The organism is Janthinobacterium woesei, from assembly GCF_051380875.1.
GTDB lineage: Bacteria > Pseudomonadota > Gammaproteobacteria > Burkholderiales > Burkholderiaceae_D > Janthinobacterium.
The window spans coordinates 55,742-171,084 of the sequence record NZ_JBNYXW010000001.1 but is presented as its reverse complement, the minus strand read 5'-3'; the positions used below and the strand labels follow the sequence as shown (position 1 = coordinate 171,084).

The window sequence follows — 115,343 nt, the reverse complement described above, 5'->3', positions numbered from 1 at the left end:
AGTAGCAACGGAAAAGGCCTGCAATTGCAGGCTTTTTCTTATTTGCAACGTCAGTAAACGCTTACTGTCCGTCGAGCTTGCGCAAGGATGCGAGGAAAGTTTGCGCATTCTGGAAGCCGATCACGCGCGACTGGGCAATCTCCTGTCCCTGCGGGTTGAACATGATGATGCCGGGCGGCCCGAACAGCTGAAAACGTTTCAGCATGGCCTTGTCGTCGGCGTCATTGGCCGTCACGTCGACTTGCAGCAATACGGCCTGCCCCATCTTTTCGCGCACGGCAGGATCGACGAAGGTCAGTTTTTCCATCTCGATGCAAGACACGCACCAGTCCGCATAAAAGTCCAGCAGGGCCGGCTTGCCGTTCAGCTGGGCCAGCGCCGCATCGAGCTGCTCGACCGTCTTGACGCGCGTAAATGGCTGCGCGTGGACCTGGCCACCACCCAGGTGTGCCAGTGGCGCCAGCGGGTCGCGGCCACCGCTGGCCACGCCGACCAGTTGCAGCGCGCCCAGCACGGCAAACATCAGGCCAAAGGCCTTGGCGACCCAGGCGTGCTGCGTGCCGCTATTGCCCACCAGCAAATACATGCCATAGCCGACGAACAGGGCCGTCCAGCCCAGCATCTGCACGGCGCCCGGCAGCACAGGCGAGACCAGCCACCAGGCCACGCCCAGCAGCAGCACACCAAAGAAGCGCTTGACAGCATCCATCCAGGCGCCGGCGCGCGGCAGCAAGGTGCCCGCCGAGACGCCCACCAGTATCAGGGGCACGCTCATGCCCACTGCCATGGCGAACAGTGCGCTGCCGCCGATGACGACGTCGCGCGTCTGGCTGATGTACAGCAAGGCGCCAGCCAGCGGCGCGGCCACGCAGGGTCCCACGATCAGGGCGGAAATGGCGCCCATGACGAAGACGCCCGCCAGGCGGCCCGATGATTGCTGGTTCGACACGGACGTCAGCTTGCCTTGCAGGAAGGCCGGCACTTGCAATTCATATACGCCAAACATGGACAGCGACAGGCCCGCCATCAGCAAGGCAAAAAAGCCCAGCACCCAGGGATTTTGCAGCTTGGCTGCCAGGCCTTCGCCTGCCAGGCCGGCCGCCACGCCCAGCGCCGTGTAGACGATGGCCATGCCCAGCGCATACGTCAGCGACAGCAGCAAGCCGCGTGCGCGGCTGACCTTGGCGCCATCGCCGACGATGATCGACGACAGGATCGGCACCATCGGCAGCACGCACGGCGTAAAGGCCAAACCCAGGCCCAGCAGCATGAAGAGGGGAACGATGACCAGCAGCTTGCCGCCCTTCAGGGCCGCCTCGATCTTGCCCATCTCGTTTTGCGCCGGCGCAGACGCCGTCACGGGTGCCACTACCGCCACGGGGTCAGGCGTGCTGGTGATATCGGGATTGGCGATGCTCATGACGGACACGCCAGGCGACGCCTGCGCCTGTGGACCGTTGACGCCCGCCGTGTCCACTGCCGGTGCGGCTGGCAGGGCAAACTTCGACGGCGAGCCGCCCGGCGCCGTGCTCTGGCCGCCACCACCGCCCACCAGCTGGGCCGTGGCGTCCTGCGGCGCATAGCACAAACCTTTGTCTGAACAGCCCTGGCCGGTGGCCTTCAGGGTGAACGCGCCGGCCGCCTCGACAGGAATGCTGATGGTCAGGGTCTTGCGAAATGTTTCCACGTTCTTCTGGAAAGTATCGTCGAACTTGACCTTGCCAGCCGGATACACGGGCGTGCCCAGCTTGGCGCCCACGGCCTCGAACTTGAAGCGCTCGTGGTACATATAGTAGCCATCGGCAATCACATAGGTGACGGCGATGGTGGCTGGGTCCTGCATGCGGGCGGAAAATTTGAAGGCCAACTCAGGATCGAGGAATTCATCGTCGGCACGGGCATGGCCGGCACCGAAAAGCGTCATCGTCAGGAAAAGGCAGGCGGCAAACCAAAGCAATAAGGAAGAACGTACAGGGGAGCGCGCGGCGGCGCTGGAGGGGAAACGGGACATGAACTACCTTTTCGACCATTCGACAGAGGACGCGCGGAACGGGCAGCGCTTGTGCCAGGCCGGCGCGAAAGGAGAATAGTACACTGCAGTCAGGATAGCTGCAGCAGAAAACAAAAAAGCCAGGCTAGGCCTGGCTTTCTCAGATGCAACTGCCGGGATTACTCGCCAGCGATTTCAACTGCTTCGGTCGTATCTGGACGATCCATCAGTTCAACGAACGCCATAGGAGCGTTATCGCCGACGCGGAAACCCATTTTCAGGATACGCACATAACCACCGTTACGGTTGGCGTAACGTGGGCCCAGTTCAGCGAACAGCTTGACGACCATTTCACGGTCGCGCAGGCGGTTGAAGGCCAGACGCTTGTTTGCCAGGCAGTCAGTTTTGCCCAGGGTCAGAATTGGCTCGACAACGCGGCGCAGTTCTTTTGCTTTTGGCAGGGTGGTTTTGATCGCTTCGTGACGCAGCAGCGATACTGTCATGTTGCGCAGCATTGCCAGACGGTGGGACGAGGTACGATTCAGTTTACGGAGGCCGTGACCGTGACGCATGATAAATCCTTTCGGTGAGTGTTTAATTTCCAGTTCTTCGATCGGCTGGGTGGGAAACCCCAAACAGCCGCGGACCGGTTTGGTACTTCAAAAATAAAAACCTGGGACACCTGTCCCAGGCAGTTTGCTACAACTACGAATTACTTTTCCAGGCCTGCAGGCGGCCAGTTTTCCAGCTTCATGCCCAAGGTCAAGCCGCGCGATGCCAGCACTTCCTTGATTTCGTTCAGGGACTTGCGGCCCAGATTTGGCGTTTTCAGCAGTTCGTTTTCCGAACGTTGGATCAGGTCGCCGATGTAGTAGATGTTTTCCGCTTTCAGGCAGTTTGCCGAACGCACGGTCAACTCCAGGTCATCGACTGGACGCAACAGGATAGGATCGACCAGCGGAGCGCGCGATGGCGCTTCAGCGGCAGCTTCCGTGCCTTCCAGGGCAGCGAACACATTCAACTGGTCCACCAGGACGCGGGCCGACTGGCGGATCGCTTCTTCCGGCGAGATCACGCCGTTGGTTTCGATGTTGATGATCAGCTTGTCCAGGTCGGTACGTTGCTCGACGCGGGCCGATTCAACGAAGTACGATACACGGCGCACTGGCGAGAACGAAGCGTCCAGGATGATGCGGCCGATGGTCTTGTTGGTGTCTTCCGACAGACGACGCACGTTACCAGGAACGTAGCCGCGGCCTTTTTCAACCTTGATCTGCATGTCCAGCTTGCCACCAGCGGTCAGGTGGGCGATCACGTGGTCAGGGTTGATCAGTTCGACATCATGCGGCAGGTCGATGTCGGAGGCCAGGATCGCGCCTTCGCCTTCTTTTTTCAGGGTCAGGGTTACCGAATCGCGGTTGTGGACTTTGAAAACCACACCCTTCAAGTTCAGCAACAGATCGACGACGTCTTCTTGCACGCCATCGAGGGAAGAATATTCGTGGACGACGCCAGCGATCGTCACTTCGGTCGGCGCGTAGCCCACCATCGACGACAGCAGAACGCGGCGCAACGCGTTACCCAATGTGTGGCCATAGCCGCGCTCGAACGGCTCCATCACGACCTTGGCGTGACCTGGACCGAGAGCTTCAACATCGATAATACGTGGCTTCAACAAACTGTTTTGCATGAAATGTCCTTTTCAATACCCTCGGCTCATTACACCGATAAGGCTGATGGCATATTGGTAAAACGCCCACTCAATGTTGTGAGTGGGCGATGGCGGTGCGAACTACTATTAACGCGAGTACAGCTCGACGATCAACGATTCGTTGACGTCCATAGCGATTTCGTTACGCTCTGGCAGGGACTTGAAAGTACCTTCCATTTTCTTGGCATCAACCGAAACCCAGCTAGGCATGCCAACTTGTTCAGCCAGCGACAGTGCTTCAACGATACGCACTTGCTTTTTCGATTTTTCACGAACAGCAACGATGTCGCCAACTTTAACCGCGTACGAAGCGATGTTCACAACGATACCGTTCACGGTGAACGCTTTGTGGCTGACCAATTGACGCGCTTCAGCGCGGGTCGAGCCAAAGCCCATGCGGTAGCAAACGTTGTCCAGACGCGTTTCCAGCAACTTCAACAGCGTTTCGCCGGTGTTGCCTTTACGACGGTCTGCTTCAGCGAAGTAGCGGCGGAATTGACGTTCCAGCACGCCGTACATGCGCTTGACTTTTTGCTTTTCGCGCAGTTGGTTACCGTAGTCCGAGGTGCGGGCGCCGGATTTAACACCGTGCTGGCCTGGCTTGACGTCCAGTTTGCATTTGCTGTCGAGCGAGCGACGTGCGCTCTTCAGGAACAGATCTGTGCCTTCACGGCGGGAAAGTTTTGCTTTAGGTCCGATATAACGTGCCACGATACTTCCTTTTTTTAAATGATAACGCCCCAGCCACATGCATGATCAAACACACTGATGCGGTTAGGCGCTAGTCTGATTTGGTTTCAATCAGACGGTGGCTGAAAACGAAAAACCCGTCAAACTGAATTTGACAGGCAAGAACAGCCGGGCAGTATAACCGTTTCCGGCTCCCTGCTCCAGCGTTTTCACACAACTGTACTGAATTACAACAGACAGCAAAGCAGCTGGCGCCGAAGCGCCCTCTGCAACACTATCTTAGATACGACGACGTTTCGGTGGACGGCAACCGTTGTGCGGTACCGGCGTCACGTCCTGGATCTCGGTGATCTTGATGCCCAGGTTGTTCAGCGCGCGAACGGCGGATTCACGACCAGGACCTGGGCCCTTGATACGTACTTCCAGGTTCTTTACGCCACACTCAACAGCCACTTTACCAGCGGCTTCCGCGGCGACCTGCGCTGCGAATGGGGTCGATTTACGCGAACCCTTGAAGCCTGCACCGCCGGAGGTAGCCCACGACAAGGCATTGCCTTGACGATCGGTGATGGTAATGATGGTGTTATTGAACGAAGCGTGGACATGTGCAATGCCTTCAGCGACGTTCTTTTTAACTTTTTTACGCACGCGTGCTGATGCGGCGTTATTTTGCGACTTAGCCATAATTATTCCCTAGCGGATTATTTTTTCAGCGATTGAGCGGCTTTACGCGGTCCCTTGCGGGTACGTGCGTTCGTACGCGTACGCTGGCCACGGCAAGGCAGACCCTTACGATGACGCATGCCGCGGTAGCAACCCAGATCCATCAAACGCTTGATGTTCATCGAGAGTTCACGACGCAGATCGCCTTCGACGATGAATTTACCTACTTCATCGCGCAGTTTTTCCAGTTCGCTGTCATCCAGATCTTTGATCTTTTTGTTGGTTGCTACACCGGTCGATGCACAGATTTTCTCTGCGCGTGGACGGCCAACACCGTAGATGGCCGTCAGGCCGATAACGGTATGCTGATGATTTGGGATATTAACCCCTGCAATACGTGCCATTTGTTATTCCTCGATTAACCTTGACGCTGCTTGTGACGTGGTTCCACGCAGATAACGCGGACTACGCCTTTGCGCTTGATGATCTTGCAGTTGCGGCAGATCCGCTTGACTGATGCGAGAACTTTCATTTTTGGGCTCTTTCTTTCGCTTCTTTGGTTTGATTCAGTGTGTTACTTGGTACGGAACACAATGCGGGCTCGGCTCAGGTCGTACGGCGTTAACTCTACCGTCACCTTGTCTCCAGGGAGAATGCGAATATAATTCATCCGCATTTTACCTGAAATATGCCCGAGCACCACGTGTCCGTTTTCCAGCTTCACTCGAAATGTTGCATTTGGGAGATTCTCAAGAATCTCGCCCTGCATCTGTATGACGTCGTCTTTTGCCATTCGGTATGTTTACCGCGCTTAACGCGTCGGAATTCCGCCCTTGAAATTTGCTTTGCGCAGCAGCGAATCATATTGCTGCGACATCACGTAGTTCTGTACTTGCGCCATGAAATCCATGGTAACAACTACAATAATCAATAAAGAAGTACCGCCGAAATAGAATGGTACTTTCCACTGGGCTTGCATAAATTCCGGCAATAAACACACCAGGGTGATGTAGACTGCGCCGGCAAGTGTCAAGCGTGTCAGGATCTTGTCGATATAACGGGCTGTCTGCTCGCCTGGACGAATCCCGGGAATGAACGCACCGCTTTTCTTCAAGTTATCCGCTGTTTCCTTGCTGTTAAATACCAGCGCTGTATAGAAGAAACAGAAAAACACGATCGCCACTGCGTACAACAGCGCATGGATAGGCTCACCAGGCCCCATCGATGCTGCCAAATCTTTCAAGAACCGCACCGCAGGGTTAGCGTTGTCGGCGCCCTTTGAAAACCAGTCCACGATAGTGGCCGGGAACAAGATGATCGAAGAAGCAAAGATCGGCGGGATCACGCCGGCCATGTTCAGCTTCAACGGCAAATGGCTGGTTTGACCGCCATAAATCTTGTTGCCTACCTGGCGCTTCGCATAATTGACCAATATTTTGCGCTGACCACGTTCGACGAATACGACGAAGTACGTTACCAGTGCTACCAGGATCACGATGAAAATCGCTGAAAAGCTGCTAATCGAACCATTCGACACCTGAGTGAACAAGCCACCCAACGCCGACGGCAGACCGGCTGCAATCCCGGCAAAAATGATGATCGAGATGCCATTACCCAAACCACGCTCGGTAATTTGCTCACCCAACCACATCAAAAACATTGTTCCGGTCAACAAAGTGACGACCGTCACGAAGCGGAATGCAAGACCAGGTTCCAACACCAGACCAGCTTGCGACTCCAGTGCGACTGCAATGCCTAACGCCTGGAACAGTGCCAGGGCAACCGTGAAATACCGGGTGTACTGGGTGATCTTGCGACGACCTGCTTCGCCTTCTTTTTTCAACGCTTCCATCTGCGGTGACACGATCGACAGCAATTGCATGATGATCGAGGCCGAGATATAAGGCATGATACCCAGCGCAAACACTGTAAAACGAGACAAGGCACCGCCCGAGAACATGTTGAACATGCCCAGGACGCCGCCTTCGTGCTCCTTGAACAGCGAGGCTAATTGTGTCGGGTCAATCCCGGGAACCGGGACGTGAGCACCGATACGATAAACCACCAATGCGCCAAGCAAAAACCAGAGCCGTCCCCAAGGGAAACCGGCCGCTGCACTTTTAGCAAGTTGTGGATTAGTCGCCAATTTTCGCTCCGATCAAGCTGTTAGCGGTCAACTCAGGCTACCGAGCCGCCGGCTGCTTCGATGGCTGCTTTCGCGCCAGCGGACACTTTCAAGCCCTTCAAATTCACCGCTTTGGTGATTTCGCCGGACAAGATCACGCGCACGTCACGGGCCAACACGCCCAGAACGCCAGCTTGCTTCAAGACCAGAATGTCGACATCGCCAACAGCCAGGTTGTTCAGATCGGACAGGCGAACTTCAGCTTTGAAGGTTGCGTGCATCGATTTGAAACCGCGCTTAGGCAGACGGCGTTGCAGAGGCATCTGACCGCCTTCGAAACCGACTTTATGAAAGCCGCCCGAACGCGATTTCTGACCTTTGTGACCACGACCCGAGGTTTTACCCAGGCCGGAGCCGATACCGCGACCGACGCGACGCTTGTAGTGCTTAGCGCCTTCGGCTGGTGCAATAGTATTCAATTCCATGATTTGCTCCGTTCGTGTAAGCCCGAAGGCTTACCCGACAACTTTAACGAGATACGATACTTTATTGATCATGCCGCGTACGGATGGGGTGTCTTGCAATTCGGAAACCGAATTTACACGACGCAGACCCAGACCGCGCACGGTAGCGCGATGCGATTCGCGCGTACCAATCAAGCCCTTGACCAATTGCACTTTGACTGTGTTTGTCATTTTGTCCACCTTAAGCCAGAATATCTTCAACCGATTTGCCGCGTTTAGCAGCGATATCGGATGCAGTACTCATTTTCGACAGGCCGTCCAAGGTGGCGCGAACCAGATTGTATGGGTTGTTCGAACCGGTGGATTTCGCCACCACGTCCGTCACGCCCATTACTTCAAAGATCGCGCGCATTGCGCCACCAGCGATAACGCCGGTACCAGGCTTGGCCGGGTTCATGATAACTTTCGAAGCGCCATGCTGACCCTTGACGGTATGATGCAGCGTACCGTTCTTGAGTGGCACTTTGATCAGGTTGCGGCGGGCTTCTTCCATTGCCTTCTGCACACCGACCGGCACTTCTTTCGACTTGCCCTTGCCCATGCCGACGCGGCCATCGCCATCACCAACTACGGTCAGCGCGGCGAAACCCATGATACGACCACCTTTGACCACTTTGGTCACGCGGTTGATCGCGATCATTTTTTCGCGCATGCCATCATCCGGCTTGTCGCTTTGCATTTTTGCTTGCATTTTTGCCATGATTGATCCTTAGAACTTCAGACCGGCTTCGCGTGCGGCTTCTGCCAACGCTTTTACACGGCCGTGGTAACGGAAACCGGAGCGGTCAAACGCAACTTCGGTAATCCCTGCTTTCAACGCTTTTTCAGCGACGCGCTTGCCGATCAAGGCTGCAGCAGCGGCATTGCCGCCTTTGCCGGATTGACCTGCCAGTTCAGCGCGGACTTCAGCTTCAGCCGTCGAGGCCGAAACCAGGATTTTTGCATCCGGGCTGATCAGGTTGGCGTAAATATGCAGGTTGGTGCGATGCACCGACAAGCGATTTACTTTCAATTCCGCAATCTTGATGCGGGTTTGGCGTCCGCGGCGAAGCCGTGATTCTTTCTTATCCATCGTCAGCCCCTAATTACTTCTTCTTGGTTTCTTTAAGCTTAACCACTTCGTCCGCATAGCGAACGCCCTTGCCTTTATAAGGCTCAGGAGCGCGGTAAGCACGAACTTCGGCAGCTACCTGGCCAACCTGTTGACGGTCGATACCTTTAATCAGGATCTCGGTCGGGGTTGGTGTTACACAGGTAACGCCGGCTGGCATGTCATGCACTACAGGGTGCGAGAAACCCAGGGACAGATTCAACTTGTCGCCTTGAGCTTGCGCCTTGTAACCCACGCCTACCAGGTTCAGCTTTTTCTCGAAACCCTTGGTGACGCCAACAACCATGTTGTTGACCAGTGCGCGCAGCGTGCCGGACATGGCATTGGCTTCGCGGCTGTCGTCCGCCACGTCGAAACTCAGGGTTCCTGCATTGTTTTCTACTTTAACCTGGCCGGTAAGGGCCTGGGAAAGCACGCCCAGCGGGCCTTTTACGGTGATCGCTTGTGCGGAGATGGCGACTTCGGCGCCAGCTGGCACTACGATAGGCATTTTAGCTACTCGAGACATGTGTAACTCCTTAAGCCACGTAGCAAATAACTTCGCCGCCGACACCGGTAGCGCGTGCTTTGCGGTCAGTCATGACGCCTTGCGGAGTCGACACGATCGCCACACCCAAGCCATTCATCACAACAGGGATCTCGTCTTTACCCTTGTAGACGCGCAGACCCGGACGGGACACGCGCTCCAAGCGCTCAATGACGGGACGGCCAACATAATACTTCAAACCGATTTTGAGTTCCGCTTTGCCACCAGCTTCGGTAACAGCGAAATCTTCAATGTAACCCTCGTCCTTCAGGACTTTGGCAATCGCAATTTTGACTTTCGACGATGGCATAGCCACGGTCGTTTTTTGCACGCCTTGTGCGTTGCGAATGCGGGTCAGCATATCGGCGATAGGATCGCTCATACTCATTGCATATTCTCCTATTACCAGCTTGCTTTTGTCATACCCGGAATTTCACCACGCATGGCGAATTCACGGAGCTTGATACGACCCAGACCGAATTTACGGAATGTGCCGCGCGGACGACCTGTGATGGCGCAACGGTTACGTTGACGCGTCGGGTTCGAGTTACGTGGCAGCGCCTGCAATTTCAGGCGCGCTTCGTAGCGCTCTTCTTCCGATTTCGATTGGTCATCCACTATGGCCTTGAGAGCGGCGCGTTTTGGGGCGAATTTCGCCACCAGGTCGGCACGCTTGATCTCACGATTAATCAGTGACAGTTTGGCCATGATCAGTTCCTGAAAGGGAATTTAAAGGCGGCGAGCAAAGCTTTGGCTTCGTCATCGGTCTTAGCGGTTGTCGTGATGCTGATATTCATACCGCGCAACGCGTCAATCTTGTCGTATTCGATTTCAGGGAAAATGATCTGTTCCTTGACACCGATGTTGTAGTTACCACGACCGTCAAATGCACGGCCGTTCACACCACGGAAATCGCGTACGCGCGGCAGAGCCACGGTAATGAAGCGATCCAGGAACTCGTACATGCGAGCGCCGCGCAGGGTGACCATCGTACCGATCGGATAACCTTCACGGATTTTGAAGCCTGCGATAGCTTTGCGGGACTTGGTGGTCACTGGCTTCTGGCCGGCGATCTTGGTCAAGTCAGCAACTGCGTGCTCGAGAACTTTTTTATCCGCGATTGCCTCACCAACACCCATGTTCAGGGTGATCTTGGTCAGGCGTGGAACTTCCATTACCGACTTGTAACCAAACTTGCTGGTCAGGTCGACAACGACTTTTTCTTTATAGAATTCTTGGAGACGTGCCATGATTTCTTAAGCCTTCACTACTTCGCCGGAGGATTTAAAGACGCGGACTTTTTTGCCATCCACTTCTTTGAAACCCACGCGATCTGCCTTGCCAGTCGCTGCATTAAACAATGCAACGTTGGACACGTGAATTGGCATGGTCTTATCGACGATACCACCAGTTACGCCAGTCATCGGGTTTGGCTTAGTCGCTTTTTTAGCGATGTTAATGCCGTCAACCACGATATGTTCAGCATCAATACGCTGCTGCACCACACCACGTTTGCCCTTGTCTTTCCCGGTCAGAACGATGACTTCGTCGTTTTTACGAATCTTATCCATTACGACTCCTTACAGGACTTCCGGTGCCAGGGACACGATTTTCATGAACTTCTCAGTGCGCAGTTCGCGCGTGACAGGTCCAAAAATACGGGTACCGATCGGCTCCAACTTGGCGTTCAACAGTACGGCGGCATTGCCGTCGAACTTCACCAGGGAACCGTCTTGGCGGCGAACACCTTTAGCGGTGCGCACAACCACGGCGTTATAAATTTCACCTTTTTTGACACGGCCACGTGGCGCAGCAACCTTAACGGTTACCTTGATCACATCGCCAATGCCAGCATAACGGCGCTTGGAGCCGCCCAATACCTTGATGCACATTACTTCTTTGGCACCGGTATTGTCAGCCACTTCGAGCCGGCTTTCAGTTTGAATCATAGTATTCTCTTTCCCAACTTAAGCCGAAGAATCCACACAATGTAGACCCACGGTCAGTCTTGGTCCCGCCAGAGCCGCCCTGCTGGGCTTCACTGTTTGGGTGCATGACCTTCATACATCAACTGACCGCGAATGCTATTGTCTGTGACCAGACACTTTGCGGCGTTACATGAACGAAGCCCGCAAGTATTACATACAATTTGCGGGCCTGCAAGTACTAATTAAAACCCACCGCCGAAACGGTGGTTTTTATTTAAACGATGGGTGCGGCTTGAACCACACGAGTCACCGTCCATGCCTTCGTTTTGGAGATCGGACGACCTTCCTGGATCTCGACCGTATCACCGGCTTTGACCTGGTTGGTCTCGTCATGCGCGTGATACTTGTTCGAGCGCATGATGATCTTGCCATACAAAGGATGTTTCACGTGGCGCTCGATCAGAACGGTAACGGTCTTGTCCATCTTGTCCGAAACCACTTTACCGATCAGCGTGCGCTTGAGCGACTGTTTCACTGGTTCGTTCATTTGGCTTCCTTCAGATTCATTACCGTCTTCACACGCGCGATATCGCGGCGTACCTTCTTGAGTTGCGAAGTGTTGCTCAGCTGTTGCGTAGCGGTTTGCATACGCAGGCCGAACTGTGCCTTCAACAAATCATTCAGCTCTTTTTGCAGAGCTGCCTGGTCTTTGCCGCGGAGTTCAGTTGCTTTCATATTTCAACTCCAATTATTGGCCGACTTGACGTACGACAAAAGTCGTAGCCAGTGGCAGTTTAGAGGCGGCAAGACGGAAAGCTTCCCGTGCCAGCGCTTCATCAACGCCATCCATTTCGTACAGTACTTTGCCTGGCTGAATTTCAGCGACGTAGTACTCAGGATTACCCTTACCGTTACCCATACGGACTTCAGCCGGTTTGTTCGAAATCGGTTTGTCCGGGAAAATACGGATCCAGATACGGCCACCGCGCTTGATGTGACGCGTCATTGCACGACGCGCCGCTTCAATTTGACGCGCAGTGATACGGCCGCGCGCAACTGCCTTCAGACCGAATTCGCCAAACGACACGGCGGTGCCGCGGCTGTGCGAAATACCGGTGTTACGGCCTTTCTGCTCTTTACGATACTTTCTGCGTGCTGGTTGCAGCATGATTATTCTCCTGCTTTCTCAGCTGGTGCAGCGGCGGCCGGTTTAGCGGCGGTACGCACACGTGCACCTGGTGCTGTGGATGGTTTCGCACCGGCACCGGCTGGACGCGGACGGCCAGCTGGCTTGCCATCGTCACGACGCGGACCGCGGCTCTTCTTCTCGTCAGCTGGAGTATCGATGACTGGTGCATCGCCGTTAGGCGCGCGGTCACCTTTGTATACCCACACTTTGACGCCGATGATACCGTAGGTGGTCAGCGCTTCGCTGGTACCGTAGTCGATATCGGCACGCAGGGTATGCAGAGGCACACGGCCTTCGCGATACCATTCTTTACGCGCGATTTCGATACCGTTCAAACGACCGGACGACATGATCTTGATACCGAGAGCACCCAGGCGCATTGCATTTTGCATTGCACGCTTCATGGCGCGGCGGAACATGATCCGTTTTTCCAGCTGCTGAGCGATCGAATCGGCGATCAGTTGCGAGTCGATTTCCGGCTTGCGGATTTCTTCGATATTCACGTGCACTGGCACGCCCATGATCTTGGTCAGCGCCGACTTCAGTACTTCGATGTCTTCGCCTTTTTTACCAATGACCACGCCTGGACGCGAGCTGTAGATCGTGAAGCGCGCGTTCTTTGCTGGGCGCTCGATAACGATGCGGCCAACCGAAGCGTTCTTCAGTTTCTTTTTCAGGTAAGCGCGTGCTTTCAGATCTTCGTTCAGCATGGCAGCGAAATTACCGTTGCCTGCGTACCAACGCGATGCCCAGTTACGGGTAACCGAAAGGCGGAAGCCTGTTGGATGAATTTTCTGACCCATCGTGGCTCCTTAGTTACCGACAGTCACGTAAACGTGACAGGATTGTTTCGAAATACGGTCGCCACGGCCTTTTGCACGCGCGGTGAAGCGCTTCAGGACCGGGCCCTTTTCGACGTAGATCGTTTTCACGAACAATTCGTCGATGTCGGCGCCATCATTGTGCTCGGCATTCGCAATTGCGGATTCCAGAACACGCTTGATGATCGCAGCACCTTTTTTCGGGCTGAATTGCAAGATGTTGAGTGCTGCGTCAACTTTCTTGCCACGGATCAGGTCAGCAACCAAGCGGCCCTTTTGGTCCGACAGGCGCACACCTTTGAGGATAGCTTTAGTTTCCATTATTTCTTAGCCTTTTTGTCAGCTGCATGGCCCTTGAACGTACGGGTCAGTGCGAACTCGCCGAGCTTGTGACCAACCATGTTTTCGGAAACATAAACCGGCACGTGCAGCTTGCCGTTATGTACCGCGATCGTCAGGCCGATGAAGTCAGGCATGATTGTCGAACGACGCGACCAGGTTTTGATTGGCTTTTTGTCTTTGGCTGCTTGCGCGGCTTCAACTTTTTTCACCAGGTGGGCGTCACAAAACGGCCCTTTTTTCAATGAACGTGTCATGTGCTACCCCTTATTTCTTGCCGCGGCGCGAGACGATCATGGAAGTCGTACGCTTGTTGCTGCGTGTCTTCTTACCTTTAGTCTGTTGGCCCCAAGGCGACACTGGATGACGACCAGCTGCTGTTTTACCTTCACCACCACCGTGCGGGTGATCGACCGGGTTCATGACCACACCGCGAACGGTAGGACGAACACCGCGCCAGCGCATCGCGCCAGCTTTACCGATTTTACGCAGGCTGTGCTCAGCGTTACCGACTTCACCAACCGTAGCACGGCACTCGATGTGCACGCGGCGTACTTCACCCGAGCGCAGACGCACTTGAGCGTAAACACCTTCGCGCGCCATCAGCACAACGCCAGCGCCAGCGGAACGGGCCATTTGGGCACCTTTACCTGGCAGCATCTCGACGCAATGCATCACGGTGCCGACTGGGATGTTACGGATTGGCAAGCAGTTACCCGATTTGATCGGCGCTTCCGAACCATTCATCACGCTATCGCCAACGGCCATGCCTTTGGTTGCGATGATGTAGTGGCGTTCGCCGTCGGCGTAGCACAACAGAGCGATATTCGCGGTGCGGTTTGGATCGTATTCGATACGTTCCACTTTCGCTGGAATACCATCTTTGGTGCGCTTGAAGTCGATCAGGCGATAGTGTTGCTTATGACCACCACCGATATGACGGGTAGTGATGTGACCGTTGTTGTTACGACCAGCGGTCTTGGATTTCTTTTCAACCAGGGCAGCGAACGGACGACCTTTGTACAGGTCTGGGTTCACCACCTTTACCATGCCACGACGGCCTGGCGAGGTTGGTTTCATCTTAACGAGTGCCATTATGCAGCCTCCTCGGAGAAGTTGATTTCCTGGCCAGGCTTCAGGCACACGAAAGCACGCTTGGTATGGTTACGACGACCGTTGAACTTGCCAGTGCGCTTTTGCTTACCTTCGCGGTTTGCAGTTTGCACGGACAGAACTTCGACCTTGAACAACAGCTCAACAGCTGCCTTGATTTCAGGCTTGGTTGCATCCGGCAGTACGCGGAATACAATTTGCTCGTTCTTTTCCGCGACCATGGTGGCCTTTTCGGAAATGACCGGCGCCAACAGCACCTTCATCAAGCGTTCTTCGCTATGTTTCAAAATCGCGCTCATGCCAGCATCTCCTCAATCTTAGCCAATGCAGCTTTGGTGACCAAGATCTTCTTGTAGAACACCAGGGACATCGGGTCTGCGTGACGTGGCTCAACGACGAGCACGTTTGGCAGGTTGCGCGATGCCAGTTCCAGGTTTTCGTTCAGAACGTCGGTGATGATCAGTACCGAATCAAAACCCAGGCCGCTCAGTTTTTGCGACAGCAGCTTGGTTTTTGGCGCGTCGATCGTCAGATCGTCGATGACGATCAGGCGCTCTTCGCGAGCCAGCTGCGACAGAATCGAGCAGATACCTGCGCGATACATTTTTTTGTTCACTTTGTGGGTGAAGTTCTCGTCAGGCGAGTTCGGGAAAACCCGACCACCGCCGCGCCACAGTGGCGACGACGACATACCAGCACGAGCGCGGCCGGTACCTTTTTGGCGCCATGGCTTTTTCGTCGTGTGGTGAACTTCTTCACGGTCTTTTTGCTTGCGGTTACCACTACGTGCATTCGCTTGATAAGCGATGACGACTTGGTGGATCAGCGCTTCGTTGTAATCACGGCCGAAAATCGTATCGGCTGCAGCAACGTTCGAGGCGGCTTGACCTTGCGCATTCAGAAGCTTGAGTTCCATCGTTTAAGCTCCCTTCTTGGCTTTGGTTTTGATGGCTGGCGAGACAACTACCTGGCCATTTTTCGCACCTGGAATCGCGCCTTTGACCAGCAGCAGCTGACGGTCGGCATCGATACGGGCGATCACGAGGTTCTGGATGGTACGGTTAACGTCACCCAGATGACCGGTCATGCGCTTACCAGGGAAAACACGACCTGGATCTTGCGCCATACCGATGGAACCTGGAACGTTGTGCGAACGCGAGTTACCGTGAGTAGCACGACCCGAAGAGAAGTGGTAACGTTTGATAACGCCTGCATAGCCTTTACCAATGGTAACGCCTTGCACGTCGATCTTTTGACCGACTTCGAACAGGGAAGCGGCAACAACATCGCCAGCTTTCAGTTCAGCGGCTTTAGCAGCGTCAACACGGAACTCTTTCAACAGAGTACCGGCTTCAACACCAGCTTTAGCGTGATGACCAGCAACAGCTTTGGTCACGCGGGATGCGCGACGTTGACCGAATGCGACCTGAACAGCGGAGTAACCATCTGTTTCAGGGGTTTTGATTTGCGCAACACGGTTGTTCGATACGTCCAACACGGTGACAGGAATCGAGTCCCCTTCATCCGTGAAAATGCGCATCATACCAACCTTGCGACCGAGAAGGCCTAGGCTCATTTTTTCTCCATTCCCACCTGCGATTGGGCGGGGCTTGTTTAACTACAAAGTAACGTAGGACTCAAAAAAGACGAATCCATACCGAAGCCGGCTAGTATATAGCACAAAAACCCTTGACGCAACAAGTTAACACGAGGTATGTCAAAGTGTTGCGCGACGCCCCACGGCAAGTTGCCGGCGGCGCCGCAAGGGACAGCTAAAGTAACACAAATCGCCTATTCATGCGCTTCTGCCGCGTGCTGAGAGGCCCCTTTCCCCACCTGATACCAGTCCACCTTGCGCGTCGCCACCATGATGACCGCCAGCACGGCGAACAGCAGGATGCTGCCCATCACCAGCGCGTTGTTTTCCGAGCTCAGCAAGCCATACAGGGTGCCATATAGCGCTGTCAGCGCCACGCCGAAGCCGATGCCGCGCCGGGCGTCGTGCAGCACATGCGCCAGGTAAAAGCTGGTCAGCGCGATACAGGCGGCGCTGGCGATCAGATACGCAGCGAGGAAGGCGATGTGTTCTGCCAGCCCCACCAGCAGCAGGAAGAAGATCACCAGCGACAGTCCCACCAGCAGGTATTGCACCGGGTGGATCGGCAGGCTTTTTAGGATTTCAAAGATGAAGAAGGCGGCAAAGGTCAGCGCCACGAACAGCAAGCCATATTTGGTGGCCCGGTCCGATTGCGAATACACGTTCACCGGCTCGATGAAGCCGACGCTGAAACGCTCTACCTGCCCCAGCGGTGCACTGTCGGGCACCTTGAATTCGCCCTCGATGGTACTTAGCTGCGTTTGCGCATTGGTGGCCAGGGACGAGATGTTCCAGGCCACATTAAAGCCGTGGGCGTCGATCTGGCGGTTTTTCGGCGATGGCAGGAAGCGCCCGCCAAACTGCGGATGGGGCCAGTTCGACTTGATCTGGATCTGGCTGTTTTTCGCCACCGGCACGAAATGCTGGCGTTCGATGCCGTCGAGGCCCAGATCAAAGCTGAAACGCACCGGCTGCGGCGCGGCCATAGCCAAGCTGCCCAGCGGCGCATGCAGGCCACTACGGAAAGCAAACAAGTCGGAGCCTTGCTCAAATTCAATCTTTTTCCCGCCCCAGTCGATTTTCGGGATATTGCGGATGCCGCGCACGTCCTCGATCGACAAGGCCACGAAGGGCGCGCCCAGAGTGACGCGCGAGTCGGGCGACTTGCGCGGCAGTTGGGTGCTGGCCGGCACAGTGAAATCGCCCTTGAACGCATGCTGGCCGCTGTAGACCAGCACCTGGTGTATACCCCGGTAGCGGCGGTCCGTATCGATGCTGCCATGGATCTGCAAGTCATTCGGATACACGAGCAGGCGGCGCTGCACCGTGCGGCGCAGCAACTCGGTACGCACAGGCATGTTCACTTCCTGCATCTTGTCACCACCCTTGGCCACTTCCACGCGCTCTTCGTACTGCTCCGTGTAGGGAATCACCAGGATGGGGCCGATGATGGTTTGTTCGCGCACCGAGTCGGCGGCGATGCTGTTAACGGCTTCCTGGCGGAATTCCATCCTTTCCTTGATCGTTTCCTGAATCATCAGCAATGGCAGGCCGATCAGCAGAATCAGGCCAAACACGATCAACGCTTTGACGAATAAAGTTTTTTGCATGGCGCATCCTTGAAGTAAGGCAGCCAGTGTAAAAAAACTGTATGCGCTGACGATGCAGTGCGTGTGAAGCCGACAAATAAAGTGCGTTTAGGCCAGCGGCAGGCACAAGCGGGCGCAGGCGCCGCCATCGGCATGGTTGATGACCTCGACGGTACCGCCATGCAAGGAGGCCACCTCGCGCACGAAAGGCAAGCCCAGGCCCGTGCTTTTGCCCACGCAGGGCCGCGGCAGGGAATAGAAGCGCTCGAAGATGCGTTCCAGCGCATACGCAGGGATGCCCTCGCCCCGGTCACGCACCTCGATTGCCACTTGCGTACCCTGGCGCCGCGCCAGCAGGTCGATGCGACTGCCTGGTGGCGCGAAGCCGGCAGCATTGTCGAGCAGATTGCCCAGCGCCTGGCGCAGCAGCAAGGCATCGCCTGCCACGCTCAGCTCCTCCGCATCGAATTGCAAGTGCAGTCCACCCGCTATCAGGGTGGCAGCCGCATCCTGCGCCACTTGCGCCAGCATGGGCGCCAGCGCGATGCGTTCGGGATGGTCGAGTCGCTGCTGCTTTTCCACGCGGACCAGGGCCAGCAGCTTGTCGATCAGTTGCCGCTGGCGTGCATTCTGCTCCAGGATACTGGCAAGGAACTGGCGCCGCTCGGCCGGCGGCATGTCTTCCTGCAGCAATTCGGCCGAGGCCTGGATGGCGGCAATCGGGCTTTTCAGTTCATGCGCCAGGGTGTGCATCAACTGCTCGATGTATTCCTTGCCTTCGAGACGGATGCGCATCGCCTCCAGGGCACGCCCCAGAGTGCCGAACTCGTTCCTGCCCAGTGCCGGCAACGCCACCTTGCGCCCAGCCTCCACGTCGCCGATATAGCGCATCAGCTTGCCCAACGCATGGTGCAGCCACCAGGCGAACGCCAAGCCGATCAACAGCGACAACAGCAGCAAGACGGCGCCGCGCTGCAGGATCTTGCGCTGGCTGCGCTCGACGAACGCTTGCACACTGGCATTCGGCTTGGCTACCGTCAACACGCCGATGACCTCGCTGCCGTCACGAATCGGTGCCGCCACATGCATGACCGTCGACATCTCGTCGTCGGGACGGCTGCGCGTACTGCGTGCACCGTACTTGCCCTGCAAGGTGAGATAGACATCGTTCCAGCGCGAATAGTCGCGCCCCACGTCGTGCCCGCTGGAATCGAACAGCACGATGCCGCGCCGGTCCGTGATGGTGATGCGGTAATCGAGGGTTGCTTGTGCACGCCTTTGATGTTGATATCCACGCCATGGCGGGCGTAGTCCTGCATGCGCGCTACCACGGGAGAGTTCGCCAGCGTACCGGCGCGCATGTCGGGTGCCACCAGGCTGGCCAGCAACTGCGAGGTATCGACCAGGGCATCTTCCAGGGTCGAACGTACGCCAGGCTTGACCTGCTCCATGAATACATTCAGCAGAAACCACGCAGCCAGCCCCACGATCAGGAAGTAACCCAGCAAAATGCGCAGGCCGATCTTCATGCGCCAGCCAGGCTATAGCCGAAGCCACGGTGGGTTTGAATGGGTTCGTGCAGCGCATCGACGGCACGCAATTTGGCGCGCAAGGATTTCACGTGCGCATCGACGGTGCGCTCGAGCGTATCGGGCGCCCCGCCCCACACGCGCTCCATCAGCTGCGCACGCGACAATACGTGGCAGGGATGCTCCAGCAAGGTCTTCAGCAACAGGTATTCGTAGCGGGTCAGCGCCAAAGGCTGGCCATGGAACAGCACCCGCGCCTCCAGCGCGCGCAACTCGAAGCGCAGCGGCGCTGGCGCAACAGTTGCTGCGTCAGCGGCTATCGACATGCCAGCCTCGCGCGGTGCCTGGGCAGTGCCTGCGCGGCGCAGGATGACGCGGATGCGCGCCACCAGCTCGCGCGGCGAAAACGGCTTGGTGACGTAGTCGTCGGCGCCAATTTCCAGGCCCACGATACGATCGATTTCGTCGCTGCGCGCCGTCAGGAAGATCACCGGCACGTCGGAAAACTGGCGCAGGCGGCGGCATGTTTCCAGGCCGCTCATATCGGGCAAGCCCACGTCGAGCACCACGAGAGCGGGCATTTCCGCGCTGTCGCCGGGGCTGGCACGCAGCACGGCCAGGCCTGCTCGCCCAGCATCACATGGCGCGGCGCAAAGCCGTCGGTGCGCAGGGCATAGGCGATGCTGTCGGCAATCGCCTGTTCATCTTCCACGATCAGGATAGTCTTGGACATGGCAGCGTCGCGCGTTGATGGAGAGAGCCGGAGTATCCCTGAAGCTGGCGCGTGGCGTCAATCGCGCGCATGAAGTGAGCATAAAAGAGACGCCGGCAAGAAGCCGCCCACAATGAAAAACTGGTGGTATATTTATCATGGCATGACTCCACTGATCCACTGATACAGCGTGTCCAACACCCGTACGAGGAGACTATGAAACACCATACCATCACCCTGCTCTGCTCTGTCAGCCTGCTGATGGCCTGCACGACGCCTGCATCGCTCACCACCGCCTCCAACGAACAACACGATGCCTGCAATGCCGCCGAGCTCAAGGGCCAACTGGGCGAGGCGGAACTGGCCTGCGTGCAAGCGTTGCGCACTGCCGAAAAGGCCGGGGCCAGCGCGGAAATCATCTCGCAGCGCCAATACAACCTGGGCCGCATCAAGCGCTTGCAAGGCAAGAATGCTGAGGCGGAAACACTGTACCGGCAAGCACTGGCCACCGAGGAGGCAGCGCAGCCGCGCAGTGATACGCGCGTCGGCCGGCGCCTGCTGGAACTGGCCTCGGCGCTGTCGGCACAAGGCAAGTGGCAAGAGGGAAGCGCCTACCTGGAAAGCGCCCTGCCCCTGCTGCCAAAGCTGTCACCAGCGTCGCGTACCTATTCGGCAGAAGTGCTGCGGCAGTATGCCAAACAGCTGCAGGGCGGCCCGCAGGCGGCGCTGGGCAAGCGTTTTGCGGTGATGGCGGACACACTGAAATAAGCGCACGCCAGAAAAAACAGGGGCTGCGCCAAAAAAAAACCAGGCACACGGCCTGGCCTTCGACACGCCCGGCATGGCTGCGGGGCGGTAATCTGTGCTGTCGTAGGCGTTGTCGGTCACGCTGAATTGCTGGTATTTCCACAGGTAGGTATCCATGGGCGAGATAGCGGCAGCAAGAAGCAGAGAGGCGTCACCAGAACGGTCGCTTAAAGCAATGGGGCCGGGCGTGCTCACGATCGTGAACAGGCCCGGCCCCATTATCAGCTGGCAGGAGGGGGATCCCCACCCGCTGCCTTAAAATCGATTATTGCAGTTTGATTTCAACATCAACACCAGCTGGCAGGTCCAGCTTCATCAGCGCGTCAACGGTTTTGTCCGTTGGGTCAACGATGTCCATCAGGCGTTGGTGCGTACGGATCTCGAACTGATCGCGCGAAGTTTTGTTGACGTGCGGGGAACGCAGCACATCGAAACGTTGAATACGGGTAGGCAGTGGTACTGGGCCTTTGACGACAGCGCCGGTGCGCTTCGCGGTTTCAACGATTTCCAGAGCGGACTGGTCGATCAGTTTGTAATCGAAAGCCTTCAGGCGGATACGGATTTTTTGGTTTGGTGCCGACATGATATTTCCTTAAAAGAACGAACCGCGCGGTCTGCACGGCAATGAGGTAACACAGGAAGTTCTGACGCAACAACCGTCAGGGTCGACATAATAGCACCAAAATGCTTGCCAACCCCAGCAGTTGAATAAAAAGAAGGGCGCCGGGCGACGACGCATCTTCTTTTATGCAGGCTTAAGAATTAAGCCAGGATTTTTGCAACAACACCAGCGCCGACGGTACGACCGCCTTCACGGATAGCGAAGCGCAGGCCTTCTTCCATCGCGATCGGGTTGATCAGCTTGACGGTGATCGACACGTTATCGCCTGGCATGACCATTTCTTTGTCTGCTGGCAACTCGATCGAACCAGTCACGTCCGTAGTACGGAAGTAGAACTGTGGACGATAGTTGTTGAAGAATGGCGTATGACGGCCGCCTTCATCTTTCGACAAAACATAGATCTCGCCGGTGAAGTGTGCATGCGGCTTGATCGAGCCTGGCTTTGCCAGAACTTGACCACGTTGCACGTCTTCACGCTTGGTGCCGCGCAGCAGCAGACCAACGTTGTCACCGGCCATACCTTGGTCCAGCAACTTGCGGAACATTTCCACGCCGGTGCAAATGGTCTTGACGGTATCGATAATACCAACGATTTCGATCTCTTCGCCGACTTTAACAATACCGCGCTCAATACGACCGGTCACAACGGTACCGCGACCCGAGATCGAGAACACGTCTTCTACTGGCATCAGGAACGCACCGTCAATAGCGCGCTCTGGCGTTGGGATGTACGAATCGAGAGCATCGGCCAGACGCAGCACTGCATCCACGCCCATTTCGCCTTCTTTGCCTTCCAGCGCCATACGTGCCGAACCTTTGATGATAGGCACGTCGTCGCCAGGGAACTCATACTTCGACAACAGCTCGCGCACTTCCATTTCAACCAGTTCCAGCAACTCTTCGTCATCGACCAGGTCGCACTTGTTCAGGAACACGATGATGTATGGAACGCCAACTTGGCGGGCCAGCAGGATGTGTTCGCGGGTCTGTGGCATTGGGCCGTCAGCTGCGGAGCATACCAGGATCGCGCCGTCCATCTGCGCGGCACCGGTAATCATGTTCTTGATGTAATCGGCGTGGCCTGGGCAGTCAACGTGAGCGTAGTGGCGGGCAGCCGTTTCGTACTCAACGTGGGCGGTGTTAATCGTAATACCGCGCGCTTTTTCTTCTGGTGCTGCATCGATCTGGTCGTATGCTTTAGCTTCGCCGCCGAATTTCTTCGACAGAACCGTTGCGATTGCAGCGGTCAGCGTGGTTTTACCGTGGTCGACGTGGCCGATGGTGCCGACGTTGACGTGCGGCTTGGTCCGTTCGAATTTACCTTTTGCCATTTTATTCTTCCTTAGAACAATGATTTAAATGTAGGGACCGGAATTCTCGTGAAATCCGGTCCGGAACTTCTATTACTTAGCTTTCGAGCTTACGATTGCTTCAGTCACATGCTTCGGAGCTTCCGAATAGTGCTTGAATTCCATCGAGTAAGTCGCACGGCCTTGCGTTGCGGAACGCAGCGAGGTCGAGTAGCCGAACATTTCCGACAGTGGCACTTCGGCCTTGATGATCTTGCCGCCACCACCAGCAATTTCATCCATACCTTGCACCATACCGCGACGCGACGACAGATCGCCCATCACGGTACCAGCGTAGTCTTCCGGCGTTTCCACGTCCACCGACATCATCGGCTCCAGGATGACTGGCGATGCTTTGCGGCAGCCATCTTTGAATGCCATCGAAGCGGCCATGCGGAATGCATTTTCGTTCGAGTCAACATCATGGTACGAACCGAAGAACAGCGTGACTTTCACGTCAACGACTGGGTAGCCAGCCATCACGCCCGAAGTCAGCGTGTCGCGCACACCTTTTTCAACTGCAGGGATGTATTCGCGAGGAACGGTACCGCCCTTGATCGCGTCAACGAATTCGAAACCCTTGCCCGGTTCTTGCGGCTCGATCTTCAGAACCACGTGACCGTATTGACCACGACCACCCGATTGCTTGACGAATTTGCCTTCCGACTCTTCGCAAACTTTACGGATCGTTTCGCGGTAAGCCACTTGTGGCTTGCCGACGGTCGCTTCGACGCCGAATTCGCGCTTCATGCGGTCAACGATAATTTCCAGATGCAACTCGCCCATACCACCGATGATGGTCTGGCCCGATTCTTCATCGGTCTTCACGCGGAACGAAGGATCTTCCTGTGCCAAGCGGTTCAGCGCCAGGCCCATTTTTTCCTGGTCAGCCTTGGTCTTAGGCTCAACAGCCTGCGAGATCACTGGCTCAGGGAAAACCATTTTTTCCAGCGTGATGATGGCCGAAGGATCGCACAGGGTTTCGCCCGTGGTGGCGTCTTTCAGACCCACCGCAGCGGCGATGTCGCCGGCGTGCACTTCTTTGATTTCTTCACGTTGGTTCGCATGCATCTGCAAAATACGACCCAGGCGTTCTTTTTTGTTCTTGATCGGGTTGTAGACGGTATCGCCCGACTTGATCATGCCCGAATAGACGCGGAAGAAGATCAGCTGGCCGACGAAGGGGTCGGTCATGATCTTGAACGCCAGTGCGGCGAATTTTTCGTTGTCGTCAGCTTTACGGAAGATCGGCTGGTCGTCTTCATCCATGCCTTGAACTGGCTTGATGTCGACAGGCGATGGCAGGTACTCGATCACGCCGTCCAACATGGCTTGTACGCCCTTGTTTTTGAACGCGGTGCCGCACATCATCGGCACGATTTCCGATGCCAGCGTACGCATGCGCAGGCCGGTCTTGATCTCTTCTTCCGACAAGTCGCCTTCTTCCAGGTACTTGTTCATCAGCTCGTCGGTCGCTTCGGCAGCCGATTCGACCATCTTGACGCGCCACTCGGCGGCTTGTTCAGCCAGCTCAGCGGGAATATCACGGTAGTCGAACTTCATGCCTTGCGAAGCGTCGTCCCAATAGATGGCTTTCATCTTGACCAGATCGACCACGCCCAGGAAGTTCTCTTCAGCGCCGATAGGAATCTGCAGAGGAATCGGGTTAGCCTTCAGGCGCGCACGCATTTGCTCGTAGACCTTGAAGAAGTTGGCGCCGGTACGGTCCATCTTGTTCACGAAGGCCAGACGTGGCACTTTGTACTTGTTAGCCTGGCGCCATACCGTTTCCGATTGTGGCTGCACACCGCCGACTGCACAGTAAACCATGCAGGCGCCATCCAACACGCGCATCGAACGTTCAACTTCAATGGTGAAGTCTACGTGGCCCGGGGTGTCGATGATGTTGATGTGATGCTCAGGGAAGTTACCAGCCATACCCTTCCAGAAGCAAGTGGTCGCTGCGGACGTAATCGTGATACCGCGCTCTTGCTCTTGCTCCATCCAGTCCATGGTGGCGGCGCCATCATGCACTTCACCAATCTTGTGATTGATGCCGGTGTAGAACAGTACGCGTTCGGTGGTTGTCGTCTTACCTGCATCGATGTGAGCGGAGATACCGATATTGCGGTAGCGCTCAATGGGGGTCTTGCGGGCCATAATTAATCCTAAATGAATGGACAAAACCGAGCAGCATTTTTTTGCAAAAATGAGCCCGGCCTCGAACAACAGATACTTGACAGCCGCCTTGCGGTAGCTGGCTTTTTATTAGAAGCGGAAATGCGAGAACGCTTTGTTCGCTTCAGCCATACGGTGGACTTCGTCGCGTTTTTTCATCGCGCCGCCACGGCTTTCAGCCGCTTCCATCAGCTCACCGCCGAGGCGTTGTGGCATCGATTTTTCGCTGCGCTTGTTAGCAGCTTCACGCAACCAACGCATGGACAGAGCCATACGACGCACTGGGCGAACTTCGACCGGCACCTGGTAGTTTGCACCACCAACGCGACGGGATTTCACCTCAACGAGCGGCTTGGCGTTGTTGATTGCGGTAACGAAAACTTCGAGCGGATCTTTGCCCGATTTAGCTGCGATGTGCTCGAAAGCACCGTAGATGATGTTTTCTGCAACCGATTTTTTACCGGACAGCATCAGCACGTTTACAAATTTAGCGACATCAGTGTTGCCGAATTTTGGATCTGGCAAAATTTCGCGCTTGGGTACTTCACGACGACGTGGCATATCAATTCCTTTCAATCTTCAGTTGAGCGCGCGTTCTTCGCACACTCGCGGACGACCATCATAGTCTTCCACTTACTCGACCAGATGCGGTCGACTACATTCACTTAGCTAGTTGCCACTGAGCGAAACTTGGTTTACTGCAACTTATTACTTCTTGCTTGCTTTAGCGCGCTTGGTACCGTACTTCGAACGCGATTGCTTACGGTCTTTGACGCCTTGGGTATCCAGAGCACCGCGAACCATGTGGTAACGCACACCCGGCAAATCCTTGACGCGGCCGCCGCGCAACAGCACAACACTATGCTCTTGCAGGTTATGGCCTTCACCGCCAATGTACGAAATAACTTCGAAACCATTGGTCAGGCGAACTTTAGCGACTTTACGCAGAGCCGAGTTAGGCTTCTTTGGAGTCGTGGTGTAAACACGTGTGCAGACGCCACGCTTTTGCGGGCTGTTTTCCAGCGCCGGCGATTTGCTCTTCACGGTCAAAGCGACGCGTGGATTGCGAATCAATTGATTGATGGTTGGCATCGTTATAAATCCAACAAAAAAATACGATTAATAACCCGGGCAAGATGCCCGGCGACTAAAACCTCGTCCCGCTTTTATCTGCTGCGCACCGCAGGCGCCCGCAGCCACTCGATAAGGAGCGGCCAAGAAATGCCAAGTAACACGTAAACGATGTGCAGAATAAAATCGAGAACTCGCTAGTTTAGACCTTGTGTTACAGGGGGTCAATCAGTTTACGACTTTTTGCTATAAAAAAAGGCAAAGAACGACACCAATCGTGGCATTTTTGGCTAATTTTTATCTTTTTTCGCCACCCTACAAATTACTTATTCGATATTATTTCTCTTCGGACAAGCATCCGCCGTGACCGTTCTTGTATCGCCGCCAGATGACAAAAGGATTGATAATAGCGGACATTTTTCGCAGCCCTCCCGCCCCTATGCGCCCCTTGCTTCGCCCCGCCAATCTGTTCCTAATCCTGACCTATGCCTTGCTGACGGCCGTGCCGTTCATCCCGGCGCTGCTGGGGCGGCCGCCCGAGCATCCGTGGCATATGCTCACGTTCGCACTGCTGGCCTGGCTGGCCATATGCAGCGTCTTCAAGCGCCCCGCGTATTTTCATTGGCTGCTGGTACCCGCCTTCCTCGCCTTGCCGACGGAAGTCTACCTGTTCATCTTCTATGGCCAGGGTATTTCCACGCATCACCTGGGCATCATCGTTGAAACCAGCCCCAAGGAAGCGATGGAATTCCTCGGGCAAAAAATATGGCTGATGGGCGCCGTCATGCTGGGCGTGATCGCCTGGTGCTTTCTCAGCTGGTATGCGGCCACGCGTACGCGCGACCTCGACTGGCGCGGCAAGACGCGCCCGGCCGCCTTCGCACTGCTGCTCGTGCTGGGCGGCATCTGGCTGTATGGCTACGAATTCGGTTTCGACGCCAAGGCCCAGCATGGCGCCGCCGCGTCGGCCAAGGCGGTCAAGGCACCGGCTGGCAGCAGGGCGGGCGCGTCCGGTTTCGGCGATGCCAGCTCTGCAGACGACGAGACGCAAGAGGAAGACGACGAGAGCAGCAAGCCCGAGAACGCCAGCAGCGCCGGCGCCGACGAGACGGGCCTGGGCTGGCCCAGCCTGCCTCACTGGGCGCGCCTGCCCTACACCTTCGAGACCATCAGCAACTCCTGGCCCTTCGGCCTGATGGCGCGCGGCCTCGACTTTTACAAGGAACGTCGATACCTGGCCGAACTGGGACAAAAAAGCAGCAGCTTCCGTTTCGGCGCGCACCAGCAAAATCCAGATCCCCATCCCGAAGTGGTGGTGATGGTGATCGGAGAATCGTCGCGCTACGACCGCTGGAGCCTGAACGGCTACGAACGCGACACCAACCCCTTGCTGCAACAGGAAAGCAACCTGGTGCCGCTGGCCGACGTCATTACGGCCGTTTCCGCCACGCGCCTGTCGGTGCCCGTCATCATCTCGCGCAAACCGGCCACGCAAAGCCTCAAGGATGGCTTTTCGGAAAAATCCTTCCTGACGGCCTACAAGGAGGCGGGCTTCAAGACCTACTGGCTGTCGAATCAGATTTCGTTCGGCCAGTTCGATACGCCCGTCTCCGTCTTTGCCAAGGAAGCGGACGTGGTGCAGTTCCTGAATCTGGGCGGCTTTACCAACAATTCGAACTTCGACCAGATCCTGTTCGACCCATTCAAGAATGCGCTGGCCGATCCGGCGCCGAAAAAGCTCATCGTGCTGCACACGCTGGGCAGTCACTGGAATTACAGCCAGCGCTATCCGAAGGCGTTCGATAAATGGCATCCTTCGCTGTTCGGCGTCGACAAGCCCGTCTACACGGACACGGCCATCAAGCCGCAATTGAACAACAGCTATGACAGTTCCATCCTGTACACGGACTGGTTCCTGTCCAACGTGATTGGCATGTTAAAAGACGATGGCCAGCGCAGCGCCCTGCGCAGCTCGCTCGTGTACGTGGCCGACCATGGCCAGACCCTGTATGACGGCACCTGCCGCCTGGCTTTCCATGGGCATAACACGCAGTTCGAGTTCCACGTGCCCGCCTTTGTCTGGTACTCGCCGCAATTCCAGCAGCACTACCCGGACAAGGTGACGCAGTTGCAGCGCCATCAAAAGGCGCGCCTGTCGACGGAAAACATGTTCCACACCCTGCTCGACCTGGGCGATATCCGCTTTGCCGGCGAGCAGCCAGAATGGAGCATCGCCAGCCCCCGCTTCAAGCAGCACAAGCGTTTTGTCGACAGCTATGGCTGGACCAACTACGACAACGCCATCATCCGCGGCGATTGCCGCGAAGTGATCGACAAGAGCTCGCCGGAGAAGCAGGACAAATAAGCATCTTCATCAGGCACGTTCCAGCACGCCCGCGCAATTGGCCGGCTGCGCCATGTGCGTGCTGAGCCAGTCGAACACGCGCCCCGCCTTGTCTTCGATGGCGGGACCAAAACCCCGCTGCGCCAGCAGGGCGATGCCGTTGGTGGCTTGCAGCACACCGGGCGCCAGCAGCAGCGCGCCATCTTCGTCGCGGCGCACGCACCAGGGCGCCAGGCAGTCTTCCAGCAGCGGCCCCAGCACCAGGTTGTGCGACGAGACGATCACCAGATGGCGCGCCGCCAGCGTATGCAGCACTGCGGCGGCCGCCGCCACCGATTCCAGGTGATTCGTGCCGCGAAAAATTTCGTCGATCAGGAACAGCGCCGGCGCCTCGTTCTCGTCCAGCGCCAGCAATTCCTGCGCGCGCCGTAACTCGGCGATGTACAGACTCTCGCCGCCGTCCAGCGAGTCTTCATTCTGCATGCTCGAATACAGGGGCAACAGCGGCACTGTGGCAGCCCGGGCATAGCAAAAACCGAAGGCGCGCGCGCTGATCAGATTGAGTCCCACGCCGCGCAGCAAGGTGCTCTTGCCGATCGCGTTCTGGCCCGAGATGAAGGCGCCGCGGCCATCGAGCTGCAAGGACAGCGGCACGGCACCGTCGAGCAGCGGATGCACCATGGCGTCGAGCGACAATTGCCGCGCGGGCGCGCTCTGCGCCCAGCAGAATTGCGCGCGGCTGCGCAGATGGCGCGCCAGCGCCAGGTCCGCTTCCAGATCCGCCAGCAGCATAAAACTCTGGCGCAGGAAGTCACGCTCGCGCCGCACCACCTGCAGGCTGTGGAAATAGCGCCGCACATTGGCCAGCATCAGCCAGTCTTCATACTCGCTCAGCAGCGGAATCATCTTGATCCAGCGGACCGGCGTGAGCTGGCGGTTAATGATGTCCGATGCCCGATGCCCTTCCCGCAAGGCCTGCGTGAAGGGCGAATCGAGCGCGCCCAGGCGGCCATGCACCCGCAGCATCTGCTGCAAGGTGTGCACGCTGCGCTGCCACAGCTTGCTGCGCTCATAAAAATGCACTTGCAGCGCGATCAGCGCCGCCCACATCACCACCACGGCGCCCCATGCCAGCGGTGCGAACAGGCAGGCGGCCAGCAGCGACACAGCCAGCAACAGCACGGGCAGCGCCAGCCAACGGGCCCACCAAGGCGGCGCCGACTGCGGCGCGCCAAACAGGGGCGCGCTCACTTCCATGTCCGCCGCGCGCAGGGGCTGCATCGCCTGCTCCAGCAATTGCTGCTGCGCCGGCGCCCCGAGCAAGGCGGCGACGCGCTCGCGCGAGGCCGCGCCGGCCGTACCGCTGGCCAGGCGCTGGTGCAAGCGCTGCTGGCCAAAGATGCTGGTCTGCTGCGCCAGTTGCGCGCTGTAAGGCTCCAGCAGCATCTCATCCCAGGTCTGGCGATCGATCAGGGCCGGGGTGCCCTCCAGTTGCTGCAGCATGGCGATATCGCTGTGGGCAAACGGATAATCAAGCTCTACAGGTTCGGGCAGGCTGGCGAACTGGCGCAGCCAGACCGCCACCTGGGAAAATAGAGGACGCTGTTGGGACAAGGGATTCATCACGCTCCATGGTAATAGCCGGCATGGCGCGGCGCGCCGTCACAGCCCGACACAGATCAGGCCACTTACCAAATTATCAAGAAAAATATTCAAAGCGGACAAAGCTGGACAGCCCGGACAGGGCGGACAGCCGGACACCCGCATTTTTCCCTTTAAAATCAATGCTCTAAAACTGGCATGGATCGTGCATAAAGGAAACCGTCTCCAACGAAACGTCCACCATGATCCGCGATACTTCCTCCCAAGACGCCGTACTGGCAGCCCCGCCCGGCCAGCGCCACAAGAAGCGCGCCCTGCTACTGGTGGGCGCCGCCATCGTCATCGGCGCCGCCATCGCCGTCTTCGCCGGCTGGCGCAACAGCGAGCACTCCGTCAATGCCAGCCGCCTGCGCATCGCCGACGTCACGCGCGGCACCCTGATCCGCGACGCCGCCGTGAATGGCCGCGTGGTGGCCGCCATCAGCCCGACCCTGTATTCAACCACCGTAGCCACGGTGACGCTGAAGACCAAGGCGGGCGACACGGTGAAAAAAGGCGACATCCTCGCCGTGCTGGAATCGCCCGACCTGTCCGACGCATTGAAACGCGAGCAGTCGAGCGTGCAGCAGCTGGAAGCGGAAGTGGCGCGCCAGCAGATCCTGGCCAAGAAGCAGAAGCTGCTGGCACGGCGCGAAGCCGATACAGCGGAAATCGAGCGCCTGTCCGCGCAGCGCACGCTGGAACGCTACGAAAGCGTGGCGCAAGTGGGCATTATCGCCAAGATCGATTACCAGAAGGCCAAGGATGCGCTGAACTCGGCCGAGATCCGTAGCAAGCACGCCTCGCAGGCGGCAGGCCTGGAAAGCGAAGACGTGATCCTGGCAATGAAGACCAAGGTCAATGAACTTGAACGCCAGCGCCTCGTCCGAGACAACGCCCAGCGCCGGGTCGATGAACTGACCGTGCGTGCGCCCGTGAATGGTTTCATCGGCACTCTGTCGGTGGCCAACCGCAGCGTGGTGCAAGCCAATACGGCCCTGATGACGCTGGTCGACCTGTCGCAGCTGGAAGTGGAGCTGGAAGTACCGGAAACGTATGTGGCCGATATTGGCCTGGGCATGAGCGCCGAGATCGAAACGGGCGCCATCAAGGCCAGCGGCAAGCTGTCGGCGCTGTCGCCCGAAGTAGTCAAGAACCAGGTGCTGGCGCGCGTGCGCTTCAACGGCGAACAGCCGGCCGGCCTGCGCCAGAACCAGCGCGTCACGGCGCGTCTGCTGATCGATGAAAAACCGAATGTGCTGATGCTGGCACGCGGCCCCTTCGTCGAGGCCGAAGGCGGCCGCTTTGCCTACGTCGTGCGCGATGGCGTGGCCATCCGCACTCCCATCAGGATGGGCGCCACCAGTGTCTCGTCCGTGGAAATCCTCGATGGCCTGAAACTGGGCGACAAGGTGGTCGTCGCCGGCACGGAAGCATTCGAGAACGCGGCCCGCGTCTCCATCAATCAATAAGCTGCATCCACTCCATTTAGATAAAGAGGCACGCCATGCTGCGCATGCAAAACCTGAGCAAAGTCTACCGCACCCACATGATCGAAACACACGCGTTGCGCGGCTTCGAGATCCACGTCAAACAAGGCGAATTCGTCACCGTCACAGGGCCGTCCGGCTCCGGCAAAACGAGCTTCTTGAACATCGCCGGCCTGCTCGAGGAATTCACCGACGGAGAATACATCCTCGACGGCGTCAACGTGAAGGGCATGAACGACAATGCCCGCTCGCGCCTGCGCAACGAGAAACTTGGCTTCATTTTCCAGGGTTTCAACCTGATCCCCGACCTGTCGCTGTTCGACAATGTCGACGTGCCGCTGCGCTACCGGGGCTTCAACAGCGCCGAACGGCGCGAACGCATCGAAGATGCGCTGGCCAAGGTAGGCCTGGCCTCGCGCATGAAGCACTATCCGGCCGAACTGTCGGGTGGGCAGCAGCAGCGCGTGGCGATCGCGCGCGCGCTGGCCGGTTCGCCGAAACTGCTGCTGGCCGATGAACCGACGGGCAACCTCGATACGCAGATGGCACGCGGCGTGATGGAGCTGCTGGAAGACATCAACGCACAAGGCACCACCATCCTGATGGTCACGCATGATCCCGAACTGGCGCTACGCTCGCAGCGCAACGTGCACATCATCGACGGTCAGGTGTCCGACCTGGTGCACAAGGGACCATCGCTGGCCAGCAGCCCGGCCAAGGCCGGCAGCAACGCCGCCACTGTCTGAGGATCGCCCATGTTCCAGTACTACTTTCTGCTTGGCCTGCGCAGCCTGCGCCGCAACCCTGCCCTGACGGCACTGATGGTGCTGACCCTGGCGATCGGCGTGGCCGCCAGCATTGCCACCCTGACCATTCTGCACGTCATGTCGGGCAATCCCCTGCCGCACAAGAATGGCCGCATGTTTGTGCCGCTGGTCGACAACGGCTCCCTCTCCGGCTATACACCGGGTAACAAGTCGGGCGACAGCCAGCTGAGCTACCGCGACGCCGTCAATTTCCAGAACAGCAAACTGGGTGAACGGCGTAGCGTCATGTTCGGCGTGGGCGGCGCCATCGAGCCACTGCGCAAGGACATCGGCGCCTTCACGTCGCAAGGACTGGCCGCCTACCGCGACTTCTTTCCCATGTTCGAGACGCCGTTCCGCTATGGCCAGCCATGGAGCGCGGCAGACGATGCGGCCGGCGCCGACGTCATTGTCCTGTCGCGCAAGCTGGCTGAAAAACTCTACGGCGACAGCAATCCTGTGGGTCAGCGCATGACACTCATGGGTTTCCAGTACCAGATCACGGGCGTGCTCGATAAATGGGAACCCGTACCGCGCATCCACCGCATCATCGGCAGTGGCGCCTTCGGCAGCGAAGACAGCTACTTCATCCCGTTTACCAGCGCGATCCGCCACCAGACCAGCCATAACGGCAGCATGAACTGCAGCGGCAACCGCGAGCCGGGCTACCAGGGCACGCTTGATTCGGAATGCACGTGGATGCAGTTCTGGTTCGAGATGGCCAACGACGGCCAGCGCGACGAATTGCAAAATTACCTCGACAGCTATGCGCAAGAGCAGCGCAAGCTGGGCCGCCTGAAACGCAATGCCCCCAACAAGCTGTTCAGCATCGATGAATGGATGGAGCACTTGCACGTGGTGGGCAACGACAGCAAGCTGTCAGCCTGGCTGGCCTTCGGCTTTCTGGCCCTGTGCCTGGTCAATACCATCGGCCTGCTGCTGGCCAAGTTCTCGGTGCGCGCCGCCGAAGTGGGCATCCGCCGCGCACTGGGTGCCTCACGCAGCGATATCTTCCGCCAGTTCCTCGTCGAGACCACCGTCATCGGCCTGGCCGGCGGCGTGCTCGGTCTGCTGCTGGCCTTCGGCGCGCTGGCACTGATCGGCATGCAGTCGAAGCAGCTGACCGTCGCGGCGCACATGGACTGGGTGATGCTGGCCATGACCTTCGTCATTTCGGTGGCCGCGACCATCCTCGCCGGCCTGCTGCCGACTTGGCGCGCCTGCCAGGTGACGCCGGCCATCCAGCTCAAATCCCAATGACCGCACCCACCGCACACGAATAGGACTAGCATGGAAATCCGACCCATCCTGTCTGCGCTGATGCGCAGCAAAACCGGCGCCATCCTGGTTGCCGTGCAGGTAGCCCTGAGCCTGGCCATCCTGGCCAATGCCCTGCATATCGTCAACGTGCGCCAGGAAGTGGCGGCGCGACCCAGCGGCGTGGTGGCAGAGAGCGACGTCTTCCACCTGCTGGCGCGCAACTTGCGCCAGCAGGGCCACAACGAAGAACTGGCCCTGCAAAAACGCCTGGCCGCCGCTGTGCGCGCCGTGCCGGGCGTGGTCTCGGTGGCGCAGGTAAGCCAGGTACCCCTGTCGCGCAATGGCAGCAACAGCGGCTTCGCCGCCAGCCGCAAGCAGGTAAACAGCTCCGCCATTGCCGCCGTGTATATCACGCCCGACTCCCTGGTCAAGACCTGGGGCCTGAACCTGCTGGAGGGGCGCGACTTCACGCCAGCCGAGATCACCGAAATCGACCAAAACGTGACGGAAGAATTTCCCCCGCAAGTCATCGTCACGCGGGCAATGGCCGAGAAAATCCACCCGGGCGGCGGCAGTGCGCTGGGCATGCCCCTCTTTCTGGGCACAGGCGAAGGCGCGCAGCAATTGCAAGTGGTTGGCGTCGTCGAGCGGCTGCAGAGTCAGGGCGCGGAAGTGGGCGACAGCGGCGAGTATTCGGTCCTGTTTCCCGTGCGCCTGACGGGCGACGGCGATACCCTGCTGACCATCCGTGCCGAGCCGGGGCAGCGCGACCGCGTGATGAAGGACGCCGAGCAAGCCATCCGCGCAGCCACGCCGGACAAGCTGATCGTGCGCCTGCGCAGTTTCGACGAAGACCGCAATACGCGCTACCGCGCTGACCGCGCGCTGTCGTGGATGCTGATCACCGTCTCGGCCCTGCTGCTGCTGGTGACGGCCAGCGGCATCGTCGGCATTGCCAGCCTGTGGGTCACGCAGCGGCGCAAGCAGATCGGCGTGCGCCGTGCCCTGGGCGCGCGGCGCGTCGACATCCTGCGCTACTTCCTGACGGAAAATTTCATGATCACCAGCGTGGGAATAGCTGCAGGCGTGGTGCTGGCCCTGGCGCTGAACCAGCTGCTGGTGAGCCAGCTGGAAATGGCGCGCCTGCCCCTGCACTACGTGTTCGGCGGCGCGGCGGTGTTCTGGCTGTTGGGCCTGGGCGCCGTATATGGCCCGGCCTGGCGCGCGGCCAGCATTTCGCCGGCCACCGCCACGCGCAGCGCATGAATATTTGCCACTGCCCTGGCTGTCGTGACAATGCTATGCTGCGCGCATGCCTACCGTACTGATTATTGACGACAATGCCGCCGTGGCCATCGCGCTCGACGTGCTGTTCTCGCTGCACGAGATCGACGCGTTGCGCGCCGCCTCGCCTGAAGAGGGCCTGGCCCTGCTGGCGCGGCACCCCATCGACCTGGTGGTGCAGGACATGAACTTCACGGCCGACACCACCTCGGGGGAGGAAGGCAGCACACTGTTTCACGCCATCCGTGCGCGCCACCCCGACCTGCCCGTCATCTTGCTGACGGCCTGGACGCAGCTCGATGCGGCCGTCGACCTGATCAAATCGGGCGCGGCCGACTATCTGGCCAAGCCATGGGACGACCGGCGCCTGATCGCCAGCGTGCAAAACCTGCTGGAACTGGGCCAGGCCAACCGCGCCCTGCGCTTGCGCGTGCTGCAGGAGCAGCGCCAGCGCCACGAACTGGAAAATAATTTCGACTTGCGCGGCATGGTCTGGCAAGACGCGGCCACGGAACGCGTCGTGCACCTGGCCTGCCAGGTGGCGCGCGCCGATGTGCCCGTGCTCATTTCCGGGCCAAATGGCAGCGGCAAGGAGCGCATCGCCGCCATCGTGCAAGCAAATTCCCACGTGTCCAGCGGTCCCTTCGTGGTACTCAATTGCGGCGCCGTGCCGGTAGAGCTGATCGAGGCGGAACTTTTCGGCGCCGAAGCGGGCGCCTACACGGGTTCCACGCGCGCGCGCGACGGCAAGTTCGATGCAGCCGACGGCGGCACGCTGTTTCTCGACGAGATAGGCAACTTGCCGCTGGCCGGGCAAATGAAGCTGCTGCGCGTGCTGGAAACGGGCCGCTTCGAGCGCCTCGGCTCGAACCGCGAGCGGCAAGTGAAAGTGCGCGTCATCAGCGCCAGCAATGCCGACCTGCCGGCCATGATACGCGCCGGCACCTTCCGCGAAGACCTGTTTTACCGCCTGAACGTGATCGAGCTGCGCCTGCCGCCGCTGGTGCAGCGCCCGGCCGACATCCTGGTGCTGGCGCGGCATTTCCTCGGCACGGAAAAAAGCCTCGATGCGCAGGCGCAAGCCAGCCTGTTGGCGCACGGCTGGCCTGGCAATGTACGAGAACTGAAAAACGTCATGCAGCGCGCCAGCCTGCTGACGGCAGGTTCCCTGATCCATGCGCAGGAACTGGGCTTGCCACTGGCGGCCATGCCACGCGCGCCGCAGGATGCGGTGGCCACGGAACCGGACCGCGACAGCGTCGCCGCCGCCCTGGCCCGCGCGCACGGCGTGGTAGCGCAGGCGGCGCAGGAACTGGGCCTGTCGCGCCAGGCACTGTACCGGCGCATGGAGCGCCTGGGCATCGCGCGCGCCTGATGCCCCCCACCAAACACCTGCCGCTGCGCCCGAATGACCTGCGCCTTTCGCTGCTCACGCGCTGGACGGCGCTGATCGTCACCTTGCTGGTGCTGGGCATGGGCATCGCCCTGCTGCTCGCACACTTCCTGCCCGGCCAGCCGTGGCTGGTGCTGGGCCTGTCCCTGCTGTGCATCCTGCCGATTGCCATCATCACCATCCGCGCGCAGCTGCAAGCGATGCTGTCGCTGTTTCGCGCCTTGAGCGGTACGGTCGCCAGCTACCAGGACGGCGACTTCGCCTTCAGCCTGCGCTGGCCACAAAACGATGAACTGGCCGACCTGGTGGCGGCCCACAATGCGCTCGGCGACGTGCTGCGCAAGCAGCGCCTGGATCTGGTGCAGCGCGAGCTGCTGCTCGACACCATGGTGCAAAACACGCCGGTTGCCATGCTGCTGGTGGCCGAGGGCAGCGCCATTGTTTACGCCAACCTGGCCGCGCGCCAGTTGCTGCACCAGGGACGCCGGTTGGAAGGGCACCACCTGGCCGACATCGTGCAGCAGGCGGCGCCGGCTCTGGCCGAAGCACTGGCGCGTGCCAGTGATGGCCTGTTTACCAGTGGCGACGGGGAACAGGAGGAGGTGTATCACCTGGCGCGGCGCAGCTTCAGCCTGAACGGACGCACACATGAACTGCTGCTGCTGCGCCAGCTGACCCTGGAACTGCGACGCCAGGAAGTGCAGACCTGGAAAAAGGTCATCCGCGTCATCAGCCATGAGCTGAACAACTCACTGGCGCCGCTGGCCTCGCTGGCCCATTCGGGTGCCGAACTGGTGCGCCGCGGACAAACCGAACGCCTGCCGCAAATCCTCGCCACCATCGAGGAACGCACGCGCCACCTGGAGACTTTCATTCTTGGCTACGCCCGCTTTGCCAAGCTGCCCACGCCGCGCCTGGCCCCCTGCGAATGGCAACCCTTCCTCGACAGCCTGGCCTCGCAAGCGGCCTTCACGCTCGACTGCCCGCCGCCGACGCAGGCGGCCGTGTTCGACACGGCGCAAATGCAGCAGGCGCTGCTAAATCTGCTCAAAAATGCGCTGGAATCGGGATCGATGGAAGAGCAAATCGGCCTGCACGTGAGCCAGGCGCTAGGCCAGCTGCGCATCGAGGTGCGCGACCGCGGGCCGGGCATGAGCGGCGCCGTGCTGGAAAACGCGCTGGTGCCGTTCTACTCCACCAAGCGCAGCGGCACGGGACTGGGCTTGGCGCTGGCACGTGAAATTGCCGAAGCGCATGGCGGACGCATCACCCTGGCCAATCGCGAGGGCGGCGGACTGACGGTTACGCTGATTCTCCCCTTGCTGGACAGAAACTAGATCCTTGTGCAACGATTTTCAGATCGCAAAATATGAAATTATTTTTCGTGCAATATCAACAATTTGTGTGTTTAATTTTACAATTAAATGCCACGCATGCCCCTGCGTTAGCAATAAGCTATCTAAGTTTGCATAATGATATAAAAATAGCTGATTGACAATAGAATGTCATGACGGTAATTTACCCGAGCGGTACGGTTTTTCTGAAACATCAATCGTTTTTTCTCGGGGATAAATATGAAACTGAAATCACTCATCGCAGCAGCGGTACTGGGTGCTGCATCCATCGGCAGCGCTTATGCTGCGGCGTATACCATCAATCTGACAAATACCGTAGGCAATCTATGGACGGGCGGCTTCAATGCCACGCCGACCCCGATCGGCGCCTTTACGGATGTTTTCACCTTCACCCCCAATGCGACCTTCGGTTCGACCGCGCAAGCCTTCCTGGCCAATCTGTCGGTCACGGGCAGCGATCCCGCCTCCATCAACTTCACCAGCGCCAACCTGAACAGCATCTCCCTGACCGGCTTTGGCGGCGCCACCGTCTTCGGCTATGCCCAGGGCCAAGTGCTGGCACCAACCAGCCTGCTCTTCAATGGCCCACTGACGCTGACCGTGTCCGGCATTAGCAATGGCGGCAGCTATGGCGGCGCCTTCAACCTGAACCTGGCTCCAGTTCCTGAACCGGAAACCTATGCCATGCTGCTGGCCGGCCTGGGTATACTGGGCTTCATGGCCCGGCGCCGCAAGCAGTCTTGATTCCCCCTCCCCAAAGACGCTACGGCGTCTTTTTTTATGCCCCTGCTACACTGGCGCCATGACGACCGACTTTACCGCCACCAGCAATACCGCTTTCAGCCATCCTGGCCACCCGCCGGCCACCACCACCGAACACCGCGGCATCCGCTATATGCACCTGGGGACCAAGTGGGTACAGGGCGCCATGCGCCTGGACAAAGCCGACACCATCGAACTCGAATACGTGCAGATGATGATGATGTGGATGCTATTCAAGACGCAGCCCAAACGCATCGTGCAACTGGGCCTGGGCAGCGCCGCACTGACTAAATTTTGCTACCGCCGCTTCCCCGACGCGCAGGTCACGGCCATCGAACTCAATCCGAATGTGATCGCCATTTGCGGCGCCCAGTTCGCGCTGCCGCCGAACGACGCGCACCTCGATGTGCGCGAAATGAATGCGCTCGACTTCGTGCTCGATCCGGCCAACCACGGCAGCGTCGACGTGCTGCAAGTGGACCTGTACGACGAAGAGGCGCGCGGCCCCGTGCTCGACACGCCCGAGTTCTACCAGGCCTGCTTTGACTGCCTGACGGACGACGGCATCCTGTGTACGAATGTCTTCGGCGACTTCCCCAACTACGACAAGAACCTGCAGGCGATGGAACTGGTCTTCGACGCCGTCGTCTGGGTGCCGGAACTGGAAGATGAAAATATCGTCGTACTGGCATTCAAAAAATCGCCATCACTCGATTTCAGCGAGTTGTACGAGCGCGCCGCTGCCATCAAGAAGCAGTTCAACCTGCCCGCCAAGAACTGGGTCAACGGCTTGAAGCAGTGGATGCTGGACCAGCAATAACACTCCCGCATCACGCCGGCAGCAGCGCGCCCAGGCGGCGCGCCAGGCCATCCATGTTCTCGGCCGGCACCTGCGCATAACCGAGCAAAAAACCGTTCCAGCCTGCCCCCTCTTCCGTGCCATGGGCGGACAGCGCCAGTGCCACGATGCCGTCCTGCGCGGCACGCCGGCTCAGCGCAAGATCATCCCACCGTGCATCGTAAAAACGCAGCGCCAGGTGCATGCCGGCCGAGCCGCCATGGATGGATGCACCCGCACACGCATGGCGCTGCAATGCCTCGCTCAAGGCATCGCGGCGCTGGCGGTACAGGCGGCGCATGCGCCGCACATGGCGCGCAAACAGGCCGCTGCGCAGGAACTCGGCCAACGCCAGCTGCTCGGCCACCCGCCCCCGCGCAGCGCCCTGCGCCTGCATCTGCGCGAAAGCCCCGGCCAGCGCGGCTGGCACCACGATAAAGGCGATGCGCAAGGCGGGAAACATGGTCTTGCTGAACGTGCCCAGGTACACCACGGGCGCGTCCGCCACCAGCCCTTGCATGGCGGCCAGGGGCGGGCCGCCATGGCGAAATTCACTGTCGTAATCGTCTTCGATGATCAGGGCGTTCGCAGCACGGGCGCGGTCGAGCAGCGCCATGCGGCGCGCGGGACTGAGCACGCTCCCCGTTGGATACTGGTGCGATGGCGTGGTGTAGATCAGGCGCGGCGGCGCCGCGTTCCAATCGTCTTCCGTCGGCGCGATGCCATCCATGTCAACTGCAATGCCAGCCACCTGCAAGCCGGCGCCACGGCCCGCCGCCAGCGCGCCGCCATACCCGGGATGCTCGATCCACAGGGTGTCGCCCTGGTCGGCAAAGGCGCGCAGGCATACATCGAGGCTACTCTGTGTGCCATCGGTGATGAATACCTGGCCTGCATCGCAAACGACGCCACGCGCGGCGCGCAAATGGTCGGCAATGGCCATGCGCAGCTGCGGCTCGCCGGCCGGATCGCCATAATTGAGCTGGCGCGGTGTCAGCGCGCGCCAGGCGCGGTCCAGCATGCGCCGCCACTGCGCCAGAGGAAATTCGTCGAGCGCCGGCACGCCAGGCGCGAACGCTCCCATCGCGTCGGCGGGAAATACCACCGCTGCATTCACATCCTGCCCCGACACGCCGCGCAAATGCCTGGCACGGCGCGACAAGCCATCCTTGCCGTCGGCCGCAGGCGGCGTCACCTGCACGCCGGCGCTGCCAGCGACCAGCGTACCGCGCCGGTCCGGCAGCACGAAGCCTTCGCTGGCCAGTTGCTCGTAGGCGTACAGCACCGTATTGCGCGCCAGTCCCAGTTCAGCGGCCAGCACGCGCGTGGCGGCCAGCCGCGTGCCAGGAGCCAGCTGCCCGCCGCGGATGGCCGCGCGCAGGCATTCATGCAGCAGGCGCTGGCGCGGCCAGCCCCGCTCGCGGTGCGTGCGCTCAAATACGCTCAACAGCAAAGCATAATCCATGCGCGCTCCTCAATTGTGGCTCTAAATTATTCCTCGTTACTGGATCTTTTTTCAGAGCCAGACAACGATTATAGTGCCACTTGCTTCTTCAACCGACAGGACTCCCGCCATGACCGCAGCCTCCCTCCCCCCCAGCCCCCGTACCCGCGTGCGCCGCGTCGCCGAACTGGCCAATCACGCGCCAAGCACTTTGTACGCCATCGTCGATGCCGCCTACCTGTGTCATATCGCCTTCCAGGATGACAAGGGCAGCCACTGCATCCCGACCGCCTGCTGGCGCATCGACGGCCACCTGTACATCCATGGTTCGAACGGCAGCCGCATGCTCAAGCAGCTCTTGCACGACACCGATGTCTGCGTGACGATCACCCATCTCGACGGCCTGGTATTGGCGCGCTCCGCCTTCAACCACACCATGAACTACCGCTCGGCGATGATCTATGGCCAGTTTGAAAAGGTGGCCGACATCGGCCAGCAGCATGCGGCGATGGACGCGCTGATGGAGAAACTGGCGCCGGGACGCCGGGCCCTGGTACGCGGCGGCAGCGCCAAGGAATACGCCGCCACGACGGTGCTGCGCATCGCACTCGACGAATGCGCCGTCAAGCAGCGTACAGGCGGACCACTGGACGATGCCGGTGACATGGCGCATGTCGTCTGGACAGGCGAACTGCCCTTTACCCACGGCCATAGCCCGGCCATTGCCGATGCGCTGAATACCAGCGAGATGCCTGTTTACGCGGCCGCATGGCGTACTGAATCCGCTTGACCCGCCAGCGTGCTTGCCCGATGATCGGCGTTGATGGCGCGGAAAAGAGCTGCGCACCAATCGACCCACTCATGAATGGAGCAGATGATGACGAAGCGAGTATCCCTGGCTGTGGCCCTGACGGCAATGCTGGCCTGCGGCGGCAGCGGCGCGGCACTGGCCGCCGACACGGCCGATGCAGCCCTGAAGACGGCGATTGCCGGCGACGCGCGCACCCCGGCCAACGTGGCACGCGACAGCGCACGCCATCCCTATGAAACGCTGACTTTCTTCGGCATCCAGCCCGGCATGACGGTAGTGGAACTGGCACCCGGCGGCGGCTGGTACACGGAGATCCTGGCGCCCTACTTGCGCGAGCACGGCAAGCTGATCGCCGCTGGAAATGACCCACAGTCGGCCAGCGAAGGCGCGCGCCGTGGTGCCGCGCGCTTCCAGCAAAAGCTCGACGCCAAGCCAAACGCCTTCAGCAAGGTGGAAATCGGCGCCTTCGCGCCGCCCACCACCTACCGCATCGCCCCCAAGGGCACGGCCGACATGGTGCTCACCTTCCGCAATATCCACAACTGGATACCGATCGGCGAAGAAGGCATGCAAAACCTCTTCAAGCAAGTGTATGACAGCCTGAAACCGGGTGGCATATTCGGTGTCGTCGAGCACCGTCTGCCAGCAAACAAGGTGCAGGACGCCACTGCCAACAGCGGCTACATGCACGAAGCATATGTGATCAAGCTGGCCGAAAACGCGGGCTTCAAGCTGGTGGCAAGGTCGGAAATCAACGCCAATGCCAAGGATACGGCCGACCACCAGGGCGGCGTCTGGGCATTGCCGCCAACCTACGCCAACAAGGACGTGGAGCGTGCCAAATACACGGCCATCGGCGAGAGCGACCGCATGACCCTGAAGTTCGTCAAGCCATAAGGGAAAAAAGGCCACCTCGCGGTGGCCTCTGACTATGTGCTGCAGACAGCTTTACTTCTTTTCTTTGAGCGGTTTCACCGGCACCAGACTCAAGTCCTGGAAGTCGTAGCTGAAATCCGTCTCAGCCGACACGGGCACCATCTTCACACGGTCGATGCTACCGTCCGGATTGAGCGAGAACGTCACATAGGCGTCGGCGTTGAAGTTGCGCTCCTTCCAGCGCACGATGAAGGTGTCGTGCTGCCAGTGTTCCAGCTCGCCCGTCAGGTCCGGCGTGCGCGTAAAACTGAGGATGTGCTTCTTGCCCTCCGGGCGGATAACGACCTTGCCATACCAGGCATCTTCGTACTCGCCATCGTACGATGCCAGCGGTAGCGAAGGCTGCGATTTGGCGGCGCGCGCGCTCGATGCCTTGCCCTGTTTTTTCACTTCTTCGGCATGCTGGTCTTGCTCCAGTTTCGCCACCAGCGCGAGCCAGTCCGACGGCGCCGCCTGCAGGTAATGGTCGAGGATGCGCCATTGCAGCGCCGTCATCGAACCGCCATTTTCAGCATTGGTCAGTATCGCCACGCCCAGTTTGGCTTCCGGCACCATCAGCACGCGCGAATAAAAGCCCTGCAGCGCGCCGCCATGCATGGCCACTTTCATGCCCTTGTAGTCGCGCAACTGGAAACCCAGGCCGTAGGCGCTGAAGTTCGGCTTGGTCGCCGCCAGTGCCGGTTTCGGCTCCGGGATCTTGATCGGCGTTTGCGCCGTCCACAATTCGCGGGCCTGCTTTTCGCTGAACAGGCGCGCTTCCTTGCCATCCTTGTTTGTCACGCCGGCGATCTTGCCGCCATCGAGCAGCACCATCATCCACTTGGCGATATCTTCCGCATTCGTGTTGATGCCGACAGCACCCACGGCGTTCGGCACGGGCAAGGATTTGACGGCGGCGATCTTGCCGTTGATCTTGCTGTGCGCATTGGCGACGTCGGGATTGCCCGCGTTTTCAGCCAGGCTGGTAGTGGTGCCCGTCATTCCAAGCGGTGCCAGGATGCGTTCGTGCATGGCCTCGCCCCAGCTCTTGCCAGCCTTGTCGGCGATGATCTTGCCAGCCACGATGTACAACAGGTTATCGTAGGCGTAGCTGTTGCGAAAACTGGTGGCCGGACGGATGTAGCGTAGCTTCTCGATGATTTCGTCGGTCGTAAACGTGGTGGTAGGCCACCACAGCAAGTCACCGGCGCCCAGGCCCAGGCCACTGCGATGCGTCAGCAGGTCGCGGATGGTCATCGCGCCCGTCACGTAGGAATCGTGCATCTGGAAGCCGGGCAAATGTTTGGTAACCGGGTCGTCCCAGGCCAGCTTGCCCTCGTCGACCAGCATGGCCAGCGCGGCGGCTGTGAAGCCCTTCGAGTTGGATGCCACTTCGAACAGGGTCTTCGCATCGACCGCAGCCGGTTCGCCTAGTTTGCGCACGCCAAAGCCCTTGGCGGTGATGACTTTGCCATCCTTGACGATGGCAATCGCCATGCCCGGCACATCGAAAATTTTCAGGGCGCTGGCGACGTCGCGGTCAAGATCGAAGGCGGGCGCGGGCGCCGGCGCAGCGGCAACGATTGGTACGGCATCGGCTGCCAGCGCCGGCAGGGTGATGCTGGAAAACGCCAGCACGATGGCGGTGGCGATGCGGTTCATATGCTGCTTGGTGTGCATGGTCAGTCCTTGCGTATGGGTTTAACGTGCCTGTGCGGCCATCAGCCTGTCGACGCTTTCCTGCGTCACCGGGTGATAGCGTTCGCGCGCCTTCGCATACACGTCCTTGGCCCAGGCATGGCCTTGTGGCGTCTTCATCAGCGCGCTGTACAGCGGCACGACGAATTTCTGGCGGCCCACGCTCATCAGGAATGTCTGCAACGGCGCCTGCACGTCGTAACCGGCGTTCACGGAAGCGAGGTAGAAGCGGTAGGCCACTTCATTGTTGCCGCTCTTGCCCACACCGTAGACCTGGTCCAGCTCGCGCAATTGCGCCGCGCTAGCCTTGCCATTGATGTCGTTCAAAAAATGCATCGATTCGATGGCGATCCACTTGTCCATGCCCAGTTCCCTGGTGGCCAGCTCGCCCTTGAGCCAGGCGTCCCGGTGCTGATCGAGCAGCGCCAGGCGCGGCGAGACGACGCGCTGTCCGCTGGCCGGCACGCCCGTGCCATACAGCCATTCATTGAGTTCCGCCTCCGGCATCACGTCCGGATGCTGCGCCAGCAGATTCTTGCGCAGGTAGTCGATGAACTGCGCCGTCGTCACGCTCTGGAACGCGTGCTGGTCGAACCAGCCGCGCAGGAAAGGATCAAACACGGCACGCCCCGCGCGCTGCTCCATGGTGGCCAGGAACCAGGCGCCCTTCGGGTAGATGATGCCGTCGTCGGTATAGGTTTGCGCCGGATTGGTGTCCGCATCGCGCGTGATCAGCGCCGTTTTCGCCGCAGGCAATTCGCGGATAGCGGCGGCCAGCTCTTCCTGGTCGACCTGCACGCCCATCTGCGCCACTTCACTGCCATACAACTGCTCGACGATGCGCGTGGTGACGTAGGTAGTAAAACCTTCGTTGAGCCACATGTGCTTCCACGAGGCGTTGGTAACCAGGTTGCCCGACCACGAGTGGGCCAGTTCATGCGCAATCAGGTCGACCAGGCTGCGGTCGCCCGCGATCATGGTCGGCGTGAGGAAGGTCAGGCGCGGATTTTCCATGCCGCCGTAAGGGAACGATGGTGGCAGCACGATCATGTCGTAACGCCCCCATCCATACGGACCATACAACGCTTCGGCTGCCTGGATCATCTTTTCTGTATCCGCCAGCTCATATTCGGCGGCCTTGATGCGCGGCGGCTCGGCATACACAGCCGAACGGGGGCCGAGTGTGCGCACTTCCAGTTCGCCGATGGCAATCGCCAGCAGATACGAGGGAATCGGCTGCGGCATCTTGAATTTCCAGCCGCCCTTGCCCGTCGCCTTTTCATCATTTTCGGCACTCATCACGACGCGCATGCCCGCTGGCGCATCGATGCGCGCGCTGTAGGTGAAACGCACGGCAGGCGTATCTTGCGACGGTACCCACGAGCGGGCGTTGATGCTTTGCGATTGACTGAACATGAAGGGCAGCTTGCCGGACATGGTTTGCTGCGGCGTGAGCCACTGCAGCGCGATGGCGTTAGGCGCAGTGTGATAGTAGACGCGCACTTTTTCAGGCTGGCCCGTGGTGGTGATGCGCAGCGCCTGGCCCTTTTCCGGGTCGGCCTTGTCCAGCTGGTACGGCGCCAACTGCCATGCACCGCGCTTGTCCTGCACCTGCACCTTGGCGATCGCCAGATCACGCGTATCGAGCACCAGGGTGCGCGCCGCCGGATCGATCCAGTTCAAGGACAGCTCGGCGTAGCCGCTCAAGGTCTTTTGATTGAAATCGGCTTTCAGGTCCAGCTGCAGGTCGCGCGTGCGCACCTGGTCGTAGCGTGCGTAGCTGAGGGGATCGGCGTGCGCAGCCAGGGTTACCTGGCAGAGTAGCGCACAGCCCAGCGCGCGCAGGTAGGTCATAGTTTGCATGGTCGTCTTTTGAATGATTTGCGAAAGCCCCGGTCCGTGTGCGCCGGGGCGTCGCGCAGAATAGCACTTCCGGCACAGGCCTGGCGGAAAAAGCGCCGGACTGGCCGGCGCTGTTTCTCTATTTCGTCTCTGGCCGGGCCACGGCCTTGGCCTCCGGCTTTGTCTCGGGCGCCTTCAACGGCGTATTAAAATCCTTCATCAGGTTGTTCTTGTCGCGGTCCTGCTTGAACAGTTCCAGGCGCGACGGCGCGATTTTTCTCGGCCATGCGTTGTTGCTGGTGTCGATGTCGGCCGTCTCCCAGTACGGGTCCTGCACCAGGCCCACCATCGGCTCGTCGGTGATGATGACTTTGCTGATTTTTTTCGGCGAATAGCGCCACACTTCGGCCGGCACGCGCTCGATGATCTTCTTGCCGCTTTTCAGTTCGATCTCCAGGATCAACGGCATCACCAGGCCGCCTATATTCGACAAATCGACTAGGTAAAGATGCTTGCCCTGCGCACGCTGTTCCAGCAGTTTTCTCTCCCACGGTTCCAGCGTTTCCTGCTCTTCCACATAGCTGTTGCGGTCCTTGTTGGTGGCCGTGAATTCATCGTGCTGATTGTAGAAATCCTTCAGCGTGGGATCCGTATCGACTTTCTTTGGCAGCAGCTGATTGCGCTGGTCCGAAATCGAGATGGGCTGGGCTGCCTTCTGCGCCTTTTTCCACGCTTTCTCGATCTCCGGATTCTTCGTGCTGACGCCATATTCACTGATGCCGTCGATGCTGATGTCGACTGCATCGGTGGTATAAAACCAGCCACGCCAGAACCAGTCCAGGTCCGTGCCGGAAGCGTCTTCCATGGTGCGAAAGAAATCGGCCGGGGTGGGCCGCTTGAACTTCCAGCGCAGCGCATACTGCTTGAAGGCGAAATCGAACAGTTCGCGTCCCAGGATGGTCTCGCGCAGGATGTTGAGGGCCGTGGCCGGCTTGTCATAGGCGTTCGCCGTGAACTGCAGCAGCGACTCGGAGTTGGTCATGATGGGCACCTGGTTCTGGCTGCGCATATAGTCGACGATCTTGCGCGGCTCGCCATTCCAGGACGGGAAATGTTCTTCCCATGCCTGCTCGGCCAGGTACTGCAAAAACGAATTCAAGCCTTCGTCCATCCACGTCCACTGGCGCTCGTCCGAGTTGACGATCATGGGAAAATAATTGTGCCCCACTTCATGGATGATCACGCTGATCAAATCATATTTTGTCGTCTTCGAATACGTGATCTCGCCCGTCTTCTTGTCTTTCACGGGGCGTCCGCCATTGAACGAAATCATCGGATATTCCATGCCGCCCACGGCGCCATTCACGGAGATCGCATTCGGATACGGATAGTCGAAGCTGTACTTGTTGTACTGCTCGATGGCGTGCACGACGGCGCGCGTGCTGTACTGCTGCCACAACGGATTGCCCTCTTTCGGGTAGTAGGACATGGCCATCACGCGCTTGCCGCCGCTGTCGAGGCCCTGCGCATCCCAGATGAATTTGCGGCTTGACGCCCACGCCACGTCACGCACATTGGCCGCCTTGAAGTGCCAGGTCTTGGTCGCCGTCGTCTGGCTCTTTTCGGCCGCCAGCGCTTCCTCGGGCGTGATCACCAGCAGCGGCGTGTTGCTGTTTCTCGCCTTGGCCAGGCGCTCGCGCTGCGCTGCGCTCAACACGTCAGACGCATTCTGCAGCTCGCCCGTGGCGGCCACCACGTGATCAAACGGCACTGTCAGGTACATTTCGTAGTCGCCAAATTCCAGCGTGAATTCACCCGAACCGAGGAACTGCTTGTGCTGCCAGCCGACGGCGTCGTAGTAGGCAGCCATGCGGGGGAACCACTGCGCCACCTGGAAGATGGTGTTCTTGTCGTCTTCAAAGTACTCGTAGCCGGAGCGCTCGACCAGCACCTTCTGGTCATTGATTTTATACGACCAGTCGATGCCAAAGGTGATGCTCTGGCCCGGCGCCAGCGCCACCGGCAAATCGATGCGCAGCATGGTCTGGTTGACCACGTAATGCAGCGGCTTGCCATTGGCCGATTTGACGCTGGTGAGATTGAAGCCGCCATCGAACTCACGGCCCTCATGGATGGCACGGAAATCCTCGAACTTCAGCGCCTCGTCCTCATTGCCACTGAGCCAGGCCTGGCGCGACGGCGCACTCAATACGCGGCGCTGGTCAGCGTCCTTGCGCAAGCCATTCTGGTCCAGCTGCAGCCACAAATACGCCAGGCTGTCGGGCGAGCGGTTGTGATACGTGATTTGCTCGCTGGCGCTAATCTCGCGGCGCGCCTCGTCCAGCCTGGCGCGTATCACGTAGTCGGCGCGCTGCTGCCAGTAGGCGTGACCCGGTGCGCCAGAGGCGGTGCGGTAAGCATTCGGCGTGGGCAGCAATTCTTCCAGCTGGCGGAATTTATCTTCAAACGGCGCGGCCCCGGCAGACAGGCAGGACGCACTGGACAACAGCGTAAAACACAGGGCAAGCACGTGTAGGGTGACCGGCAAACGCATGGCGCATTCCATCTGGAAGTGGGGAAGATAGGCCATTCTAAGTCCAGCCTGTTTGCAAAACGATCACTGTTGTCCGCGCCCCACATCAAACATCACTACGCCGTCCTGGCACTGGCGTGGCAAGGGCCATTGGCGTATGATGCACCTCGAACATTGGGGAGTAGTCGTCCTGCGGTCCTGCCGCAGGAACCTGTATCAACATGATTGGCCCGCAGGCCATGGTGCAGGTGGTTGCAGAACTTGACGAGACCATTGATCCAGGGCGGCCGCATGGGCCGGAGTCGCCCGTGGATCATTGGTTAATTCGTCCGGCCCACGTACCTCTTGCAATCTCATGGAAGCATTCCTCATCTCCACCGGCATCGTCGGTCTCGCTGAAATCGGCGACAAAACCCAACTCCTGGCTTTTTTGCTGGCCGCCAAATTCCGCAAACCCCTGCCCATCGTGCTGGCGATCTTCGTCGCCACCATCGCCAATCACGCGTTTGCCGCTGCCGTCGGCGCCTGGATCACCAGCATGCTGGGACCCAACGTGCTGCGCTGGGTGCTGGGCGTATCCTTCCTGGCGATGGCCGCCTGGACCCTGATCCCCGACAAGCTCGATGAAGACGAGACCAAGCTGGCCAAATATGGCGTCTTCCTGACCACCCTGATCGCCTTCTTCATGGCGGAAATGGGCGACAAGACGCAGGTGGCCACGGTGGCGCTGGCAGCGCGCTACCACGACATAGTTTCCGTCGTGCTGGGCACCACCTTCGGCATGATGCTGGCCAACGTGCCGGCCGTGTACCTGGGCGACAGGATCGCCAACCGCGTGTCGCTGCGCCTGGTGCACGGCATCGCGGCGCTGGTATTTGCCGTGTTGGGCATCGCTACCCTGCTCGGTGCCGGCGCCGCACTCGGCTTGTAGGTCACGCCACCCGCAATAGAACCGCATACTCGCGGTTCTCGTCGCGCAAGGCGATGCTGTCGCCGTCGACCGCCACGCCGTCAAGCGAGAGGCCGGCAGGTCGTCCCTGCGCCTTCTCGACCGTGATTGCATAGCTGCTGGCACCGAAGCGGTAATGCAGCTTGAAGCTGTCCCATTCGTCCGGCATGCAGGGCGCTAGGCGCAACACGTTCGCTTCGCGCGTCACCCCCAGCAGGGATTCAAGGATCAGCCGGTACAGCCAGCCCGACGAACCCGTGTACCAGCTCCAGCCGCCACGCCCCACGTGCGGCGCAACGGCATACACGTCGGCCGTCACCACGTAAGGTTCGACCTTGTAGCGCGCCACCGCCTGTGCGTCAAAGCCATGACGCACAGGGTTGATCATGCGCAGCAACTCCCACGCCTTTTCCCCATCGCCCATGCGCGCAAATGCCATCGCCGTCCAGATGGCCGCATGCGTGTACTGGCCGCCGTTCTCGCGCACGCCCGGAACATAGCCACGGATATAGCCGGGGTTCAGATCGGACTTGTCGAACGGCGGATCGAGCAACTGGATCACGCCCGAATCGCGCCGCACCAGGCGCGCATCGACCTGGCGCATGGCACCGGCGACTCTGTCCTTGTTGGCAGCGCCCGACAGCACGCCCCAGCTTTGCGAAATCGAATCGATCTGGCATTCTTCGTTGGTGTGCGACCCAAGCGGCGTGCCATCGTCGAAATATGCGCGCCGATACCATTCACCATCCCACGCATGTTCCTCGACATTGGCCGCCAGTTTGACGGCTTCGTCGCGACAGAACTGGGCAAATGCTGCATCGCCGCGCAGCACGGCCACCTCGGCAAAGCGCTGCAGCACTTCGTACAGGAAGAAGGCCAGCCACACGCTCTCGCCCTTGCCGTGTTCGCCCACCTTGTCCATGCCGTCATTCCAGTCGCAGGAACCCATCAAAGGCAAGCCATGCACGCCCAGGCGCAAGCCATGGCGGATGGCGCGCACACAGTGCTCGTACAGGTCGGCCGATTCGCCCGAGCGCACGGGCAAATCATAATAGGAATCCTCTTCCGGCTTGACGGCGCGCCCCTCGATGAAGGACACCACTTCCGACAGCACGTTGACGTCGCCCGTGGCGATCACGTAGCGGCAGGCGGCCAGCGGCAGCCACAGATAATCGTCGGAACAGTGCGTACGCACGCCCCGGTCCGACGGCGGATGCCACCAGTGCTGCACGTCGCCTTCGACAAACTGGTGCGCCGCGCACAGCAGCAAGTGACCACGCAGCAGCTGCGGCGCCGTGTGGATCATGGCCATCGCGTCTTGCAGCTGGTCGCGAAAACCATAGGCGCCGCCCGACTGGTAATAGCCACTGCGCGCCCACAGGCGGCAGGCGATGGTCTGGTACATCAGCCAGCCATTGGCGATCACGTCCAGCGACGGATCGGGCGTCTCGATGCGCACGGCGCCCAGGGTCGTCTCCCAATGCGCGCGTACTGATTCCAGGGTACTGCGGGCCGCTTCCTTGCCCGCATGGCGCTGCACCATGGTGCTGGCATCGGCATTCCGGCGCCCACCCACGCCGAGGATGAAGACGATTTCGCGCTCCTGCCCCGGCTGCAGCTCGAACGGCACCTGGATCGCCGCGCACGGATCGAGACCTGTGCCAGCCTTGCCGGACAGGCGCACGCGGCGCATGGCCGCTGGCTGCGCAAGGCTGCCGTTGCGGCCGATGAATTCATTGCGGTCGCAGGTGATGGAACGGATGCTGGCGTCGGTATTGAAGAAACCGACCCTGCCCGAAAACTCCGTGTTGTAGTTGTTGCGTGCAAATAGGGCGCCGCTGATCGTATCGACCTCGGTGGCCACATGCATGCCGGACTTCGCGCGCAGGTCGGCCAGCACCCATTCCACATAACCGGTGACGGACAGGCGGCGCGGCACGCCGCTGTCGTTGCGCACCTTGATCACGGAGTATTTGACGGCCGCATCCAATGCCACATAGGTGCACAATTCGGTGGCGATGCCTCCTTCGCTATGCTCGAAAATACTGTAGCCGAAACCGTGGCGCGTCACATAATCGCCGCTGCCGCGCGCCGGCAGGGCCGAGGGAGACCAGAACTGGCCACTGTGCTCGTCGCGCACATAAAACGCTTCGCCGGACAAGTCGGAAACAGGATCGTTCTGCCATGGCGTGAGGCGGAACTCATGCGCATTTTCACTCCAGGTATACGCCTGGCCACCCTCGGAGAGCACCGTGCCGAATTGCGCATTGGCCAGCACATTCGACCATGGCGCCGGTGTCTTTTTATCCTCGCTGGTGGTGATCACATATTCGCGGCCATCGGGAGTAAAGCCGCCCAGGTCATTTTCCAGGATCAGTTCGCGCGGCGCGGCGCGGTGCGGCACGCCACCATGTTCGCGTGCAGGATCCTGCAGCAATGGCGGCATACGCAGTACTGGGCTGGGCGGTCGCTTGACCTGTTCGGCCAGGGTGCCGCGCAAGTCGCTGATGATGGCGCGCGCCACCGATTGCAGCAAGATGCGGTCTTCGTTGGCGATCTGTTCGGCCAGGCGAAGGAAGATGCCGCCCGGGCGGTCGATCGCCTGCGCATCGATGCCCGAGGCAATCAGCCCCATGATCTGGTCGTGCAGCAGTTGACGGTAGCCCGCCTGCTCTTCGTACCAGATCACCAGATCGACCACCAGTCCTTTCAGGCGCCAGTAGGCGTGCGCCTGCACCATCTGGCACGCCAGTTCGATATTGGCCACATCGCGTATCTGCAGCAACACGATGGGCAAGTCGCCCGAAATGGCATACGCCCATAGACCGGACTGGCCGCGCTGGTTCTTGATCAGGATGCTGGCCTCGGCGCGCAGCGCGGCATTCGGATAGATCACCGCATTGGCCAGGCGCGCATACAGCTGCGCGTCCGCTTCGCTGGCGTTCAACTGGCGCAGCACCACCTGGCTATGCGTCCAGGCCAGCTCGAACACCCGGTCGGACAGGTGGCGATCCTGGTATTTATCGATCAGGTGCAGCGCTGCCTCGCGCTGTTCGACCATGCCGGTGACACTGTCCACCGTCACTGCCTGGTCAGGTGCCAACGTGATGACATAGCGGATGGCCACGATGGGGTCCAGCACGGAACCCTGGCCGCCGCTCAGCGGACCGCTTTCCTGCAGCGCTTGCGGCAACTGCGCCGTATTACCGCGGCCGATGAAGCGCGCACGGTCCGTCTCGAACGAGACGGCATAGTGCTCGATATCGTGCACCGTCATCACATGCAGCAGCCACGGCATCGGCTCGTCTTTCGAGCGGGGCCGGCGCGTGCACAGAATCGCATTTTCATGCGCCAGGATTTCCGTCTGCACGAACAGTTTGCTGAACGCCGGATGGGCGGCATCGGCCGCCGCCGGCGCCATCACCACTTCGGCATAGCTGGTGATCTCGATGCGCCGCTGGCGGTTCGAATTATTGCTGATGCGCGTGCGGCGAATCTCAATATCGTCTTCCGGCGAGACGACGATTTCGGTGTATAGATCCAGGCCATGGTCGGCGCGGCGAAATTCCGCCCGTCCCTCGGAAAAGATCACCTCGTAGTTCTTTGGCTCGGCCAGAGTCGGCTGGTACATGGTAGACCAGACTGCGCCGTCGTCGAGGTCGCGCAGATAGCAGAAATTACCCCAGTTGTCGCGCGTGCTGTCTTCACGCCAGCGCGTCACGGACAGATCTTTCCAGCGGCTGTAGCTGCCGCCGGCATTGCTCACCATGACGTGATAGCGGCCATTCGACAGCAACTGCGTTTCGGGCACAGCGCTGTTGGCCTGCGTGAGGATGCGCATCGGCATGGCCTGCTCGGGCGCGCCGCTGCGCAGCACCGCCAGTTCGGCCGTGTTCGAGTAAAAGGCGCCCGCCTGCGGCATGCGTTCCTGCAGCACCAGCAAGGCCGATTGCAGCAGCGGATCGGACTCGAAACGGCGCTGCATGGGGCGATCGTGCAGCAGGTAGCTGAGGGCCAGGAAACCCATGCCCTGATGGTGCACCATGAACGAACGGATCACGGCGCTGCTCTGGCCGCGCGGCAGGCGCGCGGAGGTGAAATCGACGGCCTCGAAGAAGCCATAGCGACCCATGTAGCCGGCAGCCTGCATGCGCTGCAGATTCTGGCACGATGCTTCCGGCTGCACCATCAGGCCCATCATGCTGGCATACGGCGCCACCACCAAGTCGTCGGCCAGACCCCGCTTCATGCCCAGTCCTGGTACGCCAAAGGCGCGGTACTGGTAATTCAGGCTGGCGTCGACGGTGTAGTAGCCGGACTCGGAAATCCCCCACGGCACATCGCGCTGGCGGCCATAATCAATCTGCGCCTCGATCACGGAGTGGTAAGTCTGGTCGAGCAGGGTGTTCGGGTAATTCGGCATCACCAGCAGCGGCATCAAGTACTCGAACATCGAGCCGCTCCACGACAGCAGCACGGGCTGGCCGGCCACCATGCACAGCTGGCGGCCCAGCGCAAACCAGTGCTCTTGCGGCAGCTGGCCCTGGGCGATGGCGATGAAGCTGGCCAGGCGCACTTCGGAGGCCAGCAAGTCGTAATAGCTGGGGTCCAGGCGCCGCTCGCTGACGTTGTAGCCAATGGCCAGAAGCTTGGTCGACGGGTTATACAGGAACGCGTATTCGATCTGCGCGAAATCGCGCGCCTGGCCTGCCGCGCGGGCTATATCGCGCATGAGGCGGCCAGCCTGTTCGCGGCCTTGCGCCAGCAGCGCTGCCAGCTCGGGAGCGCTGCCCCCCTCCGCTTCCAGGTTGGCCAGCTCACGCAGGGTCGGCACGCGCAGCAACGCCGCATCGATGCCCAACTGCGCCGCCCATGGCGCCAGTTGCAGCAATTCTGCCAGCGCCGCGCGGCACTGGCGCGCCAGTGCGCCACTCCACATGGACAGTTCGCCGTCCTCGCTTTGCAAGGTCAGCGACAGCAACGCGTCGGCTGCGCCATTCGCGGCATTCAGGTAGGCATGCCATTCGGCCAGGCTGGCGGGCGCCGCCGGCTCCTGCAACAAGATCAAGCTGTCGCGCATGGCCTTGCCTACGCCTTCGGCTGCAGTGAATTCCTGCAGCACCTGCGCCGTCGTGCGGATGCCCTGCACCACTTGCGCGCCGATGATGGGTGCGTCATACAGCTCCACCAGGCCGGGCTGCAAGGTCAGCAGATGGCCGGCCAGGTTGCCGCTGTCGACCGTCGAGATATACATCGGCTGCAGCGCCTTCAGGGTCTGCGTGTCATACCAGTTATAGAAATGGCCCTGGAAGCGTTCCAGTTCACCCATGCTATGCAGTGTGGCGCGGCTGCGCTCGATCAATTGGCCCACGGTGATATAGCCGAAATCATAAGCCGTCAGGTTGGACAGCAGCGCCAGGCCGATATTCGTCGGCGAGGTACGGTGCGCCACCACCCGGTTCGGATGCTCCTGCATGTTATCTGGCGGCAGCCAATGATCATCGGGGCCGACGAAGGTATCGAAATAAGCCCAGGTCTTGCGCGCCACGCCATGCAGAAAGCGGCCCTGCTCGGCCGACAGGCGCGCCACGGCCCGTTCGATGGGACGGCTGATCCACCAGGCGATGGCGGGGGCGGCAAGCCACAGCAACAGCACAACGGCCGCTGCCGGCAAGGCTTCGGGGCGCCAGTACAGCAAGGCACCAAAGGTGGCCAGCGCCAGCGCCGGCGAGCACCACATGGCGCACCAGCTGTCCGCCTGCGAACCGGAAGACGTGTGCAGGTTCGAGGCGCGCCAGTCGAGTAAATGCTTGTGCGAGACGGCCAGGCGCCACAGGGTGCGCACGATGGCGTCCAGGCTGATCCAGGCTTCGTATGGCAGGAAGACGAGGGTCAGCATGGCATGCGAAAACTGCACGCCGCAGCGCCGCTCGAAGGCGGCCAGATGCTGGCGCCACAGGGTGTCGCGCGGCTTGCGCAACAAATCGTACAGCGCCGAGAACACAGGCGGCAGGAAGATGATGGCCAGCACCGCCGCGCTCCAGAATGCCACGTTAGGCAGGAAGCCCCACACCAGCAGCAGGGAAAGCGTCGTGGCGGGCGCCACGACGCTGCGGCGCAGGTTATCGAACAGCTTCCAGCGCGACAGCATCGACAAAGGATTGCGTTCGCGCTTGCCGGCGCGCCCCGGCACGCGGCCCAGCAGCCAGCCGATCAGTTGCCAGTCGCCGCGTATCCAGCGCTGGCGCCGGCTCACGTCGGCGTCATAGCGGGCCGGATACTCCTCATACAATTGCGAGTCGCTGAGCAAGCCCGCGCGCAAATAGCAGCCTTCGAGCAAATCGTGGCTGAGGATTTTATTATCGGGCAGGCGCTGCCCCAGCACGCGCTCGAACATGTCCAGGTCATAGATACCCTTGCCGATGAACGAACCTTCATAAAACACATCCTGGTACAGGTCCGATACGGTGCGCGTATAGGGATCGATGCCCGGCTCGCCGCCGCACAGCAATTCGTAGCGCGACGCATTCGCGCTGGGTAGCGCCACGGCCACGCGCGGCTGCAAGATGCCATAGCCTGCCACCACGCGCGTGCCGGCCGCGTCCAGCACGGGCCGGTTCAACGGGTGCATCATGGTGGCGATGAATTCGCGCGCCGCGTCGCGCGGCAGCTGGGTATCCGTGTCGAGCGTGATCACATATTTGACCGTGCGCAGGCCGCGCAATTCGCCTTCTACCAGCGAGAATTTGTCGCGCGCACCACCGCGCAAAAAGGCGTGCAGGTCGGACAATTTACCCCGCTTGCGCTCTTGCCCCATCCACGCATTCTGCTGCGAATTCCACAGGCGTGGACGGTGCAGCAGCAGGAACGGACCCACATGGGCCAGCGCGTCGCGTTCGGCCGGTTCGCCATTGCCCTTGAACTCGGCACCCTCCACGCAGTACTTGTCATTCAGGCCGCGGATGGTGTCCTGCGCCTGGCGCAGCAAGGCATCGTCGCCGGGCAGGGTTTGCGCGCTTGCATCGACAAAGTCGGTCAACAGGCAAAAACGCAGATTCGGGTCGCGGTTGGCCAGGTAGCGTACTTCCAGCGCTTCGCACAGGGCCGCCACGTTCTCCTGGCTGTAGATCAGGGTCGGCACCACCACGATGCCGCGCGCGTCCGATGGAATGCCGGCTAGGTAATCCATGCGCGGCAGCGGGTGCGGCGAGGTCATCAGGGTCGCCAGCCAGTTCACCACGGCGACGGCCAGCTGGCTGCTGCCCAAGAGCGCCAGCACGCCCAGCGCCGCCAGCGGCCAGCCCTGCACGCCATGACGCACGGCGCGCTCCAGCAGCAGTGCGCTCGTTGCCAGGGTCAGGAAACATATCGCGCCCAGATACACGGCCAGCGGTGCGGCGCGCGCCGTCTGCTGCAGCGCCTCGACGAAGGGCAGCTTCGCACCGGCCTGCTTTTCCAGCACCAGCACGCCGCGTCCAACCAGATAGAAGCCGATGTGGCCGCGCCGTGCATCATTGCCGTTGCCATGCGTGTGCGCCAGCTGCACCACCATCTCGGCCACGTTCACTTCAGTGTGCCCACTGCGCTTGGCGATACGCTCAATGGCATGGCGGTAGCTGTCGCGCGTGGCGAAATCCATCAAGCCATAGGTGCCGGCCGGGTCGAGGCGCAAGGTTTGCTCGACCACGCTCATGGTCTCGACGAATTCCTGCCAGTCCATGGTGCCGAGAAAACGCAGGCTGCCGATGCTGTTGGCGATCGACACCTGGTCAGCCGCCTGCTGCCCGATCTCGGCCTGGATCTGCTGCTCGATGGTCAGGCCCGATTCGGCCAGCTTGTGCGTCAGCCACGACAAGGCGAGGGTCAGCGACGAACTTTGCCCCTGCAGGCGGCGCGATAATTCCGCCACGAAGGCGCTGGTGATGGGCGGATTCGAGCGCGCCATGTCGGCCACCAGCAGGATCAAGCCGCTGGGATTGCGCTCGGCGATCTCCATCATCTGATCAGCCCAGGTATTGGCCAGGTCGCGCTGCATGCGGTTGTCGGCCACGCGCACGGCCACGCGGCGCAGGTTTTCGATCAAGGCCAGGCGCAGCATGATGGGCACGGCCCACAATTCGCCGAGCGTGAGTGTGGCGAGATCCTGGTAAGCCTCGACGAAGTGGCACAGGTTTTCCAGGTCGACGCGGCCATCGCCATGCGAGATGATTTCCAGCGCAATTTTATACACGCGCGGGCAGCCCGCATCGACGCACAATGTCAGGCGCGGCAGTTCCTTGCTGTAGTTCTTCGGCAGGTGGCGCCGCGTGGTGCGGATCTGTTCCTCGATCAGGTAGAAATTATCGAGCAGCCATTCCGAGGCGGGCGTGACCTGGCGCCCGCTCTTGACGGTGGCCGTCAATTCATTGACGGTGGCCGTGATCAGGGCCGCGTTATCGGCCAGGCGCGCCAGCAGGCGGTCGCGGCCGTGATGCCGTCCCACCGCATGACCAGCAGCCACATGCTTGCCGTGGGCGGCCATCTGCATGGCGCTGAACAATTCCGAACGCAGGGGCAAGGCGTCGTCGCGCGCGGCGTCAAACGTGTCTGGTACCAGGGAATGGTCGCGGAAGATTTCTTTTAATTTGGAAATCTGTTCCTTGATCTGCTGCGTGACAACTGCTGTGTATTCTTTCAACTTGGGCCTCGCTAGGTGCGCGCAGGCAGCCAGCGGCCAGCGTCACGTCGGCCCAGTCAGCAGAAAATAGATCGGACACTGGCGAAGACGGAAAGCGAAGCGCCGGAGCGTTGCGACGAATCTCAGGGTATAGGGAGATTTTCTGAACTTCATCGTAGGGGCGCTGGGAGCGCAAGACCGTGCGCTAGCGTACATAGCCGGAGCTTTTGCGGCGTATAGGCCAAGAAATCAACGAGGTGACCGGGAGAAAAATGCCAAAAGGAAATGAATGAAAGAAATGAATCACCGGCACCGTGCCAATGATGGCACGGTGCAAGATTTCAAATAGGAAACTTCAGGCGACCTCAGGCCGCGATAGCCAGCGGGCAGTGCGTCGCTTCCGCCATCGCCATGCCGCCGTTGAGTTGCCACGCCGCAACATGACCGAGGCGGCGCAGGCAGGCGGCGGCACGCGCGCTGCGATTGCCGCTGCGGCAGAAGAAGACCAGCGGACGCTGCGGTTGCTGCAGCCACTCGCTGACTTGTCCTGCCAGGCGGTTCAGCGGCACACTGTGCACTTCGCAGCCCTCGAATACCGTACCGGCGCAGGCCGCATGTTCATACGCCTCGCGCACGTCGACCAGGATGGCGTCCGGATGCTGGTGCAAGAAGGCGGGCAAGCCGGCCGCATCGAGCTGCAACTCGCCGGCGGGCGTCACGTCCGCCTGCGCGGCGCGCACGGTGCTGCAAACGCTGCTGTCATCACACGCTGCGCACAGCACGGTGTCTGGCGTCACCAGCCCAGCATCGAGCAAAGGAGCGATGGCCTGCGGCGCAAGGGTACCGATGAAGGCAAAACGCTGCTCTAGCAGGTACACGTGGGTCGCGCCGCAAGCGACGCGGCGCAGGCGTTGCTGGCCCATGGCCAGTTCGCCGCCGGCAGCAAGGTCGCCCACCTGCTCGATCGCCAGTTCCTGCAGCAGCGCCAGGCGCGCCGCGCCATTGTCGCCTGGGGACGCTGTATGTACGATGGCACGCAAGGTGAGGTGCTGGCAACGGATGAAGGCGGCCAGGCGCGGCACCAGGGCGGCAACGGGATCGATGACGACGCAACTGGCGCTGGCGGCGTCGCTCAGCAGCCAGCTGCACTGGCCATCGACGCACAGCTGTATCAAGCCGTCATGTATCAGGCCGTCATGTGGCGATGGCGTTAACGCCGAGGGCAGCAGGCAACTGCTGCGCAAGGCCTCGCCGCAGCGTTCGATGCGCGCGCAGGCAGCCGCTATCGTTGCCGCGTCGATCAGGGGGCCGAACGACAGGCGGATAGCCGAGCTGGCGCGCCACTGCGGCACGTGCATGGCTTCGAGCACATAGCTGGGCAGGGCCTTGGCAGCGGAGCAGGCGCTGCCCGAGCTGACGCGCACGCGCGCCGCGTCGAACAAGTCCAGCAGCTCTTTCGAGGACAGGCCCGGCACGGAGAAATTGAGCGTCGTGGGCAGCGACAGGTCGAATGGCATGTTGAAGACGATGCCGGGAAAGGCGTGCTCCAGGCTGGCCACCAGGCGCGCGCGGAAAGCGGCCAGTTCAGCGTGGCTGCGGAAGGTCGATCCATCTTCCAGGGCGGCCAGCACGGCGCCCAGGGCGGCGATACCGGCCATGTTTTCCGTCCCCGAGCGCAAGCCCGCTTCCTGGCCGCCACCCATCATCAACGGTGTCAATGGCGCACCGGCGCGCACGTACAGCATGCCGATACCCTTGGGAGCGTACAGCTTGTGGCCCGAAAACGGCGCGTAATCGATGCGCGTGGCGGCCAGATGCAGCTGCAGCTTGCCCAACGCCTGCACGCAATCGACCATCCAGTAAGCATCGGCATCGCGCTCCTGCAGCAGTTGCTCGATGGCGGACAGGTCGCTGATGACGCCCGTTTCATTGTTGGCCGCCATCGTGCACAGCATGGCCGTATCGCCGATCAGCGCCCCCAAGGCCTGCAAGTCGTGGCGCCCCTGTGCATCGACGGGGAGTTTACGCACTTCCAGGTTCAGACCCAACAGACGGTTCCAGTGCGCCAGGCTTTCCGGCACCGCCTTGTGCTCGGTCGCGCCATACAGCAGCAGGCTGCCGATGCGCTTGCCCGCATCGCGCCGCTCGCGCAGCGCACACAGGGCCGACAGCACGGCCGTCTGGATACCTTCGGTAGCGCCACTGTTGAACATCAGGCGCCCGTCGCCCACGCCCAGCAGGCGGCTGGCGCGCTGGCGTACGCCATCCATCATGGCCTTGGCCTGCAGCCCCGTGGCATGAGTACTGCTGGGATTACCGTAACCTTGCTCCATCGCTTGTTTGGCGGCGGCAACAGCGGCGGGCAGCACGCAGGTAGTGGCATTGCTGTCGAGGTAGATTTCTTTCATGATGGCAGTCTATAAAGGCGAGAAAACAAGGGGCGTCGCAGGTGCGGCTCGGGTATGCATATAGTCTAGCGGCAGGCGTCCGTGAAGATATGCCAAAAGACACTGCAAACGCGGTAATATCTAGCACACCTATACTACAGAATTAAAAAATGTAATATGAATTCACCAAACACTTCGCTCGACAAATTCGACTGCGCCATCCTGGCCGCCCTGCAAGCCGATGGCACCCTGTCGATCGCCGCCCTCAGCGAAAAAATAGGCTTGTCCAGCACGCCGTGCTGGAAAAGGCTCAAGCGGCTGGAAGAAGAAGGCTATATCGAAAGCCGCGTGGCCATCGTCAACCGCCAAAAAGTAGGCTTGCCCGTGACCGTGTTTGTCAGCGTACGCACGGGCCAGCACGATGAAAAATGGCTGCGCCGCTTTGCCGCCGCCGTCATCGTCTTTCCGGAAGTGCAGGAATTTCACCGCATGAGCGGCGACATCGACTACCTGCTGAAAGTGGTCACCACCGACATCAAGGGCTATGACACCTTCTACAAAAAGCTCATCAAGGCCGTGCAGCTGACGGGCGTGTCGTCCGCCTTTTCCATGGAAGAGATCAAGTACAGCACCGAGTTGCCGCTGGAATTGATCGCGCATGGCTTGCCTGCATGAGTAATCTTGTGGGTGCAAGGGCGAGTATCCCGGGCGGGTATATAAAAGCAAAGAGAGACGGCGACTACAGAAATCGCGATGTTGAAGATGGGGCAAGAGGAAATGCCGTAATGAATGCAGCGCCTAAAAAATTGAATCTTGGAGACGACTTGAATTCACAACATCTATCGGGAAATGACAAATTCCCCAGCGAGTTAGCATGATTACAATCCGCGACATTTACGCATTTCTCGAACTCGTTGAGCAATGCAATTTCAATTCCGCTGCGGAAAAGCTGTTTCTGACGCAGTCGGGACTATCGAGAAAAATAAAACACATCGAGGATCAGGTAAATCAACGGCTTTTTGAACGAACTACACGCTTTGTTCGGCCAACCCGTGAGGGCCTGCTACTGGCCCAGCATTGGAGTGCTGCTGTTGCCATGTATCAAGCGGGCTTGACCGCCATTGCGGCTGAAGACGAGCAATTGCATGGTTCCCTGCAGATCGGCGTCAGCGGAACCTCGCGCTACGGCGAATGGCAAGGAATCGGCGAAGAATTCGTCAACCGCTACCCCAAAGTCAATATCAGAATTGAGTCAATTACGACGCAAGATGTGATTTTTCACGTCAAGAATGGTGACCTTGAAGCAGGATTTTGCGGCGGCGGCTTTGTCGACCTTGATACTCTTGGCGTTATCAAAATCGAGCAAATTCCGTATCGGGCACTGGTGCCGTCAGAACATCCTCTTGCAAAACACAAGCACATTACATTAGCGGACTTGAAAGGGGCTCCCCTGGTTCTCATGAACGGCAAAACCTGGCCGATAGTGCGTGGACCACTCGACATCATCCTGGAGCGCGAGGACTTGCTAGGCCAGGTGGTCAAGGAACCTCACTTTTCTGACATGCAAATACGCACGATTGTCAGTGGTGAAGCTATCGGCATACATCCGAACGCGCAGGCCCAATTATTTCCCGCAGGTGTGACGCAAGTTGACATCAGCGACCTGGGGCTAGTGCTGGATAACAACTTTATCTGGAAAAAGACCACTACCTCGCCTATCGTTCGCGCCTTGGTCAATTTGGTTAAGGCCCGCCACTCCCCTGCGTGACCAACCGTGGTATCGACCACAAATACAACAGCTTGAACCGTCGTTGGCCTCCAACGACTGGGTTTCGCAGCTCGTTTGCGGGTTCAACCGCCAACGTAAAACCCACCTTCCACCTGCCCACATCTTCAGATGCCAGATGATTGCCAGGCTGCATATTGCCAGTCAGCACATGCCTCGCCGACTCATCACTACTGCGCATGAATAAAGCGAATCCACGCATTGGACTGTGAATAAGCTCGTCTCTATAGTCAATCAAGCACGACAAACGTTAGCGGATATGCGACACAAGCCAACACCGCATAACGCCGCGAAAACCTGCGAAAAATCCCCAAGATAATAATATTTTATAGAGAGACGATGTTGAATACATATAAAAAAATTACTGCAATCGTGGCCGGCATGTGCGCGGTCTCTAGCCCTGCCCTGGCGCAGTCCGGCGTCACCGTCTATGGTGTCGCCGATCTGGGTGTCAGCATTGACAGCAATGGCAACAAGGGAGACAAGGTAAGCCGTGTCGGCTCAGGCTACGTCTACGGCAGCCGCCTTGGATTCTCCGGATCAGAAGACTTGGGGAACGGTTTGCGGGCGCTGTTCGTCCTTGAAATGGGCGTGGATATGGACATTGGTGCAATGAAATCTTACCCCGATCCTTCCAGTGCCACTCCGGCAGCGCCCGGTGGTGGCGCCAGTACTGGTTTCAACCGACGCGCACACGTCGGCCTCAGCGGGGACTTCGGAACCGTATTGCTGGGCCGCGACTATACGCCGCTGTTCTGGACTGCTGCAACGCTAGACCCCATGGAAATGGGCATGTATGGGAATCTGCAGGCAGCCGGCGTGCTGTCGGGCACCGGTATCGAACGCTTTGGCCGCGCCAGCAACAGCGTTTTCTACACGACGCCAACGTTCGGCGGCTTCAAAGGCCGTTTCATGTACAGCGCCGGATCGGAAAGCAATGGTGCTCAGGGACGGGCGCCAAAAAACGCTAACGACATGCTCGCTATCGGTGGCGAATATAAATCAGGCCCAATCCTCGTTTCCGGCGCCCACCAGCAACTCAAGATGCCGATGGTGGCAAACGGCGCATTTACTGGAAATGGTACGCGCAAAGACACCATATTTGGCGCCAGATACTCTACCAACGTATTTTCGCTCTCGGCGGGATATCTGAAAATAACGCAACCGGTTCCCCATTCGGACGGCCGCGATATATGGCTGGGCGCTTCCTATACGATGGGTGCAAGCAAGCTGTATGCGATGGTACAAAAACTGCGTCAAGCGTCGGCGAAAGCGGATCGCAATGGCACCTCGTATGGCTTGGGCTACAAGTATTCCATGAGCAAGCGTACCAGTGTTTACACGACGATAGGCTATGTGAAAAACGATACCAACGCCGCTTTTGCGCTGCTGGCCAGCGACCCTATCGTGGCACCGGGTGCACTGGGCGCAAGCCCGCGGGGTCTGGCACTGGGCATCTTGCACTCCTTCTGATCGACATGCAGTGCGCCGTGATGTCGACACGGCGCACTTTATCAAGACACGGCGGTTTCCTGCCTTACGGCGCATCCTTTGCAAGGGCGCCGCCACCTGCAACAGACGATTTCGCTTCACGCACCGGTACACCGTTCCAACTTGCCAGGGCTTTTCTGGCTTTTTCTGGATCAATCCATTTGTAGCCGACAAATGCGCCTATCAGCATCAACACGGCGGCAACCAGGAAACCCATTTCATAGCCGTGACTGGACGATACTCCGGTCGATGACTGTATCAGCCAGCCTGTAATGACGGGCGCAGGGAAAGTGCCTACGGTGGCAACCGCGTTTGAAATGGACAGCATGGCGCCTCGTTGAGATACGGGAACGACCTCGCCAATGATACCTATTGCCAGGGTGAAGACACTGATAGCCAATCCAACCGCCGCCGCCAGCAAATAGACTTTTTGCATGGCAGACACTGGCATGGCAACCAGGGCTATCAACAGCAATCCAGCCACGACAGTGGCGATACTGGCCACCGCGCCGCGCGCTTTTCTTGAACTCAGGCCTGAAGTCAACATGCGCTGCGATATGAACGACACCAGCAGATTGATGGGAATGCTGACGGCCACCACCAGCGCAAAAAGCTTGCCGCCAGCCACTGCATCGAACCCCAGGCCTTTCTGCAGATACAAAGGCAGCCATGTCGTTGCCAGCACGACCATCCAGTCCGCGACAAAAAACAGCATCATCGTGCTCATTACCGTGGGATTGCACAGCAGTGTCCGGTAGGGAATTTTTCTTTCTACGGCAGGTGCCACATTATTGGCCGGTGCAGCCGAATCGAGATTTCCTTCGGCGCCCAGCCACCACCATAATGCCGCCCATACCAGGCCTATGACACCGAGCACCTCAAAGCACGTGCGCCAGCCCCATTTGGCTGCAATCTGCGGAATAGCGATGCTGGCAACCATCAAGCCACACGTCGCGCCCATCAACATCACCGTTTGCGGCAAATTTCTCCGTTCATTGGGGAACCATTTGAAAATGGCGTGCGTGCTGATGGACGATGCCGGACCCTCACCGATACCGAGCAAAATTCGCGCGAGCATGATGGATACCATGGATCCCGCAAAAATGATGGGCAATTGCGCAAGCGACCACATCAAAGCCATGATTAGCAGCAGGCTCTTTGCCCGATATTTGTTCGCCAAAAAACCGCCCGCAACGCAGGCGATAGGGAAAAGCCAATAAAAGCTACTGGCGAGCAGTCCAAATTCTGTCGGCGTCAGATTGAACTCGCTCATGATAGGCGCTGCCACCAGGCCCAGAGCGACCTTATCGATGTAATTCACCATCATGAAGATGAAGAGAAAAAAAGTAATCGACCACGCTCTGGCTGGCCTGTATCGTGGCATTGCACTATTCATTGTTGTCTCCGGTCGTTATTTTATTTTGCGGATGATTGTAGAATTTACAGTGAGCAGATACGCGACTTCGCTTCCATATATTCCTTGGAAAGCTGCTCTACAAACTCGGCAGTGCTTGATATTTTAGAAATGGCGCCGATGCCCTGCCCGCAACCCCACACATCTCTCCATGCCTTGGCTTCGGTATTTTTAACCACCGCTGCAGCAGCGGGAGCCGATGCGCTGGCGGTCTGCACGGACTGCCATTTACTCTCCAGGCCTTCTTGCTTGAGATTCATCTTGCTGGCGTCGCTGACCGGCAAATTATCCGGGTCCAGGCCGGCATTGATAATGGAAGGTTTCAGGTAATTGCCATGTACACCAGTAAACATATTGGTGTACACGATGTCATCGGAGTTGCAATCGACGATGGCGTCTTTGTAGGTGTCTTTGGCAAGCGCTTCTTCGGTGGCAATAAAGGCCGAACCGATATAGGCAAAGTCGGCGCCCAGGGCCTGGGCTGCCAGGATGGAAGAGCCCGTCGCGATGGAACCGCTCAAGGCCAAAGGACCATCAAACCATTGGCGAATTTCCTGGATCAAGGCAAATGGGCTCTTGGTGCCTGCGTGGCCACCGGCGCCTGCTGCGACGGCGATCAGACCATCAGCGCCCTTCTCAATGGCTTTATGCGCAAAAGCGTTGTTGATCACATCGTGCATCACGATGCCGCCGTAGGAGTGCACGGCGTCATTGACCTCGGGGCGCGCTCCCAGGGAAGTAATGACGAAAGGGACTTTATATTTCGTAATGACTTCAAGATCATGCTCGTGTCGCTCATTGGTCTTGTGAACGATGAGGTTAATGCCAAACGGTGCGGCGGGCGACTCTGGGTGCTCTTTATCATGCGCGGCGAGGGCTTCTGTTATTTCGTGCAACCACTCTTGCAGCTTCGATGATGGGCGCGCATTGAGCGAGGGCATGGTACCGATCACGCCCGCTTTGCATTGGGCGATGACCAGCGATGGATTGCTCACAATAAAGAGGGGGGAACAAATGACAGGCAGCTTGAGGCCTTGTAAAGTTTTTGGCAAGTGGCTCATGATTTTGATTAAAGTAGAGATTGATGAAAGGGTTGCGTTCAGTTACTAGCTTGCGTGGATGCGGGTGGCGCGCTTATTTGCCCTGGAATTGGGCGCTGCGTCGTTCGCGCAGGGCATCAAGACCTTCGCTGCGATCTTCACTGTTCCAGATTTTACTCAGCGCCTCCAACTGCAAAAAGTTGGCCTCGACTGGCCCTTTGGGCAGGGTTTGCATGGCGATGGATTTCATGGACTGGATTACCAGTGGTGCGTTTTGCGCAATTCGCGTGGCAATTTCCATTGCACGCTTAAACGCGTCTCCCTCCGGCACAACTTCGTTGACCATGCCGATCTCGTAAGCCCGCGCCGCAGACATGGTGTCGCCGGTCAACATCCATTGCAGTCCTGGCCGATACAGGAAGCGTCCCGGGAATCCCGCCATGAGCCCGCCATACAGGCCCACGCGTGCTTCGAGATAGGCGTACGAAGCCGTACTTCCTGCGATGACGATGTCGCACATCAATACGAACGAGCACGCCATGCCCATGCTCGCGCCTTCGGTTGCCACGATGATCGGTTTATTGCATGGCACCAGGGTGTTAGGCATCGCGCCATTATCAGAATCGGGGGGATTCTTGAAATCCACACCGGCAGAAAAGCATGGCCCATTGCCCCTGACAACGCACACCAGGGCGCTCGATTGCGCGAAATCAAGCCATGCCTGGCGCATGCCGTCGACCATGCTCTGATCCCAGGCATTGCGGGCATCGGGACGGTTAAGCGTAATGATGAATATCTTGCCGTCGACTTCAGTTTGAATACTACTCATGTCACCTCCATTTATTTTTTATATGCGTATTGGGTATTGCGTATTACGAATCGCGGGCGAGCAGCTCGTCATTGTTCGCACCATGACGCGGCGGTGGCCCCATGACTGTGGGTGTTTTGGAAAAGCGCAGCGGATTTCTTACCACTTGAACTGAACCGCCCGAGGGCAACGGCAGCGTGCATGTCATCTCCCGGTGGATGACCTGCGGCTCGGCAAAAGCCTGCTCTATCGTATTGACGGGCGCGCACGGTATGCCCGCCGAACCGACCAATTCCATTAATTGCGCTTTTTTGTATTGGACCGTGACTTCCTTGATCATGGCATCGAGAATTGGCCCGTTGGCCAGCCGGTTGGCAATGCTCGAGAACCTCGGATCGGATTTCCAGTCTTCACGTTTCAAGAGGTCGCAAAACATGAACCAATGCCGGTGATTGCACTGGATGATGACGCTGCCATCTGCGCATGGATAGACGCCCGAGGGAGCCGCTGCGACGCCCGAATTTCCTACACGCCCCTGGGAGATGCCAGTGGCCAAATAGCCACTGCCGATATACGCGGTAGCTGCGAGGCTCACATCGAGCAGCGCCAGATCGATGTACTGCCCTTCCCCGCTGTTGTTTCTGTGGATCAGCGCTGCCAAAATTCCAGAGCATGCGTACATGCCTGTGAGCAAATCGGTGTACGGGAGCAGCGTGCGCATCGGTGCGCCGCCGGGAACGGCGTCAGGCAGCCCGCAGGTGCTCATCGCGCCCGACATCCCTTGAAAAAGAATGTCATAGCCCGGATACGCAGCCATGGGTCCGCTTTGCCCAAAGCCGGTAATCGAGCAATAAATTAATTGGGGGTTAATTTTGATCAGGCTCTCGTAATCCAGCCCGAACCTGGCGAGATTGCCGACTTTGAAATTTTCGACAAAGACGTCACTGGTCAAGACGAAATTTTTGACCGCCTCTTGACCTTCGGCCGTACTCAGATCGAGCGCAACCGACTTTTTGCTGCGATTGCAGGACACAAAAAAAGCCGTCAATCCTGGGTCATTGATGCCCTCGCCCTCGTCATGGATAGCGCTATCAGTAAAATAGGGCGGAAATTTTCTTGATTCGTCACCACCGTCGGTGCTTTCGATCTTGATGATCTCTGCGCCCATGTCGCCCAGCATCTGCGTACACCATGGGCCAGCCAGTACTCTGGTCAAGTCCAGGACCCTTACGTTTTCCAGAATATTTTTCATCGACTTTTGATTTTTAGTTTGAGGTTGGATGGACGAGCTTTTGCGATCAGACTGCAGCCATTCTGGACTGCGCCGCATCGTCCAGTCCAATGCGCAGACTGGCGTTATTCTTGAGGCTGCGTCATATATGCTTTCATGCATGAAAAAATGCATCAAGGCGGCCCAGCTGGGCTGCACCAGGCGGCCGACCAGTGGCTGTATGCTTGCTGGCCGGCGACAAGGCTTGCACGCTCAATATCGGCAAGGCGGAAAATTCCAGCGACCTCATGCTGTATCTGAATGCGCGCGGCCAGCGGGCGGGTGGCAAGCAGTGCGCGTCGGGCAAGTTGGATCAGCCGGCCGCACGGAATCCCAGGCGTCAAGCCTGGAGGAAACGGTGGCGGCCATGGAGATCTGACCTCGACCGTGAACCAGAATGCGGATAACCCGCGGCACGCGAACCAGCTGGTAGTGTCGGCGTCGAGCCACGCCGTCAAGAGCGGAGAGTGGTAGGAAAAGTGGCAGGGACGATGGGCGCCATTACGGAAAGTTCGCGCAAGATCGCCGATATTGTCGGCGTGATCGACAGCATTGCTTGTATGCTGCCACCTAGCAAAATGCGGCGCTGGTGGAGGCGGCGGCAGCAGCCGGCACTGGCACTGGCACTGGCACTGGCACTGGCAAACAAGCTGGCGCCGGCCAGCGATGAATGGGAAGAGTTTTAAGCCGATTAAATCGCAGGCGACTTCACGCTAGCGGCTTGCTTGAAGAAATCATAAATGCCGCTCTCGCTCATGCGGCGCGCATTCGCCAGTTCGCCACCCTTGGTAGCGTACAGCACCTGGTTGGTGTCGCTGGAGACCAGCACGGCGGCAGGAATACCTTTCTTGAGCGGATTGCCATAGGCATGGGCCACGTCGAGGTTATGGTCGAAGTTGCCGACATCGACCTTGACGACCTTGAACTGCTGTTGCATCAACTCTGCGTTCTTGCCTTCCTTCAACGCCTTGTCGAGCGCGCGGCAATCTTCGCACCAATTGGCGCCAAAGATCAGCAGCACGGGCACATGGGCCGCCTTGGCCTCGGCCAGTGCGTGGGCCACGTCGGCCTTGGCGTCGGCCGCAACGTTGTACGGCAAATGCGGCGTGGCAGCGGCTGGGGCAGTTGGTGCTGGTGCGGCGGCAACGGCGGCGCCGGCAAGCAGCAGGCTGGCGAGGAGGACGGGAAAGCGCATGCGGGACTCCTGAGAGAATTCGTGAAGCCAGCTGGACAGGCGCCAGTGGGCGTGACGCTCTAGAATATGCCTGCTTGTCGGAAATATCTACAACTTAATTGCACTGTGCTTATGCGGAAAACGTATAAGGGCGCACGGCAGCGTAGCGCCACGCATGGGATAATATCAGGCTCACATTGAGCAACGCGGCCCGAACGCGCCCTCCCACCATGACGACTTCTTTCCTGGCACGCTGGCTGCCACAACCGAACAACGGCAGCCGCCGCGAACAATTGCGCGCCTGCGCGGGCGCCATTTGCGGCCTGCTGCTGACGGGACTCATCTGCCATTTCCTGCTGGCCCCCGACAGTGCCAGCATCTATTTGATCGCGCCCATGGGCGCCTCGGCCGTGCTGCTGTTCTGCCTGCCGGCCAGCCCTCTGGCGCAACCGTGGTCGGTGGTGGGCGGCAATGTGGTCTCGGGCCTGATGGGCATGGCTTGCCTCAAATGGCTGGGGCCCAGCGTTGGCGTGGCGGCACTGGCCGCCTGTCTGGCCATCGGCGCCATGTTTGCCCTGCGCTGCTTGCATCCACCGGGCGGTGCCGTCGCCTTGACCACCGTCGTCGGCGGCGCCAGCGTGCATGCGGCCGGCTTTGAATTCGTCTTCATCACCGTACTGTTCAATTCGGCCGTGCTGGTCGCCTGCGCCGTGCTGTATAACAACCTGACGGGGCGCCGCTATCCGCACACCCAGCAACTGGCCGCCCCACATCCGCACGCCACCAAGGACGAGGTACCCAGTACGCGCCTGGGATTTTCGCCGGACGACCTGGACGCCGTGCTACGCCAGCACAGTGAAGTGCTCGACATCAGCCGCGACGATTTGCAAGCCATCTTCCTGCAGACGGAAATGCGCGCCTACCAGCGCCGCTTCGGCGTGGTGACTTGCGCCGACATCATGTCGAAAGACGTGCTCAGCGTGGAATTCGGCACGCCACTCGATGTTGCCTGGCGCACCATGCGCACGCATCAGGTGGGCGCCCTGCCCGTCGTGAACCGGGCGCGCCGGATCATCGGCATCATCACGCAGACGGATTTTTTACGCCATGGCGGCCTCGACGATTACATGGGCATGCGCCAGCGCCTGCGCAGCCTGCTGCAGCGCAGCGGCCTATCCCACAGCGACAAGCCGGAAGTGGTGGGGCAACTGATGACGCCATCGCCACACACAGCCCGCCTGGGCACGCCCATCATCAACCTCGTGCCCTTGATGGCCGACGCCGGCTACCACCATATTCCCATCGTTGACGACGAAGAGCGCGTGGCCGGCATCATCAGCCAGTCCGATTTGATGGCGGCGCTGTACGAGAGCCGCTTTGCCGAGGCTGCGGCATGACGCCTTTCCAGGCGCTGCTGTCTACCCCCGACGGCGGCTCGGCCGGCACGACCGTCAGCGCGCATTTTTTCGGCGCCCAGCTGGTCATCGACGCTCCCGGCACCAGCGTCGATGTGGCGCAACTGGTCGTCAGCGTGGGCGGCATGGAGCAAGCGGAACTGTTCCTGAACTGGCTCGACGCGCAAGGCCGGCAAGCGTCGCTCAAGCCGCTGGCAGCGAACGGCATTGCCATCGTATTAAAAGAAGCGCCGCCGACGCTGCAGCCGCAACTGCAACGCCTGTGGCGTGAGCGCCAGCACAACCGGCGCCAGGTATCGGGATCGTTAGCCGGCTTGACGGGCGCCGCCATCGTCGCCTCGGCCTTGCTGTGGTGGCAGGGCGGCAATGCCATCGGTGCGCTGGCAAGCTTGATCCCGTTGTCGATGGAAAAGCAGCTGGGCCAGCTGGCCTTGTCGCAAGTACGCGCGCAGGGCGGCATTGTCGAGAGCGGCGCGGCGCAGCAAACGGTGCAGGAAATCGGCGAGAGGCTGACGCCCGGTTCGCGCTACCAGTACCGCTGGCTGGTCAAGAATGACGACAGCGTCAATGCATTTGCCATGCCAGGCGGCATCATCGTCGTGCATACGGGCTTGCTGCGCCAGGCGCTTGACCCGGGCGAACTGGCCGGCGTGCTGGCGCATGAGGTACAGCATGTGGAGCAGCGCCATTCGCTGCGGCAGATGATCAGCAGCCTGGGCTGGGGCGCGCTGCTGGGCGTGACCATCGGCGATATCAGCGCCGTGGCCGCCATGCTGGCGCACCAGGCCGGCACCTTGTATTTCAGCCGCGACATGGAAGAAGAAGCGGATCGCCTTGGCCTGCACGCCTTGCAGCGCGCACAAATCCGTCCCGACGGCATGCTGAGCTTCTTCCAGAGGCTCGGTGGCCAGGAGCAGGGCAAGACCACCGCACCGGGCTGGATTTCTTCGCACCCGCAAACGGCAGCGCGCGCGCAACAAATCCAGAGCATGATCACCGCCACGCCCTGCCCTTCCTGCCGTCCATTGACCAGCAGCAACTGGCAAGGCATGAAAGCGGCCCTGCCACCTACGGAAAAATAGCAACATTCCCTCTACACAATTTATCCAAACGCACTGGGCAATGGCGTATGCTTACGCCCCGGCTGCTCCTCCGTGACCAGCACCCCTGACCTCGCTACCCCCGTTCATTCTCCTCCTTACAAAGGATATCGCGCATGAAGCATCGTTTTGCCGCCGGCACCCTCGGCACCCTGGCCGCCTCCCTGTTATTCGCCCTTGCGCCGCTGACGCAAGCTGCCCAGCCCGCTACCAAGGCAGCCGTCGCGCCTGCCGTCAGCGCACCGCAAGCCAAGCAGCAACTACAGGTGCTGGCCGACCAGTATTACGATGCATTGGCCCGTTTCGAGCCAATCAATGCCACCGAGAGCGGCGACAACCGTTTTGACGACCAGCTCGGCTCAGCCATCGTGCCCGCCGCGCGCGCGAAACAGTTCGCGCTGTATCGCCAGTACCAGAAAACCTTGCGCGCCATCGCGCGCGCGCGCCTGTCGCACCAGGACCAGATCAATTACGACATTCTCGACTATGAGCTGGCCACGGCACTCAGCTTCGAGCCTTTCCCCGAATATTTGCTGCCGCTGAACCAAATGGACAGCATGCCCGTCACCTTGGCCAATTATGCGGGCGGCGAAGCCTCGCAGCCTTTGACCAGCATCAAAGAGTATGACGCTTACCTGAGCCGTATTGGCCAATTGCCAGGCTGGATAGACCAGGCGATTGCCAACATGAAAGTCGGTATGCAAAAGGGCATCGTGCTGCCGATGGCGCTGACGGAATCGGCCCTGCCGCAGTTCAAGAAGCTGGTCAGCGCCACGCCGCAAGCGAGCATCTACTACACGCCAATCAAGAACTTGCCGGCCAGCTTTTCCGAGGCCGACAAGGCGCGCCTGACGCAAACCTATACCGCCGTCATCCAGGCCAAGCTGATGCCTGCGCTGCAACGCCTGGCCACCTTCATGGAACAAGATTACTTGCCAGCGGGCCGCAGCAGCAGCGGCTGGAACGCCCTGCCCGATGGCGCTAGCTGGTACCAGGCGCGCGTGGCCAGCAGCACCACCACGGACTTGAAGCCGGAACAGATCCACGCCATCGGCTTGAAGGAAGTGGCGCGCATCCAGGAACAATACGCCATCGTGGGGCCGAAAATGGGCTACAACGGCCCAGCCGCCGGCTTGCCCGTGTGGGTTTCGGAACAAGCGAAATACCGGCCGTTCAAGACGGATCAGGAAGTACTCGACGTCTACCGCAAGATGAACGTGCTGTTAGATAGCAAATTACCTGCCCTGTTCACCCTGGTGCCAAAAGCGCCGCTGGACTTGCGCCTGGAGCCTGAACTGAGCCGCGATACGGCCGCTGACCACTACACGGCGCCGGCCGCCGATGGCTCGCGGCCCGGCGTGTTCTGGTCCGTCGTCACCGATCCGAAACTGTATGGCGACACGGGCATGACCACCTTGTTCCTGCACGAAGGCAAGCCAGGCCACCATTTCCACCTGGCGCTGGTGCAAGAAATGGACTTGCCAAACTTCCGCCGCTTTGGCGGCAACAATGCCTTCACGGAAGGCTGGGCCCTGTATGCGGAAACCCTGGGCAAGGAAATGGGCTTATTTGACGACCCCGCCCAGTATTTCGGCCACTTGAACGACGAGATGCTGCGCGCCGTGCGCCTGGTGGTCGACACGGGCTTGCATACCAAGGGCTGGACGCGCGAGCAAACGATCAAGTACATGCGCGATACCCTGGGCTATGACGCCGTGGCAAAAAGCGAAACGGAACGCTACATGGCCTGGCCAGGCCAGGCGCTGGGCTACAAGATCGGTTCGCTGAAAATCGTCGAACTGCGCCAGCGCGCGCAACAGGCGCTGGGCGACAAGTTCAGCCTGCCGAAGTTTCACGAAGTCGTGCTCAGCGATGGCACCCTGCCCTTGAAACTGCTGGAAGCCAAGGTCGATCGGTGGATCGCGCAGCAGAAATAAAACGCGGCGCTTGAAGGAAAAACGGCAGCTCCTGGATGGGGCTGCCGTTTTTTTTGCCTGAGGCGCTTTCCGCTACACCAGCAGCGCGGCGCTCATCGAGCGTACTTCCTCGTTTGACTCGGCCAGGATGCTTTGCAAGGTCTCGTTGTCGATAATGAAGTCGATCACGGAATCGGATGGCGTGAGCATTTCCACGAACGTCGCCTGCAGCGGCGATGGCACGGGCGACAGTTGCTTGGCCAACAATAAAGTATCGAGCAGGGAATCGGGCGGAATGGACAGCAAGCCATCGCGCAAGCCCTCGATAGCTTCGCTGACGGCCAGCGGGATCAGCAGCTTCTTCATGACTTCGCGGGAAATGATTTCTTCAGCCGACTCCAGCCAGTGATCGGCATCGTCGTCGAGCAAGCCAGGAAATTCATCGGCACGCGACAACAGGTAAAAACCACCCACTTCATGCACGATGCCGGCGAACAAGGCGGTATCTGGATCGACATTGGTGATGCGGCGGGAAATCACGTGCGCCAGCGCCGCCACGTGCGCCGTGTGCTCCCATAATTGAGTGGCCTTCTGGCGCAGCACCGGGTCGATGATCTTGCTGCCAAACTGGCGCACCACCATGGCCGCCACCAGCGCGTACAGGTTGCGGTAGCCCATGCGCATGACGGCGGCGCGCACGCTGGTGACGGGCGCCGCATCGCCACGGCTATAGACGGCCGAGTTGGCCAGGGCCACCGTACGCGCCGCCAGCAGGGGCTCGGCCAATACCAGCTTGATGGCATGGTCGATGTGACAATCCGGTTCGGCCAAGGCCAATTGCAATTGCAAGGCGGAATTCACGCTGGTGGGAAAAATCAATTCTCCCCGCACCGCCTGCGAAACGATTAAACCGAACGCCTGTAATTTATTCATCATACGATCAACCCGCCTCAGAAATTATTCCAGAAATCAATATTCTGTTTATAGCAGAAATTCATCGCCATGCCCGGCTTTTTAAAAAACACGTGGCGTACCATTCAACTGCAAGGTGTCATCTGCCAATGCCAGCGCTTGCATGGCCGATTCATCGCCAATCACAAACAGCTTCGGCTGCTGTAATACCTGCAACAGGAATGGCTGGCCTTCGCGCAGCCGGCGCCGATAATCGGCCAGCGTATATAAATTGGGATTGATTTTACGCCGCAGGGTTCGTTCTGCCGGCGCCAGTCGCGTCAACAGATCGCCATAATTGGCTTCCTCTGCCACCAGCAGCAAATCGATGGCGCTGCCCGGCACATCCTGTCCCTTCGCCGTGGCGCCGTACACGAATGCCAGGTGCAATTGCCCACGCAAGGGCGCAAGGGTCGTGCTGAGCACGCCGACGAGACCGAAGGTCTTCTGCACCAGTGCACTCAACTCGGGATACACGAGGCTTTCCTTGTTCGGCCAGAAGCGCCGTACATTGCCGATACGCTCGGACGTGATCAAGCCGGATTCGTGCAAACGGCGCAGCTCCCGCTGCGCCGAAGCGCTGCCCAAGCCCGTCAGGCGCATGATCTCGTTCAAATGAAAGCCTTCATTCACGCGAACAAAGAGTAATCCCAGCAGCTTCTGCTGGGCCGGAGTAAACAGAGCTTGGGCAATCATGCGCCAAATTTTAGCATGAATAAACTGGAAACTGGCGTGGTAACTGCAATAGGAGCAGATGCTGCAACACCTCTGCATCCTCATGCTCGATGATCAACGTCGCGACCGTCCCGTACCTCCCACAAGGATGCCATGAGCCAGCGCGAATACCGAGTCCCAGCAGCACTTCAATTAAAACGACAAAGCATCATACATATTCCTTATTCATTCCCAATCAATTCAAGCATATTCCTAAAACCAGGCAAGCATTTATTCAACGCCATAGCCAGTTCAGTACTAGGCAGTATATTTAAAATAAAAAGCAGCTTATTCAATTCAAATTAATTCATGCCATTCGATAATATTCACCCGCATGCCGGCCATCCCAATTTTCAGGCATAAAAAAACGGCACCAAGGATTTCTCCCTGGTGCCGTTCTTGTCAGCTAGCAGCGTAGATTACGCTTCGTCGCCGTGGTGATGTTGAGCTTGCGTTTCGATGTCTTGCAGCGCTTCGGCAGCTTCGCCAGCCATCGATGCTTTCTCGGCCAGCAGCAGCGCTTGGCGCTCTTCCACTTCCCACGCTTCTTTTTCTTTGCGTGCGCGGTGGAAGGCCAGGCCCGTACCGCCAGGTATCAGACGACCGACGATGACGTTCTCTTTCAGGCCGCGCAAACCGTCGCGCTTGCCCATGATCGCCGCTTCGGTCAGCACGCGGGTGGTTTCCTGGAACGATGCGGCCGAGATGAACGAATCGGTCGACAACGAAGCCTTGGTAATACCCAGCAGTACGTTCTCGTAGGTCGCTGGAATCTTGTTCCCGGCTTCCATCAAGTCGTTCTGGTCCAGCAGTTCCGAACGCTCAACCTGCTCGCCAACGATGTAGTTGGTGTCGCCGGCATTGACGATCTGCACGCGGCGCAGCATCTGGCGCACGATCACTTCGATGTGCTTGTCATTGATCTTCACGCCTTGCAGACGGTACACATCTTGCACTTCGTCAACGATGTAACGTGCCAGCGCTTCGATACCCAGCAGACGCAGAATGTCTTGCGGATCGGCCGGGCCGTCCACGATCATCTCGCCCTTGTTCACGACTTGGCCGTCATGCACCAGCACTTGCTTGTCCTTGGTGATCAAGAACTCATGCTTGTTGCCGTCCATGTCCGTGATTTCCAGACGCTGCTTGCCCTTGGTTTCTTTACCGAACGCAACCGTACCCGTGACTTCTGCCAGCATACCGGCATCTTTCGGCGAGCGCGCTTCGAACAGTTCGGCTACGCGTGGCAAACCACCGGTAATATCGCGCGTTTTTTGCGATTCGGTAGGGATACGTGCCAGCACTTCACCAACCGATACCTGTTGACCGTCTTTCACCATAATCAGCGCGCCGACCTGGAAGCCGATCGCCACCGAGTGTTCGGTGCCGGCGATCTTGACTTCTTCGTTCACATCGTTGATCAGCTTGACTTGCGGACGCAGGGTCTTGGTCAGCGAACCGCGACGTTTCGCATCGATCGCCACCAGGGTGGACAGACCGGTCACTTCGTCGACTTGACGGGCGACGGTGACGCCTTCTTCGACGTTCTCGAAACGCACTTGACCGGCGTATTCGGTAATGATCGGACGGGTCAGCGGATCCCACGTTGCCAGGGCCGTACCGGCCTTGATGACCAGGCCGTCCTTGACGATCAGGGTCGCACCGTACGGTACTTTATGACGCTCACGCTCACGGCCATGGTCGTCGGTAATCAGCACTTCGCCGGAACGGGAAATGACGATTTGCGCGCCCTTGCCGTTCGTCACATAACGCATGGTTGCCGTGAAGCGGATGGTACCGTTCGATTTGGCTTCTACCGACGATGCCACTGCCGCACGCGATGCCGCACCACCAATGTGGAACGTACGCATGGTCAGCTGGGTACCCGGCTCACCAATCGACTGCGCAGCGACCACACCGACGGCTTCGCCGGCGTTGACCATCGAGCCGCGGCCCAGGTCGCGGCCATAGCACTTGGCGCACAGGCCGAAGCGGGTTTCGCACGTCAGTGGCGTGCGAACCTTGACTTCATCGATGGACAGACGCTCGATCTCTTCGACCATGTCTTCGTCCATCAGCGAGCCGGCTTCGTACAGCGTTTCCTGGGTTTCAGGGTTGACGACATCATGCACGGTGACACGGCCGAGGATACGGTCGCGCAACGGCTCGATGACTTCACCACCTTCAACCAGCGCCTTCATCAGCGCGCCGTTCGTGGTGCCGCAATCATCTTCGATCACCACCAAGTCTTGCGTTACATCGACCAGACGACGCGTCAGGTAACCGGAGTTAGCCGTTTTCAGCGCCGTATCGGCCAGACCTTTACGCGCACCGTGGGTCGAAATGAAGTACTGCAAAACGTTCAGACCTTCGCGGAAGTTCGCGGTAATCGGCGTTTCGATAATCGAGCCATCCGGTTTCGCCATCAGACCACGCATACCGGCCAACTGACGAATCTGGGCTGCGGAACCGCGCGCGCCGGAGTCGGCCATCATGTAAATGGCGTTGAACGATTCTTGCGTCGACTTGGTGCCGTCGCGGCGGATCACGTCTTCGACTTTGAGCTGGTCCATCATGGCCTTGCCGACTTCATCCGAGGTTTTGCCCCAGATATCGACTACCTTGTTGTAACGCTCGCCGGCGGTCACGAGACCCGAGGCGTATTGCTGTTCGATCTGCTTGACTTCCGATTCGGCCGCCGCGATCAGGGTGACTTTTTGCGGTGGTACCAGCATGTCGTCGACGCAGATCGAGATACCGGCGCGTGTCGCCAGGCGGAAACCCGATTGCATCAGTTTGTCTGCGAACACCACGGTGGCGCGCAGGCCGCACTTGCGGAACGACGTGTTGATCAGCTTGGAAATTTCTTTCTTTTTCAGCGCGCGGTTCAGAACGGAGAACGGCAGGCCTTTAGGCAGAATTTCCGACAGGATCGCACGGCCGATCGTCGTCTCATAGCGGGTTACCGTTTTCTCGAATTCGCCGGTTTCGGCGTTTTTCGGGTATTCGGTAATACGCACGGTGACGCGGGTCGTCAGTTCGACTTCCTTGTTGTCGTAGGCGCGGATCACTTCCGATACGTCAGGGAACATCATCCCTTCGTTCTTCGCATTGATCGCTTCGCGAGTCGCGTAGTACAGACCGAGCACGATATCTTGCGACGGCACGATCGACGGTTCGCCGTTCGATGGGAACAGGATGTTGTTCGACGCCAGCATCAAGGTACGCGCTTCCATCTGCGCTTCGATCGACAAAGGAACGTGGACAGCCATTTGGTCACCGTCAAAGTCGGCATTGAATGCCGCGCAGACGAGTGGGTGCAACTGGATGGCCTTGCCTTCAATCAGGACCGGCTCGAAAGCCTGGATACCCAGACGGTGCAAGGTAGGTGCGCGGTTCAACATGATCGGATGTTCACGGATCACGTCTTCCAGGATGTCCCACACGACCGGCTCTTGAATCTCGACCAGCTTTTTAGCGGCCTTGATCGTGGTAGCCAGACCCATCAATTCCAGTTTATTGAAAATGAATGGTTTGAACAGTTCCAGCGCCATCAGTTTCGGCAAGCCGCACTGATGCAGTTTCAATTGCGGGCCCACGACGATGACCGAACGACCGGAGTAATCGACGCGTTTGCCCAGCAAGTTTTGACGGAAACGGCCGCCCTTGCCCTTGATCATCTCAGCGAGCGACTTCAGCGGACGCTTGTTGGCGCCAGTCATCGCTTTACCGCGACGGCCGTTGTCCAGCAGCGAATCGACTGCTTCTTGCAGCATGCGCTTTTCGTTGCGCGTGATGATCTCTGGAGCGCGCAGCTCCATCAGGCGTTTCAGACGGTTGTTACGGTTAATGACGCGGCGATACAGATCGTTCAGATCCGAGGTCGCGAAACGGCCACCGTCCAGCGGTACCAGCGGACGCAGTTCCGGCGGCAGCACTGGCAGCACTTCCATGATCATCCAGTCAGGCTTGATGCCCGAACGTTGGAACGCTTCGAGCACTTTCAGGCGCTTGGCGTATTTCTTGATCTTGGCTTCGGATTTCGATTCCTTCAGTTCCACGCGCAGCGTTTCGGCATCGCGGTGGATGTCGATCGAGCGCAGCAGTTCACGGATACCTTCGGCGCCCATGAAGGCGGTGAAGTCATCGCCGTACTCTTCGTACTTGGCGGCGTAATCGTCTTCCGACATGATCTGGCACTTTTTCAGCGGCGTCATGCCTGGATCGGTCACGACGTATGCTTCAAAGTACAGCACGCGTTCGATGTCCCGCAGGGTCATGTCCAGGACCATGCCCAGACGCGACGGCAGCGACTTCAGGAACCAGATATGCGCGGTAGGCGAGGCCAGCTCGATGTGGCCCATGCGCTCGCGGCGCACTTTGGCCAGGGTGACTTCGACGCCGCACTTTTCGCAGATCACGCCGCGGTGTTTCAGGCGCTTGTACTTGCCGCACAGGCATTCGTAATCCTTGATCGGGCCAAAGATCTTGGCGCAGAACAGGCCATCGCGCTCAGGCTTGAAGGTACGGTAGTTGATGGTTTCCGGCTTCTTGACTTCGCCGTAGGACCACGAACGGATTTTCTCAGGCGAAGCGAGACCGATCTTGATTGCATCGAAGGTCTCGTTAGTCTGTACTTGCTTGAATAGATCGAGCAGTGCTTTCATGTATCACTCCAGAGGTGATTAAATTTCTATATTCCTGAGACTACATTGCCCGGCATGGTTTCCCAGCCGGGCTTTGTGTTTCCCAAACCAAATGACAAGTGGCTGTCTTTTAGTTGCGTTCGAGGTCGATATCGATACCCAGCGAACGGATTTCCTTGACCAGCACGTTGAACGATTCCGGCATGCCGGCGTCGATCACGTGGTCGCCCTTGACCAGGTTTTCGTACACTTTGGTACGGCCATTCACGTCATCGGACTTGACGGTCAACATCTCTTGCAAGACATACGACGCGCCATACGCTTCCAGTGCCCAGACTTCCATCTCACCGAAACGCTGACCACCGAACTGGGCTTTACCACCCAGCGGCTGCTGCGTTACCAGCGAGTAAGGACCGGTCGAACGCGCATGCATCTTGTCATCAACCAAGTGATGCAGTTTCAGCATGTGCATGACGCCAACAGTCACCTTGCGCTCGAATGCTTCACCGGTGCGACCGTCATACATGGTCACCTGGTTTTTCGACGGGGTCATGCCAAGGTTCTTGGCAATCGCGTCAGGGTAAGCCAGGTCCAGCATGCGGCGGATCTCTTCTTCGTTGGCGCCGTCGAACACTGGCGTGGCAAATGGAACACCTTTTTTCAGGTTTTCCGCCAGCTTCATGATTTCTTCGTCGTCGAACGCGTCCAGATCTTCAGCGCGGCCGTTTTCGTTGTAGATCACGGTCAGGTACTTGCGCATTTCTTCAGCTTGCGTGTGCGCCTTGAGCATTTCGCCGATGCGGATACCCAGACCCTTGGCAGCCCAGCCCAAGTGAGTCTCGAGAATCTGACCAACGTTCATCCGTGAAGGAACGCCCAGCGGGTTCAGCACAACGTCGGCTGGCGTGCCGTCGGCCATGTATGGCATGTCTTCCACAGGAACAATACGGGAAACCACACCCTTGTTACCGTGGCGACCTGCCATCTTGTCGCCCGACTGCAGGCGGCGTTTCACGGCCAGGTACACCTTGACCATTTTTTGCACGCCTGGTTGCAGCTCATCGCCTTGCGTCAGTTTCTTGCGCTTCTCTTCGAAGGCCAGATCGAACTGGTGACGCTTCTCGTTGATCGATTCCTTGATCGCTTCGAGCGCTACCGCTGCATCGTCGTCCGCAGGGCGGATGTCGAACCAGTGGTATTTGTCCAGATCAGCCAGGTAGTCCTTGGTGATCTTGGCGCCTTTGGCCAGCTTTTTAGGGCCGCCGTTGACGACTTTGCCAATCAGCATTTTTTCCAGACGCTGGAAGGCATCACCTTCAACGATACGCATCTGGTCGTTCAGATCCAGACGGAAGCGTTTCAGTTCGTCATCGATAATTTGCTGAGCACGCTTGTCGCGCACGATGCCTTCACGGGTGAAGACTTGCACATCGATCACGGTACCGATCATGCCCGAAGGCACGCGCAGCGAAGTGTCTTTCACGTCCGATGCTTTTTCGCCGAAAATCGCGCGCAGCAGCTTCTCTTCCGGGGTCAGCTGGGTTTCGCCTTTTGGCGTTACTTTACCAACCAGGGTGTCGCCAGCCTGCACTTCAGCACCGATGTAGACGATACCGGACTCATCCAGACGTGCCAGCTGATTTTCAGCCAGGTTCGAAATGTCGCGCGTAATTTCTTCCGCGCCCAGTTTCGTGTCACGGGCAACAACCGACAACTCTTCGATGTGAATCGAGGTGTAGCGGTCGTCTTTCACGACATTTTCCGAGATCAGGATCGAATCTTCGAAGTTCAGACCATTCCATGGCATGAAGGCCACGGTCATGTTCTGGCCCAGAGCCAATTCACCCAGGTCGGTCGATGCGCCATCGGCGATCACGTCGCGCTTGGCAACACGGTCGCCCACTTGCACGATAGGACGCTGGTTGATGTTGGTGTTCTGGTTCGAACGGGTGTACTTGATCAGGTTGTAGATGTCGACGCCCACTTCACCAGCGGTTGCTTCGTCATCGTTCACGCGAATCACGACACGGCCCGCATCGATGTAATCGACGATACCGCCACGCAAGGCTTGCACGGTGGTGCCCGAGTCGACCGCAACAGTGCGTTCGATACCGGTACCGACCAGCGCTTTTTCCGGACGCAAGCAAGGCACAGCCTGGCGTTGCATGTTGGCGCCCATCAATGCACGGTTCGCATCATCGTGTTCGAGGAACGGAATCAGCGAGGCAGCGACGGAAACGATCTGGCCTGGCGCCACGTCCATGTATTGGATGCGCTCTGGCGACACGAGGATCGTTTCGCCAGCTTCACGTGCGGAAACCAGTTCATCGGACAAGGTACCGTTCTTGTCGATGGTCGCATTCGCCTGGGCGATGATGTAGCGGCCTTCTTCAATCGCGGACAGGTAATCGATCTGTTCGGTGATCTTGGAACCTTCGACCTTGCGGTACGGGGTTTCCAGGAAGCCGTATTCATTCAGGCGGGCATACAACGCCAGCGAGTTGATCAGACCAATGTTCGGACCTTCCGGTGTCTCGATCGGGCAGACGCGGCCGTAGTGAGTCGGATGCACGTCGCGCACTTCAAAGCCGGCGCGTTCGCGTGTCAGACCGCCGGGTCCCAGAGCCGATACACGGCGCTTGTGGGTAATTTCCGACAGAGGATTGGTTTGATCCATAAACTGCGACAGCTGGGACGAACCGAAGAACTCGCGAATCGCGGCCGAAATCGGCTTCGAGTTGATCAGGTCGTGCGGCATCAGGTTGTCCGCTTCGGCTTGGCCGAGGCGTTCCTTGACGGCGCGTTCAACACGCACCAAGCCGGCGCGGAATTGATTCTCAGCCAGTTCGCCCACGCAACGTACGCGACGGTTACCCAGGTGATCGATATCGTCGACTTCGCCGCGGCCATTGCGCAGCTCCACCAGGATCTTGATCACGGCCAGCACGTCTTCGTTCGACAGGGTCATGGCGCCCGTCAGTTCATCGCGGCCAATGCGGCGGTTGAACTTCATGCGGCCCACGGCCGACAGGTCGTAGCGGTCCGAATTGTAGAACAGGCCATTGAACAACGCTTCCACCGAATCTTCGGTAGGCGGTTCGCCTGGACGCATCATGCGGTAGATCGCCACTTTCGCAGCCATCTGGTCGGCGGTGTCGTCGATACGCAGGGTTTGCGAGATGTAGGCGCCTTGATCCAGGTCGTTGGTGTACAACGTTTGGATGTCGGAGATGTTGGCATCGCGCAGGCGGCCCAGCAGGTCTTCGGTCAGCTCATCGTTCGCGGAAGCGACGACTTCACCGGTGTCGCCATCGACGATATTCTTCGCCAATACGCGGCCCAGCAGGTAGTCTTCCGGTACGGAAATGTGCTTGATGCCGGCAGCTTCGATATCACGCACGTGCTTGGCGTTGATACGTTTGTCTTTCAGGACCAGGGTCTTGCCCGACTTGTCGACGATGTCGAAACGCGCGACTTCACCGCGCAGACGCTCGGCAACGAATTCCATCTCCGCGCCTTCGGAGCGCAGGTTGAAATTGTCGAAGACAAAGAAGTTGGCCAGGATTTGCTCGTGCGACATGCCGATGGCTTTGAGCAAAATCGTCACTGGCATCTTGCGGCGGCGGTCGACGCGGAAGAACAGGATGTCTTTCGGGTCGAACTCGAAGTCCAGCCACGAACCGCGGTAAGGAATGATACGCGCGGAGAACAGCAGTTTGCCCGACGAGTGAGTCTTGCCGCGGTCATGTTCGAAGAACACGCCAGGCGAACGGTGCAGCTGGGAAACGATAACCCGCTCAGTGCCGTTGATGACGAACGAACCGGTGGTCGTCATGAGCGGCAATTCGCCCATGTAGACTTCCTGCTCTTTCATTTCCTTGACGACTGGCTTGGTTGGCGATTCCTTGTCCAGGATCACCAGGCGCACTTTCGCGCGCAGCGGCGACGCGAACGTCAGGCCACGTTGTTGACATTCTTTGACGTCAAAGGCTGGATCGCCCAGGACGTACGACAAGAATTCGAGACGCGCAAAACCATTGTGCGAAACGATAGGGAAAATCGAAGTGAAAGCCGACTGCAGGCCATCATTCTTGCGGCCGGACGGTGCTATGTCCTCTTGCAAGAAGCTATGATAAGACTCGAGCTGGGTCGCCAGCAGGAACGGAACGTGGTGAACGTTGGCGCGCTTCGCGAATGATTTGCGAATGCGTTTCTTCTCAGTAAATGAGTAGTGCATGGACACTCCGTGAGTGACAGAAAGGATAGAAAATTCAGGTTTTGCAAGTGTTCGTTTGCACCGCTGCGTGTGACACAGACGAAACCTCAAGGCTCTGCTTTCCGGCTTGAATCGAATAAAAACTGCGGCTACAAATACATGACAAATACGATGCGGACGACAAAGGAGCCAAAGTCGGATTTCCCCCCTTGCGAGGGGAAACCTCAGACTTTGACTCGGGCGCTAACTGACGCCGGTACAGATATTACTTGATCGAAGCGGTCGCGCCGGCTTCTACCAGTTTCTTCTGTGCTGCTTCAGCGTCAGCTTTCGACACTGCTTCTTTCACAGTTTTTGGTGCGCCATCGACCAGGTCTTTAGCTTCTTTCAAGCCCAGGCCGGTGATTTCGCGAACTGCTTTAATGACGCCAACTTTGTTTGCGCCGAAGCTGTCGAGGATGACGTTGAATTCGGTTTGTTCTTCAGCAGCTGCTGCTGGGCCTGCTGCAGGACCGGCCGAAGCCATTGCTGCTGCGGACACGCCGAATTTTTCTTCGAATGCTTTAACCAGGTCGTTCAGGTCCATTACGGACATGGCGCTAACTGCTTCCAGGATATCGTCTTTGCTAATTGCCATTTTGAAACTCCTAAATTTATTACGTTAGTTACATCAGATTGGTACTGAGAGAAAAAAGCGCACGCAATTAAGCGGCTGCTGGGGCTTCTTCTGCTGCTGCTTCTTCTGCAGGAGCTTCGGCGCCTTCGCCTTTTTTCGCTGCCAGGGCAGCCAGACCACGTGCAAAGCCCGAAACCGGAGCCAGCATAACGCCCAACAACTGCGCAATGAGGACTTCACGGCTAGGAATGCTCGCCAACGCGGTGACAGCAGCTGTATCCAGCGGCTTGCCTGCGTAGTTACCTGCTTTGATGACCAGTTTGTCGTTGGTTTTAGCAAAGTCAGCGATGACTTTAGCTGCTGCAACGGCATCGGCCGAGATCGAGTAGATCAACGGGCCGGTCATGGCATCTGCCAGGCTGGCGAATGCGGTACCTTCAACGGAGCGACGAGCCAGAGTGTTTTTCAACACACGCAGGTACACGCCTTGGGCACGCGCTTTAGCACGCAGTTGCGTCAAGTGACCAACCTGGATGCCACGATATTCGGCCACGACGATCGTTTGCGCATTTGCTACTTGTGCGGAAACTTCGGCGACGACGGCCTTTTTGTCATTCAGATTGAGACTCACGGTCAACCTCCTTAAATGATGTTCGGCAATCACAACCGAGTGGTTGAGCGCCTTGCATCGGTTCGAACACGGCGTCCGAAGTCAAGAAGTACTAAACTGAGCGGATACATTCACGCAGCATGAGGACTACAAAACTTGTTCGGGTACACCATCTGCGTTGGGCACTCCCCGTTGCCAGGAAGCCTATTAACCTTCTGCACATGGAGTCGCAGTCGGCCCAACGGTCTTTGATTGTCTGCCTGCACGGTGCGAACACCGCGCAGACAGCCCAAAGATGCGCCCACAGCGCCCGGAGGCGCGTGGGACTTGATTCTCTACTTAAGCTGCCAGGCTAGACTGGTCAACACGGACGCCAGCGCCCATGGTCGACGACAGCGAGACTTTGCGCAGGTACACGCCTTTGCTCGATGCTGGCTTGGCTTTGTTCAGGGCGTCGATCAGTGCGACCAGATTCGATTTCAGATCTGCGTCAGCGAACGATTTACGGCCGATGGTAGCGTGAATGATACCGGATTTGTCGGTACGGTACTGAACTTGACCGGCTTTCGCGTTTTTCACGGCGGTAGCAACGTCAGCAGTAACAGTGCCAACTTTCGGGTTAGGCATCAAGCCGCGTGGGCCCAGGATCTGACCCAGGGTACCAACGATACGCATGGTATCTGGCGAAGCGATAACGATATCGAAAGGCATGTTACCGGCTTTGATCGACTCAGCCAGGTCTTCCATACCAACGATGTCGGCGCCGGCTGCTTTAGCAGCTTCCGCTTTTTCGCCCGACGCGAAGACAGCTACGCGTACGGTTTTGCCGGTACCAGCTGGCAGCACGACGGAGCCGCGCACCACTTGGTCGGATTTCTTAGGATCTACGCCCAGTTGTACCGATACGTCGATCGATTCATTGAACTTGGCCGTTGCGCATTCTTTGATCAGAACGACAGCGCTGTCGAAAGCGTACACTTTGGTACGGTCGACTTTGGCTTTCAAAGCCTTGATACGTTTGGATAACTTAGCCATTATACAACACCTTCCACCGTGATACCAATCGAACGTGCGGAACCAGCGATGGTGCGTACAGCAGCATCCATGTCGGCAGCGGTCAGATCAGGGGTTTTCAATTTAGCGATTTCTTCAGCTTGTGCGCGGGTCAGCGTACCGACTTTGTCGGTATGTGGCTTCGGCGAACCTTTGGTGATCGCTGCAGCTTTTTTGATCAGGTAGGTTGCTGGAGGCGTCTTCATCACGAAAGTGAAGGACTTGTCCGCAAATGCCGTGATCACGACTGGGATAGGCATGCCTGGCTCGAGACCTTGGGTCTGCGCGTTGAACGCTTTGCAGAATTCCATGATGTTCAGGCCACGCTGACCCAGAGCTGGACCGATTGGTGGGGATGGGTTTGCTTTACCAGCTGGAACTTGCAGCTTGATAAAACCAATGATTTTCTTTGCCATGATGGCTCCTATCTTGGATTGAGTAGTAGCGCCCCGCCGATCCTACCCTGGCGGGGCTCCTCTGACCGGATTTCGCTGTGACTGCCGCGACGCTCCTGGTGGCGCTGATACAACTTAAACTTTTTCGACCTGGCCGAATTCGAGCTCTACTGGAGTAGCGCGGCCGAAAATGGTGACCGATACGCGAACCTTGGATTTCTCGTAATTGACTTCTTCGACATTGCCGTTGAAATCGGTGAACGGACCATCCTTGATACGCACTTGCTCGCCCACCTCGTACAAGGTTTTTGGACGGGGCTTTTCAACGCCTTCTTGCATTTGCTTCATGATGCCGTCGATTTCGCGCGCAGAGATCGGCGTCGGCTTGTTCGACTTGCCACCAATAAAGCCTGTAACCTTGCTGGTGTTCTTGACCAGATGCCAGCTCTCGTCCGTCATTTCCATTTCAACCAGCACATAGCCGGGATAGAAACGACGCTCGGTAACCGACTTCACACCATTCTTGACTTCGACCACTTCTTCGATCGGCACCAGGATCTGGCCGAACTGGTCTTGCATGCCCGCGCGCTCGATGCGCTCGGTCAGTGCGCGCATGACGCTTTTTTCCATGCCGGAATAAGCATGCACGACATACCAGCGCTTGCTGCTCACTGGCACGCTCAGCGCTGCACCAGCATCCGCTACCGGAGCGTCGCCCGGAACGGATTCGTCCGCTGCTTCATCATGCACATTTTCGCTCATTATTTTTTCCAACCCAGAATTACGTCATACAACAAAAACTCAAGCAATTTATCCGTGCCCCACAGGAAAATCGCCATTACCAGCACAAAGGCAAACACGATCGCAGTAATCTGCGTGGCTTCTTTGCGGGTAGGCCAAACGACTTTCTTGGTTTCGCGCACAGCTTCTTTGGCGAAATTGAGAAATTCACGGCCGGTCGTCGAGACATACAAGAGCGCAACAGCAATAACCAAACCAGCCACAAGCGCGCTTGCACGCACCAGAGCTGGTTGGCCTGCCAGGTAATAAAACCCGACTACTCCTGCAATCGCAGCCACTATTGCCAGCGCGACTTTTATCTTGTCACTCGACGTGCTAACGGTTTGCACGGATTGATTTGACATTTTTCTACTTTCGGTGCCCTGCACCTTGACGGTGGCAGGGACGGAGGGCATCGAACCCCCAACCTTCGGTTTTGGAGACCGACGCTCTGCCAATTGAGCTACGTCCCTACGTAAAACTTTCGAGGAGTGCTATTCTACCACCCAGGACGCCCCAGGTGGAAGCATAACATTTCCTTATGCGAGGATTTTTGCAACCACGCCGGCGCCGACGGTACGACCGCCTTCACGGATAGCGAAGCGCAGGCCTTCTTCCATCGCGATCGGGTTGATCAGCTTGACGGTGATCGACACGTTATCGCCTGGCATGACCATTTCTTTGTCTGCTGGCAACTCGATCGAACCAGTCACGTCCGTAGTACGGAAGTAGAACTGTGGACGATAGTTGTTGAAGAATGGCGTATGACGGCCGCCTTCGTCTTTCGACAGAACATAGATCTCGCCGGTGAAGTGTGCATGCGGCTTGATCGAGCCTGGCTTTGCCAGAACTTGACCACGTTGCACGTCTTCACGCTTGGTGCCGCGCAGCAGCAGACCAACGTTGTCACCGGCCATACCTTGGTCCAGCAACTTGCGGAACATTTCCACGCCGGTGCAAATGGTCTTGACGGTATCGATAATACCAACGATTTCGATCTCTTCGCCGACTTTAACAATACCGCGCTCGATACGACCGGTCACAACGGTACCGCGACCCGAGATCGAGAACACGTCTTCTACTGGCATCAGGAACGCACCGTCAATAGCGCGCTCTGGCGTTGGGATGTACGAATCGAGGGCATCGGCCAGACGCAGCACTGCGTCCACGCCCATTTCGCCTTCTTTGCCTTCCAGCGCCATACGTGCCGAACCTTTGATGATAGGCACGTCGTCGCCAGGGAACTCATACTTCGACAACAGCTCGCGCACTTCCATTTCAACCAGTTCCAGCAGCTCTTCGTCATCGACCAGGTCGCACTTGTTCAGGAACACGATGATGTATGGAACGCCAACTTGGCGGGCCAGCAGGATGTGTTCGCGGGTCTGTGGCATTGGGCCGTCAGCTGCGGAGCATACCAGGATCGCGCCGTCCATCTGCGCGGCACCGGTAATCATGTTCTTGATGTAATCGGCGTGGCCTGGGCAGTCAACGTGAGCGTAGTGGCGGGCAGCCGTTTCGTACTCAACGTGGGCGGTGTTAATCGTAATACCGCGCGCTTTTTCTTCCGGTGCTGCATCGATCTGGTCGTATGCCTTAGCTTCGCCGCCGAATTTCTTCGACAGAACCGTTGCGATTGCAGCGGTCAGCGTGGTTTTACCGTGGTCGACGTGGCCGATGGTGCCGACGTTGACGTGCGGCTTGGTCCGTTCGAATTTACCTTTTGCCATTTTGAACTCCTAATGATTTGATTAGATTGCTCAGGCACACGCCCGACGGTCTGGTTTGAATTGCTTCTGTGCTGCCTGCTGCGAATTCTGGTGCCCTTGACGTGGATCGAACACGTGGCCTCTCCCTTACCAAGGGAGTGCTCTACCACTGAGCTACAAGGGCTGTAATTTGTTGCATGCGATGCATCAAGCATCTGAACGGAAACTGGAGCGGGTGAAGGGAATCGAACCCTCGTCGTAAGCTTGGAAGGCTTCTGCTCTACCATTGAGCTACACCCGCGAGGTATCGTTCACTTTATCTTCACTTACTTGCTACTACCCAGTTTTCCTTGCAAAAACTTGGTGGAGGGGGCTGGATTCGAACCAGCGTACTCATAGAGAACAGATTTACAGTCTGTCGCCTTTAACCACTCGGCCACCCCTCCGCGGGAACCGCAGAGTATGAAGCATCCACTCACAACTGTCAACCTTATTTACTGATGCCTGACTGCTGCATTTGCATATAAAGAAGAAGTTGGCTGCTTCGGGGCGTGATTATAAGCTCCCAAATTAGTAATGTGCAAGGCTTGGCGCGAAAAAGTCGTCTTTTTTCGCATTTTTTTTCGCTACCCTGCCGGCAAGCCGCATTTTGCCGTCATTCGCCCTGTGTTTTTCTGGTTTACCGGGCGTCAGGCGGGTGCATCCAGGAGTTGCCATGGGGCTTATATTTACGCAATAACTGCTGATGCAGGCCAGAAAGGACGGGCAATTTGGGGTTGCGCGGGTCCAGGCGGCGCACACCGGCAATAAAAGTCAGCGCCTGCTGCCCCATGCGCGCATCCCAACCCTCGTGTTCCAGGCATTTCAGCACCGCCACGGCGGCGTTGAACACCACTTGCGGGTTGTCGGGCAGGCGCGTGACGGCCTCGCCCATCAGCTCGACGGCGCCGCGGAAATCGCCCGCGCCTGCCCTGGCTGCGCCGGCCGCCACCATGTCGGCCACTTCCTGGCGGCTTTGGCGCGCCAGGGCCTTGGCCAGCTCCTCGCGCCCCGCGTCTTCAAACACGGCCATGGCGTGCGTCATGGCGGCGCTGTCGGCGGCATTGCGCATGACTTCGCGCATCACCTCGGCGGCGCCATCTTCGCGCCCGTGCGCCAGGCAGTGGCGCGCCAGCTCTGTTTTGAGCATGTTCGAGCCGCCCACGCTGTGACGGTTGGCAGCGAGGGCGGCGTCGAGCGACTGCAGCAATCGCTCGGCGTTGCCCGTATGCGCATGCAGCATGGCGCTGCACAGCGCGCTGCACAATTGGGTGTTCTTTTGCCCGCCCATCGACTTGTCGAGGTCGCGGATGACAGCGCCCGCCTGCAGCGGATCGCCCTTGCGCACCAGGGTCTGCACCAACCGCACATGGTCTTCCGGATCGCGGAACTCGGAATACCTGGCCTTGCTGACCACCAGCTTCAGGGCTTTTTCCGCCATCTCGATATCGTCGGCCGCCAGGGCCGCCTCGCCCAGGCGGCGCAAACGGCGCACGGCATGCGGCGACAGTGCCACCGCATCGCTCAGGGCCGCTTGCGCCAGGTCGGGCTTGCCTTGCGCCAGATGCGTGCGGGCCAGCCAGTCATACGCATCGAGGAAGCGCTTATTGTTTTCCAGCAAGCCTTCCAGCGTGCCCTGCGCCGTTGCATACTCGCCCAGCATGAACTGCGTCTTGGCCTGACCCAAACGCGCCCAGCCGATGGCCTTGGCGTCGTACAGCGCCGCATAGATCGGCTCCGCCTCAGCCGCTTCGCCCAACAGCAGATGCAGCTCGGCGCGCAGGCGCAGGAAATCGGTGGCATAGCGCGGATACAGGCTGGCGCCCTCGGCGCAGGCGGAAATCGCCGCGCGCTCGTTGCCGACGTCGATCAAGGCATACACGGGCACGAAGGCGTTGCGCTTGTCGAGCGCACGGCCGATGCGCTCCAACATGTTGTCGGCGGTAAACGGTTTCAGGATGTAGTCGGTGGGCAGCAGCTCGACGGCGCTGACCACCTTGGCGAAACTGCCTTCGCCCGTGACCATGAAAAACATGGTGGAAGCGTGTATCAGCTTGTGGTGGCGCAAGTCTTCCAGCATCTGCTGGCCATCCTGCCCGCCTTCGAGGTCGTACTCGCACAGGATCAAGTCATATGCTTTGGTGCCCAGCATGCGGACCGCCTGGCCCGAGCTGCCTGCGTCGTCGATCTTTGCCAGGCCGCACAGGTTGAGCATGTTGTGCAGGCTCGAGCGCATGCCCGGATGCGGCTCGATGATCAGTGCGCTAAGGCCCTTGAGTTCTTTCATGTCGTGATGTCCGAAATCTCCGCGGCGCGCCACACTGGTGCGTGGCGCCAGCCTGCAGAGGCTGCCGAGTATATGACGGCGCCACGCACAAGGGAATGGCGCGGCGCCGAAAATCGGCAACTCAGGCGGCGGCGCGCTCCGGATGCCACAGTTCCGGCTCGTTGTCGATCAGGTCGAGCAGTGCCAGCACCACTTGCGGGTCGAACTGGCTGCCGCTGCGCTCTTCAATATACACGCGTACCTGCGGATACGGCCACGCTTCCTTGTAGGGGCGCTCGTGCAGCAGCGCATCGAACACGTCGACCACGGCAACGATGCGCGCCGCTACGGGGATGTCGCGCCCCTTGAGGCCCTGCGGATAGCCGGCGCCATCGAAATGCTCGTGGTGGCCGCCGGCGATCTGCGCGCCATACGTCAGGTAGCTGACGCCATCGACCATGTTCGCGGCCCGCTCCAGGATCGTGCGCCCGACGCTGGCATGCAGTTGCATCTGCGCCCGCTCCTCGTCCGTATGCCGGCCCGGTTTCAGCAGGACGGCGTCCGGCGTGGCCACCTTGCCCACGTCGTGCAGGATGCTGGCCAGGCCGATCATGTCGAGCAACTGCGGCGTCAGCTCGTCGGCATACACGCCGCGCTGCTGCATGCGGCGGGCGATGGCGTCCGACAGTTGCTGCACGCGCCGCACATGGCCTCCCGTGTTGCTGTCGCGGAACTCGGCCAGGTCGGCCAGGGCCACCACGGTGGCTTCTTGCGCCTTGCGCAGCTGGCCGAACATGTACAAGTTGTCAAAGGCGGCAGCGATGCGCTGGCAAAACACTTCCAGCAAATCGCGCTGGATCTGCGCCAGCGGCCAGGGCGGCGTGACGGAGATGGCCAGTTCGCGGTTGCCTTCCGTGTGAATGAACAGCACATTGGCCGGATGCTCGAACTGGCTGCGCTTTTCTGCAAACGCCTTGTCGATGGTCGGCGTCAGCGCATGGTCTGCCGGCATGGCCTCCGACTCGGCCAGCATGGCATAAGTGCCCGTGGCGGCCACCACCTCGGGCCGTCCGGCGCCGCCCTGCATCACGCACAGCACGCCATCGGCGCCCACGTCGAGGATGGCGCTGACCTGGTTCAGCACGCCGGAAGCAAATTCGCGCAGCGAATGGATCTGGTACAGATTGGTGGCGCCGGCGAGAATCTTGCCCAGGCCGATGCGGCTGCGTTCGAGCATCATCAGGCTCTCGTAGGCGCGCAAGGCCGAGATGACGGTGGTAAACAGCTTCTGTGTCGTCAGCTCCGTCTTGGCCTTGTAATCGTTGATGTCGTATTCGATGATGACGCGCTGCTCGGGCGCCTGGCCCGGCTGGCCCGTACGCAGCACGACGCGCACGATGGAATTGTTCAGCTCGGCGCGGATACGCTTGGCGAGGATCAGGCCTGCGTCATCCGTTTCCATCACCACATCGAGCAGCACCAGCGCGATATCTGGCGTGTCGCGCAAGATCTCATATCCTTCGCGGCCGCTGTAGGCGGAGAACAGCTCCAGTTCACGGCCCTTGAAACTGACATTGCGCAGCGCCAGCCGCGTCACCGCATGCACATCGACGTCGTCATCGACGATCAAGACCCGCCACAGGCGCTGGTCGGGTGCGGCCAGTCCGGCAGGACTCGCCACCGGCTCATCCTCGTCGAGCAGCCAGTTCTCATCTGCATCGGCTTTGAGGTCGGTCATGAATACTCCTAAGGGATAAGGTCGATGTGGGCGCTGCTTTGACGCCTATCAAGCATAATCAGATTAGATGCTGCTTACAACAGGATTCTGCGTGCCACCTTCGCCGTTGGCCGGGCTGGACGCGGGTGCCGCTGTGTCACTCTGCGGCTTGGCGCCACAACTGTCCTGGCCGGGCCCGACGGCCTGGTAGCGCACTTCATACTTGCCCGCGCTGAGCTTCTCGACCGTCAGCTTGTCATGCGCCAGCAGGTAAATGTAGCGCACATTCGCGCGCCGCTCCAGGTCATACAGCTTGACGAACACGGGCGCCGCATTGGCACTGTTGTCGATGCTCAGCGCCAGTTCATCGCCCTTGTTACTGACCGGAAAACCATCCACATAGCCGGACTGCGCCGGCCATGGCTCGCCATTCGGCGCCACCAGCGCGGTCGGCTGGTCGGTGCCATCGCACACGGGCTTGCTCGCTTTCAGGACCAGTTGGGACACTGCCTGCATGCGGATCTGGGGCGTCCTGGCCTGCGCCGGCTCGGCTGCATACGGCTTGCCCACGGCCCAGCTATCGACGGCCACCGCTTCCGGCTTGGCCGCTGGCAGCAAGCTGGCCTCGCCATCGACCGGCGCCTCCTTGTGCGGCTTGCCGCCATCGCGGGCCAGGCCATTCCAGGTCGTCGCCAACGCAGTCGGCATCGGCTGGGCAGTATCGAGCATCAGCAAGGCGCCCAGCCAACCGAACAGCAGACAGACAAGCAGGCTCAGCCACCAGCGCCAGTTGCGCCAGATCGGCAACGGGCCGCGCCGCGCCTTGCCCGTCGGCGGCGGCACATCCTGCGCCCAGGCGTGTTCATGCTGCTGGGCAGGGCCTTTCGGCCGGCCATCCCTGGACTTGCCTTCGTCGTGATGGGTGCTTTCCAGCCATTCGATTTCCCATTCCTCGGCGGCGATCCACTCGTCGTGCTCGCGGCGGCGTTGCGGGTCGGACAAGGTGCCATACGCGCTGTTGAGGATCGCCATGATGCGGGCGGCCTTTTCGTCGCCGGGATTCTTGTCTGGATGGTATTTCTGGCTGAGGGCCTTGTACGCGGCACGTATGACTTCCTGCGGCGCCAGGCGCGCCACTTTCAGGTTGTCATAGTGTGTATGTATCTTTCCCATCGTTCTATCTTGAAATCGGTGCGCGGCGACGGGTTCTTGCAGGATGGAACCGTGCTGTATCGGTCATCATATACGATATGACAAGTTAATAACCGCGGCGCAGAGGAAATTGCAGGGCGAGACTGCCCTGCCTTGACATTACAAGCGGTGGCTGCGGTCGCCGGACAACAGGGGCGCCGGCAACCCCACCTGGTGCCCGACCACCAGCACCTTGAACAATTCGCCCATCTCGGCTGGCGACAGCAGTTTCTGCACGGCACTGGCCTGCGGCAAGTACGTCTTGACCTGTTCGGGGTCCGTGCGCAGCAGCAAGTCACCGATACCGGCGCCCAGCAGGAAGGACGCCTGGTTCATGTAAGCGAGCACATCAAGGCCCGCATCCTGCGCCGCCACGGCCATGGCCGTGAAGTCGACGTGGGCGGTGATGTCCTGCAAACCGGGCAAGTAAAACGGTTCCGCGTGGGCGTGGTGGCGGTAATGGCACATCAGGGTGCCCGTGGCGCGCTGGCCCAGGTAGAACTCGTGCGCGGGGAAACCATAGTCGAACAGCACGGCCGCACCGCCCTTGCCAGCGGTGAGCATGCGCGCCAGCGAGCGCATGAAGCCGCAGGCAACGCCATGGATCTCGCTGACATAGCCGACCGGCAAGTCGTCCGCATCGGGCACCTGGGCGGCGATCTGCGCCGCGACGTCTTCGCCGGCGGGGCGCTCGATGAAGACGAACTTGCCATCGGCGATGCTGACATCGAGCTCGCACCAGCCATCGGGCGTCTTGCTGATCAGGTTGACGGGCATGGCGTCGAGCACTTCATTGCCGAACACGGCGCCCTCGAAAGCGTCGGGGAAGCCATCCAACCATACCACTTGCGGGAAGGCGGCCAGCGCCAGCTCCTGGCGCGCGCGCAATTCGCCGGACAATTCGACGATCGCGTACTGTTGTACAGGAATGCCGGCATTTGCCGCTTCGGTCAGGATATCGAAGGCCAGTTTGCCCGTGCCGGCGCCGAATTCGAGGATGCGCGGGGCCGTTTGCGCCATAATAGCGGCTGCCACATGGGCCAGCGTGGCGCCGAACAGGGGCGAAATTTCCGGCGCAGTTATAAAATCGCCATCTTTACCCAGCTTGGCGGCACCGCCGCTGTAATAGCCGAGGTCAGGCGCATACAACGCCAGCTCCATGAAGCGGACAAAGGGAATGGCGCCATCATTGCGCGCGATTTCAGCGGCAATTTGGTGCTGCAAGGCATGGGACGCGGCCAGCGCGTCGCTATCGGGTACGGGAAGAGACATACCCGCATTGTAGCGAATCGGCCGGGCAGCCCGCCAGTCGTGGCCATTAGTGGCCATTAGTGGCCAGTACTGGCCAAGCTCACTTCACACACAACGACAGTAAAGACATGATTCCAGCATCGCCTATGCCACACAGCACACCCCGCGTCGCCCTCGTCACAGGCGCCGCGCGCCGCATCGGCCGCGCCATCGCGCTGGGCCTGGCGCGCGACGGCTGGGATATTGCCGTGCATTACCGCGAGTCGCGCGACGAGGCGCTCAGCCTGGTGGCGGAAATTACCGCGCTCGGCCGGCGCGCGCAGGCCTTTTCTTGCGACCTGGCGCAGGAAGCCCAGGTACGCCAGCTGCTGCCACAGGCGCAGGCGGCGCTGGGACCGGTAACTTGCGTGGTGAACAACGCATCGTTGTTTGAATACGACAACGCCGGCGATTTTTCCGTCGCCGCGCTGGACGCGCACATGCATGCCAATCTGGCCGCCCCCATACTGCTGGCGCAGGCCCTGTACCAGGCCACGCCGGAAGGCGGCCAAACCGTGGTCATCAACTTGCTGGACCAAAAACTGTACAATCTCAATCCTGATTTTTTGTCGTACACGCTGTCCAAGGCGGCGCTGCTTTCCGCGACCACCATGCTGGCCCAGGCACTGGCGCCGAAAGTGCGCGTGGTAGGCATTGCCCCCGGCATCACCATGGTCTCCGGCGAGCAAACGGCAGCGAACTTTGCCAAGGCGCACGAAAATACGCCATTGGGCCGCTCCAGCACGCCAGACGATGTGGCCGACTGCGTCTGTTATGTCGCCGGCGCGCGTGCGCTGACGGGTACGACGCTACTCGTTGACGGCGGCCAGCATTTGATCGGCTTGCCGCGCGATGTCATGTTCCTGAGCAAATAATCAGCAGCCATACCAAACAAAAACCAGCATTCCAGCATCCCCTAAAAGGTAAAACTATGTCGTCCGCCCTGTCCCACCCTCGCCTGGCCGATTGCCGCCGCCTGTTCCTGCGCAATTACGAAGTCCTCATCAACATCGGTGTCTATGACTTCGAGAAAAAGGGTGAACAGCGCGTCCTCATCAACGTCGACCTGTACATTCCCCTGGCCCTGTCGACGCCGAAGGATGATCAATTGGAAGAAGTGGTCGACTACGACTTCATGCGCGAAACCATCGCCAAGCGCATGGCGCAAGGCCACGTGCAGCTGCAGGAAAGCCTGGTCGACGATGTGCTCGAAGCCATGCTGGCCCACCCGCGCGTGCGTGCGGCGCGCGTCTCGTCCATGAAACCGGACGTGTATCCCGACTGCGAAGGCGTGGGCGTGGAAGTATTCAAGATCAAGGATGAAGCATGAACGACATGAACAACGCTGGCGTACTGGCAACGCTGGAAACGGCCGTGGCAATCCCGGCCAATGTGGAAGCGCAGAAACTGGCGCGCAAGAAGGGGGAAAAGATCGCCCTGGAAAACAACAAGCTGCACAAGCGTCTGTGCCGCCTGGTGGGACAAGCCATCGGCGACTTCAACATGATCGAAGAAGGCGACAAGGTGATGGTGTGCTTGTCGGGCGGCAAGGATAGCTACGCCCTGCTGGACATTCTGATGACCTTGCGCGAACGCGCGCCGATCAATTTCGAGATTGTCGCCGTCAACCTCGACCAGAAACAGCCGAATTTCCCGCCGGAAATCTTGCCTGCCTACCTGACGGAACTGGGCGTGGCTTTCCACATCGAAAACCAGGACACCTACAGCATCGTCAAGCGCTTGATTCCAGAAGGTAAAACCACTTGCTCGCTGTGCTCGCGCCTGCGCCGCGGCATTTTGTACCGCGTGGCTGACGAGCTGGGCGCGACCAAGATCGCCCTGGGCCACCACCGCGATGATATTTTAGAAACTTTCTTCCTGAATATGTTCTTCGGTGGAAAATTGAAAGGCATGCCGGCCAAGCTGCAGTCCGACGACGGCAAGCACATCGTCATCCGTCCGATGGCATATGTGAAGGAAGAAGATACGCAACGCTACGCGGAAGTCAAAGGCTTCCCCATCATTCCATGCGATTTGTGCGGTTCGCAGGAAAACCTGCAGCGCAAGCAGATCAAGGGTTTGATGCGCGAATGGGACAAGAAGTTCCCCGGCCGCGTGGAAAGCATCTTCTCCTCGCTGTCGAACGTGGTCCCATCGCACCTGATGGACCCGAAACTGCATGGCTTCAAGGACTTGAAGGCGGACGGTGTGGCCAGCCCGCTGGGCGATATCGCCTTCGACGAAGAGCCGTGCGCGACGCCGACCACATTTGGCGCGACAATTGTGCTGCAACCGCTGTAATTTCCTCTGTTGTTTCGCCGCCACCGTCCAGGTGGCGGCGCCGTCCCTCTTTCCCCATCCCTGCATTTGATGTACCGTAGTTCTCTGCCGGTACGTGGTGCGTCACGCGCGCATGCCTGTCCGGCGGTCAGCACGCATTCTTTCGACAACCTCACCGGAATGATCCATGACGCCATCCGCGCTCAAGCGCCCCCTGCTGCTCTCCCTGCTCTCCCTGCTCGCCCTCAGCCTTGCCACCGCCTTCGCCGCACCCGCCCCAGTGCAGACCGACAAGCCAGCCGACCGCTGGGATTTGACGGCGCTGTATCCAGGCGATGCCGCTTTCGATTCTGACGCGAAAAAACTGTCGGCCCAGCTGCTGCAGCTGGCCATCTGCAAGGGCCAGCTGGGTGCCTCGCCTGCACGCCTGAAAAGCTGCCTGGACCTGTATGCGGATGCGCGCAAGCGCGTCAACATGCTAACCACCTATGCGTCGCAGTATTACGACCAGGACACGGGCGACAGCAAGGGCAACCAGCTGAACCAGCGCGCCGCCCTGCTGGGCAATGAATTCAGCCAGGCGACGACCTTTTTGCAGCCGGAGATCCTGGCGCTGGGCGCCCAGCGCATCGATGCCATGCTGGCCAAAGACAAGGGCTTGCAGCTGTACCGCTTCCAGCTGAGCAACATGCTGCGCAGTGCGCCGCATACGCTGGACGCGGCCGGCGAGCAGCTGGTGGCGCAGTTTGGCCTGGCGACGGGCTCGGCTGCCAGCATCTACCGTACCCTGGCCAATGCGGAAATACCGTGGCCCACAGTAAAACTGTCGGATGGCAAGGACGTGCGGCTCGACCAGGCGGCCTACACCAGGTATCGGGGCGACGACAACCGTGCCGACCGCAAGCTGGTGTTCGACACCTTCTTCGGCAAATGGAAGGATTACGAGCGCACCTTTGGCGAAACCCTGTACGGCCAGCTGAAAACGGACGCCGCGTATGCGAAGGTGCGCCACTATACCGACTCGCAAAGCGCCGCGCTCGATGCCGACCACCTGCCGCCTGCCGTCTACCAGACCCTGATCGCCCAGACCAACGCCAACCTGCCCACCCTGCACCGCTACTTCAAGCTGCGCGCGCGCATGCTGGGCATCAAGGACCTGGCCTACTACGACATCTATGCGCCGCTGCTGAAAAGCGAGCGCACCTTCCCGCTGGCCGACGGCAAGCAGATGATGCTCGATTCCGTTGCGCCGCTGGGCCCCGACTATGTGACAGCGCTCAGCGCCGCCGTGAACGCGCGCTGGATGGATGTGTATCCGCGTCCGCGCAAGGTGGCGGGCGCCTACATGAATGGCGACGCGTATGACGTGCACCCGTATGTACTGCTGAACTACACTGACAATTACGAAGCCGTCAGCACCCTGACGCACGAATGGGGCCACGCCATGCACTCGGTGCTGGCCAACAAGGCGCAACCATCCATCTATGCGCCCTACAGCATCTTCGTGGCGGAAATCGCCTCGACGACGAACGAAGCGCTGCTGCTCGACGCGCGCCTGAAGCAGGCCAAGGATGACGATGAACGCCTGCTGTACCTGGGCGCGGCGCTGGAAAACCTGCGCGGCACCTTCTTCCGCCAGGCCATGTTCGCCGAATTCGAGGCGGCCATCCACGGCAAGGTGGACAAGGGCGAGTCGCTGACGGGCGAGCAGATGACGGCCATCTACGCCGATATCCTCAAGCGCTACCACGGCGAAGCGCAGGGCGTCATGACCATCGATCCTGTCTACGCGCTGGAATGGGCGTACGTGCCGCACTTTTACCACGGCTTCTATGTGTTCCAGTACGCCACCTCGATCGCGGCAGCGCAGGATTTCTCGCAGCGCATCCTCGACAAGGAACCGGGCGCGCTGGCCGCTTATCTGAAGATGCTCAGTGCGGGCGGATCAAACGACCCGTATGAGCTGGTCAAAGCAGCCGGCGTCGACCTGGCCACGCCAAAACCATACCAGGCGCTGGTGGCGCGCATGAACGGCATCATGAACCAGATCGAAGCAATCGAAAGCCGTCGGGGGAAATAAGCCGCAGAACGCCTGGCGGCAGCTATTTCGGATCCGCCGCCGGGTTTTCCTTTTCCTCGCCTGCAGCCGCAAACGCGGCCGCATCGCTCTCGAACATGTCTTCGAGCTCCTCGCGCGCCTGGCGCGTGAGCGACATGAGCTTTTGCTGGTCCTGGAAGTGCGGCGCCACTTGCAGCAGGGTTTTCAAGTTATGCCGGCCAAAGATGCCGGCCGCGCGCTGCGCCCGCTCCGGGCTGTAGCCCACCTGCTGCAAGGTCTGCTCGCCCAGCAGCAGCGCCGCGGCGAACGTCTCGCGTTCGATCAGGGTCACGCCCCGTTTCATCAATTCATAGTAATGCGTGACGTTGCGTGCCCGCGCCAATATCGTCAGCTGCGGCAGGCGCAGGCGCACGGCGTCGACCAGCGCCAGGCTGTCGTCCACGTTGTCAATGGCGATCACCAGCGCCTTGGCCTTCTCGATGCCCGCCGCCACCAGCAGGTCGACGCGCGTGGCATCGCCATAAAACACCTTGAAGCCGAACTTGCGCAGCAAGTCGATCTGGTCCGGATCGTGGTCTAGCACCGTCACGCCGATTTTATTGGCTGCCAGCAGGCGGCCGATGATCTGGCCGAAACGGCCGAAGCCGGCGATGACGATGGGGTTGTCCTGCGCCTCGATATGCTCGTCCGGACGGCGCTTCTTGTCGCCTTGCAGGCGCGGCGCGATAAATTTATCGTGCAACAGCAGCAGCAAGGGCGTGGCCACCATCGAGACAGTGACGACGACGACCAGCAGGGCGCCTGTCTCGGGCGAAAACACGTGCGCGGCCACGGCAGCGGCAAACACGACGAAGGCGAATTCGCCGCCCTGCGACAGCAGCAATGCAAAGAACAGCTGCTGGCCGCGCGGGATGTCAAAGAACTTCGACAGCACGTACAGCAAAGTGATTTTCACCGCCAGCAAGCCTGCCACCAGGGCCAGAATCAGCAGGGGCTGGGCACGCAGCACGCCAAAGTCGACGGACATACCCACCGCAATGAAGAACAGGCCCAGTAACAAGCCCTTGAACGGTTCCAGGTCGCTGATCAGCTCATGCCGGTATTCGGAATCGGCCAGCAGCACGCCAGCCACAAAGGTCCCCAGCGCCATCGACAGGCCCACCGATTCCATCAGCACGCAAATGGCGATCACCAGCAGCAGGGCAAAAGCGGTGAAAATTTCACGCAACTCCGTTTTCGCGATGAAGCGCAGGATGGGATTGACGAGAAAGCGCCCGCCGATCACCAATGCGGCCAGCACGGCGGCCAGCTTGGCCACGCGCAGCCAACCCGGTTCGCCGCTGTGCGCAACCAGGCCGCCCAGCAGCGGCACCAGCGCGATCATGGGGATGGCGGCGATATCCTGGAACAGCAAGATGGAAAAGCCGGCGGCACCGGCGGGCGTGCTCGTCAGTTTTCGCTCGCCCAGGGTAGCGAGCACGATGGCCGTCGACGACAGCGACAGGCCCAGCGCGCCCACCAGCGCCGTGCGCCAGTCCACGCCGAAGACCATGGCCACGGCGCACAGTCCCGCGCTGACGACACCCACCTGCGCGCCGCCCCCGCCGAAGATGGCACGTCGCAACAGCCACAGACGCTTCGGCTCCAGCTCCAGGCCAATCAGGAACAGCAGCAGCACCACGCCGAATTCGGAGAAGCTGAGGATCACTTCGACATTCTTGATCAGGCCCAGGCCCCACGGCCCGATAACGACGCCGGCCACCAGGTAGCCCAGCACGGCGCCCATGCCCAGGCGCTTGGCCAGCGGCACCATGATGATGGCGGCCACCAGGTAAAACAGTATGTTGACGAGAAATCTGTGGTGTTCCATGCGGGTTCTGGGCAGAGGTGTGGATGAAACGACATCATGCCTGAAATGCCCGGCCCGGGCTTGCCCAGGTCCTGGCAGTGCCGCGAATTGAGTGTTGATAGTTCAGCTGCTCGTCCCATGAAAAAAGCCGGGACAGCATGTGCTGTTCCCGGCTTGATCTGCCGAATGCGAATTACGAGCCAAAATGATAGTTGAACTCGACCCAGCCCTGGCGGCCTTGCGGGCTGTAATTGCCGATCGGGTAGTACGGCCAGCCGGCGCTGTTGTCGCGCTTGATCTTGTCGAACACGTTGTTGACGATCAGCGAGACGGTGGCGCGGTCATTGATGCGGTACACGGTGCTGATATTGGCCAGCGCCGTCGGCGTCAGGTAGCCAGTGCCAGCGGCGTTCGGTACCTTGCCGTAGCGGCTCACCAGCAAAGTATTCGACCAGTCGCCCGCACCCCAGTTGATGCTCAGATTGAGCTTGTCGGGCCAATCCATGTTCGTCAGCGATTTGGTGTCGTCGATCTCTTCGTCGCCTACGAATTGCTGCGATTTCTTGCTCAGCACTCTGGCGTAGTTGGCCTTGAAGGCAAAGCGGCCATAATCGGTCGTGCGCAGCAAATACTTCAGGCTGATATCGACGCCACTGCTGCTTTGCTTGGCCGCGTTGATGGGGTTGACGGTGATGGTCTTGATCTCGCCGGCACGGTTCAGGGCATTAGCGGCAAAGCGTTCGACGCGGTGCAAGGTATCGATGCAGGTCGGCGAGCTGATATCGGTCTTGCCCAGGCGGCAATCGGCTTCATCGCGCAGTATCTTGTCGGCGCTCAGGTTCGTCACCAGGTCATCGATCTTGATGTTCCAGTAGTCGACCGAGACGTCGAAATTGGCGCTGGGCGACCAGACGGCGCCCACGCCAAACGACTTGCCCTTTTCCGACTGCAGGTCGCGGCTGCCGTTCTGTACATAATCGGCACCCGGCGACTTGTTGGCGAATTCACAGCCTTCGATGGCCTGGCCGGCGGCGCCGCAGCGGTAGTAATCGGTGGTGCTCGAATAGTAGCCGGTGCCGCGTGCCTGGTAGATATAGTTCATGTCCGGCGCGCGGAAGCTGGTGGCGTAGTTGGCACGGAACAGCAGGTCGGGCGACGGGCGCAATTCCAGCCCGCCGTTGTAGGTAAACTTGCCTTCCTTGCGGCCGGCAAAGCTGTAGCGGTCAAAGCGGCCGGCAACGGTACCGGTCAGTTTTTCATGCAGCGGCAGGTTCAGTTCCGCTCCCAGCGCATAGCGCGAACGGGTGCCGGCAGTGACACCCGAACCGGTGGCGAGGTTGAAATAGCCTTCGTTGATACGCGCGTCCGGCGTGTTGCTGAAGCCTTGCTTGCCCACTTCGGCAATGGTGGCGATCTTCGCCATACCGGCAGGCAGCTGCAACAGGTCGCCATTCGTGGCCAGGCTGAGGGTATTCGTCCAGGCCTTGTCATTGCTGTCGGCGTAGCCGGTGATGCTGTCGAATTCAGACGGCGTCAGACGGCGCGACAGGCGCGCCGCATCCGGTGCGTAGACGGCCACGCCATTGGCATCCGTGCCCAGCTTGGGGCCCAGGAAGAAGCTGTCGATATTGGACAGCATGCGCGGCGTATGCCCCTCGCTCTTGTAGATAGAGGCGTTGTAGTTGGCTTCATACTGCCATGCGGTGCCGGGAATGCGCCCCTTGGCGCCCAGCGAGATGGCCGTGGCCAGGTCGTCCCAGCTGCGGTTGTAGCGCTGCACACCGCCGATTTCCTCGGGCGACATGTAGCGGGTCCAGTCTTCATAGGCGCCGCTGTTCTGGTTCAGGAAATAGCCGTTGCCCAGCGAGGCCGAAGTCCACGACGGGCCGCGCGTATTGTTGACGGTCTTGTTCTTGCCGATCAGGAAGTCGGCAAACAGCGTGGTCTCGGCATCGAGCTCGTAGTTGGCGCTGCCGAACACGTTCTGGCTCTTGTTCTCGGTCTGCGTGGTCCAGTAGGTGGGCCGGGTTTTCGGGCTGGCGCAATAACTGCCATTTTTTGCCATGTACTTGGTGACGCTGCCGCCGAACATGTCGCCGAACTGGCTGCAGGTGTCGCCCAGGTCGACATAGCTGCCGGCGGTGCCGGCTGCGACCGCGCGGCGCGAGGCCACCGTGGTCGGCACGCCCGAGCGGCTGGCCATGAAGTCGCGGTCCATGCTCCACAGCGGGTCGCGCTGGCTCAGTTCGACGCTGAACAGGGTGTGCAGCTTGTCGAAATTGCCGCCGCCCGTCAGCTGCACGCGCTGGTTGCCGGCGCCGCCGCGCGAGGTGCCGCCCAGCTTGACGTTGATATCCAAGCCTTCCGTCTGTTTTTTCAGGATCACGTTGACCACGCCGGCGATCGCGTCCGAGCCATAGATGGCGGAGGCGCCGCCGTTGAGGATCTCGATGCGGTCGACGATGCTTGACGGGATATTCGCCAGATTGGTGAAGTTGACGGCGCCGTCATAGGCGATGGGGAAGTCGGCCAGGCGGCGGCCATTCAGCAGGATCAGCGTATGGTTGGGACCCAGGCCGCGCAGGCTGATGGTATTGGCCGACGGCGTGAAGGTATTGCCGTAGTCTTCACCCTGCGTGAAACCACTGTTCTGCACCTGGTTGGTCAGCGCGTCGAAGACATTCTTGTAGCCTTGCCTGGTGATTTCATCGCCGGTCAGGATGGTGACGGAAGACGGGCCTTCCAGGCTGGCGCGGGGGATGCGCGAACCGGTGACCACGACGGCCTGCGGAGTGGCCGCTGGCTGCTGATCCGCTGCGGGCGCTTGCGTTTGCGCGTGCGCCTGCCATGCGGTGCCGCCCAGGATGGCCAGTATGCCAAGGCTGAGCGGAGTTAACTTGAACTGTTTCGACATCGTTGCGCTTCTCAAGGTGGGAGAAAAAGCGGCAAGATAGCAAAATGCCAGTCATTTCAGAACGAATGGATTCGTCTTTCCATATATCAAAATTGTTATATAGAAATATTCATGAGCAGAAAGCTGCTCCGCTTTCCCCTTGCAGGTGGAACAGAAATACGTTTTAGCGTTTTAATACAGCAATTTCCTTGTAGGATGGCCGCAGCAGGCGTGTAGCGGTGTCGGACGGACTCTCCATTGAACTGAGCAATCTGGTCGCACCCGTGACCGGGGCACAACTGCCGCTGCTGCGGTAGCGCAGCGCTGCCGCCAGCATGCCTTCTGCCATATCGCCCAGCTGATGCTGGTAGTCGTCCGTCACGCTGCAGGTGGGCGCCATGCCATCGGAAAAGTCGCCAAAGCCCTTGGCGTTGACGCCCTGGAACTGCACGGCGAAGTAGGTGGTGCCGCAATTCGGTGCGGGATAAAAACCGTAGGGCTTGCCACACGTGGTGCCGCCAATCAGGTTGACCTCCACATCCACGCCGCGCAAGCCGTTGATGATCGCTTCGCTGGCCGAGCAGGTATTGCCCGTGGTGAGCAAGGTCACGCGCTTGAGCCCAAGGTAGGGCAACACGGTGCCCACGGCGATGGGGTTCGGTGCGGAAAACCCCTGGCTGCGCGCATGAAATGGTACCGGCGCTGCCGATTTGGTCTTGTCATTGAGGAGTACCTGTTCGAATGCCTTGCCTGTCGTCGCCTGTGGACCGGCGATCATATACGCCAGTTCGCTGGCGATATCGAGGTAGCCGCCGCCGTTGTAGCGCACATCGAGCACCAAGTCGCTGATGCCGGCCGCCTGGAAGCGGCGCATGGTCTCGATCAACTGGCGTTCGGCCACGTTGTTGTGCGTGTTGAAGGTCAGGTAGCCCACCTTGCCCGTGGACGTATCGATGATGCTCTCGTTTTGCACGGCGCTGGTGCTGACTTCAACCGCCGTCAGGCTCGCGCTCACTACTGCGCCGTTGCGGCTCAATCCCAGCGTGTGCGTGCCCTGCGCTTCAGGGAACAGGGCCCCGTTGATGCTAGCCACGCTGGCACTGTCAGGCGCATTGACGAAGTCGATGCCATCGACGGTTTGCAGCACATCGCCGCGCTGCAGGCCCGCCAGCGCCGCCGGCGAGCCCGGCTCGACGATCGTGATCACGGCGTTGCGCGGCGGCGTATTGCGCGTAATGGCCAGCAGCATGCCGTAGCCTAGTTCGATGCCGTTCTGCGATGCCTCCCATTCTGCCGTCGTATAGGTGAAATGGAATTGGTCCTTGGGCTTGCCGGACGCCGTCGTGGCGCTAGTCTTGAGCACATCAAAATACGCGATAGGCGTGCTGAAATTGTGCGGCAGATACGTCGTCGGTACTTCGCGGTACCACAGATAGGTTTCATCGATCCAGCTGCGCACCCACGTCAGTTCATCGAGCAAGGTGCCCTGCTTGTCCACGCTGCTGCCGCTGCGCGGCTTCTCGCAGCGGTTCATCACCGTGGACGAAGCGACGAGGGCCGTCGGGCCGGTCGGCGTCACGGGCGGGACGAGCGGCGCGCTGTCACCACCGCCGCCACCGCAGGCACTCAACAGTAAAAGCAAGGGAACGGCCAGGGAGGAGAGGCGCAGGGAGTGCATGATAAACTTTCCTAAAAGAAATTATCGAAAAATTATAATGCGCTTTTCGAAAATGCGTTGTTCTATTTGACACGAAAAAATGGCGCCCGAAGGCGCCATTGCTAGATCGCTCTACTCACGCCATCACGCCATCAAGCCATCAAGCAACGGTAGCTGCCACCGGAGCCGGCACGCCGACCGGCACTGGAAGCGGGGCGTTGAAGGCGACCAGCAGGCTGGCCTCTTTCTCCTTGGCCGCCGTCAAGTGACGTTCCTTGACATGGCCATAGCCGCGGATATCCTCCGGAATGCTGGCAATGGCCACGGCTTGCGCCAGCTTGGCCGTCGTCAGCTTGGGCAGCAAGCCGCCCACCGTCGCGCGGTACTCGGCGATCAGCGCACGCTCCATCTTGCGCTCAGCCGTGTAGCCGAAGATATCGAAGGCGCCGCCACGCAAGCCCTTGAACCCGGCCAGTACGCCGAAAGCCTTCATCATCCACGGGCCAAATTCCTGCTTCACCAGATGGCCCTGGGCATCGGTTTTCGCCATGATCGGCGGCGCCAGGTGGAACTTGAGCTTGATGTCGCCTTCGAACATGGCAGCGATCTTTGCCTGGAAGGCGCCGTCCGTGTACAGGCGCGCCACTTCATACTCGTCCTTGTAGGCCATCAGCTTGTAGAAGTAGCGGGCCACGGCTTCCGTCAGGCGCAAATGCGGGCCATTCAGCGCGCTTTCGGCGGCGCGCACCTGGCCGACGAAGTCCAGGTACTGCTGCGCATAGGCGCGGTCCTGGTAGGCCGTCAGCAGGGCCACGCGCTTTTCGATCAAGTCGTCGAGCGTTTCGGTGCGCTTGAATTCCACCACCTTGGCTGGTGTTGTCATGCGCACCAGGCTGGCCGTATCGTGGGCGCCCGCGCGGCCCCAGTTGAAGGCCGCCTTGTTGAACGCCACCGAGACGTTGTTCAAGTCGATGGCTTTCATGATGGACGCTTCGGTGAGCGGCACTTTGCCCTTTTGCCAGGCGTAGCCCAGCATGAACATATTCGTCGCGATCGAGTCGCCCATCAGCGCCGTGGCGATCTGGCCCGCATCGATGAAGTCCACGTGGTCCGCACCGCATGCCTTTTCGATTTCCAGGCGTGCGCCGACGCCGGGGAATTGCCAGTCCGGGTTCTTCACGAAAGCAGCCGTCGACGAGCTGGTCGAATTGATCATGGCCCAGCTGCGGCCCTCCCCCATGCGCGACAGGGCGTCGCGGCTGGCCGTGACGATCAAATCACAGCCAATCACCAGGTCGGCCGCACCCGTGCCGACGCGGGTCGAGTGGATGTCTTCCTGGCGGTCCGCCAGGCGCACGTGCGACATCACGGGGCCGCCCTTTTGCGCCAGGCCGCTCATGTCGAGCACGGAACAGCCCTTGCCTTCCACGTGCGCCGCCATGGCCAGGATCTGGCCGACGGTGACCACGCCGGTGCCGCCGATGCCGGTCACCAGGATGCCAAATGGCTCCGCCGTCGATGGAATGCTCGGCGTCGGCAGGCTTGGTGCTTCAGGACCGCCCTTGTCGGCGGCCGCTGCTTTCTTCGGCTTTTTCAAGCCGCCGCCTTCCACCGTCACGAAGCTGGGGCAGAAACCCGTGGTGCACGAAAAATCCTTGTTGCAGGACGACTGGTTGATCTGGCGCTTGCGCCCCAGGTCCGTTTCCAGCGGTTCCACCGACAGGCAGTTCGATTGCACGGAACAGTCGCCGCAACCTTCGCAGACGGCTTCGTTGATGACGGCGCGCTTGGCCGGGTCCGGGTATTCATTGCGTTTGCGGCGGCGGCGTTTTTCCGAGGCGCAGGTCTGGTCGTAGATCATGGCCGACACGCCGGGCATGTCGCGCAGTTCGCGCTGCACATCCATCAGTTCCGAACGGTGGCGCACGGTGACGCCAGGCGCCCATTCGTAATCGTCCGGGTATTTTTCCGGCTCGTCGGTGACGACGATGATGGGACCGACGCCTTCGGCGGCGATCTGGCGCGAAATGATGGCCGGCGATAGCGGACCGTCGAATTCCTGGCCGCCCGTCATGGCCACCGCATCATTGAACAATATCTTGTAGGTGATGTTTACCTTGGCCGAGACGGCCGCGCGGATCGCCAGGATGCCCGAGTGGAAGTACGTGCCGTCACCGAGGTTGGTAAACACATGCTTTTCATTCGTGAACGGCGCCTGCCCCACCCAGGTCACGCCTTCGGCGCCCATGTGGGTAAATGTCGACGTTTCGCGGTCCATCCACAGCACCATGTAGTGGCAGCCGATGCCGGCCAGCGCGCGCGAGCCTTCCGGCACCTTGGTCGAGGTGTTGTGCGGGCAGCCGGAGCAAAAGAATGGCGTGCGGTCTTTTTGCGGATCGGGTTTCACGCTGATCGCTTTCAGCACGTCTTCCTTCGCTTCCAGGTAGGCGATGCGTTCCTTCACGCGCTGCTCGACGGGGTGGCCCGCGTAGTAGCGCGAAATGCGGCTGGCAATCGCGCGGGCGATCATGGCCGGATTCAGTTCATAGGTGGCCGGCAGCAGCCAGTCGCCGTGGCCCGTGCCCTTCTGGTTGCTCCATTCGCCCGTATCGTCGAACTTGCCGACCACCCGCGGACGCTCGCCATCCTTCAGGCTGTACAGTTCTTCCTTCAGCGCGTATTCGAGGATCTGGCGCTTTTCTTCCACTACCAGGATTTCATCGAGGCCCTTGGCAAATTCGTGCACGCCGTCCGCTTCCAGCGGCCAGGTCATGCCGATCTTGTACAGGCGGATGCCGATGTCGGACGCCGTCTGCTCGTCGATGCCCAGGTCGGCCAGCGCCTGGCGCGTGTCCAGGTAGGATTTGCCGGCCGTGATGATGCCGATGCGCGCCTTCGGGCTGTCCCAGATGATTTTATTGAGCTTGTTGGCACGCGCATAGGCCAGCGCCGCATACCATTTGTAGCTGTTCATCCGCACTTCCTGCTCCAGCACGGCATCGGGCCAGCGGATGTTCAGGCCGCCGGCCGGCATCTCGAAGTCAAGCGGCAGGGTGATTTGCACGCGGTCCGGATCGAGGTTGACGGCAGCGCCCGACTCGATGATGTCGGTCACGCATTTCATCGATACCCACAGGCCCGTGTAGCGGCTCATGGCCCAGGCATGCAAGCCGTAGTCGATGTATTCCTGCACCGACGACGGGTACAGCACGGGAATGCCGCAGGCGTTCAGGATATGGTCGCTCTGGTGCGCAATCGACGACGATTTTGCCGCATGGTCGTCACCGGCCAGCACCAGCACGCCACCGTGTTTGGCGGAACCGGCGTTGTTGGCGTGCTTGAAAACGTCGCCGCAGCGGTCGACGCCAGGGCCCTTGCCGTACCACATGCTGAACACGCCGTCGTATTTGGCGTCTTCGAACAGATTGGTTTGCTGCGTGCCCCAGACGGCCGTGGCGGCCAGGTCTTCGTTCAGGCCCGGGTGGAATTTGACGTGGTGTTCATCGAGGTATTTTTTTGCCTTGATCGCCGTCATGTCGACAGACGTCACGGGCGAACCGCGGTAGCCGGTGATATAACCGGCCGTATTCAGGCCAGCCTTTACATCGCGTTCGCGCTGCAGCATCGGCAGGCGGATCAGCGCCTGGGTGCCCGTCATGAAGGCGCGGCCGCGCTCTAAAGTGTATTTATCGTCGAGTGAAATTTCGGCCGCGTGCGGCCCTGGCTCAAGACGCGAGCCCTTGACTGGTGCATTCATTACTTGTCTCCATTATTCTCTGTGCTACGCGTGCAAAGTCGGTTGAACTCACACGTACCAGCCACGCCTTGTGGGCAATGCCGGTGCGGAAAAATGACTTGTTTGTCGTAGACTACCACAGGAATGCGCGCAGTTCTGTGCTGCACTGCACTCCCGCGTTTTTACCTTTTTGGTGCTTTTTTTACTACTGTTTGTTACAGCGCAACATCTTATGCTGCGCTGGTGTCTTTCAGTACGCCACGCTTGATCTGGTCCAGCTCGATCGACTCGAACAGCGCGCGGAAATTGCCTTCGCCGAAGCCCTGGTCGCCCTTGCGCTGGATGATCTCGAAGAAAATCGGGCCGATCACCGTCTGCGTGAAGATTTGCAGCAGCAGTTCGCGTTCCGTTTCCGTGCTATGGCCATCGATCAGGATGCGCAGGCGGCGCAATTCATCGAGCTGCTCGCCGTGGTTCGGCAGGCGGCGGTTGACCAGCTCATAGTAAGTTTCAATCGTGTCCTGGAAATCGATACCGGTATCGCGCATGCCTTGCACCGAGGCGTAGATATCGTCCGACCCCAGCGCAATGTGCTGGATGCCTTCGCCGTGGTACTGGTCCAGGTATTCGGCGATCTGCGACTTGTCGTCCGACGATTCATTGATGGGGATGCGAATCTTGCCGCACGGCGACGTCATGGCTTTCGATTTCAAGCCAGTCAGCTTGCCTTCGATGTCGAAATAGCGCACTTCGCGGAAGTTGAACAGGCTTTCATAGAAGCTGGCCCATTCCTTCATGCGGCCACGGTGCACATTGTGCGTCAGGTGGTCGATATACGTCAGGCCGTGGCCGACCGGATTGGCAACGGCGCCCGGGATGGCGACGAAGTCGACGTCATAGATGCTGATGTCGCCGATGCCGCCCGGCGCGGCTGCGTCAGGCTTGTCTGCACCCTTGCCGCGCCAGCGGTCGACGAAATACAGCAGGGAATCGCCCACGCCCTTGATGGCGGGGATATTCAGTTCCATCGGACCGGTTTTATTGTCAAAGCCCCAGGCGCCCAGTTCCAGCGCGCGGCGGTAGACGAACGCCGCGTCGTCGACGCGGATGGCGATGGCGCACACGGAAGGGCCGTGATGGCGGGCAAAACGCTGCGCGAACGAATCCTGTTCGGCATTGATGATGAAATTGATGTCGCCCTGGCGGTACAGGGTCACATCCTTGTGGCGGTGGCGCGCGATGGCCGTGAAGCCCATGTTCTCGAACAGCTTGCCCAATGCTTTTGGGTCTGGTGCTGCATACTCGACGAACTCGAAACCATCGGTACCCATCGGGTTATCCCAAGGCTGAAATTGCATGATGTCTCCTCCAAGAAGTAGCGCACAGTATAGGCGCGGTCTGTGGGCATTAAATGCCAAAGATCTCCCGAACATGCATGATTTGCGCAATAATATTGCGTGAAACAAGAACCATCGGAGGAAGCATGAGCAAAATTACGCTGGATAAAACGGATCGCAAGATCCTCGCCGTCCTGCAGGCCGATGGCCGCCTGTCAAACCAGGACGTGGCCGAACAGGTCAGCCTGTCGCCATCGCCATGCTTGCGCCGCGTCAAACGGCTGGAAGAAGCGGGCGTGATCCGCCAGTACGTGGCCCTGCTGGACCCGGAAAAGATCGGCCTGGGCTTGCTGGCTTACGTGAATGTACGCCTGGAAAAGCACAGCGACGCCACCGCGCACAGCACGGCACGCGTGCTGGCGCCGAACCTGGTGACGAATACCTCGCCGCGCGCCGACTTCGCTGTTGCCGTAGCACAATGGCCGGAAGTGGTGGCTTGCTATGCGATGACGGGGGAAATGGATTATCTGCTGCGCGTGCACGTGGAAGACATGGAGCACTTTTCGCGCTTCATGATGGCGACCCTGCTGCGCCACCCCGCCGTGCTGGACGTGAAATCGAGCTTCGCCCTGCAGCGCATCAAGGATACGACGGCCTTGCCGCTGCTGTAACGCTCCAACGATTACGGCGACGCTGGTGGCTCCGGGGTTTTCTTGCGCCCCGGCAAGCGCTCGAACAGCTTATAGGCGGCGCGCGCGTTCGCCTTGAAGGTGTAGTCGAACATGGCGAACTGTTCCTGCACGGCTTCCTGCAGCATGGTGCTCGGGTTTGGCGGCAATAGTTTCAAATAAGCATCGGCTTCGCCATAGTCGCGCTGGATTTCCATGCCCGCCTTCTTGGCGATATGCATCATCGTCTTGTTGGACGACAAGCAATGCATGTACAGGGTATCGACATCGTTGTTGCGGCAGTGGATCGCCGCCCGCTCGAACAGCTTCGAGCCCACGCCCATGCCGCGCATGGATTTCGAGACCGACACGCCAAATTCGGCCACCTGTTCCTTGTCCGTCACGACATGCTTCGCCGGCGACTGATCCTTCGGCGCGAACGCCAGATGCCCCACGCCCACCAGTTTGAACAGGCTGTTGTAGACGCCATAGACCATGTCGCGCGAGAAATCCATCTTTTGCACGTACTGCGCCACCAGTTCATCGGGCAAGGCGCTGCCGAAGCGCAGCAGCCGGTCGCTTTTTTCCAGGGTCAGGAAATGCTTCATCATGCGGCGCCGGTCGCGTTCATGCAACTGCTTGACCAGCACGGTCGGACGCCCGCCGCCGCTACGGCTGAGCCAGCGGCGAAACGGGTTTTGAAAAAGCTTGGGTAAGGTCACGGCGACTCCTGAGGGCGGTGCTGCTGCACGTCATGCCAGTATTGTGCAGTGCAACATTGTAGCGCATTCCCACTCCCGCCGTTCAAGCCTGCTCCAGGAACGATTGCACGGCCGCCACCCGCGCCGCGTAGATGACTGCCGGGATGCGTTTGGGATCGCCCGCGCAGCCTTGCGCCAGCGCGCCCGCGTTGACGGCGCGCGCCGCGTCCAGTCCGCCCTGCAAACGGGCCGCCTGGGCAAAGTCGCCGACGCCCAGCTGCTCGCAAGCTAGCGCCTGCAGCATCTGCGCAAAGCGCTGCGGTTTGCGCCATCCGTCGCAGCGCTCGCACAAGGCGACGATGGCTTCCGCATGCAAGCCCGGCGCGCCATGGATAGGCGCGCGCTCGCGCGCCGCCATGACGGCCAGTTCGCGGCAATCATTGGGCACGCGCAAGCGCTCGCTCAGTTGCTCGATGGAATCTTTACTCATGTGCAGCATCAAGACGGCGAAACGCACGGGCAGCTCATGGCCTTGCGCGGCGGCATGGTCGATCATTTGCAGCAAGGGTTCACTAATCGTGATCTCCGGCATGATGCGCGCCAGGGCGCCGCATTCGTGCAGCACCGCCAGCATGCGCGACGGATGGTTTTCCATCAGCCCTTTGGCCACTTCCTGCCACACGCGCTCGGCCACCAGGGCATCGACTTCGCCATCCACTACCATCTGGCGCATCAAGGCCATGGTGGCGGGCGCCACCGTAAAACCGTCGAAACGGGCGGCAAAGCGGGCCAGGCGCAAGATGCGCACGGGATCTTCGCCGAACGCGTCGGAGACATGGCGAAACACCTTGTCCTGGATATCGGCAATGCCGCCGAACGGGTCCGTCAAGCTGCCGTCCTCGGCCATCGCAATCGCGTTGATGGTCAGGTCGCGCCGCACCAGATCGTCTTCCAGCGTGACGTCGGGCGCCGTGTGGAAGACAAAGCCCCGGTAGCCGGGGGCCGTCTTGCGCTCCGTGCGGGCCAGCGCATATTCTTCCTGTGTCTGCGGGTGCAAAAACACGGGGAAATCCTTGCCCACGGGCCGAAAGCCCTGACGCAGCATATCTTCGGGCGTGGCGCCGACGACGACGTGGTCGTGATCCTTCACGGGCAAGCCCAGCAGTTGGTCGCGCACCGCGCCACCGACCGTGTATATCTTCATGATGTACTTCTCTTAATCAGGTAATTCCGCGTCGTGCTTGGCAGCAACTTCTATCTCCGCCAGCGCTTCCGTGATCCAGCGCGCCACGGCCGGGTGCGCCTGCACGCGCTCGCAATAGGCGTTCAGGGCCGGCGCCAGGGTCACGCCATAGGTGCGAAAACGCATGACGACGGGCGCGAAATAGGCGTCGGCGATGGAAAACTCGCCAAACAGGAATTGATGATGGCCAAAGCGCGACAGACATTCTTCCCAGATTTCGCTGATACGGCCGATGTCCGCCTGCGCAGCGGCCGTACGGCCCCGACCCGGCAATTTCGCCTTGATGTTCATCGACATGTCCGTGCGCAAGCCCGCGAAACCCGAGTGCATTTCCGCGCAGACACAGCGCGCCATGGCGCGCGCGGCCACGTCTTGCGGCCACAGATGTTTATCCGGAAACTGTTCGGCCAGGTATTCGCAGATGGCCAGGCTGTCCCAGATCGTTATCTCGCCGGCCAGCAGCACCGGCACCCGGCCGCAGGCCGAGTAGGCGGCGATTTTCGTTGCCGTGTCGCTCTGGTCGAGCAAGACGCGTACTTCCTGGAAGGCAATGCCAAAGGCCGTCATGGCCACCCACGGGCGCATCGACCAAGACGAGTAATTCTTGTTGCCGATGATGAGGGTCAAACCTGGCTCGCGGGCGCTAGCCAAGGTTTGCGTCAGGCTGGGATCAAGGATGGTGGTTTGCATGGTTGAGCTATCTGCGTGGTTAAGGTACGGC

Annotated in this window: 97 protein-coding genes, 4 tRNA genes, 1 pseudogene and 1 riboswitch; of the genes and pseudogenes, 25 read left to right on the top strand and 77 right to left on the bottom strand. The window is 59.5% G+C overall.

Annotated features, from left to right (window positions below):
* Nucleotides 1-61: 61 nt before the first annotated feature.
* The 33 genes and pseudogenes from dsbD to ACQ4W6_RS00635 form a co-directional block, all read right to left on the bottom strand.
* Nucleotides 62-2,011, bottom strand: coding sequence for a protein-disulfide reductase DsbD (gene dsbD, locus ACQ4W6_RS00795; RefSeq protein WP_436565279.1), 1,950 nt, complete (start codon nucleotides 2,009-2,011; stop codon nucleotides 62-64).
* A 158-nt stretch (nucleotides 2,012-2,169) separates the two neighbouring features.
* Nucleotides 2,170-2,562 carry a 50S ribosomal protein L17 gene (gene rplQ, locus ACQ4W6_RS00790; protein ID WP_436565278.1) on the bottom strand — a complete coding sequence of 131 codons (393 nt, stop codon included), beginning with the start codon at nucleotides 2,560-2,562 and terminating at the stop codon, nucleotides 2,170-2,172.
* A 140-nt stretch (nucleotides 2,563-2,702) separates the two neighbouring features.
* On the bottom strand, nucleotides 2,703-3,680 hold the full coding sequence (locus ACQ4W6_RS00785; RefSeq protein WP_010394480.1) for a DNA-directed RNA polymerase subunit alpha: 978 nt from the start codon (nucleotides 3,678-3,680) through the stop codon (nucleotides 2,703-2,705).
* 108 nt (nucleotides 3,681-3,788) lie between these two features.
* Nucleotides 3,789-4,412 (bottom strand): 30S ribosomal protein S4, encoded by a 624-nt coding sequence (gene rpsD, locus ACQ4W6_RS00780; RefSeq protein ID WP_436565277.1) that lies wholly within the window; start codon nucleotides 4,410-4,412, stop codon nucleotides 3,789-3,791.
* A 258-nt stretch (nucleotides 4,413-4,670) separates the two neighbouring features.
* A complete protein-coding gene (rpsK, locus tag ACQ4W6_RS00775; protein ID WP_010394475.1) occupies nucleotides 4,671-5,075 on the bottom strand; it encodes a 30S ribosomal protein S11 in 405 nt (134 codons plus the stop codon).
* Between the two features lie 17 nt (nucleotides 5,076-5,092).
* Nucleotides 5,093-5,458, bottom strand: coding sequence for a 30S ribosomal protein S13 (rpsM, locus tag ACQ4W6_RS00770; protein WP_046681666.1), 366 nt, complete (start codon nucleotides 5,456-5,458; stop codon nucleotides 5,093-5,095).
* Between the two features lie 14 nt (nucleotides 5,459-5,472).
* The gene (rpmJ, locus tag ACQ4W6_RS00765; protein ID WP_010394471.1) at nucleotides 5,473-5,586 is read right to left on the bottom strand and encodes a 50S ribosomal protein L36; all 114 of its coding nucleotides are present in this window, start codon (nucleotides 5,584-5,586) and stop codon (nucleotides 5,473-5,475) included.
* Nucleotides 5,587-5,628: 42 nt separating this feature from the next.
* Nucleotides 5,629-5,847: a translation initiation factor IF-1 gene (infA, locus tag ACQ4W6_RS00760; RefSeq protein ID WP_005663428.1), complete on the bottom strand. Its 219-nt coding sequence runs from the start codon at nucleotides 5,845-5,847 to the stop codon at nucleotides 5,629-5,631.
* A gap of 18 nt (nucleotides 5,848-5,865) precedes the next feature.
* On the bottom strand, nucleotides 5,866-7,200 hold the full coding sequence (gene secY, locus ACQ4W6_RS00755) for a preprotein translocase subunit SecY (protein ID WP_071325660.1): 1,335 nt from the start codon (nucleotides 7,198-7,200) through the stop codon (nucleotides 5,866-5,868).
* A 32-nt stretch (nucleotides 7,201-7,232) separates the two neighbouring features.
* Nucleotides 7,233-7,664 carry a 50S ribosomal protein L15 gene (gene rplO, locus ACQ4W6_RS00750; protein WP_034753211.1) on the bottom strand — a complete coding sequence of 144 codons (432 nt, stop codon included), beginning with the start codon at nucleotides 7,662-7,664 and terminating at the stop codon, nucleotides 7,233-7,235.
* A gap of 30 nt (nucleotides 7,665-7,694) precedes the next feature.
* Nucleotides 7,695-7,874, bottom strand: coding sequence for a 50S ribosomal protein L30 (gene rpmD, locus ACQ4W6_RS00745; protein WP_010394435.1), 180 nt, complete (start codon nucleotides 7,872-7,874; stop codon nucleotides 7,695-7,697).
* A 10-nt stretch (nucleotides 7,875-7,884) separates the two neighbouring features.
* Nucleotides 7,885-8,403: a 30S ribosomal protein S5 gene (gene rpsE / locus ACQ4W6_RS00740; RefSeq protein WP_436565276.1), complete on the bottom strand. Its 519-nt coding sequence runs from the start codon at nucleotides 8,401-8,403 to the stop codon at nucleotides 7,885-7,887.
* Between the two features lie 9 nt (nucleotides 8,404-8,412).
* On the bottom strand, nucleotides 8,413-8,775 hold the full coding sequence (gene rplR, locus ACQ4W6_RS00735) for a 50S ribosomal protein L18 (protein WP_071079767.1): 363 nt from the start codon (nucleotides 8,773-8,775) through the stop codon (nucleotides 8,413-8,415).
* Between the two features lie 13 nt (nucleotides 8,776-8,788).
* The gene (gene rplF, locus ACQ4W6_RS00730; protein ID WP_436565275.1) at nucleotides 8,789-9,322 is read right to left on the bottom strand and encodes a 50S ribosomal protein L6; all 534 of its coding nucleotides are present in this window, start codon (nucleotides 9,320-9,322) and stop codon (nucleotides 8,789-8,791) included.
* 10 nt (nucleotides 9,323-9,332) lie between these two features.
* Complete coding sequence (rpsH, locus tag ACQ4W6_RS00725; protein ID WP_436565274.1) at nucleotides 9,333-9,728, bottom strand: 30S ribosomal protein S8; 396 nt, start codon at nucleotides 9,726-9,728, stop codon at nucleotides 9,333-9,335.
* 14 nt (nucleotides 9,729-9,742) lie between these two features.
* Complete coding sequence (rpsN, locus tag ACQ4W6_RS00720; RefSeq protein WP_183736988.1) at nucleotides 9,743-10,048, bottom strand: 30S ribosomal protein S14; 306 nt, start codon at nucleotides 10,046-10,048, stop codon at nucleotides 9,743-9,745.
* Between the two features lie 2 nt (nucleotides 10,049-10,050).
* A complete protein-coding gene (gene rplE / locus ACQ4W6_RS00715) occupies nucleotides 10,051-10,590 on the bottom strand; it encodes a 50S ribosomal protein L5 (protein WP_436565273.1) in 540 nt (179 codons plus the stop codon).
* 6 nt (nucleotides 10,591-10,596) lie between these two features.
* Nucleotides 10,597-10,911 carry a 50S ribosomal protein L24 gene (gene rplX / locus ACQ4W6_RS00710; protein ID WP_010394419.1) on the bottom strand — a complete coding sequence of 105 codons (315 nt, stop codon included), beginning with the start codon at nucleotides 10,909-10,911 and terminating at the stop codon, nucleotides 10,597-10,599.
* Nucleotides 10,912-10,920: 9 nt separating this feature from the next.
* Nucleotides 10,921-11,289, bottom strand: coding sequence for a 50S ribosomal protein L14 (rplN, locus tag ACQ4W6_RS00705; RefSeq protein ID WP_008444317.1), 369 nt, complete (start codon nucleotides 11,287-11,289; stop codon nucleotides 10,921-10,923).
* Nucleotides 11,290-11,542: 253 nt separating this feature from the next.
* Complete coding sequence (gene rpsQ, locus ACQ4W6_RS00700) at nucleotides 11,543-11,815, bottom strand: 30S ribosomal protein S17 (RefSeq protein WP_065310148.1); 273 nt, start codon at nucleotides 11,813-11,815, stop codon at nucleotides 11,543-11,545.
* Nucleotides 11,812-12,003: a 50S ribosomal protein L29 gene (rpmC, locus tag ACQ4W6_RS00695; RefSeq protein WP_436565272.1), complete on the bottom strand. Its 192-nt coding sequence runs from the start codon at nucleotides 12,001-12,003 to the stop codon at nucleotides 11,812-11,814. Before rpmC ends, rpsQ begins: the two co-directional genes overlap by 4 nt.
* A gap of 13 nt (nucleotides 12,004-12,016) precedes the next feature.
* On the bottom strand, nucleotides 12,017-12,436 hold the full coding sequence (gene rplP / locus ACQ4W6_RS00690; protein WP_017877854.1) for a 50S ribosomal protein L16: 420 nt from the start codon (nucleotides 12,434-12,436) through the stop codon (nucleotides 12,017-12,019).
* A gap of 2 nt (nucleotides 12,437-12,438) precedes the next feature.
* Nucleotides 12,439-13,260, bottom strand: coding sequence for a 30S ribosomal protein S3 (gene rpsC / locus ACQ4W6_RS00685; RefSeq protein ID WP_436565271.1), 822 nt, complete (start codon nucleotides 13,258-13,260; stop codon nucleotides 12,439-12,441).
* A 9-nt stretch (nucleotides 13,261-13,269) separates the two neighbouring features.
* Complete coding sequence (gene rplV, locus ACQ4W6_RS00680) at nucleotides 13,270-13,602, bottom strand: 50S ribosomal protein L22 (RefSeq protein WP_170840583.1); 333 nt, start codon at nucleotides 13,600-13,602, stop codon at nucleotides 13,270-13,272.
* Nucleotides 13,599-13,874, bottom strand: a complete 276-nt coding sequence (rpsS, locus tag ACQ4W6_RS00675; protein WP_008444295.1) for a 30S ribosomal protein S19 — start codon at nucleotides 13,872-13,874, stop codon at nucleotides 13,599-13,601. Before rpsS ends, rplV begins: the two co-directional genes overlap by 4 nt.
* Nucleotides 13,875-13,884: 10 nt before the next feature.
* The gene (gene rplB / locus ACQ4W6_RS00670; protein ID WP_436565270.1) at nucleotides 13,885-14,712 is read right to left on the bottom strand and encodes a 50S ribosomal protein L2; all 828 of its coding nucleotides are present in this window, start codon (nucleotides 14,710-14,712) and stop codon (nucleotides 13,885-13,887) included.
* Nucleotides 14,712-15,029 carry a 50S ribosomal protein L23 gene (gene rplW, locus ACQ4W6_RS00665; RefSeq protein ID WP_010394398.1) on the bottom strand — a complete coding sequence of 106 codons (318 nt, stop codon included), beginning with the start codon at nucleotides 15,027-15,029 and terminating at the stop codon, nucleotides 14,712-14,714. The genes rplB and rplW overlap by 1 nt, the downstream gene beginning before the upstream one ends.
* Nucleotides 15,026-15,646: a 50S ribosomal protein L4 gene (gene rplD, locus ACQ4W6_RS00660; protein ID WP_436565269.1), complete on the bottom strand. Its 621-nt coding sequence runs from the start codon at nucleotides 15,644-15,646 to the stop codon at nucleotides 15,026-15,028. Before rplD ends, rplW begins: the two co-directional genes overlap by 4 nt.
* A 3-nt stretch (nucleotides 15,647-15,649) precedes the next feature.
* Nucleotides 15,650-16,306, bottom strand: coding sequence for a 50S ribosomal protein L3 (gene rplC / locus ACQ4W6_RS00655; protein WP_071079769.1), 657 nt, complete (start codon nucleotides 16,304-16,306; stop codon nucleotides 15,650-15,652).
* A 215-nt stretch (nucleotides 16,307-16,521) separates the two neighbouring features.
* Entirely contained in the window at nucleotides 16,522-17,937 is a 1,416-nt protein-coding gene (creD, locus tag ACQ4W6_RS00650) for a cell envelope integrity protein CreD (RefSeq protein ID WP_436565268.1), read from the bottom strand.
* 87 nt (nucleotides 17,938-18,024) lie between these two features.
* Nucleotides 18,025-19,445 (bottom strand): annotated as a pseudogene (creC, locus tag ACQ4W6_RS00645) (two-component system sensor histidine kinase CreC).
* Nucleotides 19,442-20,026, bottom strand: a complete 585-nt coding sequence (gene creB, locus ACQ4W6_RS00640) for a two-component system response regulator CreB (RefSeq protein WP_436565267.1) — start codon at nucleotides 20,024-20,026, stop codon at nucleotides 19,442-19,444. Before creB ends, creC begins: the two are co-directional and overlap by 4 nt.
* Nucleotides 19,984-20,178, bottom strand: coding sequence for a hypothetical protein (locus ACQ4W6_RS00635; RefSeq protein ID WP_436565266.1), 195 nt, complete (start codon nucleotides 20,176-20,178; stop codon nucleotides 19,984-19,986). Before ACQ4W6_RS00635 ends, creB begins: the two co-directional genes overlap by 43 nt.
* 195 nt (nucleotides 20,179-20,373) lie before the next feature.
* Between ACQ4W6_RS00635 and ACQ4W6_RS00630 the strand changes: the two genes are divergently transcribed.
* Nucleotides 20,374-20,925: a tetratricopeptide repeat protein gene (locus ACQ4W6_RS00630; RefSeq protein ID WP_436565265.1), complete on the top strand. Its 552-nt coding sequence runs from the start codon at nucleotides 20,374-20,376 to the stop codon at nucleotides 20,923-20,925.
* Between the two features lie 304 nt (nucleotides 20,926-21,229).
* Here ACQ4W6_RS00630 and rpsJ read toward each other — a convergent pair whose 3' ends face one another.
* The 5 genes from rpsJ to rpsL all read right to left on the bottom strand — a co-directional run bounded on the left by rpsJ (nucleotide 21,230) and on the right by rpsL (nucleotide 26,205).
* The gene (gene rpsJ / locus ACQ4W6_RS00625) at nucleotides 21,230-21,547 is read right to left on the bottom strand and encodes a 30S ribosomal protein S10 (protein ID WP_010394389.1); all 318 of its coding nucleotides are present in this window, start codon (nucleotides 21,545-21,547) and stop codon (nucleotides 21,230-21,232) included.
* A gap of 179 nt (nucleotides 21,548-21,726) precedes the next feature.
* Nucleotides 21,727-22,917: an elongation factor Tu gene (gene tuf, locus ACQ4W6_RS00620; RefSeq protein ID WP_436565230.1), complete on the bottom strand. Its 1,191-nt coding sequence runs from the start codon at nucleotides 22,915-22,917 to the stop codon at nucleotides 21,727-21,729.
* A gap of 72 nt (nucleotides 22,918-22,989) precedes the next feature.
* Nucleotides 22,990-25,095: an elongation factor G gene (gene fusA, locus ACQ4W6_RS00615; RefSeq protein WP_436565464.1), complete on the bottom strand. Its 2,106-nt coding sequence runs from the start codon at nucleotides 25,093-25,095 to the stop codon at nucleotides 22,990-22,992.
* 108 nt (nucleotides 25,096-25,203) lie between these two features.
* Nucleotides 25,204-25,674, bottom strand: coding sequence for a 30S ribosomal protein S7 (rpsG, locus tag ACQ4W6_RS00610; RefSeq protein WP_065310159.1), 471 nt, complete (start codon nucleotides 25,672-25,674; stop codon nucleotides 25,204-25,206).
* 147 nt (nucleotides 25,675-25,821) lie between these two features.
* Nucleotides 25,822-26,205 (bottom strand): 30S ribosomal protein S12, encoded by a 384-nt coding sequence (gene rpsL / locus ACQ4W6_RS00605; RefSeq protein WP_436565264.1) that lies wholly within the window; start codon nucleotides 26,203-26,205, stop codon nucleotides 25,822-25,824.
* Nucleotides 26,206-26,623: 418 nt separating this feature from the next.
* On the opposite strand from rpsL, the gene ACQ4W6_RS00600 reads away from it, so the two are divergent.
* A complete protein-coding gene (locus tag ACQ4W6_RS00600) occupies nucleotides 26,624-28,549 on the top strand; it encodes a phosphoethanolamine transferase (RefSeq protein WP_436565263.1) in 1,926 nt (641 codons plus the stop codon).
* Between the two features lie 9 nt (nucleotides 28,550-28,558).
* Here ACQ4W6_RS00600 and ACQ4W6_RS00595 read toward each other — a convergent pair whose 3' ends face one another.
* Entirely contained in the window at nucleotides 28,559-30,151 is a 1,593-nt protein-coding gene (locus tag ACQ4W6_RS00595) for a MutS-related protein (protein WP_436565262.1), read from the bottom strand.
* 221 nt (nucleotides 30,152-30,372) lie between these two features.
* Between ACQ4W6_RS00595 and ACQ4W6_RS00590 the strand changes: the two genes are divergently transcribed.
* From ACQ4W6_RS00590 to ACQ4W6_RS00555, 8 genes are all read left to right on the top strand, one after another.
* The gene (locus ACQ4W6_RS00590) at nucleotides 30,373-31,641 is read left to right on the top strand and encodes an efflux RND transporter periplasmic adaptor subunit (RefSeq protein ID WP_436565261.1); all 1,269 of its coding nucleotides are present in this window, start codon (nucleotides 30,373-30,375) and stop codon (nucleotides 31,639-31,641) included.
* A gap of 35 nt (nucleotides 31,642-31,676) precedes the next feature.
* A complete protein-coding gene (locus tag ACQ4W6_RS00585) occupies nucleotides 31,677-32,405 on the top strand; it encodes an ABC transporter ATP-binding protein (protein ID WP_436565260.1) in 729 nt (242 codons plus the stop codon).
* Between the two features lie 9 nt (nucleotides 32,406-32,414).
* Complete coding sequence (locus ACQ4W6_RS00580) at nucleotides 32,415-33,725, top strand: ABC transporter permease (RefSeq protein WP_436565259.1); 1,311 nt, start codon at nucleotides 32,415-32,417, stop codon at nucleotides 33,723-33,725.
* A gap of 30 nt (nucleotides 33,726-33,755) precedes the next feature.
* Complete coding sequence (locus tag ACQ4W6_RS00575) at nucleotides 33,756-34,991, top strand: ABC transporter permease (protein ID WP_436565258.1); 1,236 nt, start codon at nucleotides 33,756-33,758, stop codon at nucleotides 34,989-34,991.
* A 46-nt stretch (nucleotides 34,992-35,037) separates the two neighbouring features.
* Nucleotides 35,038-36,384, top strand: a complete 1,347-nt coding sequence (locus ACQ4W6_RS00570) for a sigma-54-dependent transcriptional regulator (protein WP_436565257.1) — start codon at nucleotides 35,038-35,040, stop codon at nucleotides 36,382-36,384.
* Nucleotides 36,384-37,739: a sensor histidine kinase gene (locus ACQ4W6_RS00565; RefSeq protein WP_436565256.1), complete on the top strand. Its 1,356-nt coding sequence runs from the start codon at nucleotides 36,384-36,386 to the stop codon at nucleotides 37,737-37,739. Before ACQ4W6_RS00570 ends, ACQ4W6_RS00565 begins: the two co-directional genes overlap by 1 nt.
* Nucleotides 37,740-37,976: 237 nt before the next feature.
* Nucleotides 37,977-38,501, top strand: coding sequence for an FxDxF family PEP-CTERM protein (locus ACQ4W6_RS00560; RefSeq protein WP_436565255.1), 525 nt, complete (start codon nucleotides 37,977-37,979; stop codon nucleotides 38,499-38,501).
* A 58-nt stretch (nucleotides 38,502-38,559) separates the two neighbouring features.
* Nucleotides 38,560-39,339 (top strand): spermine/spermidine synthase domain-containing protein, encoded by a 780-nt coding sequence (locus ACQ4W6_RS00555; RefSeq protein ID WP_436565254.1) that lies wholly within the window; start codon nucleotides 38,560-38,562, stop codon nucleotides 39,337-39,339.
* A 10-nt stretch (nucleotides 39,340-39,349) separates the two neighbouring features.
* On the opposite strand, the gene pdxR is transcribed toward ACQ4W6_RS00555, so the two are convergent.
* Nucleotides 39,350-40,822 carry a MocR-like pyridoxine biosynthesis transcription factor PdxR gene (gene pdxR, locus ACQ4W6_RS00550; protein ID WP_436565253.1) on the bottom strand — a complete coding sequence of 491 codons (1,473 nt, stop codon included), beginning with the start codon at nucleotides 40,820-40,822 and terminating at the stop codon, nucleotides 39,350-39,352.
* 109 nt (nucleotides 40,823-40,931) lie between these two features.
* Here pdxR and ACQ4W6_RS00545 point away from each other — a divergent pair, with 109 nt between their 5' ends.
* Entirely contained in the window at nucleotides 40,932-41,591 is a 660-nt protein-coding gene (locus ACQ4W6_RS00545) for a pyridoxamine 5'-phosphate oxidase family protein (protein WP_436565252.1), read from the top strand.
* A gap of 87 nt (nucleotides 41,592-41,678) precedes the next feature.
* Complete coding sequence (locus ACQ4W6_RS00540) at nucleotides 41,679-42,509, top strand: class I SAM-dependent methyltransferase (protein WP_436565463.1); 831 nt, start codon at nucleotides 41,679-41,681, stop codon at nucleotides 42,507-42,509.
* A 51-nt stretch (nucleotides 42,510-42,560) separates the two neighbouring features.
* Here ACQ4W6_RS00540 and ACQ4W6_RS00535 read toward each other — a convergent pair whose 3' ends face one another.
* The 3 genes from ACQ4W6_RS00535 to ACQ4W6_RS00525 form a co-directional block, all read right to left on the bottom strand.
* Nucleotides 42,561-44,207: a serine hydrolase gene (locus ACQ4W6_RS00535; protein WP_436565251.1), complete on the bottom strand. Its 1,647-nt coding sequence runs from the start codon at nucleotides 44,205-44,207 to the stop codon at nucleotides 42,561-42,563.
* Between the two features lie 21 nt (nucleotides 44,208-44,228).
* On the bottom strand, nucleotides 44,229-46,088 hold the full coding sequence (locus tag ACQ4W6_RS00530) for a M1 family metallopeptidase (RefSeq protein ID WP_436565250.1): 1,860 nt from the start codon (nucleotides 46,086-46,088) through the stop codon (nucleotides 44,229-44,231).
* Between the two features lie 118 nt (nucleotides 46,089-46,206).
* Nucleotides 46,207-48,621 carry a M1 family metallopeptidase gene (locus ACQ4W6_RS00525; protein ID WP_436565462.1) on the bottom strand — a complete coding sequence of 805 codons (2,415 nt, stop codon included), beginning with the start codon at nucleotides 48,619-48,621 and terminating at the stop codon, nucleotides 46,207-46,209.
* Between the two features lie 143 nt (nucleotides 48,622-48,764).
* A riboswitch (yybP-ykoY riboswitch) is annotated at nucleotides 48,765-48,934 on the top strand.
* Nucleotides 48,935-48,955: 21 nt separating this feature from the next.
* Between ACQ4W6_RS00525 and ACQ4W6_RS00520 the strand changes: the two genes are divergently transcribed.
* Nucleotides 48,956-49,531 (top strand): TMEM165/GDT1 family protein, encoded by a 576-nt coding sequence (locus tag ACQ4W6_RS00520; protein WP_436565249.1) that lies wholly within the window; start codon nucleotides 48,956-48,958, stop codon nucleotides 49,529-49,531.
* Nucleotide 49,532: 1 nt separating this feature from the next.
* Here the strand turns inward: ACQ4W6_RS00520 and ACQ4W6_RS00515 are convergent, their stop codons facing one another.
* On the bottom strand, nucleotides 49,533-58,226 hold the full coding sequence (locus ACQ4W6_RS00515; protein WP_436565248.1) for a GH36-type glycosyl hydrolase domain-containing protein: 8,694 nt from the start codon (nucleotides 58,224-58,226) through the stop codon (nucleotides 49,533-49,535).
* Nucleotides 58,227-58,570: 344 nt separating this feature from the next.
* Nucleotides 58,571-60,613, bottom strand: a complete 2,043-nt coding sequence (locus tag ACQ4W6_RS00510) for an aminotransferase class V-fold PLP-dependent enzyme (RefSeq protein ID WP_436565247.1) — start codon at nucleotides 60,611-60,613, stop codon at nucleotides 58,571-58,573.
* A 156-nt stretch (nucleotides 60,614-60,769) separates the two neighbouring features.
* Here ACQ4W6_RS00510 and ACQ4W6_RS00505 point away from each other — a divergent pair, with 156 nt between their 5' ends.
* The 3 genes from ACQ4W6_RS00505 (at nucleotide 60,770) to ACQ4W6_RS00495 (ending at nucleotide 63,851) form a co-directional block, all read left to right on the top strand.
* A complete protein-coding gene (locus ACQ4W6_RS00505) occupies nucleotides 60,770-61,267 on the top strand; it encodes an Lrp/AsnC family transcriptional regulator (RefSeq protein WP_436565246.1) in 498 nt (165 codons plus the stop codon).
* A 199-nt stretch (nucleotides 61,268-61,466) separates the two neighbouring features.
* Complete coding sequence (locus ACQ4W6_RS00500) at nucleotides 61,467-62,360, top strand: LysR family transcriptional regulator (RefSeq protein WP_436565245.1); 894 nt, start codon at nucleotides 61,467-61,469, stop codon at nucleotides 62,358-62,360.
* Between the two features lie 357 nt (nucleotides 62,361-62,717).
* Complete coding sequence (locus ACQ4W6_RS00495; protein WP_436565244.1) at nucleotides 62,718-63,851, top strand: porin; 1,134 nt, start codon at nucleotides 62,718-62,720, stop codon at nucleotides 63,849-63,851.
* Between the two features lie 64 nt (nucleotides 63,852-63,915).
* Here the strand turns inward: ACQ4W6_RS00495 and ACQ4W6_RS00490 are convergent, their stop codons facing one another.
* The 4 genes from ACQ4W6_RS00490 to ACQ4W6_RS00475 all read right to left on the bottom strand — a co-directional run bounded on the left by ACQ4W6_RS00490 (nucleotide 63,916) and on the right by ACQ4W6_RS00475 (nucleotide 68,524).
* Nucleotides 63,916-65,265, bottom strand: coding sequence for an MFS transporter (locus ACQ4W6_RS00490; RefSeq protein ID WP_436565243.1), 1,350 nt, complete (start codon nucleotides 65,263-65,265; stop codon nucleotides 63,916-63,918).
* Nucleotides 65,266-65,309: 44 nt separating this feature from the next.
* A complete protein-coding gene (locus ACQ4W6_RS00485; protein WP_436565242.1) occupies nucleotides 65,310-66,344 on the bottom strand; it encodes an NAD(P)H-dependent flavin oxidoreductase in 1,035 nt (344 codons plus the stop codon).
* 73 nt (nucleotides 66,345-66,417) lie between these two features.
* On the bottom strand, nucleotides 66,418-67,152 hold the full coding sequence (locus ACQ4W6_RS00480; RefSeq protein ID WP_436565241.1) for an enoyl-CoA hydratase/isomerase family protein: 735 nt from the start codon (nucleotides 67,150-67,152) through the stop codon (nucleotides 66,418-66,420).
* Nucleotides 67,153-67,195: 43 nt separating this feature from the next.
* Nucleotides 67,196-68,524: a CaiB/BaiF CoA transferase family protein gene (locus tag ACQ4W6_RS00475; protein ID WP_436565240.1), complete on the bottom strand. Its 1,329-nt coding sequence runs from the start codon at nucleotides 68,522-68,524 to the stop codon at nucleotides 67,196-67,198.
* A gap of 368 nt (nucleotides 68,525-68,892) precedes the next feature.
* Between ACQ4W6_RS00475 and ACQ4W6_RS00470 the strand changes: the two genes are divergently transcribed.
* Nucleotides 68,893-69,087, top strand: coding sequence for a hypothetical protein (locus ACQ4W6_RS00470; protein WP_436565239.1), 195 nt, complete (start codon nucleotides 68,893-68,895; stop codon nucleotides 69,085-69,087).
* Between the two features lie 5 nt (nucleotides 69,088-69,092).
* Here ACQ4W6_RS00470 and ACQ4W6_RS00465 read toward each other — a convergent pair whose 3' ends face one another.
* On the bottom strand, nucleotides 69,093-69,596 hold the full coding sequence (locus ACQ4W6_RS00465; RefSeq protein WP_436565238.1) for a thioredoxin family protein: 504 nt from the start codon (nucleotides 69,594-69,596) through the stop codon (nucleotides 69,093-69,095).
* Nucleotides 69,597-69,805: 209 nt separating this feature from the next.
* Here ACQ4W6_RS00465 and ACQ4W6_RS00460 point away from each other — a divergent pair, with 209 nt between their 5' ends.
* The 3 genes from ACQ4W6_RS00460 (at nucleotide 69,806) to ACQ4W6_RS00450 (ending at nucleotide 74,027) form a co-directional block, all read left to right on the top strand.
* Nucleotides 69,806-70,972, top strand: coding sequence for an HPP family protein (locus ACQ4W6_RS00460; RefSeq protein ID WP_436565237.1), 1,167 nt, complete (start codon nucleotides 69,806-69,808; stop codon nucleotides 70,970-70,972).
* On the top strand, nucleotides 70,969-72,072 hold the full coding sequence (locus ACQ4W6_RS00455; RefSeq protein WP_436565236.1) for a M48 family metallopeptidase: 1,104 nt from the start codon (nucleotides 70,969-70,971) through the stop codon (nucleotides 72,070-72,072). Before ACQ4W6_RS00460 ends, ACQ4W6_RS00455 begins: the two co-directional genes overlap by 4 nt.
* Before the next feature lie 134 nt (nucleotides 72,073-72,206).
* Nucleotides 72,207-74,027 (top strand): DUF885 domain-containing protein, encoded by a 1,821-nt coding sequence (locus tag ACQ4W6_RS00450; RefSeq protein WP_436565235.1) that lies wholly within the window; start codon nucleotides 72,207-72,209, stop codon nucleotides 74,025-74,027.
* A 72-nt stretch (nucleotides 74,028-74,099) separates the two neighbouring features.
* Here ACQ4W6_RS00450 and ACQ4W6_RS00445 read toward each other — a convergent pair whose 3' ends face one another.
* The 19 genes from ACQ4W6_RS00445 to ACQ4W6_RS00355 all read right to left on the bottom strand — a co-directional run bounded on the left by ACQ4W6_RS00445 (nucleotide 74,100) and on the right by ACQ4W6_RS00355 (nucleotide 96,181).
* Nucleotides 74,100-74,939, bottom strand: coding sequence for an HDOD domain-containing protein (locus ACQ4W6_RS00445; protein ID WP_436565461.1), 840 nt, complete (start codon nucleotides 74,937-74,939; stop codon nucleotides 74,100-74,102).
* 81 nt (nucleotides 74,940-75,020) lie between these two features.
* Nucleotides 75,021-75,653 (bottom strand): ArsR family transcriptional regulator, encoded by a 633-nt coding sequence (locus ACQ4W6_RS00440; protein ID WP_436565234.1) that lies wholly within the window; start codon nucleotides 75,651-75,653, stop codon nucleotides 75,021-75,023.
* A gap of 437 nt (nucleotides 75,654-76,090) precedes the next feature.
* Nucleotides 76,091-80,338: a DNA-directed RNA polymerase subunit beta' gene (gene rpoC / locus ACQ4W6_RS00435; protein ID WP_436565233.1), complete on the bottom strand. Its 4,248-nt coding sequence runs from the start codon at nucleotides 80,336-80,338 to the stop codon at nucleotides 76,091-76,093.
* A 109-nt stretch (nucleotides 80,339-80,447) separates the two neighbouring features.
* Nucleotides 80,448-84,554 (bottom strand): DNA-directed RNA polymerase subunit beta, encoded by a 4,107-nt coding sequence (gene rpoB / locus ACQ4W6_RS00430; RefSeq protein WP_436565232.1) that lies wholly within the window; start codon nucleotides 84,552-84,554, stop codon nucleotides 80,448-80,450.
* 244 nt (nucleotides 84,555-84,798) lie between these two features.
* On the bottom strand, nucleotides 84,799-85,170 hold the full coding sequence (rplL, locus tag ACQ4W6_RS00425; RefSeq protein ID WP_010394320.1) for a 50S ribosomal protein L7/L12: 372 nt from the start codon (nucleotides 85,168-85,170) through the stop codon (nucleotides 84,799-84,801).
* 67 nt (nucleotides 85,171-85,237) lie between these two features.
* Nucleotides 85,238-85,780, bottom strand: coding sequence for a 50S ribosomal protein L10 (gene rplJ, locus ACQ4W6_RS00420; RefSeq protein ID WP_071079796.1), 543 nt, complete (start codon nucleotides 85,778-85,780; stop codon nucleotides 85,238-85,240).
* Between the two features lie 318 nt (nucleotides 85,781-86,098).
* Nucleotides 86,099-86,794 (bottom strand): 50S ribosomal protein L1, encoded by a 696-nt coding sequence (gene rplA, locus ACQ4W6_RS00415; RefSeq protein ID WP_436565231.1) that lies wholly within the window; start codon nucleotides 86,792-86,794, stop codon nucleotides 86,099-86,101.
* On the bottom strand, nucleotides 86,794-87,228 hold the full coding sequence (gene rplK / locus ACQ4W6_RS00410; protein WP_034753131.1) for a 50S ribosomal protein L11: 435 nt from the start codon (nucleotides 87,226-87,228) through the stop codon (nucleotides 86,794-86,796). The genes rplA and rplK overlap by 1 nt, the downstream gene beginning before the upstream one ends.
* A 114-nt stretch (nucleotides 87,229-87,342) precedes the next feature.
* Nucleotides 87,343-87,969, bottom strand: coding sequence for a transcription termination/antitermination protein NusG (gene nusG / locus ACQ4W6_RS00405; RefSeq protein WP_307779525.1), 627 nt, complete (start codon nucleotides 87,967-87,969; stop codon nucleotides 87,343-87,345).
* Nucleotides 87,969-88,352: a preprotein translocase subunit SecE gene (gene secE, locus ACQ4W6_RS00400; protein WP_010394308.1), complete on the bottom strand. Its 384-nt coding sequence runs from the start codon at nucleotides 88,350-88,352 to the stop codon at nucleotides 87,969-87,971. The genes nusG and secE overlap by 1 nt, the downstream gene beginning before the upstream one ends.
* A gap of 32 nt (nucleotides 88,353-88,384) precedes the next feature.
* Nucleotides 88,385-88,460, bottom strand: a tRNA-Trp gene (locus tag ACQ4W6_RS00395).
* 66 nt (nucleotides 88,461-88,526) lie between these two features.
* Nucleotides 88,527-89,717 carry an elongation factor Tu gene (tuf, locus tag ACQ4W6_RS00390; RefSeq protein WP_436565230.1) on the bottom strand — a complete coding sequence of 397 codons (1,191 nt, stop codon included), beginning with the start codon at nucleotides 89,715-89,717 and terminating at the stop codon, nucleotides 88,527-88,529.
* A gap of 88 nt (nucleotides 89,718-89,805) precedes the next feature.
* Nucleotides 89,806-89,880, bottom strand: a tRNA-Thr gene (locus tag ACQ4W6_RS00385).
* Nucleotides 89,881-89,923: 43 nt separating this feature from the next.
* Nucleotides 89,924-89,997: transfer RNA gene (locus ACQ4W6_RS00380), tRNA-Gly, on the bottom strand.
* A gap of 60 nt (nucleotides 89,998-90,057) precedes the next feature.
* Nucleotides 90,058-90,142, bottom strand: a tRNA-Tyr gene (locus ACQ4W6_RS00375).
* Nucleotides 90,143-90,375: 233 nt separating this feature from the next.
* A complete protein-coding gene (locus tag ACQ4W6_RS00370; protein ID WP_436565229.1) occupies nucleotides 90,376-92,022 on the bottom strand; it encodes a response regulator in 1,647 nt (548 codons plus the stop codon).
* Between the two features lie 121 nt (nucleotides 92,023-92,143).
* On the bottom strand, nucleotides 92,144-93,739 hold the full coding sequence (locus tag ACQ4W6_RS00365) for a DUF3369 domain-containing protein (RefSeq protein WP_436565228.1): 1,596 nt from the start codon (nucleotides 93,737-93,739) through the stop codon (nucleotides 92,144-92,146).
* A 63-nt stretch (nucleotides 93,740-93,802) separates the two neighbouring features.
* On the bottom strand, nucleotides 93,803-94,891 hold the full coding sequence (locus tag ACQ4W6_RS00360) for a J domain-containing protein (RefSeq protein ID WP_436565227.1): 1,089 nt from the start codon (nucleotides 94,889-94,891) through the stop codon (nucleotides 93,803-93,805).
* Nucleotides 94,892-95,029: 138 nt separating this feature from the next.
* Nucleotides 95,030-96,181, bottom strand: a complete 1,152-nt coding sequence (locus ACQ4W6_RS00355) for a class I SAM-dependent methyltransferase (protein WP_436565226.1) — start codon at nucleotides 96,179-96,181, stop codon at nucleotides 95,030-95,032.
* A gap of 125 nt (nucleotides 96,182-96,306) precedes the next feature.
* Here ACQ4W6_RS00355 and ACQ4W6_RS00350 point away from each other — a divergent pair, with 125 nt between their 5' ends.
* From ACQ4W6_RS00350 to pepF, 4 genes are all read left to right on the top strand, one after another.
* Nucleotides 96,307-97,074 carry an SDR family oxidoreductase gene (locus ACQ4W6_RS00350; protein WP_436565225.1) on the top strand — a complete coding sequence of 256 codons (768 nt, stop codon included), beginning with the start codon at nucleotides 96,307-96,309 and terminating at the stop codon, nucleotides 97,072-97,074.
* Between the two features lie 56 nt (nucleotides 97,075-97,130).
* A complete protein-coding gene (locus ACQ4W6_RS00345) occupies nucleotides 97,131-97,529 on the top strand; it encodes a dihydroneopterin aldolase (protein ID WP_076565127.1) in 399 nt (132 codons plus the stop codon).
* Entirely contained in the window at nucleotides 97,526-98,500 is a 975-nt protein-coding gene (gene ttcA, locus ACQ4W6_RS00340; RefSeq protein ID WP_436565224.1) for a tRNA 2-thiocytidine(32) synthetase TtcA, read from the top strand. The genes ACQ4W6_RS00345 and ttcA overlap by 4 nt, the downstream gene beginning before the upstream one ends.
* A 166-nt stretch (nucleotides 98,501-98,666) precedes the next feature.
* Nucleotides 98,667-100,559 carry an oligoendopeptidase F gene (gene pepF, locus ACQ4W6_RS00335; protein ID WP_436565223.1) on the top strand — a complete coding sequence of 631 codons (1,893 nt, stop codon included), beginning with the start codon at nucleotides 98,667-98,669 and terminating at the stop codon, nucleotides 100,557-100,559.
* A 22-nt stretch (nucleotides 100,560-100,581) separates the two neighbouring features.
* Here the strand turns inward: pepF and kefC are convergent, their stop codons facing one another.
* From kefC to hppD, 5 genes are all read right to left on the bottom strand, one after another.
* Nucleotides 100,582-102,408: a glutathione-regulated potassium-efflux system protein KefC gene (gene kefC / locus ACQ4W6_RS00330; protein ID WP_436565222.1), complete on the bottom strand. Its 1,827-nt coding sequence runs from the start codon at nucleotides 102,406-102,408 to the stop codon at nucleotides 100,582-100,584.
* Nucleotides 102,409-102,580: 172 nt separating this feature from the next.
* Nucleotides 102,581-105,301 carry a TonB-dependent receptor plug domain-containing protein gene (locus tag ACQ4W6_RS00325; RefSeq protein ID WP_436565221.1) on the bottom strand — a complete coding sequence of 907 codons (2,721 nt, stop codon included), beginning with the start codon at nucleotides 105,299-105,301 and terminating at the stop codon, nucleotides 102,581-102,583.
* A gap of 163 nt (nucleotides 105,302-105,464) precedes the next feature.
* The gene (locus ACQ4W6_RS00320) at nucleotides 105,465-106,958 is read right to left on the bottom strand and encodes a S41 family peptidase (protein WP_436565220.1); all 1,494 of its coding nucleotides are present in this window, start codon (nucleotides 106,956-106,958) and stop codon (nucleotides 105,465-105,467) included.
* Between the two features lie 139 nt (nucleotides 106,959-107,097).
* A complete protein-coding gene (locus ACQ4W6_RS00315; protein WP_436565219.1) occupies nucleotides 107,098-110,694 on the bottom strand; it encodes an indolepyruvate ferredoxin oxidoreductase family protein in 3,597 nt (1,198 codons plus the stop codon).
* 209 nt (nucleotides 110,695-110,903) lie between these two features.
* Nucleotides 110,904-112,031 (bottom strand): 4-hydroxyphenylpyruvate dioxygenase, encoded by a 1,128-nt coding sequence (gene hppD, locus ACQ4W6_RS00310; protein ID WP_436565218.1) that lies wholly within the window; start codon nucleotides 112,029-112,031, stop codon nucleotides 110,904-110,906.
* Nucleotides 112,032-112,156: 125 nt separating this feature from the next.
* Here hppD and ACQ4W6_RS00305 point away from each other — a divergent pair, with 125 nt between their 5' ends.
* Complete coding sequence (locus ACQ4W6_RS00305; protein WP_034753092.1) at nucleotides 112,157-112,681, top strand: Lrp/AsnC family transcriptional regulator; 525 nt, start codon at nucleotides 112,157-112,159, stop codon at nucleotides 112,679-112,681.
* Between the two features lie 11 nt (nucleotides 112,682-112,692).
* Here ACQ4W6_RS00305 and ACQ4W6_RS00300 read toward each other — a convergent pair whose 3' ends face one another.
* The 3 genes from ACQ4W6_RS00300 to ACQ4W6_RS00290 all read right to left on the bottom strand — a co-directional run bounded on the left by ACQ4W6_RS00300 (nucleotide 112,693) and on the right by ACQ4W6_RS00290 (nucleotide 115,312).
* Complete coding sequence (locus ACQ4W6_RS00300; protein ID WP_436565217.1) at nucleotides 112,693-113,400, bottom strand: GNAT family N-acetyltransferase; 708 nt, start codon at nucleotides 113,398-113,400, stop codon at nucleotides 112,693-112,695.
* Nucleotides 113,401-113,482: 82 nt separating this feature from the next.
* A complete protein-coding gene (locus tag ACQ4W6_RS00295) occupies nucleotides 113,483-114,583 on the bottom strand; it encodes a tRNA nucleotidyltransferase/poly(A) polymerase-related protein (RefSeq protein ID WP_436565216.1) in 1,101 nt (366 codons plus the stop codon).
* Nucleotides 114,584-114,595: 12 nt separating this feature from the next.
* A complete protein-coding gene (locus ACQ4W6_RS00290; RefSeq protein ID WP_436565215.1) occupies nucleotides 114,596-115,312 on the bottom strand; it encodes a glutathione S-transferase family protein in 717 nt (238 codons plus the stop codon).
* Between the last annotated feature and the right edge of the window lie 31 nt (nucleotides 115,313-115,343).

What these genes read in the sequence shown, in the direction of transcription:
- dsbD (WP_436565279.1), bottom strand. Translation starts at nt 2,011, where the DNA reads ATGTCCCGTTTCCCCTCCAGCGCCGCCGCGCGCTCCCCTGTACGTTCT.
- rplQ (WP_436565278.1), bottom strand. Translation starts at nt 2,562, where the DNA reads ATGCGTCACGGTCACGGCCTCCGTAAACTGAATCGTACCTCGTCCCAC.
- ACQ4W6_RS00785 (WP_010394480.1), bottom strand. Translation starts at nt 3,680, where the DNA reads ATGCAAAACAGTTTGTTGAAGCCACGTATTATCGATGTTGAAGCTCTC.
- rpsK (WP_010394475.1), bottom strand. Translation starts at nt 5,075, where the DNA reads ATGGCTAAGTCGCAAAATAACGCCGCATCAGCACGCGTGCGTAAAAAA.
- rpsM (WP_046681666.1), bottom strand. Translation starts at nt 5,458, where the DNA reads ATGGCACGTATTGCAGGGGTTAATATCCCAAATCATCAGCATACCGTT.
- rpmJ (WP_010394471.1), bottom strand. Translation starts at nt 5,586, where the DNA reads ATGAAAGTTCTCGCATCAGTCAAGCGGATCTGCCGCAACTGCAAGATC.
- infA (WP_005663428.1), bottom strand. Translation starts at nt 5,847, where the DNA reads ATGGCAAAAGACGACGTCATACAGATGCAGGGCGAGATTCTTGAGAAT.
- rplO (WP_034753211.1), bottom strand. Translation starts at nt 7,664, where the DNA reads ATGGAATTGAATACTATTGCACCAGCCGAAGGCGCTAAGCACTACAAG.
- rpmD (WP_010394435.1), bottom strand. Translation starts at nt 7,874, where the DNA reads ATGACAAACACAGTCAAAGTGCAATTGGTCAAGGGCTTGATTGGTACG.
- rpsE (WP_436565276.1), bottom strand. Translation starts at nt 8,403, where the DNA reads ATGGCAAAAATGCAAGCAAAAATGCAAAGCGACAAGCCGGATGATGGC.
- rplR (WP_071079767.1), bottom strand. Translation starts at nt 8,775, where the DNA reads ATGGATAAGAAAGAATCACGGCTTCGCCGCGGACGCCAAACCCGCATC.
- rplF (WP_436565275.1), bottom strand. Translation starts at nt 9,322, where the DNA reads ATGTCTCGAGTAGCTAAAATGCCTATCGTAGTGCCAGCTGGCGCCGAA.
- rpsH (WP_436565274.1), bottom strand. Translation starts at nt 9,728, where the DNA reads ATGAGTATGAGCGATCCTATCGCCGATATGCTGACCCGCATTCGCAAC.
- rpsN (WP_183736988.1), bottom strand. Translation starts at nt 10,048, where the DNA reads ATGGCCAAACTGTCACTGATTAATCGTGAGATCAAGCGTGCCGACCTG.
- rplE (WP_436565273.1), bottom strand. Translation starts at nt 10,590, where the DNA reads ATGGCACGTCTCCAAGAATTCTATAAAGAAAAAGTCGTTGTCGACCTG.
- rplX (WP_010394419.1), bottom strand. Translation starts at nt 10,911, where the DNA reads ATGGATAAGATTCGTAAAAACGACGAAGTCATCGTTCTGACCGGGAAA.
- rplN (WP_008444317.1), bottom strand. Translation starts at nt 11,289, where the DNA reads ATGATTCAAACTGAAAGCCGGCTCGAAGTGGCTGACAATACCGGTGCC.
- rpsQ (WP_065310148.1), bottom strand. Translation starts at nt 11,815, where the DNA reads ATGAACGAACCAGTGAAACAGTCGCTCAAGCGCACGCTGATCGGTAAA.
- rpmC (WP_436565272.1), bottom strand. Translation starts at nt 12,003, where the DNA reads ATGAAAGCAACTGAACTCCGCGGCAAAGACCAGGCAGCTCTGCAAAAA.
- rplP (WP_017877854.1), bottom strand. Translation starts at nt 12,436, where the DNA reads ATGCTGCAACCAGCACGCAGAAAGTATCGTAAAGAGCAGAAAGGCCGT.
- rpsC (WP_436565271.1), bottom strand. Translation starts at nt 13,260, where the DNA reads ATGGGTCAGAAAATTCATCCAACAGGCTTCCGCCTTTCGGTTACCCGT.
- rpsS (WP_008444295.1), bottom strand. Translation starts at nt 13,874, where the DNA reads ATGACACGTTCATTGAAAAAAGGGCCGTTTTGTGACGCCCACCTGGTG.
- rplB (WP_436565270.1), bottom strand. Translation starts at nt 14,712, where the DNA reads ATGGCACTCGTTAAGATGAAACCAACCTCGCCAGGCCGTCGTGGCATG.
- rplW (WP_010394398.1), bottom strand. Translation starts at nt 15,029, where the DNA reads ATGAGCGCGATTTTGAAACATAGCGAAGAACGCTTGATGAAGGTGCTG.
- rplD (WP_436565269.1), bottom strand. Translation starts at nt 15,646, where the DNA reads ATGGAACTCAAGCTTCTGAATGCGCAAGGTCAAGCCGCCTCGAACGTT.
- rplC (WP_071079769.1), bottom strand. Translation starts at nt 16,306, where the DNA reads ATGAGCCTAGGCCTTCTCGGTCGCAAGGTTGGTATGATGCGCATTTTC.
- creD (WP_436565268.1), bottom strand. Translation starts at nt 17,937, where the DNA reads ATGCAAAAAACTTTATTCGTCAAAGCGTTGATCGTGTTTGGCCTGATT.
- creB (WP_436565267.1), bottom strand. Translation starts at nt 20,026, where the DNA reads ATGCCCGCTCTCGTGGTGCTCGACGTGGGCTTGCCCGATATGAGCGGC.
- ACQ4W6_RS00635 (WP_436565266.1), bottom strand. Translation starts at nt 20,178, where the DNA reads ATGTCCAAGACTATCCTGATCGTGGAAGATGAACAGGCGATTGCCGAC.
- ACQ4W6_RS00630 (WP_436565265.1), top strand. Translation starts at nt 20,374, where the DNA reads ATGAAACACCATACCATCACCCTGCTCTGCTCTGTCAGCCTGCTGATG.
- rpsJ (WP_010394389.1), bottom strand. Translation starts at nt 21,547, where the DNA reads ATGTCGGCACCAAACCAAAAAATCCGTATCCGCCTGAAGGCTTTCGAT.
- tuf (WP_436565230.1), bottom strand. Translation starts at nt 22,917, where the DNA reads ATGGCAAAAGGTAAATTCGAACGGACCAAGCCGCACGTCAACGTCGGC.
- fusA (WP_436565464.1), bottom strand. Translation starts at nt 25,095, where the DNA reads ATGGCCCGCAAGACCCCCATTGAGCGCTACCGCAATATCGGTATCTCC.
- rpsG (WP_065310159.1), bottom strand. Translation starts at nt 25,674, where the DNA reads ATGCCACGTCGTCGTGAAGTACCCAAGCGCGAAATTTTGCCAGATCCA.
- rpsL (WP_436565264.1), bottom strand. Translation starts at nt 26,205, where the DNA reads ATGCCAACCATCAATCAATTGATTCGCAATCCACGCGTCGCTTTGACC.
- ACQ4W6_RS00600 (WP_436565263.1), top strand. Translation starts at nt 26,624, where the DNA reads ATGCGCCCCTTGCTTCGCCCCGCCAATCTGTTCCTAATCCTGACCTAT.
- ACQ4W6_RS00595 (WP_436565262.1), bottom strand. Translation starts at nt 30,151, where the DNA reads ATGAATCCCTTGTCCCAACAGCGTCCTCTATTTTCCCAGGTGGCGGTC.
- ACQ4W6_RS00590 (WP_436565261.1), top strand. Translation starts at nt 30,373, where the DNA reads ATGATCCGCGATACTTCCTCCCAAGACGCCGTACTGGCAGCCCCGCCC.
- ACQ4W6_RS00585 (WP_436565260.1), top strand. Translation starts at nt 31,677, where the DNA reads ATGCTGCGCATGCAAAACCTGAGCAAAGTCTACCGCACCCACATGATC.
- ACQ4W6_RS00580 (WP_436565259.1), top strand. Translation starts at nt 32,415, where the DNA reads ATGTTCCAGTACTACTTTCTGCTTGGCCTGCGCAGCCTGCGCCGCAAC.
- ACQ4W6_RS00575 (WP_436565258.1), top strand. Translation starts at nt 33,756, where the DNA reads ATGGAAATCCGACCCATCCTGTCTGCGCTGATGCGCAGCAAAACCGGC.
- ACQ4W6_RS00570 (WP_436565257.1), top strand. Translation starts at nt 35,038, where the DNA reads ATGCCTACCGTACTGATTATTGACGACAATGCCGCCGTGGCCATCGCG.
- ACQ4W6_RS00565 (WP_436565256.1), top strand. Translation starts at nt 36,384, where the DNA reads ATGCCCCCCACCAAACACCTGCCGCTGCGCCCGAATGACCTGCGCCTT.
- ACQ4W6_RS00560 (WP_436565255.1), top strand. Translation starts at nt 37,977, where the DNA reads ATGAAACTGAAATCACTCATCGCAGCAGCGGTACTGGGTGCTGCATCC.
- ACQ4W6_RS00555 (WP_436565254.1), top strand. Translation starts at nt 38,560, where the DNA reads ATGACGACCGACTTTACCGCCACCAGCAATACCGCTTTCAGCCATCCT.
- pdxR (WP_436565253.1), bottom strand. Translation starts at nt 40,822, where the DNA reads ATGGATTATGCTTTGCTGTTGAGCGTATTTGAGCGCACGCACCGCGAG.
- ACQ4W6_RS00545 (WP_436565252.1), top strand. Translation starts at nt 40,932, where the DNA reads ATGACCGCAGCCTCCCTCCCCCCCAGCCCCCGTACCCGCGTGCGCCGC.
- ACQ4W6_RS00540 (WP_436565463.1), top strand. Translation starts at nt 41,679, where the DNA reads ATGACGAAGCGAGTATCCCTGGCTGTGGCCCTGACGGCAATGCTGGCC.
- ACQ4W6_RS00535 (WP_436565251.1), bottom strand. Translation starts at nt 44,207, where the DNA reads ATGCACACCAAGCAGCATATGAACCGCATCGCCACCGCCATCGTGCTG.
- ACQ4W6_RS00530 (WP_436565250.1), bottom strand. Translation starts at nt 46,088, where the DNA reads ATGCAAACTATGACCTACCTGCGCGCGCTGGGCTGTGCGCTACTCTGC.
- ACQ4W6_RS00525 (WP_436565462.1), bottom strand. Translation starts at nt 48,621, where the DNA reads ATGCGTTTGCCGGTCACCCTACACGTGCTTGCCCTGTGTTTTACGCTG.
- ACQ4W6_RS00520 (WP_436565249.1), top strand. Translation starts at nt 48,956, where the DNA reads ATGGAAGCATTCCTCATCTCCACCGGCATCGTCGGTCTCGCTGAAATC.
- ACQ4W6_RS00510 (WP_436565247.1), bottom strand. Translation starts at nt 60,613, where the DNA reads ATGAAAGAAATCTACCTCGACAGCAATGCCACTACCTGCGTGCTGCCC.
- ACQ4W6_RS00505 (WP_436565246.1), top strand. Translation starts at nt 60,770, where the DNA reads ATGAATTCACCAAACACTTCGCTCGACAAATTCGACTGCGCCATCCTG.
- ACQ4W6_RS00500 (WP_436565245.1), top strand. Translation starts at nt 61,467, where the DNA reads ATGATTACAATCCGCGACATTTACGCATTTCTCGAACTCGTTGAGCAA.
- ACQ4W6_RS00495 (WP_436565244.1), top strand. Translation starts at nt 62,718, where the DNA reads ATGTTGAATACATATAAAAAAATTACTGCAATCGTGGCCGGCATGTGC.
- ACQ4W6_RS00490 (WP_436565243.1), bottom strand. Translation starts at nt 65,265, where the DNA reads ATGAATAGTGCAATGCCACGATACAGGCCAGCCAGAGCGTGGTCGATT.
- ACQ4W6_RS00485 (WP_436565242.1), bottom strand. Translation starts at nt 66,344, where the DNA reads ATGAGCCACTTGCCAAAAACTTTACAAGGCCTCAAGCTGCCTGTCATT.
- ACQ4W6_RS00480 (WP_436565241.1), bottom strand. Translation starts at nt 67,152, where the DNA reads ATGAGTAGTATTCAAACTGAAGTCGACGGCAAGATATTCATCATTACG.
- ACQ4W6_RS00475 (WP_436565240.1), bottom strand. Translation starts at nt 68,524, where the DNA reads ATGCATGAAAGCATATATGACGCAGCCTCAAGAATAACGCCAGTCTGC.
- ACQ4W6_RS00470 (WP_436565239.1), top strand. Translation starts at nt 68,893, where the DNA reads ATGGGCGCCATTACGGAAAGTTCGCGCAAGATCGCCGATATTGTCGGC.
- ACQ4W6_RS00465 (WP_436565238.1), bottom strand. Translation starts at nt 69,596, where the DNA reads ATGCGCTTTCCCGTCCTCCTCGCCAGCCTGCTGCTTGCCGGCGCCGCC.
- ACQ4W6_RS00460 (WP_436565237.1), top strand. Translation starts at nt 69,806, where the DNA reads ATGACGACTTCTTTCCTGGCACGCTGGCTGCCACAACCGAACAACGGC.
- ACQ4W6_RS00455 (WP_436565236.1), top strand. Translation starts at nt 70,969, where the DNA reads ATGACGCCTTTCCAGGCGCTGCTGTCTACCCCCGACGGCGGCTCGGCC.
- ACQ4W6_RS00450 (WP_436565235.1), top strand. Translation starts at nt 72,207, where the DNA reads ATGAAGCATCGTTTTGCCGCCGGCACCCTCGGCACCCTGGCCGCCTCC.
- ACQ4W6_RS00445 (WP_436565461.1), bottom strand. Translation starts at nt 74,939, where the DNA reads ATGAATAAATTACAGGCGTTCGGTTTAATCGTTTCGCAGGCGGTGCGG.
- ACQ4W6_RS00440 (WP_436565234.1), bottom strand. Translation starts at nt 75,653, where the DNA reads ATGATTGCCCAAGCTCTGTTTACTCCGGCCCAGCAGAAGCTGCTGGGA.
- rpoC (WP_436565233.1), bottom strand. Translation starts at nt 80,338, where the DNA reads ATGAAAGCACTGCTCGATCTATTCAAGCAAGTACAGACTAACGAGACC.
- rpoB (WP_436565232.1), bottom strand. Translation starts at nt 84,554, where the DNA reads ATGCACTACTCATTTACTGAGAAGAAACGCATTCGCAAATCATTCGCG.
- rplL (WP_010394320.1), bottom strand. Translation starts at nt 85,170, where the DNA reads ATGGCAATTAGCAAAGACGATATCCTGGAAGCAGTTAGCGCCATGTCC.
- rplA (WP_436565231.1), bottom strand. Translation starts at nt 86,794, where the DNA reads ATGGCTAAGTTATCCAAACGTATCAAGGCTTTGAAAGCCAAAGTCGAC.
- rplK (WP_034753131.1), bottom strand. Translation starts at nt 87,228, where the DNA reads ATGGCAAAGAAAATCATTGGTTTTATCAAGCTGCAAGTTCCAGCTGGT.
- nusG (WP_307779525.1), bottom strand. Translation starts at nt 87,969, where the DNA reads ATGAGCGAAAATGTGCATGATGAAGCAGCGGACGAATCCGTTCCGGGC.
- secE (WP_010394308.1), bottom strand. Translation starts at nt 88,352, where the DNA reads ATGTCAAATCAATCCGTGCAAACCGTTAGCACGTCGAGTGACAAGATA.
- tuf (WP_436565230.1), bottom strand. Translation starts at nt 89,717, where the DNA reads ATGGCAAAAGGTAAATTCGAACGGACCAAGCCGCACGTCAACGTCGGC.
- ACQ4W6_RS00370 (WP_436565229.1), bottom strand. Translation starts at nt 92,022, where the DNA reads ATGAAAGAACTCAAGGGCCTTAGCGCACTGATCATCGAGCCGCATCCG.
- ACQ4W6_RS00365 (WP_436565228.1), bottom strand. Translation starts at nt 93,739, where the DNA reads ATGACCGACCTCAAAGCCGATGCAGATGAGAACTGGCTGCTCGACGAG.
- ACQ4W6_RS00360 (WP_436565227.1), bottom strand. Translation starts at nt 94,891, where the DNA reads ATGGGAAAGATACATACACACTATGACAACCTGAAAGTGGCGCGCCTG.
- ACQ4W6_RS00355 (WP_436565226.1), bottom strand. Translation starts at nt 96,181, where the DNA reads ATGTCTCTTCCCGTACCCGATAGCGACGCGCTGGCCGCGTCCCATGCC.
- ACQ4W6_RS00350 (WP_436565225.1), top strand. Translation starts at nt 96,307, where the DNA reads ATGCCACACAGCACACCCCGCGTCGCCCTCGTCACAGGCGCCGCGCGC.
- ACQ4W6_RS00345 (WP_076565127.1), top strand. Translation starts at nt 97,131, where the DNA reads ATGTCGTCCGCCCTGTCCCACCCTCGCCTGGCCGATTGCCGCCGCCTG.
- ttcA (WP_436565224.1), top strand. Translation starts at nt 97,526, where the DNA reads ATGAACGACATGAACAACGCTGGCGTACTGGCAACGCTGGAAACGGCC.
- pepF (WP_436565223.1), top strand. Translation starts at nt 98,667, where the DNA reads ATGACGCCATCCGCGCTCAAGCGCCCCCTGCTGCTCTCCCTGCTCTCC.
- kefC (WP_436565222.1), bottom strand. Translation starts at nt 102,408, where the DNA reads ATGGAACACCACAGATTTCTCGTCAACATACTGTTTTACCTGGTGGCC.
- ACQ4W6_RS00325 (WP_436565221.1), bottom strand. Translation starts at nt 105,301, where the DNA reads ATGTCGAAACAGTTCAAGTTAACTCCGCTCAGCCTTGGCATACTGGCC.
- ACQ4W6_RS00320 (WP_436565220.1), bottom strand. Translation starts at nt 106,958, where the DNA reads ATGCACTCCCTGCGCCTCTCCTCCCTGGCCGTTCCCTTGCTTTTACTG.
- ACQ4W6_RS00315 (WP_436565219.1), bottom strand. Translation starts at nt 110,694, where the DNA reads ATGAATGCACCAGTCAAGGGCTCGCGTCTTGAGCCAGGGCCGCACGCG.
- hppD (WP_436565218.1), bottom strand. Translation starts at nt 112,031, where the DNA reads ATGCAATTTCAGCCTTGGGATAACCCGATGGGTACCGATGGTTTCGAG.
- ACQ4W6_RS00305 (WP_034753092.1), top strand. Translation starts at nt 112,157, where the DNA reads ATGAGCAAAATTACGCTGGATAAAACGGATCGCAAGATCCTCGCCGTC.
- ACQ4W6_RS00295 (WP_436565216.1), bottom strand. Translation starts at nt 114,583, where the DNA reads ATGAAGATATACACGGTCGGTGGCGCGGTGCGCGACCAACTGCTGGGC.
- ACQ4W6_RS00290 (WP_436565215.1), bottom strand. Translation starts at nt 115,312, where the DNA reads ATGCAAACCACCATCCTTGATCCCAGCCTGACGCAAACCTTGGCTAGC.